This is a genomic window from Cellulomonas composti, from assembly GCF_007990245.1.
GTDB classification, from domain to species: domain Bacteria; phylum Actinomycetota; class Actinomycetes; order Actinomycetales; family Cellulomonadaceae; genus Cellulomonas; species Cellulomonas composti.
In genome coordinates this window covers 112,288-226,875 of sequence record NZ_BJWG01000004.1, presented here as the reverse complement: position 1 = coordinate 226,875, position 114,588 = coordinate 112,288, and the positions used below count along the sequence as shown (strand labels likewise).

Here is a 114,588-nt window from a genome sequence, read left to right as displayed (position 1 = left end):
GCTCTCGTCGCGGCCGCCGTCGCCATTCCGCTCGGCGCGCTCACGGCCCTGTCGTCCGCCACGGCCGCTACGACGTCCACCGTCTACTACCCGCAGCGGTCCGACTGGACGACCACCAACATCCACTACGGCGTGGACGGCGCGGCGTGGACCACCGTGCCGGGGGTCCCGATGGAGGCCGCCTGCACCGGCTGGCTGCGCAAGGAGATCGACCTCGGTTCGGCGAGCGGCGTGCAGCTCACGTTCAACAACGGCAGCGGCACGTGGGACAACAACCGTGGCGCGAACTACCGGGTCGGGTCGGGCATCGTCGTCGTGAAGGACGGCGCGGTGACCACGGGGACCGCGCCGTGCGCCACCACACCGTCGCCGACTCCGTCGGCCACACCGAGCCCGACGACGAGCCCGACGACGAGCGCGACGCTGTACTACCGCACCGACTGGACCGCTCCACGCATCCACTACCAGGTGGGCAGCGGCGCGTGGACGACGGTGCCGGGCGTCGTCATGACGTCGGCGTGCACCGGGTGGTTCGCGTTCACGATCGACCTGGGCGCCGCGACCGGCGGGCAGGTCGTCTTCAACAACGGCAGCGGCACGTGGGACAACAACCGCGGCGCCAACTACCGCTACGCGACCGGGCTGCAGACGGTGAGCGGCGGCACGCTCGCCGCGGTCACCACGAGCCCGTGCGCCCCGACGCCCACGCCGACACCCACCCCCAGCGGCCCCGACACCGTGGCCCCGACCGTGCCGGCCGGGCTCGTCGCGACCGCGGACGGCGTGCGCGTCACGATCGGCTGGGCGGCCTCGTCGGACGCCGTGGGAGTGACGGGCTACACGCTGACCCGCACCGGGGGCGCCGGGATCGTCGCGCGCGACGTCGCCACGGCGACCGCGACGGACGTGAACCTGCTCCCCCGGACCTCCTACACCTACTCGGTCACCGCGTACGACGCGGCGGGGAACCGCTCCGCGGCGAGCGCGAGCGCCACCGTGACCACGGGTGACGCGCCCACCGCGACCACCGGCGAGCCGCTCGGCGGCGACCCGCGAGAGGACTCGATCTACTTCGTCATGACCGCGCGGTTCGACGACGGCGTGCCCTCGAACAACCGCGGCGGCTCGCAGAACACGCGCGCCGGCAACGGGACGGACACGATGTTCCGCGGCGACTTCCAGGGTCTGGTCGACAAGCTCGACTACGTGAAGGCGCTGGGCTTCTCGGCGATCTGGATCACCCCGGTGGTGCTCAACCGGTCCGACTACGACTTCCACGGGTACCACGGCTGGGACTTCTACCGGGTCGACACCCGCCTCGAGACACCTGGCGCCACGTACCAGGACCTCATCGACACCGCGCACGCCAAGGGCATGAAGATCTACCAGGACGTGGTCTACAACCACACGTCCCGGTGGGGTGCGAAGGGCCTGTTCGTCCCGACCGTGTGGGGTGCGCGCGACGGACAGTGGGACTGGATGTACTCCGCGAAGGAGGAGGGCCGCGAGTACGACCCGATGGACGAGGCGACCGGGAACGACCCGACCCTGACGGCGGCCCAGAACCTGCTGGCGAAGGGCCGGCCGTACAACGGCGACCTGTGGTCCTCGACCGCGACCGCCGGCAGCACGTGCGCCAACTTCGGCACCCTGACGGGGACGAAGAGCGCCGAGGGCTTCTCGCTGCACAACTGCCAGTGGCCGTCGCCCACGTCGGGCATGTTCCCGTCGACGTACTACCACCAGTGCTGGATCGGGAACTGGGAGGGCAAGGACGCGCAGGACTGCTGGCTGCACGAGGACCTGGCGGACCTCAACACCGAGTCCAAGCCCGTCCAGGACTACCTGATCGGCGCGTACAACCAGTTCATCGACATGGGCGTCGACGGGTTCCGCATCGACACCGCGGTGCACATCCCGCGCGTCACGTGGAACCGCGTGTTCCTGCCCGCGATCCAGCAGCACGCCACCGCCGTGCACGGCGAGAAGGGCAAGGACTTCTACGTGTTCGGCGAGGTCGCGGCCTTCGTCAACGACAAGTGGAACCGCGGCTCGGTCAACCACTCGGCGCAGTTCTACACGTGGAAGGAGCGCCGCGAGTACTCGGTCGACGACGTGGTCGCCGCGGCCGAGCAGTTCCAGTACGAGAACCTCATGGGCACCGGCAACCAGCCGACGTCGACGAACGCGTTCCTCACCGGCACCGACGGGAACACGTACCACGCGGCGGACCACTCGAAGTTCTCCGGCATGAACGTCATCGACATGCGCATGCACATGAACTTCGGCGACGCGAACAACGCGTACTGGAACGGCAAGGACTCCGACGACTCGTACAACGACGCCACGTACAACGTCGTCTACGTCGACTCGCACGACTACGGGCCGAACAAGTCGACGGTGCGCTACAACGGCGGCACCGACGCGTGGGCCGAGAACATGAGCCTGATGTGGACGTTCCGCGGCATCCCGACGCTGTACTACGGCTCGGAGATCGAGTTCCAGGCGGGCAAGCCCATCGACTGCGGGCCCACGTGCCCGCTGGCGACCACCGGGCGCGCCTACTACGGGGACAACCTCGCAGGCTCGGTCGTCGCGGCCGACTTCGGCGTCGTCGCCTCCGCGTCCGGCGCCGTCGCGACGACGTTGCAGAAGCCGCTCGTGAAGCACGTCCAGCGGCTCAACCTCATCCGCCGCGCGGTCCCGGCCCTGCAGAAGGGGCAGTACTCGACCGTCGGCGTCCAGGGGAACATGGCCTACAAGCGGCGGTTCACCGAGGGCACCGTCGACTCGTTCGTGCTGGTCACCGTCACGGACGGGGCGACCTTCGGGCAGATCCCGAACGGCACCTACGTCGACGTCGTCACCGGTGACCGGCGCGTCGTGACCACCGGGTCGCTGAGCATCGCGGCGCCCGGCAAGGGGAACCTGCGGGCCTACGTGCTCGAGCTCCCCGGCAACCCCGCACCCGGCAAGGTGGGCGTGGACGGCCCGTACCTGCGCTGAGGCGGGTGGCCGCGTCGGCCGGGCCGTGGGGCTGCGGCCCGGCCGACGCAGACCGGTCACGTACGGGCTAGCGTGACCGGCGTGACGCGACCGGTCATCGTCTTCCCCGGTGGCGAGCCGGAGCTCGCCGCCCTGTTCGGCTCGGCTCCCCTCGGCGAGCGTCTGCGCGCGCTGGGCGACCTCGTGGTGCACGACGACCTGCCCGACGGCGACGAGGCGGCGGCCCGGCTGACCGGCGCGGACGTCGGCCTGCTCAGCGTGCACCTGAGCGCCGCGAACCTCATGGCGATCGCCGGGCGCACCCGCCTGCTCGCGTTCACCGGCACCGGTGCGGCGAGCTACGTGGACCTCGACGAGACGCGCCGGCACGGGATCACGGTCACCAACGTCACCGGTTACGGCGACCGGGCCGTCGCGGAGCACGCGCTCGCGCTGCTCCTGGCGGCGCTGCGCGGCGTCGTCGCCGGCGACCGCGCGGTGCGCGCGGGCGACTGGTCCGGCTTCCCCGGTCCGGAGCTGGCGGGATCCACGGTCGCGGTGATCGGCGCCGGCGCGATCGGGCGCACCTTCGCGGGTATCGTCGCGGCGCTCGGGGCGCGCGTCCTCGTCGTCGACGCCCGGCCGGTCGCGGACCTGGCCGCGATCGGTCCCGATGTGCGCCAGGTCGACCTGCGCACCGCGTTCGAGGCCGCGGACGCGGTCAGCCTGCACCTTCCGCTCCTGCCCACGACGCGCGCCCTGATCACCGCGGAGCTGCTCGAGCTGCTGCGGCCCGGCGCGGTGCTGGTCAACACCGCCCGCGCCGAGGTCGTCGCTCCGGATGCGCTCGTGGCCCGCGCCGCACGGGGCGACCTGCGGATCGCGCTCGACGTGTTCGACCCCGAGCCCTTGCCTCCCGACGACCCGCTGCTCGCCGTCCCGGGCGCGGTCCTCACGCCTCACCTGGGCTTCCGCACCCCGCAGGCGCTGGCCCGGATGGCCGCGGGCGCCGTCGAGTGCGTCGAGGCGTTCCTCGCGGGCCGGCCGCTGCGCGTCGTGGCGTGACACGCCGACGCCGCAGCTCCTGGACGAGCTGTACGTGCTCGTCGGCGCGCCCAAGATCGCGGGGTTCGTGGCGACGTACGACGAGATGCGCACGCGCCTGGTCGCGGCGCGCGACCGCGGCGCGAGCCCGGCTGCGGTGCAGTAGCCGCGCGACGGGCCACACTGTGGGGATGCCGCCGCTGACGCCCGCGGACCTCGAGGTCCCGCGCACGCCACGCCAGGCGAACGCGCTGAAGGAGCGGCTCCTGGAGCTGCTCCCGGACCGGCTCGTCCTGGAGACCACACTCGGTTCCGTGACGTTCGTCGCGCACAAGACCGTCCCGTGCGGCTACGCCGCGGTCGACCCGCTCGGGTGCACCGGCGAGGTCTTCTTCCCGGACAACTACCGCTGGTACCCACGCAGGCTGACCCGACCGGACTCCTGGAGCAGCGAGGACGAGGACCGGGTGCTCGGAGCCGTCGTCGCCGCGTGGCAGGACGCGGAGCCCGCGCGGTCCATGCTCCAGGTCGTCGGGCGGCTCCGGGGCCTGCACAGCCGGGTGGTCAACGGCGGCTTCGACGAGGACACGTCGTTCGCCGAGATCCACGCGCCGGTCGAGCCGGCGGTCCGCCGACTGTTCCTCGCGGTGGCCGTGGAGCGGTTCGTCGTCGCCGAGCTCCGGCCGCAGGCCCGGATCGCGGCTCCCACCTGGGCGGGGACCGTCGAGGAGTTCGTCGCGGCGCACACGCCCGGGGCGCCGACGCGCTGACGCTCGGCCCCCTACACTCGCCGCCATGGGCATCGAGGACGAGATCAGGGCGGCCCGGCGGGAGCGAGAGGCACGCGAGGCGGAGGCGCAGGCGTGGCGGTCGTCGCCGTTCGACAGGCGCGACCCGATCGTCGTCGCGTGCCCTCAGGTCATCCGCGCGACCATCACCGAGTCGCTCCCCCACCTGAGGTTCACGAGGAAGGTCGTCATCGGTACGGCCCCCGACGGCACGACCCGTGTGCGGACGCCGGGGTACCAGCAGGTCAAGAAGCTCTTCGGGGGTTTCAGGGCGGTGCAGCAGAAGCCCAACGCGAACATCGCGGTCGTGCCCGTCGGGAGCCAGGGCAAGGACACGCCCAACCTCGCGCTCTGGGTCCTGCGCGACGGGCGTGTCGCGTTCGCCCGCGAGGAGTACGACGGGACGAGCGAGTGGGCAGGCTCGCTCAGCTCCACCGTCGTCCGTGCCGCGATCGTCGCCCTGCTTGCCTGACGCGCGCCCAGCGCTCCTCAGCGCGGCGCCGCGGCGACGGCCGCGACCAGCGACCGCTGGATCGTGTCGAGCGACGGCAACCCGTCGGTCGCGGCGACGGCGCCGTCGTCGCACACCGCCACCTGCCAGCCGTGACCCCGCGCGCGGACGTAGCGGGTGCGCGCCGGGCGGCGCAGCTCGGCGCGTCGTGCTCCACGGACGTGCGGCGCGAGCCGTCGCGCGCCGTCGGGGCCGACGTACCGGGTCCCGACGGTGCCGCGCTCGGCGCCACCGGCCGACGCGATCCGCTGCCCGAGTCCCCGCAGCTCGTCCGAGCACCGCCCGATCACGGGATGGCTCGGCGACCCCATGACCGCCTGCCAGCTGCGGACGACGGCGGGCGGCAGCCCGTACTCCTCGTCGAGCCGACGGTCCACGACGGCACGCGAACGGCAGGCGCTGCAGTCCGCGCACGGCCGCCCGCGCAGCGGCCGACGACAGGACCAGCTCACGTGCCACGGCGCCCCCAGCTCGAAGCCGAGCGCGGCGACCGCCGTCTTGTCCTCCAGCGCCAGCAGCGGCGCGACGACGCGCGTCGGCCCCTCGTCGTGCTCGTTCACCAGCCCGGCCGAGAGGGCATCCAGGTACTCGGCACCGCAGTCGGCGTACGGGTCCGTGGCCAGCATGCCGAGGACGACGTCGGCCCCGGCCGCGCCGACCCCGAGCGCACCGAGCCCGCCCATGAGGCTCGTGTGCCCCCGGATGAACATGCCGCTCGCGTCGCGGTAGCCGCGCGGGAGGTCGAGCCGGACCACGGCCCGCTCGACGCCCGCGACCGCGGCGAGCCGCGCGGCCGCCCGCAGCTCGGCACGGTGAGGCTGCCCGTAGTCGAGCGAGACCGCGCGCACCGACCCGTAGTGCTCGAGCGCCCACCAGAGCGCGACTGTCGAGTCCAGACCACCGGACAACATCACCACGGCGTTCTCCGACGAGATCCGCACGGCCGCCGGGTCGAACCGTGCCCGGCGGAACTCAGCCATCGCGCCGGTACACGCAGCCGGACGACCGGGTCTCCTCGATGCGCACCCACGCCAGCTCGGGCAGCGCCGGGACCACCGCCTCGAACACCCACTGCGCGAGGACCTCGCTGGTCGGGTTCGCCAGCCCGTCGACGTCGTTCAGCAGCCGGTGGTCGAGCCGGAGACGGACCGGCTCGAACGCCGCACCGATCTCGGCGAAGTCGCGGACCCAGCCGCTCTCGTCGAGCTCGCCCCGCAGCCCGAGCTCGATCACGTACGAGTGGCCGTGCAGGCGGCGACAGGGGTGGCCGTCGGGTACGCGCGGGAGGTGGTGGGCCGCCTCGACCGTGAAGCGCTTCGAGATCTCGTGCACGTTCGCCTTCTCCTCGTCGCGCCGGGCCGGGCTCACGGTACCGTCACGGTCCAGCTAGCCGATCGGACATCCGCGGGCCATGCGTCACAGCACTCGGCCGAGGGCCGCCAGTGAGCGCAGCGGGTCCGGGCCGGCCGGGATGAAGACGCTCGACGACACGCCCGCCCGGCCCAGCTCGGCGATCCGGCCGCGCACCTCGTCGGGCGTCCCGACGAGCGCCAGACGCCGGACCCACGCCTCCGGCAACCGCGCGACGAACTCGGCGCGGGTGGCACAGTCGGTGCGCAGCGCCGCGAACTCGTCGGCGAACGGCAACGGCGCGAGGTGCGGCGCCCAGTCCGGCTCCCCCACCCACTCGAGCGCGGGTCGCGCGGCCGCGACGGCCGCCGCGGGGTCGTCGTCGACCGCGCCCACGTTGTAGGCGACCACACGGTGCGGACCTGAGGCCGCGATCTTCTCCAGGGCGGCGCGGGCGTACTCCGGCGCGCACGGCTCGGCGAGCACGGTCCCGTCCGCGACCCGCCCGGACACCGCGAGCGACTTCGGCCCGCGCACGCCCAGCAGCAGCGGCGGCACGACGTCCGGCACCGACGACGGGTCCAGCCGCAGACCGTCGACCTCGCCTCCGCCGAGCAGGGTGCGCAGCGTCTCGACGTACGAGCTCAGGAACGCGAGCGGCCGCTGCGGCCACACGCCGAGCTGGCGCATCCACTCCGGCATCCCGTGCCCGATGCCCACGTGCACGCGCCCGGGGAAGAGCTGCGCGAGGGTCGCGACCTCCATCGCGGCGTACGCGACGTGGCGCACCGCGGCCGGCAGGATCCCGACGCCCACGACGATCCGATCGGTCGCCGCGAGCACCGCGGCGGCCTGCGCCACACCGCCCCGGAAGGCCAGGTCCTCGACCACCCACAGCTCGTCGAACCCCGCCCGGTCGGCGGCCCGTGCGAAGTCGAGCACCAGGCCGGCGGGCAGATCGCGGGGCAGCATCACACCGACGTCGGTCATGACCGCGATACTAGGTGTGAACGCACACACGGCCCCGAGGACGGTCCATGCCCACGCTCGCCGAACAGCTCGCGCACATGGCGACGGGCGCCGTCTACGACGACCTGACCCCCGAGCTGATCGACGCGCGCCGCAGGGCGGTCCTCGCGACGAACGCCTACAACGCCGCGTACGGCGGCTCGCAGGAGCAGCGCGAGGAGCTGCTGCGCGCCGTCGTCGGCGGCGCGGGCGAGGGCGCGAACCTCGAGCCGACGTTCCGCTGCGAGTTCGGCACCAACATCCGCCTCGGCGCCCGGTTCTTCGCCAACTTCGACTGCGTCCTGCTCGACGGCGCACCGATCACGATCGGTGACGACGTGCTCGTCGGCCCGAAGGTCGGCTTCTACACCTCCGACCACTCGCTCGACCGCGCCGAGCGCGTGGCCGGTGCGTGCGTCGCGCGGCCGATCACGGTCGGCGACGGCGTCTGGATCGCGGGCGGGGTCACGGTCCTGGGCGGTGTACGCATCGGCACGGGCTCCGTGATCGGTGCAGGGTCGGTCGTCATGAGAGACGTCCCGCCCGGCGTCGTCGCGGTCGGCAACCCCGCCCGCGTGCTACGCCCCATCACCCAGGCGGACCGGACGGGCTTCGCCTCGCAGCACTGAGGACCACCCTCCCGGTACCGCGCAGCCCAAGCGCCACCACCTGCCGACGACCCGCTCGAGCGGACCGCCGCCGATCAGTACCCTGAGCGCCGCGTCGTGCTCGGGGCGACGAAACGGGCGGCCAGCGCCTCCGAGCCGCGCGCGAGCAGGGCGACATCCGCACCGACGAGCACGAACGACGCGCCCGCCGCGAGGTAGGCGTCGGCCACCGCAGGGTCGAACGCGTTGACGCCGACCGGCTTGCCCGCGGCGCGCACGGCCTCGAAGGCGCGCAGCACCGCCGCGGTCACGTCGGGGTGGGTCTGCTGACCGATCAGTCCCATCGACGCGGCCAGGTCGGAGGGTCCGACGAACACACCGTCGACCCCGTCGACCGCCGCGATCTCGGCAGCGGCCGTGACACCCGCGGTGTTCTCGACCTGGACGAACAGCGACACGTACGCATCGGCGCCGACGAGGTAGTCGTCGACCCGGTTCCACCGCGCGGAGCGCGCGAGCGCCGATCCCACGCCACGGCGCCCGCGGGGCGGGTAGCGCACGGCCTCGACCAGCGCGCGCGCCTCGTCGGACGACGAGACCATCGGCACGAGCAGGTTCTGCGCGCCCAGGTCGAGCACCTGCTTGATCGTCACCGCGTCGCCCGACGGCACCCGCACCACGGGCGTGACCGGGTAGGCCGCGACCGCCTGGAGCTGCGCGAGCACGGACTCCAGGCCGCTCGGTCCGTGCTCCATGTCGACCAGCAGCCAGTCCAGGCCACCGCCGGCACAGATCTCCGCGACGAGCGGGCTGCCCGAGCAGACCCACATCCCCGCGAGCGGCCGGTCGGCGGCCGCGAGCGCGTCGCGGAAGGTGGGCCGCAGCGGACCGGTCACAGGAACCTGCAGGAGATCGTGCCCAGGGGCCCGTAGTCGCACAGCACGCTGTCACCGCGCGACACCCACACGGGCCGGGTGAACGAGCCCGCGAGGATCGTCTCGCCCGCCTCGAGCCGGGCCCCGTGCTGGTGGAGCTTGTTGGCGAGCCACGCGACGCCCGTGGCGGGGTGGTTGAGCACGCCGGCCGCCACGCCTGTCTCCTCGATCGTCTCGTTGCGGTACAGCAGCGCGGACACCCAGCGCAGGTCCACGTCGTCGGGTCGGGCGGGGCTGCCACCGAGCACCACGCCGCCGTAGGCCGCGTTGTCCGCGATCGTGTCGACGATCGTGCGGCCCTCGAGCTCGATGTGCGAGTTGAGGATCTCGAGCGCGGGCGTCACGTACTCGGTCGCGCGCAGCACGTCGAACAGCGTGCAATGCGGCCCCTCGAGCGGCGCCGACAGCACGAACGCGAGCTCCACCTCGATGCGCACGTTGGAGTACGCGTCGAACGGGATGACCGCTCCGTTGGCCCACACCGTGTCGTCGAACATCACGCCGTAGTCCGGTTCGGTGATGCCGGTGGCCTGCTGCATCGCACGCGAGGTCAGGCCGATCTTGCGTCCGACGAGCCGGCGGCCCGACGCGAGCGCCTTGTCCCGCCAGACGCTCTGGATGGCGTAGGAGTCCTCGACGGTCGCGTCCGGGTAGCGCGCCGTGATGCGCGGGATGGTGGCGCGCGCACGCTCGGCGCCGGCGAGCTCGTCGGCGAGCGCGCTGATCACCTCGGCGGACAGCATCTGGGCTCCTGGGGGTCGGGCGCGGCGGCTAGAACGCCGACAGGCTGAGCGTCTCGTCGGGGTGCTCGTGCGTGAGGTAGGCGGCGAGCGTCCCGGTGCGATGGCGACGGACGGCCTGCTCGATCTCGTTCAGCGGTGCGGCGGAGGCGATGAGGTCGAGGATCTGCTCGTGCTCGCGCACGGACTCGGCCGCGCGGCCGGGGACGAACGCGAAGATCGAGTCCCGCATGTGGCCCAGCCGCGCCCACTCGGCGTCGACGATCTCGCGCAGCCGCGGGTTGGCGCACTTCGAGTACAGGATGTGGTGGAACTCCTGGTTGAGCGCGGAGAACGAGCGCGGGTCGAACCGGCTCAGGCCCGCGGTCATCACGTCGTTGACGGTGCGGGCCCGGAGCAGGTCGTCGGCCGTGAGGTTGCGCGCGGCGAGCGCGGTCGCGGCGCTCTCGACGATGCTGATCGCCTGCATCGCGTACCGGTACTGCGAGTCGTCGACCATCGCGACGCGCGCGCCGACGTTGCGCTCGAACGTGACGAGGCCCTCGGCCTCGAGCTGGCGCACGGCCTCGCGCACCGGGACCACGCTCATGTCGAGCTCGGCGGCGATCGTGCCCAGCACCAGCCGGTAGCCGGGCGTGAACTCCTGGTTGGCGATCCGCTCCTTGATCCAGCGGTAGGCCTGCTGGGACTTGCTGGGCGCCCCCACCGGCCCGCGCTCGGCATGCGGATGTCGGAGTACACGGCCAAGGACGGCACCGACGAGCTCTGCACAGCAGCCCTGCGGATGCGCCGCGGCATCGAGCACCTCGACCGGGACCCACTGTGTGCCCGCGCGTTCCGCGTCATGAACGCGGCGATGCATGACCAGCGCGCACGTCAGGTGATGATCCACACGAAGGCCGACCGGCCGAACGACGACGAGCACGCCTGGCGCCCGTTCCAGATGGCGTTCATCCTCCTGAACCTCGAAGGACTCACGGACGCGGAATCGCCCGATCGCGAGCTCGCCGACGTGCTGTGGTTCCCGACCGGAGGAGGGAAGACCGAGGCGTACCTCGGGCTCATCGCGCTGACACTCTCCCTGCGACGCCTGCGCGGCCGCCCGGGTGCGGGCGGCGGGGTCGGCGTCCTCATGCGATACACCCTGCGCCTTCTCACGCTCCAGCAGTTCGAACGAGCGTCGACGCTCATCTGCGCCCTCGAGAAGTGGCGGCGCGCCGAACTGCCCACCGCGGCACCCATCTCGATCGGTTTGTGGCTGGGCCAAGGCGCGACGCCGAACGACGTGAAGACCGCAGCCGCGGTGCTGCGCAGATCGTCCGGCGAGCTCGGCGAGACCGACGAAGGCAACCCCCGGCAGCTCCTGCGCTGCCCCTGGTGCGGCGCGGACCTGCCGGCGAAGTGCTACGACGCCGACACCCGCCGCGACGTGCTCGTCGTGCGCTGCTCCGACGAGCTCTGCGAGTTCCGCTCCGGTCTCCCGGTACACCTCGTTGATTCCGACGTATACCGCGAGCGTCCATCCCTCGTGATCGGCACCGTCGACAAGTTCGCCATGCTGCCGTGGCAGAAGAACGCCGGACGGTTGTTCTCCGTCGACGGCGAGTTCGACACGCCCGACCTCGTCATCCAGGACGAGCTCCACCTCATCAGTGGACCGCTCGGAACCCTGGTCGGGCTCTACGAGACCGCTGTCGACCTGCTTGCGACGGGCGCCGCCAGGCCGAAGCTCGTCGCATCGACGGCGACGATCAGGCGCGCAGCCGCCCAGGTCCACGCGGTGTTCGACCGGACGGCCAGCCAATTCCCGCCGCCGGGGATCGACGCGACGGACTCGTTCTTCGCCGTCGACTCGGAACCGCATGAGCGCGGTACGCGACGCTACGTCGGCGTCATGGCCCCGAACGCGAGCGCAGCCACGTTGATGATCCGCACCTACGCGGCACTCCTACAGGCTGGGGCCGCGATCCGGGACGACGAGGTCAAGGACGCGTACTGGACCCTGCTCGGCTACTTCAACAGCCTGCGAGTCCTGGGGGCGGCGTTCATCCAGGCCATCGACGACGTCCGCGACCGGATCATGGTCGTGGCCCGCCAGACTGGCGCCGAACCTCGACTCGTCGTCGAGCCGCGTGAACTCACCTCGCGCAAGAAGTCCACCGAGATACCGATCGAGCTCGACGCACTCGCAACGAGCTACCCCGACCCCGCCAGCCCGGACATGGTCCTTGCCACGAACATGATCTCGGTCGGTGTCGACGTCGACCGGCTCGGACTGATGGTAGTGATGGGGCAGCCCCAGACGACGGCCGAGTACATCCAGGCGACGTCCCGCGTGGGGCGCCGACATCCCGGCCTCGTCGTCACGCTCTACAACGCCGCACGCTCCCGGGACCTCTCGCACTACGAGTCGTTCACGTCCTACCACCGGGCCCTCTACCGACAAGTGGAGGCCACGGGTGCCACACCGTTCGCACCGCGGGCGCTCGACCGCGGGTTGCACGGGGTGCTCACGGCCATCGCACGTCACACGGTCCCGGGAGCGGAGGCGGACTCGGCTGCCGAAGTCCCCGCGCGGGCGTCGCAGCTCGACGCCGTGCGCGACGCGATCCTGGCCAGGGCTAGGAGCGTCGCCCCGGAGTCCGAGGCATCGGTCTCCGCCGCTCTCGACGACCTGAGTGAGGCATGGGAGTACGCGGCCGCGGACTCGGCGATCCGCAAGTACGCCGGGTGGCGCGATCCGCGAGGCGCGCTTCTCGTCCCCGCCGGCGGAAACCCGTGGGAGGCCGACGAGCCGTCGCTCGTTGACGCGTTCCCTGTGGGGGATCCGCCGTGGCCGACCCTGACGAGCCTGAGGAACGTCGATCGCGAGAGTGCGCTCTACCTCGCGCGCGCAAGGCGGAGGAACAGTGGCCAGTAACCTCGGAACTGCCCGACAGAGCCAGCTAGTGACGACATACGGCGTCGGAGCTCTGATCCCCGTCGGCGACCAGAGCTTCATGTTGTGCGGCCTGGACTCCTGGGAGGCCGACCGCGCCCAGGACGTCAACGAGGAGCGACTCGCACGATCGCTGCGGGTGTGGGGGTTCAAGGCTCCACCCGCCACGGGCCGCAGGGACATGCCCGTCACCCGGTTCCCCCTCATGCACTACTGCCCCGGCTGCCGACGCCTCGGGATGCCCCGTGACTTCGGCGCCTCTGTCTCGGAGATGACGTGCAGGGCGTGCGACCGTGAGCTGACACCCTCCCGGTTCGTCGCGTGCTGCGAACGCGGACACATCGAGGACTTCCCCTACTTCCGGTGGGTGCACCGCGACCAGGAGCCGCAAGGCGACACGCACGAGCTCTTCCTGCGTACACGCGGCGAGTCGTCGGCCCTCACGGACATCGAGATCAGTTGCTCGTGCGGGGTACGCCCCGTGAGCATGCAGGGATCGTTCGACCGCCAGGCTCTCACAGGGGTCGCCTGGTGCCACGGTCGGCGTCCGTGGCTGCTCGGCGCCGATGACCAGGCCTGTGACCGACCGCTGCGCACGCTGCAGCGCGGCTCGTCCAACGTCTGGTTCGGACTCACCCGTTCCGCAATCTCGATCCCGCCGTGGTCAGGGCCCACGGCACGCTTCGTCGACAAGCACTGGGACGTGCTCCGGCTCATGGATGGCCCTGAGCTCGGCGCAATGGTCGAGAGGCTCGCGTCTGAGCTGCGCCTGGACGCTGCGGGAGTCCTGGCGCTCGTGAACCGCCGGAAGGGTCTCCAGGCGCAGGTGGAACCGACCGAGTCCGAGCTTCGTGCCGACGAGTACGAGGCCCTCTGCCGCGGGAACGACGTCGCGGGATCGGACAACTCCCAGTGCGCCGACGTCGAGGTCGCGACCCGTGTCGCGGACCTCGTTGCGCAGGTGAGCAGGGTCTCCCGCCTCCGGGAGGTCCGTGCCCTGCTCGGCTTCTCACGCGTGAGCCCGGTCGAAGCCGGTGCCGAGTCTGTCGCAGCCCTCTCCGAGGAAGGAGTCGGCTGGCTCCCGGCCATCGAGGTGCTCGGCGAAGGCGTCTTCCTTCGCCTGCACGAGGACGTCGTCCAGCGGTGGGAACGTCTGCCGACTACCCGCGACCGTGTCGCGCTCCTCCACGCCGCTCAGACACGCCTCGACGACGAGTACCACCGACCGCCCTCCATCCCAGTCTCGGCACGCTTCGTCGCCCTCCACTCGCTGGCCCATCTCGTGCTCCAGGAGATGAGCCTCGACGCCGGGTATCCCGCTGGCTCGCTCCGCGAGCGGGTCTACGCGGCCGAGGGTCAGGGAGGCTTCCTCATCTACACGGCGTCCTCGGACTCGGCCGGAAGCCTTGGTGGACTCGCCACCTTGGCCGACTCCGATCGGCTCGCCGAGGTCCTCGAGCGGGCCGTCGACCATGCGCGCTGGTGCTCGGCCGACCCGGTGTGCGCCGAGTCAGGGCCCTCTGGCGCTGACGGCCTCAACCTCGCGGCCTGCCACGCCTGCATGCTTCTCCCCGAGACGAGTTGCGAGGAGCGCAACCTGTTCCTTGACCGCGTCGCCATCGTTGGAGAACAGAGCGGGACATCCGGGGGGCTGATCGAGGGGAGATAAGCCTGCTTCCCTGCTCCGAGAAGTCCGACGAAGACTCACAGACCGACCATCGCCATGCCGGCGTCGTTGTAGCGGTTGCCGGCGACGCCGACGGTGGCGGCCAGGGCGTCGAGCGTCGCGAGGTCGTCGGCGGACAGCGCGACGGCGGTCGCGGCGGTGTTCTCCGCGACGCGCTCGAGGCGCCGGGTGCCGGGGATCGGCACGATCCAGGGCTGCTGGGCCAGGAGCCAGGCGAGGGCGACCTGGCCCGGGGTGGCACCGCGTGCGGCGGCGAGGGCGCGGACGTGGTCGACGAGCGCTGCGTTGGCGTCCCGGTTCTCGGTGGTGAACCGCGGCACACGCCGGCGGATGTCGTCGGAGGCGAAGGTCGTCGACGAGTCGACGGTGCCGGTGAGGAAGCCCTTGCCGAGCGGGCTGAACGGTACGAAGCCGATGCCGAGCTCGGCGAGGGTGGGCAGGACCTCCGGTTCGGGGTCGCGGGTCCACAGGGAGTACTCCGACTGGACCGCGGTGACCGGGTGGACGGCGTGCGCGCGGCGGATGGTCGCGGCGCCCGCCTCGGAGAGGCCGAAGTGCCGCACCTTGCCGGCGGCGACGAGCTCGCCGACGGTTCCCGCGACGTCCTCGATCGGCACCGCGGGGTCGACCCGGTGCTGGTAGAACAGGTCGATCGTCTCGACGCCGAGGCGCCGCAGCGAGGCGTCCGCCACGGCGCGGATCTGCTCGGGGCGGCTGTCGGTGCCGCGCATCTGACCGTCGACGATGTCCCAGCCGAACTTCGTGGCGACGACGACCTGGTCGCGCAGCGGCGCGAGGGCCTCGCCGACGAGCTCCTCGTTCACGTACGGGCCGTAGACCTCGGCGGTGTCGAAGAACGTGACGCCCAGCTCGACGGCGCCGCGCAGCACGGCGATCATCTCGTCGCGCGAGCCGGGGTTCGGGCCGTAGCTCTGGGACATCCCCATGGCGCCGAGCCCGATCGCGGACACCTGAAGTCCCTGTCCGAGGGTGCGCGTGTGCATGGTGGTACCTCCGTGTCGGTGGGTGCACCACGACGGTAGGTCCGGCCCGGACGCCGAGGGAGGCTCTGTCGGTACCTGGCACGCCGTGCCGCGGTGCCGAGCCGCTCGTGACAGGCTGTCGGGCATGGCAATCTCCACCGTGGTGGTGGGCTTCGGTCTGGCCGGCCGCGTCTTCCACGCCCCGCTCATCGACGCCGACCCCGACTACTCGCTCGACGCGATCGTCACGAGCAGCGACGAGCGCGTCGCCGCCGCGAGCGCGCGGTATCCCGGCGCACGGGTCGTGCCGGATCTCGACGCGCTGCTGCGCGACGGGCGCGTGCCGGATCTCGCGGTCGTCGCGACGCCGAACGACTCGCACGTCGCGCTGGCGCGACGGCTCCTGGAGGGCGGCGTCGACGTCGTCGTCGACAAGCCGCTCGCGCCGCGCTCCGCGGAAGCCGCCGCGCTCGTCGTGCACGCGCGTGAGCTGGGCAGGCGGCTGACCGTCTTCCAGAACCGGCGCTGGGACGGCGACTTCCGCACGGTGCGCGACCTGGTCGCCGGTGGCGAGCTCGGCGAGGTCCTGCAGTTCGAGTCGGCGTTCGGGTGGTGGAGCCCGACGATCGGCGCGTCCTGGCGGGACCGGCTGCCCCTCGCGGACGGCGGCGGCGTCCTGTTCGACCTCGGGCCGCACCTGATCGACCAGGCGATCGCGCTCTTCGGCCCGGTCGAGTCGATCCACGCCGAGCTCGACCAGCGGCGCGCGGGCGCGGTGAACGACGACGACTCGTTCGTGGCGCTCACCCACCGGTCCGGCGTCCGCAGCCGGCTGTGGATGAGCGTCGTCCTGCCGGAGCAGCGGCCGCGGTTCCGCGTCACGGGGCGGCGCGCGGTCGCGACGTCGTGGGGTCTCGACCCGCAGGAGCCTCAGCTCGCCGACGGCGTCGTGCCCGACGACCCCGCGTACGGCATCCACGGCGAGCACCCGACGATCGCGGTCGTCTCGCCCGACACCGTGCGGCACGTGCCGAAGGCGGCGGGCGACTACCCCGCGTTCTACCGCGAGCTCGCCGCGGCGCTGCGCGACGGCGGACCGCTGCCGGTCGACCCCACCACGAGCGTCGAGGTGATCGAGCTCATGGAGCGGGCGATCGACGCCCGGGCCTGAGCCGCGCCGACGGGCGGGTCAGGAGCGCGGGCCGAGCCGACGGGTGAGGTCGTCGGCGGCGCGCAGCGCGGCCGACGCGAGCCGGTCCACGCCGGCCTGGTCGACGTCGTCCTGCGCGAACGTCACGGCGAGCCCGGCCACCGGGAAGCCGGTGTGGTCGTGCACCGCGGCGGCCACCGACGCGAGGCCCGGGGTGACGTCGCCGTCCTCGCGCGCCCAGCCGCGACGGCGGACCTCCGTGAGCACCGCGCGCAGCTCGGACAGGCGCGTCGGCCCCACGCCCGTGCGGTCGACGAACGCGGCACGGTCCGGGAACAGGGCCCTGACCTGCGCCGACGGCAGTCCGGCGAGGATCGCGCGGCCGCTCGCGGTCAGGTGCGCGGGCAGCCGCACGCCCACGTCGGTGACCAGCGGCGGCCGCCCCGCGGCGCGCTCCTCGACGACGTAGACCACCTCCCGCCCGTGCAGGACCGCGAGGTGCGCGCTCTGCCCGACGTGGTCGACGAGCCGGGCCAGCGGTGCGCGCGCGGCCCGCGCCAGGGGCGCCTGGCGCGAGTAGGCGGACCCGAGCTCGAACGCGCTCACGCCGAGTCCGTAGCGTCGCTCGTCGGGCAGGTGCACGACGAAACCGTGCCCCGCGAGCACGGCCAGCAGGTGGTACGTGGTCGACCGGGGCAGGTCGAGCGCGCGCGCCAGCTCCGCGGCGGGCACCGGGCCGGTGTGCGAGAGGTAGCGCAGCACCCGGAGCGTCGCGTCGGCGGCGGGCACCCTGTCGCTGCCGGTCATGGCGCCTCCCGCTCGATCGTTGCAGCGGCGTCGGCATCGGCGCCGTCGCCCATCGACAGCGCATTGACCTCAGCGCCGTACGCGGTCACGAACCGCTCGAGCACGTCGAGGAAGTGGTCGGCGTCCTCGCCGATCGCGTCCAGCGCGCGGTCGGCCGCGCCGAGCGGTCCGGCCATGTCCTCCTCGAGCTGGCGGACGCCCTCCGGCGTCGGCTCGAGGAGTTTGGCCGTGTGGCCCGGAGCACTGAAGCGCCGGAGCAACCCCGCGTCGATCGCGGCGTTGACCTGCCGGTTCACGGTCGACTGCTCGAGACCGAGGTGTTCCGAGAGCACCCGCAGCGTCCGCGGGCGACCGTCGGTGAGCAGCCACAGGATCCGCAGCTCGGCGGTGTTGAGCCGGTTGCGTTGGCGCGCGACGTGCTGGTGGCGCGAGATGAGGCCGAGCAGCCGGGCGGCGCGGCGCTCGCGCGGCATCGCAGCGCCACCGGCGGGTTCTGTGACCATCGGCACCTTGCTCCTGGCTTGACGTCGTCGGGATCTGACATATGTAATATACATCAGTCGATGTGCAAGTTACACATTGCTCTCTCCCGACGAAGGATCCTCATGAACTCCGTGCTGCCTGCGCGCGCTCCGCGCGCGGACGCCGACCGCCGAGCGGTCTGGGCCATCGCGGTCCTCTGCTTCTCGAGCCTGTGCGCCGCGCTGATGCAGTCGCTCGTCATCCCCATCCAGTCCGAGCTGCCGGAGCTACTGGGCACCACGGCGAGCAACGCCTCGTGGGTGCTCACCGCGACGCTGCTCGGCGGCGCCATCTCGATGCCGCTGGCCGGACGTCTCGCCGACCTGTACGGCAAGAAGCCCGTCCTCGTGTGCACCGCCGCGCTGCTCGTCGTCGGCTCGCTCGTGTGCGCGGTGTCGGACAGCCTCGGGTTCGTCCTGGCGGGGCGGGTCCTGCAGGGCATGGCCATGGGCTACATCCCGGTCGCGATCTCGCTCGTCCGCGAGATCGCGCCGCGTCACCTCGTGAACACCGCGGTCGCCGGCGTCTCCGCGACGCTCGGCGTCGGCGGCGCGCTGGGGCTCCCCCTGGCCGCGTGGGTGGCGCAGAACAACGACTGGCACATGCTGTTCTGGATCTCGGCCGGCCTCGCCGCGGTGATGCTCACGCTCACCGCGCTGCTCGTGCCGCACGTGCACGACGCCCACCCCGGGCGCGTCGACTGGCTCGGTGCGGCGGGCCTCGCGGTCGGGCTGGTGAGCGTGCTCGTCGGCATCTCCAAGGGCAAGGACTGGGGCTGGGGCTCCGCGACGACGATCGGCATGATCGGCGGCGGCGTCGTCGTGCTGCTGGTCTGGGGCTGGTACCAGCTGCGGCATCACGATCCGCTCGTCGACCTGCGCACGATGGCGCAGCGACCCGTACTTCTGACGAACCTCGCCGGCCTGCTCATCGGCTTCGGCATGATGGCGCAGTCGATCGTGGTCCCCCAGCTGCTCCAGATGCCGACGGCGACGGGCTACGGCCTGGGCCAGACGATCCTGCAGGCCGGCCTGTGGATGGCGCCCGGCGGCCTGATGATGATGGCGTTCGCGCCGGTGTCGGCGAAGCTCCTCACGGATCTCGGCGCCCGCGTCACGCTCGCGATCGGCGCCTTCGTCCTCGCCGGCGGCTACCTGACGGCGGTGTTCCTGACGAACGCGCCGTGGGAGCTCCTGCTCGCGTCGTGCATCGCCTCGGCGGGCGTGGGCATCGGGTACGCCGCGATGCCCACGCTCATCCTGTCCAACGTCCCGGACGAGGCGGCGGCGTCGAGCGTCGGCGTCAACAGCCTGATGCGCTCGGTGGGGACCACGATCGCCGGCGCCGTGATGGCGGTCGTGCTGACCAGCCGCACCATGACGCTCGGTCCGGTCGAGATCCCGACGCACGACGCGTTCCGGCTGTGCTTCCTCATCGGCGCCGTCGCGGCCGCCGTCGGCGCAGCGGTGGTGCTGCTCATCCCCCGCGACAGGGGGTCCAGCAGCACGGACACCGTCGAGGCGGCCGGGTTCGAGCTCGAGCAGGAGCTCGTCACCTCGCCCTGACGCCGTCCGTCTGGGATACCAGACAGTTTCCATCGCCGGGTGGGGGTCACGTGCCCCGCCCGGCGGTGTCATGGCGGGATGAGCCCGCGCACGGCATCCCTCACCCCTGCCGAGACGGCCCGCCCGGCCCGCGTCGTCGACATCGGGGCGGTATCCGTCGAGGACGTCGTCGCGGTGGCCCGGCACGGCGCCGGCGTGCGGCTGTCCGACGCGGCGCTGGACGCGATCGCGGCGGGCCGGGCGGTGGTCGACGCGCTGGCCGCGGACCCGCAGCCCCACTACGGCGTCTCGACGGGGTTCGGCGCGCTCGCCACCCGGTCCATCCCCGCCGGGCGCCGGGCCGACCTGCAACGCAGCCTGGTCCGCTCGCACGCCGCGGGCACGGGCGCCGAGGTCGAGCGCGAGGTGGTGCGTGCGCTGATGCTGCTGCGCCTCTCCACGCTCGCGACCGGCCGAACCGGCGTCCGGGTCGCGACCGCGCGGGCGTACGCCGCCATGCTCGACGCCGGCATCACGCCGGTCGTGCGCGAGTACGGGTCGCTGGGCTGCTCCGGCGACCTCGCGCCGCTGGCGCACTGCGCGCTCGCGCTGATCGGCGAGGGCGACGTCCGCGACGCGACGGGCACGCTCGTCCCCGCCGCCCAGGCCCTCGCCGCGGCCGGCCTCGAGCCGGTCGTGCTCGCCGAGAAGGAGGGCCTCGCGCTCATCAACGGGACCGACGGGATGCTCGGGCAGCTCGTCCTCGCGCTGCACGACCTCGACCGGCTCCTCGCGACTGCCGACGTCGCCGCGGCGCTCAGCGTCGAGAGCCTGCTCGGCACGGACGCCGCGTTCGCCGACGACCTGCAGGCGCTGCGGCCGCACCCGGGCCAGGCCGCGTCCGCCACGCACCTGCGGGCGCTGCTCGCGGGCTCGGGGATCATGGCGAGCCACCGCGGGCCGCAGTGCACGCGCGTGCAGGACGCGTACTCGCTGCGCTGCGCGCCGCAGGTGCACGGCGCGGCGCGCGACACCGCCGCGCACGCCCGTGCGGTCGCGGAGCGCGAGCTCGCGGCCGCCGTGGACAACCCCGTCGTGACGCGCGACGGGCGGGTCGAGTCCAACGGCAACTTCCACGGCGCCCCGGTCGGGTACGTGCTCGACTTCCTCGCGATCGCGGTGGCCGACGTCGCGAGCATGTCCGAGCGGCGCACCGACCGGTTCCTCGACGTGTCCCGCAGCCACGGGCTGCCGGCGTTCCTCGCGCACGACCCGGGCGTCGACTCCGGGCTGATGATCGCGCAGTACACGGCGGCGGCGCTGGTCTCCGAGCTCAAGCGCCTCGCGGTACCCGCGAGCGTCGACTCGATCCCGTCGTCGGCGATGCAGGAGGACCACGTCTCGATGGGCTGGCACGCCGCGCGCAAGCTGCGCCGGGCCGTCGACGCCCTCACGCGCGTGCTTGCGATCGAGGTGCTCACGGCGACCCGCGCGCTGGACCTGCGCGCACCGCTCGAGCCCTCCCCCGCGACGGGTGCCGTCCGCGACCTGCTGCGCGCGCACGGCGTCGCGGGACCGGGGCCCGACCGGCAGCTCTCCCCCGACCTCGAGTCCGTCGCCTCGCTCGTCGGGACCGGCGCGGTGCTCGCCGCGGCCGACGACGCCGCCCGGAGCACCGCCACCAGGACGACCGCCACCCCGAAGGAGGACCGATGACCGGCCCCCGCCCCGTGCGCGCGGCGCGCGGCACCGCGCTGACCGCCCGCAGCTGGCAGACCGAGGCGCCGCTGCGGATGCTGATGAACAACCTCGACCCCCAGGTCGCCGAACGGCCCGACGACCTCGTCGTGTACGGCGGGACGGGCCGCGCCGCGCGCTCGTGGGACGCCTACGACGCGATCGTGCGCACCCTGACGACGCTCGGCGACGACGAGACGCTGCTCGTCCAGTCCGGCAAGCCCGTCGGGGTGCTGACCACGCACGAGTGGGCGCCGCGCGTGCTGATCGCCAACTCGAACCTCGTCGGCGACTGGGCGACGTGGCCGGAGTTCCGCCGGCTCGAGCAGCTCGGCCTGACGATGTACGGGCAGATGACCGCCGGCTCGTGGATCTACATCGGCACGCAGGGCATCCTGCAGGGCACGTACGAGACGCTCGCGGCGGTCGCGGCGCAGCGCTTCGGCGGCACGCTCGCCGGGACGCTGACCGTCACCGCGGGATGCGGGGGCATGGGCGGCGCGCAGCCGCTCGCGGTCACGCTCAACGGCGGCACGTGCCTGATCGTCGACGTCGACGAGGCCCGCCTGCGGCGTCGCGCGCACGACCGCTACCTCGACCGCGTCGCGGGCTCGCTCGACGAGGCGCTGGCGCTGGTCCTCGCCGCGAGACGCGACCGTGTGGCGCTGTCCGTCGGCGTCGTCGGGAACCAGGCCGAGGTGCTGCCCGAGCTGCTGCGGCGCGGGGTCGAGGTCGACGTCGTGACCGACCAGACCTCGGCGCACGACCCGCTGTCCTACCTGCCGGTCGGGGTGGACGTCGCCGACTGGGCCGCGTACGCCGCCGCGCGGCCCGCCGAGTTCACCGACCGTGCGCGCGAGTCGATGGCGCGGCACGTGGAGGCGATGGTCGGGTTCCTCGACGCCGGCGCGGAGGTGTTCGACTACGGCAACTCGATCCGCGACGAGGCGCGGCGCGGCGGGTTCGCCCGCGCGTTCGACTTCCCCGGCTTCGTCCCCGCCTACATCCGGCCGCTGTTCGCCGAGGGCAAGGGGCCGTTCCGGTGGGCCGCGCTCTCGGGCGACGAGCAGGACATCGCCCGCACCGACGAGGCCGTGCTCGAGCTGTTCCCCGAGAACGACCACCTGCACCGCTGGATCCGCGCGGCGCAGGAGCGGGTCGCGTTCCAGGGGCTGCCCGCGCGGATCTGCTGGCTCGGGCACGGCGAGCGGGACCGCGCCGGCCTGCGGTTCAACGAGCTCGTCGCGTCCGGCGACGTGCGCGCGCCGCTCGTGATCGGGCGCGACCACCTCGACGCGGGCTCGGTCGCCTCGCCGTACCGCGAGACCGAGGCGATGGCCGACGGCTCGGACGCGATCGCCGACTGGCCGCTGCTGAACGCGCTGGTCGCGGCCTCGTCGGGGGCCACCTGGGTGTCGCTGCACCACGGCGGCGGCGTCGGGATGGGCCGCTCGATCCACGCCGGCCAGGTCTGCGTCGCGGACGGCACCGCGCTCGCCGCGCACAAGCTCGCGCGCGTGCTGTCCAACGACCCGGCCATGGGCGTGCTGCGGCACGTCGACGCCGGCTACGCGCGCGCCGAGCAGGTCGCGGACGCGCACGGCCTGCGGGTGCCGATGCGCGAGGGGTCGACGCCGGAGGGCGACGCGTGAGCGCGACGACGTTCCGCCGCGCGTGGGACGACCTCGCGCCGGTCGGCCGCGCACCCGACGGCGCCGGGTACCACCGGTTCGCCTGGACGCGCGAGGACCGGACGCTGCGCGAGTGGTTCGTCGGCGAGGCCACCGCGCGCGGGCTCGACGTGGACACGGACCGCGCGGGCAACCTGTGGGCCTGGTGGGGCGACCCCGACGCGACGCCGGGCGTCGTCACCGGCAGCCACCTGGACTCCGTGCCGGGCGGCGGCGCGTTCGACGGCCCGCTCGGCGTGGTCAGCGCGTTCGCGGCGCTCGACGAGCTGCGCGCGCGGGGCGTGCGGCCCGTGCGACCGCTGGGCGTCGCATGCTTCGTCGACGAGGAGGGTGCGCGGTTCGGCGTCGCGTGCGCGGGCTCGCGGCTGCTGACGGGCGCGCTCGACGCCGACCGTGCGCGCGGGCTGCGCGACGCGGACGGCACGACGATGGCCGACGCGCTGCGGGCGGCCGGGCGCGACCCGGCCTCGCTCGGCGCGGACCCGGCCGCCCTGGCCCGCGTGGGCGCGTTCGTCGAGCTGCACGTCGAGCAGGGCCGCGGGCTCGTGCACAGCGGCGACCCCGTGGGCGTCGGGAGCCTGATCTGGCCGCACGGCCGGTGGCGCGTCGAGCTGCGCGGCGAGGCCAACCACGCGGGCACGACGCCGCTCGCCGACCGCCGCGACCCGATGCTCGACCTCGCGTCGTTCGTCCAGCGCGCGCGGGCCGCCGCGACCGACGCCGGGGCGCTCGCGACCGTGGGCAAGGTGCGCGTCGAGCCGAACGGCGTCAACGCGATCGCCTCGCAGGTCACCGCGTGGCTCGACGTGCGCGCGGACGACGAGGCGCGCGTGCGGGCGGTCCTCGCGGAGCTCGAGGCCGACGAACCGGCGCAGGAGTCGTGGACCGCGGCGACCGTGCTGGACGCGGACCTCGCCGACGCCGTCGCGGGCGCGCTCGGCTCGGCGGGCCTCACGCCGCCGCGGCTCGGCACGGGCGCCGGTCACGACGCGGGCATCCTCGCGGCGGCGGGCGTCCCGACGGCGATGCTGTTCGTCCGCAACCCGACCGGCGTCTCGCACGCGCCCGCCGAGTCCGCCGACGAGGCCGACTGCCTGACCGGCGTGCACGCGCTGACCGCGGCCCTCGAGCACCTGCTGACCCGGGAACCGTCATGAGCCCCCCGGGCCCGGGCACCACGGCGTTCTGGGCGGCGGCCGCGTGGCTGCCGGCCGGCCTCGCGCGCGACGTGCGCGTCGAGGCAGGCCCCGACGGCCGGATCGCCGCCGTGACCACCGGGACGCCGCCCGGTCCGGCCGACCACCGCCTGCCGGGCGTCGTCCTGCCGGGCTTCGCCGACGCCCACTCGCACGCCTTCCACCGCGCGCTGCGCGGGCGCACCCACGCCGACGGCGGCACGTTCTGGACCTGGCGCGAGCGCATGTACGCCCTGGCCGCGACGCTGACGCCCGACACGTACCTCGAGCTCGCACGCGCGACCTACGCCGAGCTGGTGCTCGCGGGCGTGACCGCCGTGGGCGAGTTCCACTACCTGCACCACGCGCCCGGCGGCACGCCCTACGACGACCCGAACGTCATGGCCGACGCGCTGCGCCAGGCGGCCCACGACGCCGGGCTGCGCGTCACGCTGCTCGACACCGCCTACCTCGCGGGCGGCATCGGCGTCCCGCTCGAGGGGCCGCAGCGGCGGTTCGGGGACGCCGACGTCGACGCGTGGGCGGCGCGGGTCGACGCGCTGCGCCCCGACGCCACGCTGCGGGTCGGCGCGGCGATCCACTCGGTGCGCGCGGTGCCCCGCGCCGCGCTCGCGGACGTCGCGCAGGTGGCCCGCGCCGGCGCCCTGCCCCTGCACGTGCACCTGTCCGAGCAGCGCGCGGAGAACGAGGCGTGCCTCGCGGCGTACGGGGTCACACCCACGCGCGTGCTCGCCGACGCCGGCGTGCTCGGCGCCGCGACCACCGTCGTGCACGCCGTGCACGTGACGCCCGACGACGTCGCGCTGCTCGGCGCGGCGCGCGGCGGCGCCTGCCTGTGCCCGTCGACCGAGCGCGACCTGGGCGACGGCCTCGCCCCGGGCGCGGCCCTGCGCGCGGCCGGCGTGCGCCTCGCGGTGGGCTCCGACCAGCACGTGCGCGCCGACCTGCTCGCCGAGGCGCGTGACGTCGAGCTGCACGAGCGGATCGCCCGGCAGGAGCGCGGCGTGCTCGCCCCGGCCGCGCTCGTCGAGCTGCTCACCGCCGGCGGGCACCGCGCCCTTGGCGACCCGTCCGGCGGGCGCATCGAGGCGGGCGCGCCCGCGGACCTCGTCGCGGTCCGGACCGACACGCCCCGCACGGCCGGGGTCGACCCGGCGCAGCTCGTGCTCGTCGCGGGCTCGTCGGACGTCGACACCGTCGTGGTCGGCGGGGTCGTGCGGGTCTCGGCCGGACGGCACACCCTCGGCGACGTCGGCGCGCTGCTCACGCGCGCGATCGACGCCGCCTGGCGCGCCGCGGACGACGGGCCGGGCCGATGACGGCCCGCCTCGTCACCGGCATCGGCGAGCTCGTCACGCACGACGAACGGTTCGCCGGACCGCTCGGCGTGCTGAGGGACGCGGCGCTCGTCGTGCAGGACGGGGTCGTCGTGTGGGTCGGGCCCGCGAGCGCGGCGCCCGCCGCGGACCGCGCGCGCGACCTCGGGGGCCGCGCGGTGCTGCCCGGTTTCGTCGACTCGCACACGCACCTCGTGTTCGCGGGAGACCGCTCCGACGAGTTCGAGGCGCGCATGGCCGGCGCGCCGTACACCGGCGGCGGCATCGAACGTACGGTCGCGGCGACGCGTGCCGCGACGGACGACGAGCTGCGCGCCCGGCTCGCCGCGCTCGTCGCGGAGGCGCACGCGCAGGGCACGACGACCCTCGAGGTCAAGAGCGGCTACGGGCTCGACGTGCCGACCGAGGCGCGGCTGCTGCGGCTCGCGGGCGAGGTCACCGCCGAGACGACGTTCCTGGGGGCGCACGTCGTGCCGACCGGCGTGGACCGGGCCGACTACGTCGCGCTCGTCGTCGGGCCGATGCTCGACGCGTGCGCGCCGCACGCCCGCTGGGCGGACGTCTTCTGCGAGCCGTCCTCGCCGCACGCGTTCGACGAGGACGAGGCGCGCACGGTGCTCACGGCCGCGGCGCGCGCCGGCCTCGGCCTGCGCGTGCACGGCAACCAGCTCGGCCCTGGACCCGGCGCGCGGCTGGCCGTCGAGCTCGGCGCGGCGAGCCTCGACCACGGCACCCACCTGACGGACGCCGACGTCGCCGCGCTCGCCGACGCCGCCGGCCACGGCGGCCCCGTCGTGACGCTGCTACCCGGCGTCGAGCTGTCCACGCGGTCGCCGTTCCCCGACGCGCGCCGCCTGCTCGACGCGGGTGTCGAGGTGGCGCTGGCCACCGACTGCAACCCGGGCACGTGCTTCTCGACGTCGATGCCCCTCATGGTGGCGCTGGGCGTCGCGCACCTGCGGATGACGACCGACCAGGCCGTGCGGGCGGCGACCCTCGGCGGCGCGCACGCCCTGCGCCGCGACGACGTCGGGCACCTGCGCATCGGCGCACGCGCCGACCTGTGCGTGCTCGACGCGCCGACGTACCGCCACCTCGCCTACCGCCCGGGCGTCCCGATCGCGCACGCGCTGCCGGTCTGAGGGTTATCCACAAACCCCGGGCGCCGCACGCCCGCCCGGTGCGAGGATGCCGGGGTGCTGCTCACCCTGACCGCGACCGGCGGCGCGGGCGTGCCCGCCGACGACCTCGGGTACCTGCTGCACAAGCACCCCGCGCGCGTGCAGTCGTTCGACGTCTCGTCGGGCACGGCGCACGTCCTGTACCCGCGCTCCGACGACGAGGTGTGCACTGTCGCGCTGCTGCTCGAGGTCGACCCGGTCGCGCTGGTGCGGGGCAAGGGCGGGCGCGAGCCGTTCGCGCTCGCGCAGTACGTCAACGACCGGCCGTACGTCGCGGCCTCGCAGCTCGCGGTCGCGCTGCGGCGGGTGTTCGCCACCGCGCTCGCGGGCCGCTGCGACACGCGGCCGGACCTGGTCGACCGGGTGTGGCCCCTCGACGTGCACCTGCCCGTGGCCGCGTGCGCCGGCGGTCCGGACGCGGCGCGACGCCTGTTCGAGCCGCTGGGCTGGGACGTCACGGCGACCGCGCTGCCGCTCGACCCCGACGTCCCGCAGTGGGGCGACTCGCGCTACGTCGACCTGCGGCTGCGCGGGGCGCAGCGCCTCGCGGACGCGCTCGCGCACCTGTACGTCCTGCTGCCGGCGCTGGACGCGAACAAGCACTACTGGGTCGGCGACGACGAGGTCGACAAGCTGGTGCGTGTCGGCGGTACGTGGCTCGCGACGCACCCCGCCCAGTCCGAGATCGCGCACCGCTACCTCGCGCGCCGCTCGCGGCTCGCGCAGTCCGCGCTCGCGCGCCTCGCGGAGGTCGACGACCTCGCCGCACCCGACGACGAACCCGCTGCCGACGACGAACCCGCGGCCACCACCGGCACCGGTTCCGACGAGACCGCCGCGACGACGCCGGCACCAGCACCCGCCCAGGCGCTGCTCGTGCACGCCCGCCACGACGCGGTGCTCGCCGCGGTGCGCGAGTCCGGCGCGAGCAGCGTGGTCGACCTCGGCTGCGGGGAGGGTGCGCTGCTCGTGCGGCTGCTCGAGGACGGCTACGCCCGCGTGCTCGGCACGGACGTCTCGACGCGCGCGCTGGAGCGTGCCGCACGCCGGGTCGACGCGTTCCCGGAGCGCGTGCGCGCCCGGGTCGTGCTCGCGCAGTCGTCGGTCACGTACGTCGACGCACGCGTCGCGGGCTTCGACGCCGCGGTCCTCATGGAGGTCGTCGAGCACCTCGACCCGCCGCGGCTGCCCGCGCTCGAGCGCGCCGTGCTGGGCGCGGCCAGGCCGGGCACGCTCGTCGTGACCACGCCGAACGCGGAGCACAACGTGCGCTACCCGCAGCTCGCCGCGGGCTCGATGCGCCACCCGGACCACCGGTTCGAGTGGACCCGCGCGCAGTTCCGGACATGGGCACGGGCCGCGGCGGGCGCGTACGGCTACGACGTCACGTTCCGGCCCGTCGGTCCCGACGACGACGAGGTGGGGCCGCCCACGCAGCTCGCGGTCTTCCGCCGGCGCGACCGCCCCGCAGCACCGACGACCGAGACGGCAGGAGGCACCCGATGACCACGATCGACGTCCCGTCGCTGTCCCTCGTCGTGCTCGTCGGCGCCTCCGGCTCGGGCAAGTCGACGTTCGCCGCCGCGCAGTTCGGGCCCTACGAGACCGTGAGCTCCGACGAGTGCCGCGGCATCGTCTCGAACGACCCGAACGACCAGGGCGCGACCGACGCGGCGTTCGACCTGCTGCACCACGTCGTGGGTGTTCGGCTCTCGGCCGGCCTGCTCACCGTCGTCGACGCGACGAACGTGCAGCCGCACGCCCGCCGTGCGCTCGTCGAGCTCGCCCGCGCGCACGACGTGCTGCCGGTCGCGATCGTCCTGGACGTGCCGGCCGGCGTGTGCGTCGAGCGCAACGAGGCCCGCGCGGACCGCGACTTCGGTGCGCACGTCGTGAAGCGTCAGCACGACCAGCTGCGACGTTCGCTGCGCGGGCTGGGCCGCGAGGGGTTCCGCACGGTGCACGTGCTGCACGGGCCCGACGAGATCGCGGCGGCGAGGATCGGGCGGCGCCCGCTGCGCAGCGACCGCAGCGACGAGCACGGCCCGTTCGACGTGATCGGCGACGTGCACGGCTGCCGCGGCGAGCTCGAGGCGCTGCTGGACCGGCTCGGCTACGCGCTGGTGCGCGACGAGGCGGGCCGGCCGGTCGACGCCGTGCACCCGGACGGGCGGCGCGTCGTGCTCCTCGGCGACCTCGTGGACCGCGGCCCGGACTCCGTGGGCGTGCTGCGGCTCGCGATGGGCATGGTCGCGGCCGGGCACGCGCTCGCCGTGCCCGGCAACCACGAGGCCAAGCTGGTGCGCGCGCTGGACGGCCGCGCGGTGCAGACCTCGCACGGCCTCGCGGGCACGCTCGAGCAGCTCGCTGCCGAGCCCGAGGGCTGGCGACGCGAGGTGCGCGACTTCTGCGACGGCCTCGTCGCGCACCTGGTGCTCGACGAGGGCCGCCTCGTCGTCGCGCACGCGGGGCTCAAGGAGTCCTTCCACAACCGCGCGTCCGGGCGCGTGCGCTCGTTCGCGCTGTACGGGGACACCACGGGCGAGTCCGACGAGTACGGCCTGCCGGTGCGGCTGCCGTGGGCGGACGACTACCGCGGCCGCGCCATGGTGCTCTACGGCCACACCCCGACGCCCGAGGCGGTCTGGGTGAACGGCACGATGTGCCTCGACACGGGCTGCGTGTTCGGCGGGAAGCTGTCCGCGCTGCGCTACCCGGAGAAGGAGCTCGTCCAGGTCCCGGCCGAGCGCGAGTGGTACGCCCCGGCGCGCCCGTTCCTGCCGACGGCTGATCCGACTGCTGATCCGACGGCCAGCCCGACGAACAGCGCGACGAACGGCCGTGACCCCGGCGTGCTGGACCTCGAGGACGTGCTCGGCGCGCGCGTCGTCGAGACGTCGCTGCTCGGCCGGGTCACGATCGCGCCCGAGAACGCCGCGGGCGCGCTCGAGGTGATGAGCCGGTTCGCGACCGACCCGCGCCACCTGCTGTACCTGCCGCCGACGATGAGCCCGTGCGCGACCGCGCCCGACGGCGACCTGCTCGAGCACCCCGCGCAGGCGTTCGCCGGGTACGCCGCCGACGGCGTCACCGCGGTGGTCTGCGAGGAGAAGCACATGGGTTCGCGCGCCGTGGTGCTGGTCTGCCGCGACGCCCGCGTCGCCGCCGACCGGTTCGCGCTGCCCGCGGGCAGCACGGGCGTGGTCCACACGCGCACGGGCCGCCCGTTCTTCTCCGACGAGCGAGCCGAACAGCTCCTGGCGACCGTCCGCGCCGCCGCCGACCGCGCCGACCTGTGGACGCGCCTCGGTCAGGCCACCGCACAGACCGACCTCGCCGCGCAGATCGGCGATGCCGCGCAGACCGACGACGCCGCGCAGGCCGCGCCGGCCGATTGGCTGCTGCTCGACGCCGAGCTGCTGCCCTGGTCGCTCAAGGCCGGTGAGCTGCTGCGCGAGCAGTACGCAGCGGTCGGTGCGGCCGCGCGCGCATCGACCCGCGCCGCCGTCGAGGCCCTGATCACCGCCCGCGACCGCGACCTGCCGGTGGCCGACCTCCTGGCGCGCACGACCGCCCGCGCCGCGAACGCCGACGCCTTCGGCGCCGCGTACCGCCGCTACGTCTGGCCGACCGACGGCCTGACGGGCGTGCACCTGGCGCCGTTCCAGGTGCTCGCGGCGGGCGTCGGCGCGGGGGGTGCGACGTTCGAGACCCGCGACCACCTGTGGCACCTCGACGTCGCGGACGCCCTCGTCGCCGCCGACGAGACCGGCGTGCTGCGGACCACCCGCCGGCTCGTCGTCGACGTCACGGACCCGGCGTCGGTCGCGCAGGGCGTCGACTGGTGGACGAGCCTGACCGCGGCCGGCGGCGAGGGCATGGTCGTCAAGCCGCTCGCCAACCTGGTCCGTCAGGGCCGGCGCGTCGTGCAGCCCGGCGTCAAGGTCCGCGGTCGGGAGTACCTGCGCCTCATCTACGGCCCGGACTACACCGAGCCCGCCAACCTCGAGCGCCTGCGCTCGCGCGGCCTGGGCCGCAAGCGCTCGCTGGCCCAGCGCGAGTACGCCCTGGGCCTCGAGGCGCTGCACCGCGCGGTGGCCGGCGAGCCCCTGTGGCGCGTGCACCAGGCCGTCTTCGCGGTCCTCGCGCTCGAGTCGGAGCCGGTCGACCCGCGCCTGTGACGGCGCGCCGGCACCCCGCGCCGGGACGGCTCAGCGCGGCAGGTTCGCCTCGATCAGCCCGACGATCGCCGGGTCGTCGGGCACCGTGTGCGGGCGGAACCGGCGGACCGTGCCGTCGGGCAGCACCAGGAACTTCTCGAAGTTCCAGGTCACCCGACCGGCCTTGCCGTCGTCGTCGGGCGTCTTCTTCAGCTCGACGTACAGCGGGTGCGTGTGGCGGCCGTTGACCCGCACCCGGTCGAGCACGGGGAACGTCACGCCGTACGTGAGCGAGCAGAACTCCAGGACCGCCTCGTTCGAGCTCAGCTCCTGCAGGAACTGGTTCGACGGGAAGCCGAGGACCGTGAACCCGCGCGGACCGTACTCCTTCTGCATCCGCTCGAGCGTCGCGTACTGCGGCGCCAGGCCGCACCGCGACGCGACGTTCACGATCAGCACGACGTCGCCGGACCACTCGGCGAGCGACGTCGTCGTCCCGTCCATCCGCGCGAAGGGAACGTCAACAAGGTGGACGGACGACTCGGTGCGACTCATCCCCCGATCATCACCCCGCTCACCCTGCACCGCTGCACGGTGCTCAGCCGACCGCGAGGCCCAGGGCGGCCGCGGCCAGGCCCGTGACGAGCATCGCGGTGGCGTGGAGGGCCGCGAGGAGGGTGGCGCGGGGGCCCTCGCGGCGGGCGATCGTGACCGCCTCGACGGAGGCCGCGCTGAAGGTGGTGTAGCCGCCGAGCATGCCGGTCCCGACGACGAGCTTGAGCTCCGTCAGGCCCGTGTGGTCGAGCGCCAGGGCCGTGACCAGGCCCAGGGCGAACGCCCCGGTCACGTTCACGACGAACGTGCCGAGCGGAAGCCCCGTGCGGTTGACACGTCCGATGAGGCCGTCGACGACGAACCGCAGCCCGGCGCCGAGCCCGCCCGCGAGCGCGACGAGCACGATCATGACGCCGCCGTCCGGCGTCGCAGGTGGCCGGCGAGCAGGAAGCCGCCGGCGGCGGCCGCGACGCCGAGCGCGACGCTGGTGGCGGCATACGCCAGCCCGATGCCCACGTGACCGTCCCGCAGCAGCGTGTCGGCCTCCACGACGAACGTGCTGTACGTGGTGAAGCCGCCGAGCACCCCGGTGCCCAGCCCGAGCCGGGCCTGCCGCCGCCGACCCTCGTCGGGACCCCCGCGCGCGAGCCACGCGACGAGCGCGCCCAGCAGGAACGAGCCCGTGACGTTGATGACGAACGTCGCCCACGGCCAGCCGCCGGGCGCGTGCGGGTAGCGGTCCTCGATCGTCGATCGCACGGCGGTGCCCACGGCGCCACCGGCGACCACGAGCAGCAGCAGGCTCGGGCGGGCGAACAGCGGACGGTGGTGCGACGCGCTCACCCCCACGCCAGCCGCTCCTTCCAGTCGACGACCGACAGGGGCACGACGAGCACCGGCCGATGCTGGTGGTGCGACAGCTGCACGCCGAGCGAGCCGTCGACGAACTCGCGGATGCCCGCGCGGACGCCGGGTCTGCGGGTCCCGACGACGATGACGCCCGCGTCGACGGCGCGGGCCAGGTGCGTGAGTGCGCGGTCCGGCCGGCCGGCGAGGTAGCAGAACCGCCACGGCACGCCGCTCGGGTCGACGACCTCGTGCAGGAACGCCTCGATCTGCGCGGCGCGCTCCTGCCAGCTGTCGTCGCCCGCGTCGGGCTCGACGTCGGCGTGCCGCACGGAGCCGTCGGGCAGCTCCTCGACGACGTAGCGCGCCGGGTCGGCGTAGGCGAACACCAGTCCCGACGAACCCGCGGCGCGCGCCCACGAGACGGCCGTGAGCGCCACGAGCTCGGGCTGGCCGGGGACGACGCCGACGACGGCCGGCGCACCGGCCAGCTCCGTCAGACGGGACGGGTGCGGCTGCGGGACGGTCACGGCGCCGACCTCCTCACGCGCGCACGGGCCTGCCCGTGCGACTTCACGGTGCAGGAACCATCAGCCGAGCGGCGGTTCGGACCGACTGATCGGCCCCGGCGGGATCCATCGCCGGGGCCGATGCTAGTCGCAACTGGTCAGTACAGCCGGTTCGGGAGGGCGTCCGCGGCGGCCTTCGGCGAGTCGAACGCCTGGCTCGGCACCTGCGTGTAGGAGCCGACGATGCCGTCCTCGAGGACGGCCTCGACCACCTCGAGCGCGGTCTCGCCGAACAGCGGGTTGTACTCGTGGACGAAGCTGAGCTGACCCGCGGCGAGCGCCTCGAGTGCGGCGCGGGTGCCGTCGATCGTCGCGATCTTGACGTCCTCACCGGGGGTCAGGCCCGCCGCCTCGACGGCCTGTGCCGCTCCCAGACCCATCTCGTCGTTCTGGGCGAACACGAGCTGGATGTCGTTGTCGTGGGCCGCGAGCATCTCGGTCATGACGGCCTTGCCCTCCTCCAGGGACCAGTTCGCGGTCTTCGCGGCGACCTCCACGAACTCGGGGTGGGCCGTCATCACCGAGTCCCAGCCTCCGTTGCGCTCGTCGACCACACCCACGCCCTCGGGGCCCTCGAGCGTGACGTAGTTCGCGCCGCCCGGGAACGCCCCGACGGCCCACTCGGCGACCGCGCGCGAGACCTCGCCGTTGTCCGGTGAGATCCGGGTGACGTACAGGTCGCGGTTGTCCGGCTGGATGCCGCGGTCGAGCAGGATCACCGGGATGTCCGCTGTGTGCGCCCAGCCGAGCACGGACTCCCACCCCGTCGCCTCGGTCGCCGACAGCAGGATCACGTCGACGTCGTCCTCGACGAACTTGCCGAACGCGTCGAACTGCGACTGCTGGTCGAGGTCCACCGCGGGCGCGTAGGTCAGCTCGAAACCCGCCTCCGGCGTGAACGTGTCCTGGATGTTCTGCTCGTTCGCGGTCCGCCACGCACCCTCGGGCCCGACGGCGACGAAACCGATCCGCACGGGACCCGCGGGGGCGGTGGCGGTGGCCTCCGCGTCGGACGTGCTCGGGTCGTCGTCGGAGCATGCACCCAGCGTGATAGCGAGTGTTCCGACCAGTCCCGTCAGTGCGATCAACCGAGTAGTGCGAGCCATGGTCTCCTCCTTGAGATCATCGGCGTCGTGTGCGGTCGACGCGCGCGCCACCGCATCGGTGCGGGGCATCTGGAGAATTGTTAGCGCTCACATGGCTTGCGGACAAGGCCTTCTCGTCGCGCGTCGGCAATCGGGTGACGGCACCCCCGACAAAGCGGGCATGCCGTCACCGTCGGCCGGTCAGACCGGGTTGACCTCGCGCGCGACGACCTCGGCGACAGGCGTGGGCGCGTGGCCCAGCAGCCGCGCGAGCTCGTCGCTCGTCGTGTCCAGCGCGCCGGCCGCGATCGAGCCGTCGACCTCCGCGAACATCCGCGCGGCGGGCGCGGGCAGCCCGGCGGCCTCGAGCCCGGCAGCGAGCTCGTCGACCGTGATGTCGCGGTAGACCACGGGCTCTCCGGCGGCGGCGGCGACCGCCGCGGCGAGGTCCGTCAACGTGAACGCGTCGCCACCGAGCTCGTGGACCACGCGGGCACCCTCGTCGCCCAGCAGCGCGGCGACGGCCGCCTGCGCGTACTGCTCGCGCGGCGCGGCGGCGATCCGACCGTCCTGCGCCGCCCCGACGATCTCGCCCTGCGCGACGTACCGGCCGACCTGCCCGGCGTAGAGCTCGACGTACCAGCCGTTGCGCAGCAGCGAGTGCGCCAGACCCGACGACGCGAGCATCGCCTCGGTGGCGACGTGCTCGGGAGCGAGCGGGTTCGTCGTCGTGTCCGCGTGCAGGATGCTCGTGTACGCGACGCGCCCGACGCCCGCCGCGACCGCCGCGTCGACCACGGCCTGGTGCTGCGGGACGCGCGAGCCGATCTGGCTCCCCGAGACGAACAGCAGGTGGCTCACTCCGGCGAAGGCCGCCGCGAGCGTCTCGGGGCGGTCGTAGTCGCCCTCGCGGACCTGCACGCCGAGCGCGGCAAGGTCGTCGGCCTTGGCGGGCGTGCGCACGACGGCGACCACGTCGGCGGGCGCGACGCCCCGGGCGAGCAGCGCGGCGATCGCGTGGCGACCGAAGGCGCCGGTGGCGCCGGTGACGACATAGGTAGGCACAGGAATTCTCCTTCTTCGAGGTGACTGCTGGTGATCAGTGCGGGGAGTCAGGTGTGGCGGGGCGGTCCGGACAGAACCGGCGATCCGGGTCGAGCCGCTCGAGCAGGCGCTGCGTGATCGCCTCGAGCTGGGCGATCTGCGTCGCGTCGAGCGCGTCCACGACGAGACGTCGCGCCTCGCGGACGTGCCCGGGGGCGGCCCCGACGACGACCCGGTAGCCCTCGTCGGAGAGCGTCGCGTTGGTTGCGCGGCCGTCGGACGGACACGACGAGCGGGCGACGAGCCCGCGCTCCTCGAGCCGCCGCACGACGTGCGACAGGCGCGGCAGCGTCGCGTCCGTGCGCGCGGCGAGCATCGTCATGCGCAGCGTGCGATCGGGCGCCTCGGAGAGCATCGCGAGCACCATGTACTCGAAGTGCGTGAGCCCCGCGTCCCGCTGGAGCTGCTGGTCGAGGCGGACCGGGAGCAGCTCGGCGACCGACACGAGCCCGAGCCACGCGCGCAGCTGGTCCGCGGTCAGCCACGGCGCGGTCGCTTCATCGGGCGCGTGGTCTGCGATCTGGTCGACGTGCTGGTCGAGGTGCTGGGCCATGTCACCACCCTACGCTTTAGTTGACGCAACAAGTACCTTGGGATAGCGTGATCTCCGTTACTTGAAACAGCAACTATCTTCGGGAGACGAAAATGAGCGCAGTGACGATCATCGGCGCCGGCGGGATGGCCGCGGCGATCGCGGGCATCGCAGCGAAGGCCGGCGCGGACGTCCAGGTGCTGGCGCGCGACGAGGCGAAGGCCGCCGCCGTCGCGAGCCCGGTCGGCGGCACGTCCGGCCCGATCGACGCATCGATCTCCGGCGAGGTCGTCGTGCTCGCCCTCCCCTGGCCCGCGCTCGACGACGTGCTCGCCGTGATCGGCGACAAGCTCGCGGGCAAGGTCGTCGTCGACATCACCAACCCCGTCGACTTCGCCACGTTCGACTCGCTCGTCGTGCCCGCGGACTCGTCGCAGACGGCCGCGCTCGCCGAGCGACTCCCGGCCGCGAAGGTGGTCAAGGCCTTCAACACAACATTCGGCGCGGCGCTCGTGGGCGGCACGCTCGCCGGCGCGCCCGTCACCGTGCTCGTCGCGGGCGACGACGACGCGAAGGCGAAGTTCACGGCGACGTTCGACGGCCCGGTCGCCGTCGTGGACGCGGGCTCCCTGCGCCGCGCACGCGAGCTCGAGGCGTTCGGCTTCCTGCAGATCACGCTCGCTGCCCGCGGCGCCACGGGCTGGGACAAGGGCTTCCAGCTCGTCCGCTGACCGCCACGGCCGGGCGGAGGCGGGCGGCGGAGCCGACGGTTCAGCCGCCCGCCACCGCATCGGCCGCGAGCAGCAGGTAGACGGAGGCGGTCCACGTGTAGGCGCGGTCGCGCAGGCCCGCACCCGTGCGGGCGTCGAAGTTCTCTGCGAAGCCCGAGCGCTCGCACAGCGCCCGGAAGCGCGCGCTGACGGTGTCCGCGAGCGCGGTGAACCCGGATACCCGCAGCCCGTCCTCGACGAGCGCGGTCGACGGCGCCCAGATCGGCCCGCGCCAGTACCCGTCGTCCTCGTAGTGCGGTGAGTCGACGGGCTCGGTCGCCGGACCGAAGTCGGTGAGGTGCCGCTCGAGACGCGTCGCGAGCGCGGTCCGGACGTCGGCCGGCAGGGCCTCCCCCAGCACCAGCGGCAACAGGTTGAGCAGGCTCGTCGCGGTGCTCGTCCGGCCCGAGAGAGCGCCGACCGCGACGAGCTCGCGGCCGTTCCACAGCTCACGCACGAGCGCCTCGCGCAGGCCGTCGCGCGCCGCGCGCCACTCGTCGGAGGCCAGCCCCAGCTCGTCGGACAGCTCGGCCAGGACGTCGAGCTGCACCGCGAGGAAGCCGGCGAGGTCGGGCGCCTCGATCACCCGGTCGACGTCGAAGGTCGTCGAGTTGTCCCAGCCCGAGTCGTTGCCGTGCTGGTAGTACGGCAAGGCATGCCCCGGCGCGCGCCGGCGCTCGAGCCAGAACCGCGACCAGCGGGCGAGCCCGCCGTGGATCTCGGTGAGCTCGGCCGTCGTGAGCGGTCGACCCGCCCGCGCGCGCAGGCGCCGCAGCGCCCAGCCGTGGATCGGCGGCTTGACGTAGTTGTAGAGCACCTCGGAGTGGGTGATCGAGTCCGGCAAGGCGCCGGTCGCGTCCTGGTGGTCGAACGGCGCGAGGAACTGGTCCAGCGCAGCATCGGGCAGGCCCGCAGCGAGCGCGAGCGCGTTGAAGCAGTGGTCCCAGCTCCAGAGCTTGTCCATCCAGTGCATCGACATCAGCACCGACTCCCGCGTCGCGAGCCCTTCGGGGGCGACGGTCGCCGACCAGAGCACGTACGCCGCGAGAGCGGCCGCGGGCGTCTCGTCGGACCGCCACGGCGCGACGGCCTCGAGGTACTCGACGAAGGTCGCGGCCACGGCCGCCACTGCCTCGTCGAACGTGCGCGCGGGGACGAACGGCTCGGCGGCCGCGTCGATCTCCTCGAGCGTCGCCTCCCACGTCGCGCACCCGGCGCCGACGACGACCGCGCGCTGCGCAACCCCGAGCGCCTCGGCGCCCTCGACCCGCATTGCGCCCTCGAGCATGGCGACGCGGTAGCGGCGCCCGGTCTCGTACGACGTGAACACGGCGCTGCCGTCGACGGCGTCCACGAACAGGAACGTCCCGGTGAACGGTGTCAGACCGCCGGCGGCGTCCGCGAGCCGCAGCGCCAGGCCGACCCCGCGCAGCCGCAGCGCGCGCGGTCCGTCGAACACCGCGGTCACGTGCGCGTCGCCGTGCGACCAACCGAACGTCGCGGCATCGGCTCGCCACGTCGTGGGAACGGCGGCGCCGTCGAGCTGGGGCTCGCAGCGCAGCACGCCGTGCATGCCGTTGCGGTGCGAGACCAGGTGGACGTCGTCGCGGTGCGTGTGGAGGGCGACGACGGGCGACAGGTTCAGCCACGACCCGCGCACGGAGAACGGGATCTCGCGGAGGTCGAAGGTGGGCAGCGCGACGGCCGCGGGCTCGGTCATGTGGGTCTCAGTCCTTGACTGCCCCGGCGGTCACGCCGGCGGCGACGTAGCGCTGGGCGACGACCAGCAGGATCGCAGTGGGGATCGAGGCGACGACGGCGGTCGCCATCATCGGTCCCCACTCCTGGTTCTGGGAGCCGATGTAGTCGTAGATCCCCATGGTGATGGGGCGCAGCAGCCCTCCCTCGCGGTTGAGCGTGGACGCGAACAGGAAGTCCGACCACGCCCACAGGAACGCGAACAGCGCGACCGTCACGGCGGCGTTGCGCGACATCGGCAGCACGACCGACCGGAACGAGCGCCAGTGCGACGCGCCGTCGATCTGCGCGGCCTGCATCAGCTCCTGCGGGATGCCGAGCATGAAGGTCGCGAAGAGCATGACGCCGAACGGCACCGCGATGGTCGAGTCCGCGACGATGAGCCCCGGCAGGGTGTCCAGCACGCCCAGCCGGGAGTAGATCGTGTAGAAGCCGAGCGCGACGACGACCGCGGGGATCATCTGTCCGACGATGAGGAGGAAGTTGAGCGTCCGACGGCCCGGCATCATCAGCTTCGAGAGCGCGAACGCGCTCGGTGCCGCGACGAGCAGCGTGAGCACGACCGTCCCGAGCCCGACGACGATGCTCGTCGCGAGGTGAGGGAGCTGGTCCTGGAGCACGACGCCGTAGTGCGCCAGGGTCGGGTGGTGCGGGAACAGCGCGGAGTCGCGGATGTCCTCGCGCGGGGTGAGCGAGACGTTCACCATCCAGTAGACGGGGAACAGCATGATCGCGGTCAGGACGAGGCCGACCGCGGTCTTCCATGCGGTGCGCTGACGGGGTTCCACCGGTCAGTCCTCCTGCCTGCGCTGGACGGCCAGGTAGACGAACCCCATGACCAGCGCGACGACGAGCAGGATCGTGCCGACGACGGCCGCCTGCGAGTACTGGATGACCGCTGTCCCCTTGCCGAAGGCCATCGAGTAGGCCCAGGTCGCCAGCGTCTGGGACGTGCCCGTGCCCGACGTCATGATCCAGATGATGTCGACGACCTTGAGCGTGTAGACGAACCCGAGCAGCAGGGTGATCGCGGAGACCGGCTTCAGCAGCGGGAACGTGATCGACCAGAACTGGCGCCACCTGTTCGCCCCGTCGAGGGCCGCCGCCTCGTAGAGCTGGGTCGGGATGTTCTGCAGACCCGAGTACAGGATCACGAGGTTGAACGGCACGCCCAGCCAGATGTTCGCGATCGTCACGGACATCAGTGAGTTCTCGGCGTTGAGCCACCAGACCGGGTCGACACCGAAGATCGCGAGGAACCGGTTGAGGATCCCCGAGTCCGCGTCCATCATCCACTGCCAGGTCGTGCCCGAGACGATGATCGGCAGCAGCCACGGCACCAGGAACAGCGCCCGCAGCACGCTCGAGAGCCGGAAGCTCCGCTGGAAGAACACCGCGAGTGCGAGCCCGATCACGTACTGGAAGAACAGCGAGGCGCCGACGAAGATCGCGGTCTGCCGCACGATCGGCCAGAACTGCGCCGAGCCGATCACCTCGCGGTAGATGTCGAGCCCGACGAAGGGCGCTTCACCCGTGACGAACGTCGCGCGCGTGAACCGGTGCAGGCTCATCGAGACGTTCTCGACGAGCGGGTACGCGTAGAAGATCACCAGGTAGACGAGCAGCGGCGCCGCGAACGCCAGCCCGGCCCAGGTCGTCGGCCGCAGGCGGCGCAGCCGGCGTCGGCCCGGCGGCTGCGCCGGGTTCGCCGCGACTCTCGTCGCGGGCGCGGGGGTCTCGATCGTCACGGAAGTCACCGTTCGTCACTCGTGATGGTCTGGGGTGTGCGCGCGGCGGCCCGTGAGAAACGGGCCGCCGCGCCTGGTCGTCAGCCGCCGATCGCGTCGAACGCGGCCTGCACCTGGTCGGCGTCACCGGCCGCGTTGAGAGCGGCCTGCAGCGCTGTGGAGATCGCGGCCGAGGTCGCGGTGTAGTCGGGCCCGAGGTCCGTCGTTCGACCCTGCGCGCTCTCGATCGACGTCGCCCACGGCTCCCAGATCGGGTCGGCCGAGATCTGACCCGCCCTCAGGGTCTCGTTCGCCGCGAAGTAGCCGAGCGCGTCGGCCGTCTTCACCTGGTTCTCGTCGCCGACGAGGCAGGAGATGACCGCCGAGGCGTTGGCGTAGTGCGCCTCCGCGTCGTCCTTCTGCAGCGGGGCGAGCACGAACTCACCGCCGGTCGGCGCCGGGGCGGCACCGCCGTCCTTGCCCGGCAGCGGCATGGCGACCGCCGAGAAGTCCGTGAGCTCCGAGGCCGCCTTGGCGAACCATGAGCCGTTCTCGGCGAATGCGTAGTCGCCGCCGAGGAACAGGTCCCACGACGCCGACTGGTTGTCCGTCAGCGCCGACTTCGGCGCGTAGCCATTGCCGATCCAGTCGGACAGCAGCTGTCCGGCCTCGACCGCCTCCGGCGTGGACGGGTCGGTGAGCGTCGCGCCCGAACCCCAGAACCACGGGAGGAACTGGAAGACGCCCTCTTCGCCGGCGATGCCGGAGAAGGTGATGCCCTTGAAGCCTGCCTCCGTCACCTTCGCGAGCGCGTCGTTCAGCGTGTCCCAGCTGGTGATGCTTGCCGGGTCCACACCCGCCTCCGTCAGGACGTCCTCGTTGTAGTACAGGCCCAGCGTGTTGGCGCCGATCGGCACGCCGTAGGTCTCGCCGTCGACGGTGCCGGGGCCGGCGAGGTTGGCGTCGAAGCCGTCCGTGTCGATGCCGACCTCGTCTGCGGTGGCCAGCAGGCCCGACGACGCGGCGTCGGGGACCGCGGGGTTGTCGAGCATGATCACGTCGGGCGCGTTGCCCTCCTTGACCGCCGACGTCAGGTCGTTGAGCAGGTCGGATGTCGCGGCCGAGGTGCGCGTGATCGTCGTGCCCTCCGGCGCGCAGGACTGGACGTACTTCGCCCAGTCGGAGCTTTCGTCGTACTGCGGGTACGGGTCCCAGACCTTGATGTCGCTGAGCTGGGTGTCGCCGGTCCCGTCGGTCGCGGTGTCGTCGGTCGTGTCGTCGCCGGAGCAGGCGGCGAGAGCGCCGACGAGCGTGGCGGCCAGGACGAGCCCGCCGATGCGCTGAGTCGTGGTTTTCAACACAGTATTCCTCTCTGAAATCGTGTGTCGCAGGTGTCGAATCGGTTCGAACGCGAAGAGTCTGGAGGACTCCGACGGCATCCGATTCAGCGTGTGCTCCCCTTGTCCGTGATGACGGGGGGCACGAACCGGAGGACCGGAGGTCCGGCGTCCGGAGATCGGGTGATGCGGCGGACGAGCTGTTCGACCGCTCGCCGGCCGAGGTCGGCCGCGGCCGACTCGACAGCGGTGAACGGGAGCGAGAACTCCTCGCCGAAGTCGCGCGAGTAGAGGCTGACGACGCTCAGGTCGTCGGGGACACGCACGTCGCGGTCGCGCAGGATCGCCGGCAGCGCGGCGACGGTCGCGTCGTTGTGGACGATCAGCGCAGTCGCCTGCGGGTGGGCGTCGAGCACGCCGTTGACCGACGAGGTGATGGCGGGCTGCCGCGACTCGCCGTAGTACGGGTGGATCTGCAGGCCGTAGCGCGCCGCCCGCTCCACCGCGCCGTCGCGGAACCGCCAGACGTACGAGCCGCCGCGCTCTACGACGTGGTGCGGCGGCGAGATCAGGATGATCTCGCGGTGACCGCGCTCGTGCAGGTGGTCGACGAGCATCCGGGCCGCCTCGCCGAAGTCGAGGTCGATCACGTCGAGCCCCACCGGGTCGCGCGGGAGCCCGATGAGCGACGCCGGCTTGCGCACCTCCTCGATGGCCGCGAGTCGCGGGTCCGCGAACGTCACGTCGAGCAGCACGATGCCGTCGACCATGTCGGAGTCGGCGATGCGGTGGATGGCCGACGGCCCGTTCGGGTCGGTGACCATGAGGATGTCGTACCCCTGGTCACGCGCGGCCTCCGAGACGGGCAGGACGTACTGCAGCATCGCGGGGGCGAACTCGTCGGCGTGGAACTGCAGGAGCAGCCCGAGCACCATCGTCTGCGCGGTCTTGAGCGCCCTCGCACCCGCGTTGGGCGTGAAGTCGAGCTCCTCGATCGCGCGTGCGATCCGGTCCCGCGTCTCCGCCGAGATCGCCCGCTTCCCCGAGATCGCGTAGGAGACCGTGCTCCTCGACACGCCTGCGTGCCGTGCGACGTCACCGATGGTGGCCATCGTGCTCCGCTTCATCGTCGAACCGGTTCGAAAGAGCTGCTCCGCCGCATCTGTGCCGCGGGATGTTGGTGATGTTAGCGATCACACCCCACCTTCACAACCCCCTCCACCGCACGGATCTGATCCGGCAGGTCCGCGTCGCGGCACCGACCCACCTCGCGCCAGCGGCGCCGCCTAGGATCGCGAGGTGAGGCGCAGGCGAGCCGGGCGGGGTGCGCGATGACGCACGACCACTCGCACCACCACGAGGTCGGGGACCACCGCGGACGGCTCGCGGTGGCGTTCGGCATCACCACCGCGATCCTCGTCGCACAGGGCATCGGCGCGGTGCTCACCGGCAGCCTCGCGCTGCTCGTCGACACCGTGCACGTGCTCACCGACGCGGCCGGTCTCGGAATCGCGCTCTCCGCCGCGACGCTCGCGCTGCGTCCACCCACAGCCCGGCGCACGTGGGGCTTTCGGCGGGCCGAGGTGCTCGCCGCGCTCGTGCAGGCTGGCGTGCTGCTCGCGGTCGGCGTGTACGTGCTGGTCGAGGGCGTGCAGCGGCTGTTCGAGCCGCCCGAGATCCAGGCGCGCGAGCTCGTCGTGTTCGGCGTGATCGGGCTCGTCGGGAACATCGTCTCGCTGCTGGTGCTCGCGGGCGGGCGCTCGTCGTCGTTCAACATGCGCGCGGCGTTCCTCGAGGTGGTCAACGACGCGCTGGGCTCGGTCGCGGTGATCGTCGCGGCCGTCGTGATCGCGACGACGGGCTGGCTGCAGGCCGACGCCGTCGCCGGCCTGCTGATCGGGCTGCTGATCCTGCCGCGCGCGCTGCGGTTGCTGCGCGAGACGGCCTCCGTGCTGCTCGAGACGACGCCGCCGGGCCTCGACCTCGACGAGGTGCGCCGCCACCTGCTCGGCGTCGACCACGTCCTCGCGGTGCACGACCTGCACGCCTCGCTCATCGCCACCGGGCTGCCGGTGCTCTCCGCGCACGTCGTCGTCGACACGGGCTGCTTCGCCGACGGGCATGCACCCCAGATCCTCGACGAGCTGCAGCAGTGCGTCGGGTCGCACTTCGACGTCGCGCACACGACCTTCCAGCTCGAGCCCGTCGCGCACGGCGAGCACGAGGACTACGGCCACCCCTGAACGGCCAGGTCCTCCGGCAGCAGTCCCTACGGAGCAGGCGCAGCGTCGGGCGGCGGCGCGGTGCTCGCGCGCACGACGAGCGGCGCGGGCACGACGATGCGGGCGTCGGAGGATGCGTGCTCCCGGACCTGCCGCAGCAGCAGCTCGATCAGCTCGGCACCGATGCGGCCGAAGTCCTGCCGCACGGTCGTCAGCGGGGGCCACAGGTAGCCGGCCAGCGGGATGTCGTCGAACCCGACGACCGAGACCTCACCGGGCACCTGGCGACCGCGTTCGTGCAGCGCGCGGACCAGGCCGGCCGCCATCTCGTCGTTGGCGCAGAACACGGCGGTCACCCCGTCGCCGCCCGCCAACTCCCCCGCGTCGTAGCCGGAGCCTGCGGTCCAGTCGCCGGTCCAGGGTTCGGGGACCGGCCGTCCCGCCGCCTCGAGCGCCTCGCGCCACCCCTGGACACGGAGCAGCGCCGGGACCGAGTCGACCGGGCCGGCGAGGTGGTGCACGGTGACGTGCCCGAGCGCGAGCAGATGCTCGACGGCGGCGCGCGCGCCGCCCACCTGGTCGGCGCCGACGGCCGGGTGGCTGCCGACGAACCGCGAGTCGGATACGACGACGGGCAGCCCGGGCGGTAGCGCGAGCGTCGCGGGTGTCGCCGTCTCCGCACGGATGATGACGAGCCCGTCGATCGACTGCTGCGTGAGCCGTTGCACGGCCTGGTCGACCTCGTCGGACTGCGGCGAGTCGACATCCACGAGCGTGACCGTGTAGCCGGCCTCACGCGCGGCCTCGACGACGGCCTCGACCTGCCGCGACTCGCCCGTGCGCGCGAGCCGGTGTGCGATCACGCCGATGGTCCCGAAGCTCCCGTACCGCAGCGCCCGCGCCGCGTGGTTGGGCGAGTAGCCGAGCTCGGCCATGGCATCGAGCACCTTGCGGCGCGTCGCGGGCTTCACGTTGTCGAAGCCCATCGAGACGCGCGAGACCGTGGTCGGCGAGACGCCCGCGACGCGTGCGACGTCGCCGATCGAGGCCCGCGCGCCCGGCACGGGCGCCCCGCTTCCTGAGGTCATCGGGCGATCATATGACAACGTCACCATTCTGCCTTGACACGCCTGGGCGCCGCGTGCGAACCTCGTGCCGACGAGAAATGGTGACGTCACCATTTCTCCCGACGACCGAGGACGGGATCGATGGACCAGACGACGTCCGCCCACGTCCGGCAGACCGCCACGCGGCTCGCCGACGGGCGCGACCTGATCTACTTCGACGACAGCGAGCCGTACGTCTCCGGCGCCGCGACGCGTCGGCTCGACGACCCGCGCCCGCTGCCCGACCGGTTCGCCCCGCTCGAGGACGGCTCCCTGCCCACCGGCCCGCAGATGCGCCGCGACCCGCTCACGGGCGACTGGATCCCCATGGCGTCGCACCGCATGAACCGCACGTTCCTGCCGGCGGCCGACTCGTGCCCGCTGTGCCCGGCCCGGCCCGGCGCCGCGTACTCGGACGGCGAGATCCCGGACACGGACTATGACGTCGCGGTCTTCGAGAACCGCTTCCCCGCACTGCTCGTGCTGCCCGACGAAGCAGGCATGACCGGCTCCGTCGATGACACGGCGGCCGGCCTTGTCGACAGCGAGCCTCTGTTCGAGACCCGGCCCGCCGCCGGGCGCTGCGAGGTCGTCTGCTTCTCGTCGGCGCACGACTCGTCGTTCGTCGACCTGCCGGTGAGCCGCGTGCGCACGATCGTCGACGCGTGGGCGCAGCGCACCCAGGCACTGTCGGCGTTGCCCGGGATCCAGCAGGTCTTCGTGTTCGAGAACCGCGGCCGCGAGATCGGCGTGACCCTGCCGCACCCGCACGGCCAGATCTACGCGCTGCCCTACGTCACGCCGCGCACCGAGGCGATGCTGCGACAGGCGCGCGCGCACCGCGAGCGCACCGGCGGCTCGCTGCTGGCCGATGTCGTGGCCGCGGAGCTGCGTGCCGGCGTGCGGGTCGTGCTCGAGTCGGAGCACTGGGTCGCCTTCGTGCCCGCGGCGGCGCGCTGGCCCGTCGAGGTGCACCTGGCCCCGCGCCGCGACGTCCCGGACCTGCCCGCGCTCACCGACGCCGAGCGCGACGACCTGGCGAGCACCTACCTCGAGCTGCTGCGGCGCCTCGATCGCTTCTTCGTCGACCCGGCAACGGGCGACCCCATCCCCCTGCCGTACATCGCGGGCTGGCACCAGGCCGTCGTCGGACCGGACCGGGACCTGGGCCGGCTGCACCTGCAGGTGATCTCGGTGCTGCGTGCGCCGGGCAAGCTCAAGTACCTCGCGGGAGTGGAGTCCGGCATGGCCGCGTGGATCAGCGACACCACGCCCGAGCGGACCGCCGAGCGCCTGCAGGAGCTGGCGCGCGAGGTCGATCGATGAGGGGCGATCTGATCGAGGCGTTCGCACCCGGCGCGGGCGCCGCACGCGCCGCTGCGCTGTTCCGCGCGACCTACGGCATCGAGCCTGACGGGGTGTGGTCCTCCCCCGGCCGGGTCAACCTCGTCGGGGAGCACACCGACTACAACGGCGGCCTGTGCCTGCCGATCGCGCTTCCGCACCGCACCTACGCGGCCCTTCGTCGCACGGAGCAGGACACGGACGGCCTCGAGCTGGTCTCCGCGCAGGAGCAGGCTCCCTCCCGCGTCGCCTTCGCCCGCGTCGGGCCGCTGTGGCCCACGGGCTGGACGGCCTACCCGACGGGCGTCGCGTGGGCCCTGACGAACGCCACCGGCACGACGGTGGCGGGCTGGCAGCTCGCGGTCGACTCGTGCGTCCCGTACGGCGCGGGGCTGTCGTCGTCGGCCGCGCTCGAGTGCGCGGTCGGGCTCGGGCTCGACGAGGTGTTCGGCCTCGGGCTGAGCGCCGACGACGAGGGCCGCGCACTGCTCGCGCAGGCGTGCATCGAGGCGGAGAACGTCGTCGCGGGTGCCGCGACCGGCGGCATGGACCAGTCCGCGTCGCTGCTGTGCCGCCCTGGCCACGCGCTCCTGCTCGACACGGGCGCCGGCACGCGTCGGCACGTGCCGCTCGACATGGCGGCCGAGGGCCTCGCGCTGCTCGTCGTCGACACGCGCGCACCGCACCAGCTCGTCGACGGGCAGTACGCCGCGCGCCGCGCGACGTGCGAGGCGATCGCGGCGCGCGTCGGCGTGCGCGTGCTCGGCGAGCTCGCGCCCGACGACCTGCCCGCAGCTGCCGCCGCGCTCGTCGGACCCGTGACGCTGCCCGACGGGACGGTCGTGGACGTCGAGACCCAACGTCGTCGGCTCCGGCACGTCGTCACCGAGATCGCGCGGGTGCGCGCCGTCGTGGCGCTGGCGGCGCAGGGCCGGCTCGCCGAGGCCGGCCCGCTGCTCGACGCGTCGCACGCCTCGCTGCGCGACGACTACGAGGTGAGCTGCCCCGAGCTGGACCTGGTGGCCTCGGCCGCCCGCGAGGCCGGCGCGCTCGGGGCGCGCATGACCGGGGGCGGGTTCGGTGGTTCGGCGATCGCGCTCGTCGAGCAGGATCGGGTCGACGACGTACTGGCACACGTGCGCGCGGCGTTCGCCCGCGCGGGGTTCGCCCGACCGGACGCGCTCGTCGCGACACCGGCGGGCGCGGGAAACAAGGAGGAGCAGGCGTGAGCACATGGCTGGTGACCGGGGGGGCGGGGTACATCGGCGCGCACGTCGTGCGGGCGTTCCGCGAGGTCGGCACGGACGTCGTCGTCGTCGACGACCTGTCGAGCGGGCACGAGGAGTTCGTCCCGGACGACGTCCCGTTCGTGCGCGCGTCGATCCTCGACGAGCCGGCCGTGACCGCCGCGATGACCGAGCACCGGGTCGTCGGCGTCGTGCACCTGGCGGGGTTCAAGTACGCGGGCGTGAGTGTGCAGCGCCCGCTGCACACTTACGAGCAGAACGTCACGGGCACCGCCCGGGTCCTCTCGGCGATGCGGGCCGCAGGCGTGCCGTCGATCGTGTTCTCGTCGTCGGCGGCCGTCTACGGGACGCCCGAGACCGAGCACGTGATCGAGAAGACGCCGACGATGCCGGAGTCCCCCTACGGCGAGAGCAAGCTCGTCGGCGAGTGGCTCATCCGCGACCTCGCACGCGCGACCGCGGACTCGGCCACGCCGCTGCGCTGCACCGCGCTGCGCTACTTCAACGTCGTCGGGTCCGGCTACGTGGACATCGAGGACACCAGCCCGCACAACCTGTTCCCGCTCGTGCTCGACGCGCTGCAGGAGGGACGCACCCCGCGCATCTACGGCACCGACTACCCCACGCCCGACGGCACGTGCGTGCGCGACTACGTCGGCGTCGCGGCGCTCGCCCGCGCGCACGTCGCGGCCGCCGCGGCGCTCGAGTCCGGCCTGCCGCTCGAGCCGGTCTACAACCTGGGCAGCGGCGACGGCATCTCGGTGCGGCAGATCATGGACGCCGTCGCGGAGGTGACCGGCATCGCGTTCGAACCGGAGCTCGCTCCGCGCCGACCCGGCGACCCCGCGCGCATCGTCGCCGACGGCTCGCTCGCCGCCCGCGACCTGGACTGGACCATGAACCACGACGTCCGCGAGCTCGTCCGCACCGCCTGGGCCGCCCGACGGGCTCGCGACAGCCGCTGAGCGCTCGTCACGCCCGCGTCGCGGGGCGCCGCCGACATCAGTCCCGACGGCCCGGTAGGCCTGGCCCGTCGCCGTCGGGGTGTCGCCGCTGCCGGCTCGGGGGGACCGCGTGGTCACCCCGTGTGTGCGATCGACCGCCCGCGCACGAGTGCGCTCAGCCCTGCGCCGCCACGTGCTCGTCGAGGAAGTCGACCGCCCGCGTCATCGCCTCGTCGAAGGACGGCGCGAGCCCGTGGTCGGCGCCGGGGAGCACGACGAGGGTCGCGTCCCCTCCCGCGGCGTCCCACGCCGCGACGCCCGCATCCGCCCAGGCCGGGTCGACCACCTCGTCGGCGTCGCCCTGGATCACCAGCACCGGCCGGTGCGCGCGGTCCGCGAACGTGGTGGTGGTGACGTCGGCCCAGAACTGCGGCTGCGTGGCGGGGCTGCCGCGCGTGCCCAGCCCGCCGGCCGCGTCGAGGGCGGCGAACATGAACCGCTCGACGTTCTGCCACGGGTCCGTGCTCGACGGCGCGGTCGCGACGACCGCGAGCGCCCCGTCGGGATCGACGACCGCCGCGTTCAGCACGATCCGGCCGCCCTGCGAGTGGCCGAGCAGCCCGATGCGCGACGGGTCCACCTGCGGCACCCCGCCGGCGGCGAGCGCCCCGACCGCGGCGACGACGTCCTGCGTCGCGCCGACCTCCTGGTCCGCCCAGGAGTCGGTCGCACCGGCGTCCGAGCTGCCGTAGCCGCGCAGGTCCGGCGCCAGCACGGCGTACCCGGCCTCGACGAGCGCGCGCTGCTCGCCGAGCGTGGCCCGCTCCCGCCGGTAGGACGCGGGCGGCTCGTACCCGTGCACGACGACGACCGCCGGGAACGGTCCGTCGCCGTCCGGCAGCGCGAGGATGCCCGTGATCGTCAGGTCACCGCTCGGGTAGGTCACGTCGAGGCGCCGGAAGTCGACGCCGTCGTCGTCCCGGGGCGCTCCCAGCGTGAGCGTGCCGGGCGCGACGGGCGCCTCGATGAGCGTGCGCAGGGTCGGGTCGGTGGTAGGCGCCTCGGTGTGCGTCGTCGGGCTCGCGGTCGGTGCGGCGGTCACGGGCGGGCCGGGCTGGGGTTCCGGGGACGAGCAGGCGGCCGGCGACACCGCGACGACGACGAGCGCCGTGACCATGGCGGACACCCGCGACGCGCGACGAGGACTCACGCACCCGATGCTAGGCGAGGGCACCGACGAGTGAGTGCCGGTCCGTGCCTGTCCACGGACCGATGACGTACCGTTGCGGGCGCCTTCGAGCACGGCCGGCAGACGGACAGACAGGCAGAGGACCACGAACCCCGAGAGCACCCACGAGCGCGCACCCGGCAGACGACGTCGCCGGGCCCGCGCGCTCGTCGTCGGGCTCACCCTCGCGCTCGTGGCCGGGCTCGCGACACCCGCCACGGCGGTCCCGAGCCCGACGCCCGCGCCGACGCCCGCCCCGACGCGGACGGCGACGGCTCAGCCCGCCGCGCCGTCCGCGGAGGAACCTGCGGGCGCCGCCCCGTTCGTCCATCCCGGGGTGTCCGTGAGCGCCGACCAGCTCGCATTCGTCCGCGAGAAACTCTCCGACGACGCGGAGCCGTGGGTCGGCGCGCTCCGGTCGATGATGCGCAGCCAGTACGCCGACCCCGACCGCATCCCGGCCCCGCGCGCGGTCGTCGACTGCGGCCGCTACTCGATCCCGGACAACGGCTGCACGGACGAGCTCACCGACGCCGGCTCGGCGTACACGCTCGCGCTCGCGTGGACGCTGACCGGTCAGCTCGAGTACCTGCAGTCGTCGATCCGCATCATGGACGCGTGGTCGGGGACGGTCCGCCGGCACACGGGCGCCAACGCGTGGCTCCAGTCGGCCTGGACCGCCTCGATGTGGACCCGGGCGGCCGAGCTCGTGCGGTACTCGACCGACCGCTGGCCCGCGCCGGCGGTCGAGCGGTTCGCGTCGATGCTCCGCAACGCCTACCTGCCGTACACGGACAACCTGTTCGAGGAGAACGGCAACTGGGAGCTCACCATGCTCGAGGCGACCGTCGGGACCGCGGTCTTCCTCGACGACGAGGCCCTGTACGAGAGGTCGATCGAGCGCTACCTCAAGCGCGTGAAGGCCTACGTCTACCTGCCCGCCGACGGGTCGCTCCCGTACACGACGGGTTCGAGCGGCCTGGTCACCCCACCGCAGATCGTCGAGTACTGGCACAGCCCGACGACGTTCGTGGCCGGCCTGGCCCAGGAGACCTGCCGCGACCTGACCCACACCGAGTACGGGCTGGCCGCGGCGGTCGACGTCGCCCAGACCGCCACGATCCAGGGCCGGGACGTGTACGCGAAGGTCGGCGACCGACTCGTCGCCGGCCTCGAGCTCGCGAGCCGGTACACGCTCGAGCCGCCGCCCGTCACGCCGTGCGGCGCGCCGATCACCGGCACCACGGGCCGGGCCGTCGAGGCGGGGTACAACGCGCTGCACAACCGCCTCGGCCACGCGATGCCGTTCACCGCGAGGCTCGTCGAGCAGTCGCGACCGTCCGGCTCGGGGTTCCACATCGGCTGGCAGACGCTGACGGACGCCGAGAACCCGTGGGTGGTTCCCCAGGCGGTCCCGACCGCTGCGGCGCCCGAGGTCGCTGCCGTGGTCCCGGGCGCCGGGCAGGTCGCGCTCAGGTGGCGCGCCGTGCCGTACGCGACCGGATACCAGGTCCAGGTCTCGACGGCGCCGACGTTCAGCCGGTCGACGACGACCTCGAGCACGGCGATCGGCACCGACGCGGTGCTCGTCGGGCTGCGCAACGCGACTCCCGTGTGGGTGCGGCTGCGCGCGGCGCAGGGTCGCACCAGTGCGTTCACCGTGCCGGTGGAGGTCGTGCCTCGAGCGGTCGCGGCACCGCGCGTGCAGGTGCGGCCGGGCACCGCTCCCGGCTCGGTCACGTGGGACCTGCCGGCGCGAGCGACGCGCGTCGAGGTCCGGTTCGGGACCACCGCGGCCGGGTTGCGTGGGGACGCCCGGCCGATCGAGGTCGCGCTCGTCGCACCGACGACGACGATCGCCACGGCGACGCGCCTGGCCGGCGTCCGGTTCGCGCAGGTCGTCGTGTGGAACGGCGACCAGCGCACGGCGTCACCCGTGGTCCGGGTGCCCTGACCTGCGAGGTCAGGCCGAGCCGCGCACCACGAGGGTCGGCTCGAACACGGTCGAGCTCGGCGTGTGGTTCGGATCGTCGAGCTGCTCGAGCAGGAGCCGCGCCATCTGCGCCGCCATCGCCTCGATCGGCTGACGCACGGTCGTCAGCGCCGGCCGGCACATGAGCGCCGAGGTCGAGTCGTCGAACCCGACGACCGCGACGTCGTCGGGCACCGTCAGCCCGCGCTCCTGCACCGCGAGCACCGCGCCGACACCCATGTTGTCGTTCGACGCGAACACCCCGTCGACGTGGTGCTCGTCGATCAGTCGGTGCATCGCGGCGATCCCGCTCTCGACCGAGAACGTCCCCTCGACGCGCGGGACGGACGACACCCCGAGCCGGCCCATCGCCTCGTCGAACCCCGCGAGTCGGTCCTGTGCGCCGGGCACGCCGAGCGGGCCGGTGATGACCCCGATCCGGCGGCACCCGCGACGGACGAGGTGCTCGGCCGCGAGCGCGGCACCCGCCTGGTTGTCCACGTCGACGTAGCCGACCGGCAGCTCGTGGTCCGGACGGGAGAACAGGACGACCGGCACGCCCGCGCTCGTGAGCATCTCCGGCAGCGGGTCGCCCGCCTCGGCGGAGACCAGCAGCACGCCGTCGGCGCTGCCCTCGCGCACGTAGGTCACGACGCGCCGCCGCTCCTCGACGGTCAGCGCGATCATGAGGACCGGGTGCACGTCGCGCGGCCGCAACGAGCTCATCAGGCCGCCGGCGAGGCGCCCGAAGATCGGGTCGGAGAGGACCTCACCGGGACCCCACGGGCCCTCGCGGCTCGTGTCCGAGCCGGACACGACGACGAGCGCGGTGTCCGAGCGACGGGTCACCAGGGCGCGCGCGGCACGGTTCGGCACGTAGCCGGTCGTCGCGATCGCCGCCGTGACGACCTCGACGATGTGCTGCGCGACGTCAGGCTTCCCGTTGACGACCCGCGACACGCTGGCGCGCGACACGCCAGCCACCCGCGCGACGTCCTCCAGCGTGACGGCGCGTCCGTTCCCATGGTCCGGCACGGCGTAACGGTATCGCGAGGCCCTGCATGAGTGTCGCCGTCACCCGTTCGGCGCTGGACATGGAGCGCTCTCTTGTCACGCTCCGACGCGCGACGCATACTGGCCACCACCGTCAGAGAGCGCTCTACGCGACTCCCCCGCCTGCTCGTCGTCGGCGCGCTCGGACGCTGCAGCACACCGCACCATCCCGGTACGAGGACGTACCGGACACCGCCGTACCGGTCGACGACGACCGGCGACCAGGAGGACCGATGTCAGCCCCCGCGTGGTCCGTCTCCCCCCACGCCCGTCGCGTCGCCGCCGGGACCGCCACCCTCGCCCTCGTCGTCACCGGCCTGACCGCCGCGACGTCCGCCGCCGCCGCGGCACCCGAGGTCCGCTCGCCCGCGAGCCCGACCGGCCGCACGGTCGAGGTCGTCGGCACGTACGGCGACTGGGACCTGTACGTCGAGGGCGAGCCGTACGTGGTCCAGGGCCTGACCTGGGGTCCGAAGACCTCGGGCGCCGGCTCGATCTCCGACGCGCAGCTCGAGGCGTACCTCGACGACCTCGACGACCTCGGCGTCAACACGATCCGCACGTGGGGCACCGACGCGGGCTCGGCACGCCTCTTCGACGCCGCCGCGACGCACGACATCCGCGTGATCGCGGGCTTCTGGATCCAGCCGGGCGGCGGACCGGGCTCGGGCGGCTGCCCGAACTTCGTCAGCCCCGGCGCGTCCGACCTGACCTACCTGAACGCGGTCCGCGCCGACGTCGCGACGTACACGACGCAGTACAAGGACGACCCGGGCGTGCTCATGTGGGACGTCGGCAACGAGTCCCTGCTCGGCCTCGGGAACTGCTACAGCGACCCCACGCAGCTCGAGGCCCAGCGCCACGCGTACGCCGCGTTCGTCGACGAGCTCGCCGAGGACATCCACGCGATCGACCCGAACCACCCGGTGACCTCGACCGACGCCTGGGTGGGCGCCTGGCCGTACCTCAAGGCCGACGCCCCGTCGCTGGACCTGTACGGCATCAACACCTACAAGTCGATCGACGGCGTGCAGGCGGCCTGGGAGGCCGGCGGCTACACCGTGCCCTACGTCGTCACCGAGACGGGCCCGTCGGGCGAGTGGGAGGTGCCCGACGACGCGAACGGGGTGCCCACCGAGCCGTCGGACATCGCGAAGGCGCAGGCGTACCGCGACGCGTGGACCTCGATCCGGAGCAACTCCGGCGTCGCGCTGGGCGCGACGATGTTCCACTTCGGCACCGAGTCCGACTTCGGCGGCGTGTGGCTCAACCTGCTCACGGGCGGCGAGAAGCGCCTGTCCTACTACGCGGTCGCGCAGGCGTACGGCGGCGCGGCCGCGAGCGCCAACTCCTCGCCGCGGATCACCGCGATGTCGGTCCCGACGAGTGTCGCGGCCGGATCGGCGTTCACCGTGACGGCCGCCGCGACCGACCCCGACGGCGACCCGATCACCTACCAGGTGATGCGCGCCGGCACGTACGCCACGGGTGACAACGCCCTGGTCAGCGCGTCGGGCGTCTCGTCGAGCACGTCGCTGTCGGTGACCGCGCCGACCGATCTCGGCGTGTGGAAGTACTACGTGCTGGCGCGCGACGGCCACGGCAACGTCGGCATCGAGACCCGCTCGGTCAAGGTCGTCGACACGAGCGCGGGCGTCAACGTCGCCCGCGGCGCGAACGCGACGGCGTCCTCCCAGCAGGACGCGGACGGCCCCGCGAAGGCGGTCGACGGCAACACCTCCACCAAGTGGGGCAGCTACCTCACGCCCGGGACCTGGGCCGGTCAGGACGCCGAGTGGTTCCAGGTCGACCTCGGCGAGGCCTACCTGATCGACCGCGTGCGGATCGTCTGGGAGGCCGCCTACGGCAAGGACTACGACGTGCTCGTCTCGAGCGACGGCGTGAGCTGGTCGCAGGTCGCCGCCGAGCGCGGCCGCTCGGCGGGCACGCACGTGATCGACATCGACGAGCAGCCCGCGCGGTACGTGAAGTGGTCAGGCGTGCACCGCGGGACCGCCTACGGCTACTCGTTCTACGAGTTCCAGGTCTACTCGGCGACGGGCCTGCCGTACGACCCGGCGAGCGCCACGGCCACGGTCGCGGCCGTGTGGCCCGCCAAGGTCACCGTCGGCAGCACCACGGCGCTCCCGGTGACGGTGACCTCGAGCGGTTCGGCCGCGCCGACCGGCACCGTCCGCGTCCTGGCCGCCGGGGTCGAGCTGGGCACCGCGACGCTCGCTGCGGGCAGCGGCGACGGCGTCGCGACCGCGACGCTGCAGGTCCCCGGCACCCTCGCGGTCGGCACGCACGGCCTCGTCGTGCGCTACGACGGTGACGCGCACACGCTCGCCGCCGAGCAGACCGTGCAGGCCCGGGTGCGCAAGGCGCCCGCGACCGTCCTCGCCACCGTGTCGACGGTTCGCCGCGGCCTTGGCGGCAGGGTCAAGGTCAAGGTGACGTCGACGGCCGGTACCCCGACCGGCAAGGTCGTCCTGCGCGGCACCGGCCCGTCGCACATCGTGCGCGTCGCGACGCTGGTCGACGGCGCCGCGACGATCACGCTGCCGCGCTCGCTCGCCGCCGGCACCCAGCGGTTCCGGGTCGTCTACAGCTCCGACGCACGCACGGCCGGCGCCAAGCAGGACCTCCAGGTCCTGGTCCGCAAGGCCCTGTCCACCACGACGGCCCGGCTGGCCGCGACACCGATCTCGCCCGCGGTCTCACCGTCGGTCACGGTCGTCGTGCGGCCCAAGTTCGGGACGCCGAAGGGCCGGGTCACCGTGCGGTTGACGGCGGCCGACGGGCGCACGGTCGTGCGCGGCGTCGACCTCGTCGGCGACCGCGTCACCCTGACGCTGCCGCGGCAGCCGGCAGGGACCTACACCGTCCGGGCGACGTTCACCTCGTCGTCGCCCGACATCGCCTCCTCGGCGTCAAGCCCGCTCACCCTCAGGGTGCGTTGACGCCGGGGATGTCCCAGGCCGTGCGCCCCCTGCGCGACCTGACCTCGTGACCGCCGCTGGTTGACGGTCACCGACGCTCCATCCGCCGCACGACGACGAGCGGCGGCCGTACCGGTCGAGAACGACCGGCCAACCTGGAGGATCGATGTCAGCCCCCTCTGAGTCCCGCACCGCACCACCACCCCGGCAGACACGCCGCTGGAGCCGCGCCGTCGCGGCGTTGACGGTCGTGGCCGTCGCGTCGCTCGGTGCCGTCGCCACCGCCTCGATGGCGAGCGCCGCGGACGTGAACCTTGCCCTCAACAAGACCGCGTGGGCCTCGACCGGCACCGCGAGCGCCGCCTTCGACGGCAACACCAACACCCGCTGGGAGTCGGCCGCCGTCGACGGCTCGTGGATCGAGGTCGACCTCGGCACCGTCTCGAGCATCTCGGGCCTCGACCTGCGCTGGGAGGGCGCCTTCGCCTCCACCTACGCGGTGTTCGCGTCCGACGACCGCACCAGCTGGACGCAGATCTACGCGACCGACGAGGGCCCCGGTGGCGTCGAGTCCGTCGTGCCGCAGGTCGCCGACGCGCACGGCCGCTTCGTCCGCCTCGTCGGCGCGAAGCGCGCCACGCCCTACGGCGTCTCCCTGTGGGAGCTGCAGGTCCTCGGCACCGCGGGCAGCGAGCCCGGCACCGACCCCGGCGAGGACGGCCCGACGCCGACCATCGTGATCCCGCCGCCCGCGCCGGGCACGTGCTCGTTCAACACCGCTGTCGGCACCACGGCCACGGCGTCCTCGGGCAACGCGCAGAACGCGATCGACAACAACCTGGGCACCCGCTGGGAGTCCGCGGCGAACAACGACGAGTGGTTCCAGATCGACCTGCGTCGCGCGATCGACATCTGCGGCTTCAACATCACGTGGGAGGGCGCCTACGCCGACGCGTACACGGTGCAGGTCTCGTCGGACAAGCAGACGTGGACCACGGTGCAGAACGTGACCGCCGGGACCGGCGGCACCGAGAAGCTGCGCCTCGACACCGACACCACCGCGCGCTACGTGCGCTGGAACGGCGTGACGCGGCACACCAACTACGGCTACTCGTTCTTCGAGTTCAAGGTGCTGACGAAGGGTGAGGTCCCGGCGGTCCCCGAGCTGGAGCTCCCGACGACCGAGCTGTTCGGCCCCAACGTCTTCGTCCTCGACCCGTCGATGGACGCGGCCGACCTGCAGGCGTACATCAACAAGATCGACACCCAGCAGGAGCCGAACCAGTTCGGCGACGAGCGCTACCAGTTCCTGCTCAAGCCGGGCGACTACGGCAACCTCGACGCGAAGATCGGCTTCTACACCTCGGTCTCGGGCCTCGGCGCCAAGCCGGACGACGTCAAGATCGGCAAGCTGACGGTCGACGCGCTGTGGTTCAGCGGCAACGGCACGCAGAACTTCTGGCGCTCGGTCGAGAACCTCTCGACCACGGGCACCTCGATGTGGGCCGTCGCCCAGGCGGCGCCCATGCGTCGCGTGCACATCGGCGGCAACCTCGAGCTCCACACGTCGTGGTGGGGCTGGACCTCGGGCGGCTACATCGCCGACTCGAAGATCGACGGGATCCTGCCGTCGTACACGCAGCAGCAGTGGTACACGCGTGACAGCGAGTTCACCGGCTTCGCCGGCCCGCTGTGGAACAACGTGTTCTCGGGCAGCACCGGCGTGGTCGCGACCGACGACGGCCTGACCAACCAGGTCACGGACGCCGACTTCCCGACCGGCGCGACCACGTGGCTCGACACCACGGGCACCGTGGCGGAGAAGCCGTTCCTGTACCTCGACGGCACCGACTACAAGGTCTTCGTCCCGGCGCTGCGCAACGGCACCACGGGCGTGACCTGGGACGGCGAGGACGAGGCGGGCGAGTCCCTGCCGCTCTCGGACTTCTTCATCGTCAAGGAGGGCGCGACCGCCGCGCAGATCAACGCGCAGCTCGACGCCGGCAAGAACCTGCTGTTCACACCGGGTGTCTACTCGGTCGACGAGACCATCCAGATCGACCGTCCCGACACGGTCGTCCTCGGCCTCGGCCTCGCGACGCTGCGCCCGGTGGGCGGGGTCGACGCGATGCACACCGCGGACGTCGACGGCGTTCGCATCGCCGGTCTGCTCTTCGACGCCGGTGCCGAGAAGTCGGACACGGTCCTCACGCTCGGCACGGCCGGCTCGGACGCCGACCACGCCGACGACCCGCAGATCGTCCAGGACGTGTTCGTCCGCGTCGGTGGCATCGTCCACGGCAAGGTCGAGGACGCGATCGTCGTGAACGCGGACGACACGATCGTCGACCACATCTGGTCGTGGCGTGCCGACCACGGAGAGGGTGTCGAGTGGGGCCCCGACGGCAACTACGCCGGCCAGGGCTTCGTCGTGAACGGTGACGACGTCAGCGCCTACGGCCTGTTCGTCGAGCACTACGAGAAGTACAACGTGCTCTGGAACGGCGAGCGCGGGCGCACCCTGTTCTTCCAGAACGAGCTCGCGTACGACGTCCCGGACATCGACTCCTGGATCGCGCCGAACGGCGCGAAGGGCTACGCGGCGTACAAGGTGGCCGACGGCGTCAAGGAGCACGAGGCCTGGGGTCTGGGTTCGTACTCCAACTTCACGGAGGACGACGACGCACCGGTGCAGATCCAGGTCGACAACGCCTACGAGGTGCCGTCCGACTCGGCGGGCATCAAGATGCACCACCTGTCCACCGTGTCGCTCGGCGGTCAGGGCATCTACAGCCACGTGATCAACGGCGTCGGCCCGCAGGCCGGCGGCAACGGCACGGAGACCAAGCCCTCGACGGTCACGCTCTACCAGGGTGTCGACGTCGTCCTGCGCACCCCCACGGTGGCCGCGACGTGGCCCGGCAAGCAGTACCTCGGCACGGGTCGCACGGTCACCGTGACGGTCTCTGCCACGGGCGCGACGCCGACCGGCACGGTCGAGATCCGGGAGGGCGCGACCCTGCGTGCCTCCGCGGCGCTCGATGCGTCCGGTGTCGCACGGGTGGCGCTGCCGGGCTCGCTGAGCGTCGGCGTGCACCAGCTCACCGTCGCCTACCTGGGTGACGCGCAGACCGAGGCGAAGAGCCTGGCCACGCACGCCCTCCAGGTCGGCAAGGCCACGCCGCTGATCACCGCCACCGCCGGTCCGGTCCGGCACGGCGTCGGCGGCACCATCACGGCCAACGTCGGCACGACGGCGGGTCCGGTCACGACCGGTCGCGTCAAGCTGATCAACACGCGCACCGGAGGCGTCCGCTACGCGAACGTCACCGACGGCGCGGTGACCTTCACGCTGGGCAAGGACTACCCCGCGGGCATCACGACGTTCCGCGTCCGGTACCTCGGCTCGCCGACGAACCGGCCGGTCTCGACCGTGCTGACCATCGACGTCAAGCGTGCGAAGTCCACGACGACGGGCAAGCTTACGGGTCAGACCGCGAGCGCGAACGCCGTCGTCACCGGCCGGGTCACCGCGCCGGGGACCACGCCCACGGGCAAGGTGACCGCTCGCGTCGTCTCCTCCACGGGCAAGATCGTCTCGAGCCGTTCGAGCAACCTCGTGGGACGCGCATACAGCGTGACCCTCGCGCGGCTCGCACCCGGTACCTACACGGTGCGGGTCTCCTACGGCGGGTCGGAGTCGACCAACCCGTCCGGGACGGTGCTGACGCTCGTCGTGCGTTGACACCACCCGCCGGTCGTTGACCGGTGACTGACGGAGGGGCCCCGGCCATCGGCCGGGGCCCCTCTCGTCGCTCCTACGGGTGCCGCTGCGACACTCGCTGCCACGGGCGCCGTTGCGACGCCCGCGCCGGTGGCGCTACAGCCGGGACTCCGCGTCGAGCGCCGCCTTGATCGCGGCGTCGAGCCGGGCCTGGGCCTCGCCGTACGCGGCGAAGTCGCCCTTCGCGAGCGCCGCCTGGCCGTCCTGGATCGCCTGGTTGGCGTCCTGCAGCGCGTTCTCGAGGTCGGCACGCGCCTCGGGGTCGCCCGGTTCCTCGCCGGGCTCCTCGTCGGGCGGCGTCTCGTCGGGCGGCGTCTCGTCGGGCGGGGTCTCGCCCGTGTCGACGCCGGAGTCGCCGCCGAACACCTGGTCGAGCGCCTCGTCGAGCGTCGGCGCGAGGCCGACCTCGTCGCCGAACGCGACCAGGACCCGCTGCAGGAGCGGGAACGACGCGGAGCCCGTGGCCGCCTGCAGGTACACCGGCTGCACGTAGAGCAGACCGCCACCGACCGGCAGCGTGAGCAGGTTGCCGCGGACGATGTCCGCTCCGCCGCGCCCCAGCAGCGTGGACATCTCGGCGACGTCCGGGTCGGTCGTGAAGTTGTTGTTCACCTGGCCCGGTCCGGGCACGGTCGAGTCGCGTGGCAGCTCGAGGAGCCGCAGCGTGCCGTACCCCTCGTTCGGCTTGCCGGCGGTGTCCCCCGCGTCCGCGTCGACGGCGAGATAGCCCGTCAGCACGTTGCGCGCGTTCTGGCCGACCGGGATGAACGTCGAGGTCAGCGAGAACGCCGCCGCGTCCTGGTCCGGCATCTTGAGCGTGAGGTAGTACGGCGGCTGCGGGACCGAACCGGGCTTCGTCGGGTCGTCCGGGACGGCCCAGAAGTCGTTGCCGGTGAAGAACTGCTTGGGGTCGGAGACGTGGTAGCGCGCGAGCAGGCTGCGCTGCACCTTGAACAGGTCCTCGGGGTAGCGCACGTGGCTCATCAGGGCGCCCGACATCTCCGAGACGGGGTGCAGCGACGCCGGGTAGATCTCCGACCAGGCCTTGAGCACCGGGTCCTCGTCGTCCCACGCGTACAGCGTGACCGTGCCGTCGTACGCGTCGACGGTCGCCTTGACCGAGTTGCGGATGTAGTTGACGGCCTTGGGCTGCAGCGCCTCGACGACCTCCGACTGCTGCGTGATCGAGTCGACCGTCGCGGACTCGAGCGTGAGCGAAGCCGCGTACGGGTACTGGTTCGACGTCGTGTAGCCGTCGACGATCCAGACGACCTTGCCCTCGACGACAGCCGGGTACACACGCCCGTCGAGCGTCAGGTACGGCGCGACCTTCTCGACGCGCTCGCGGGGGTCGCGGTCGTAGAGGATCTGCGATTCCGTCGTCACGCGGTCGGAGAACAGGATCTGCTCCGAGCCGAACTTGATCGCGTACAGCAGCTTGTTCCAGGGGTTGCCGATGCTCGGCCCCGCCGAGACGTCCTGCGTCGGGAACGTGTTGCTGACCGAACCGCCCGAGGCGTCGTCCGGGTAGTCGAACTCCCACGGCGTCGTGCCCTCGGGCGCGCCGACGATGGAGTACGTCGGCGAGTCCTGGCCGAAGTAGATGCGCGGCTCGTAGTCGCCCATCTCGCCGCGCGACGGGATCCCGGACTCCCAGAAGTCCGGCCGTCCACCGGCGGCGGTCGTGTTGCCGAAGGCCGCGACGACGCCGAACCCGTGCGTGTAGACCGTCGAGTCGTTGGTCCAGTTCCGCTGCGCGGCGTTGAGGCCCGCGAGGTCGAGCTCGCGCGCGGCGATCACCGTGTCGCGGCTCTGGTCGTCCACCTCGTAGCGGTCCACGGACAGCGAGTCCGGGAAGCTGTAGAACGTGCGCACCTGCTCGAGCTGCTTGAACGACGGGCTGACGATCTGCGGGTCGAGCAGACGGACCGACGCGGTGGTCTCCGCGTCCTCGCGGAGCTGGCCCTGCTGGACCGTGACCTCCGCGTCGTACTCGGTCGTCTCGACGGCCGTGAGCCCGTAGGCCTGCCTCGTCGCCGCGATGTTGCGCTCGATGTACTCGGACTCCGCGTCCTGCTGGTTCGGCTGCACCTGGAAGCGCTGCACGATCGCGGGGTAGATCCCCCCGACCGCGATCGCGGCGACGACCATGAGCCCGATCCCGATCAGCGGGAGCCGCCAGTTGCCCCGCACGGCCGTCACGACGAACGTCACCGCGACCACCAGCGCGATCCCGGCCAGGATCGCCTTGGACGGGATCACCGCGTGCACGTCGGTGTAGGCGGCGCCGTCGAACTTCTCGGCGGTCTTGGTGAGGATCGAGTAGCGGTCGAGCCAGTAGCTCGCGGCGACGAGCACCATGAGCACGGCACCGATCACGGCGAGCTGGATCCGTGCCGCCTTCGTCGTGCGCGGCTGGTCGCTGCCCCGCCCGCCGATGCGCACGCCGCCGTACAGGTACTGCGTCGCGAGCGCCGCGATGCCCGCGAGCACCGTCACGGCCATGAGGAACGACACGACGAACCGCAGCAGCGGCAGCGTGAACATGTAGAAGCCCAGGTCGATGCCGTACTGCGGGTCGGACGTGCCGACGTGCTGCGCGTGCATCGACAGCAGCACGGTCCCCCAACGCTGGGACGCCGCGGCACCCGCGAACAGGCCGAGCAGCACGGGCCCGACGATCATCACGAGCCGCCGCAGCGGCTCGATCGCCTCGCGGTACTGGTCCAGGCTCGCCTGCTCGGGCGTCGACGGTGCGTACACGGGCCGTGACGCGTACCCGTACCGCATGCTCGCGCCGACCGCGAGGGCCATCACGAGGAAGCCGAGCACGAACAGGACCACGCGCGCGCCCCAGGTCGTGGTCAGCACGTCGACGAACCCGAGCTCGTCGTACCAGAGCACCTCGGTCCAGACCTGTGCGAGCACGAGGACCGCGACGACGATCACACCCAGCACGACGAGCGTGGGGGCCAAGGCTCCGCGGCGCTTGCGCGGCGGCTGGTTGGTGCGGGGGGTACTCGCGAAGCTCACGTTGTCCTCGTCGTCGTCGGATCAGGTCGTGGGGTCGTCGTCGGCTCGACGGTCGGTCGGCCTGTCACGCGCAGAACGCCCCGGGACAGGCTCAGGTTCCCATATCTGGGACGATGGGCGCCGTGAGCGACCCCGCCGACCACGACTCCCCCGCCCGCGCCGCCCTCGCCGACGCCGTCCGCGAGATCGAGCACCACGTCGCCGCCGCCGGCTGGGACGCGCCCGTGCGGGTGTTCGCGCTCGTGCGCACGTCCGCCGCGCTGGCGGCCGAACCCGACCTCGTGCACCAGCTCACCCCCGCGGTGCTCGTCGCCGCGGCGACGCAGGAGTGGCACCTGACCTCCGTCGAGCAGGAAGGGCTGCCCGCCGCACCCGACCTGGAGTCGCTGCTCGCCGAGATCTCGTGGTCGGCCGCGGTCGACGGCGTCGCGGTCAGCGTCGAGCGGGTCGTGCTGCCGCCCTCCGCCGAGGAGTCGCTGCCCGCCGACCCCGACGAGGCGATCGCCTACCTCATGGCGCACCCGGACCGGCAGGACGTGCGGCTCGTCGTCGGCGTCCTGCGCGCGGGCCCCTCGTGGTGCGCCGTGCGCACGCGCGCGAACGACTCCGACGACCAGGTGGGCGGCGGAGCCGACGTCGTGCCCGGGCTCGTCGAGGCCCTGCGCGCGACGCTCCAGTAGCCCGGGCGTCCCGGTCGGACGGACTCGTCCCGGTCGGACGGGTCAGGAACCCATCGCGGTACAGGTCGGCAGGTCGTCCGCGGTCCCCGCGCCGATCGCCTCGACCGCCTCCCGTGCCTCGTGCAGCGTCGAGATCTGCACCACGCGCAGCCCGTTCGGCACGTGCCCGACGACCTCGCCGCAGTTGGCCACGGGCGCGAGGAACCACGTCGCACCGTCGCGGTGCGCACCGGCCAGCTTCTGGCGGATGCCACCGATCGCGCCGACCGTGCCGAGCGCGTCGATCGTGCCCGTACCCGCCACGACCTTGCCGTTGGCCTCGTCCTGCTCCGTGAGCTTGTCGACGATGCCGAGCGCGAACATCGTGCCCGCGCTCGGGCCGCCGATGTTGCCGGCGTCGATCGTGATGTCGACCGGCATGTCGAACTCGGGGTCCACCAGGATGCCCATCAGCGCGCGGCCGTCCTCGCTCGCGGTCGTCGTGACCGTGACCTGCACGTCCTCGCCCTGGCGGTGCACCGTCGCGACCACGTCGTCGCCCGGCGTCACGCCGTCCATCGTCGTCGTGAGCGACGCGTAGTCCGGCAGCGGCGTCCCGTTGATCGCCGTCAGGACGTCGCCTTCCTCGAACTTCCCCTCGGCGTCCGAGCCGGGGATCGTGCCGGCCACGATGAGCGTCGCGGGCACCTCGTAGCCGAGCTCGGTGAGCGCCGCGACGCTCGCGCTCTCCTGCGAGGAGACCATCTGCTGGTTGTTGGACTGGTCGATCTGGTCCTGCGTCGCGTGCTGCGGGAAGACGAGCTCGGCAGGCTGCGCCACCGACCACGGCGAGAGCCACGCCCGCAGCACGCCGAGCTGCGAGGACGGGAAGCCCGGGCCGCCCGTCGCGGACACCGTCACCAGCCGCAGCTCGCCCGTCGAGTCGTACGTCGTGGCGCCCTCGATCGTGATGAGCGGCGTGCCGTCGACCTCGCCGAGCACGTCCTCCGTCGGGCCGGGGTTGCTCACGGCGTAGGGCACCGGCAGCAGCACCGCGACGGCCAGCAGCACGGCCGCGATCAGCATCGACGCCGAGAGCGTCACCGACCGGTTGCTCACCCGCTCGACGGGCGGCGCACCCTCGTCGGGGTTCGTCGACCCGGTCGATTCGATGGTCGACTCGAACGTCGGCTCGGTCGTCGGCTCGATCGTCGGCTCGATCGTCGGCTCAGTCGTCGGCTCGATCGTCGGCTCGGTGGGCTCGTCGGACACCCGAGCATCATCGCGCACGTTTCCGTGCACCCGCGCCCGCACGGCGCCCACTCACCCAGCCACCCGTCGACCTGCGAAGTCGCCCGCCGGGTCACCCCTCAGCGACGCCGGCCGCGCGCCTGCCGCCAGATCGCCGCGGTCCCGACGAGCGCGACCGCGGCTCCCGCGGCGCCGAGCGCGGCGGCGTCACGCGTCCCGACGCGCCGTCCGGCGACCGCGAGCCTGCCCTGCACGACCTCGAGCAGCACGTCCAGGCAGGCCGCGCTCGACCAGCGCGGTGCAAAACCCGCCGCCGTCAGCCCGTCCGCCGCCACCGTCCACGGGTACACGACGTAGGCGAGCTCACCCGCGGGGGCGGGCAGCACGCCGACCCGGTGCAGCCGTTCGGCGGTGCCGAACGCGGTCGCCGCGGCCAGCTCGACGGTCCGCATGCCGGCCGCGGCCTGCACCTGCGCGGGCGTGAGCACGTCGGGCGCGCCGACGGTCAGGGGGCCGGTGAGCCGATGTTCGACGACGAGCTCGACCGCCGCAGCGACGTCCGCGAGGTGCACGAACTGCCACTCGCGCTCGACGCCGCGCAGCACGAGCAGCCGTGGCGCCTCGAAGTGGCGGGTGACGAAGGTGTCGACGCCAGTCCCGACGAGCGCCGCGGGACGCAGCACCGTCACGAGCGGCGCCCGCCGCCGCGCGGCCCGGGCGACGACCGACTCGACCGCGAGCAGGTGCCCCACGAGACCCTCGTCGGGCGCGTCCGCGCCGCGCAGGAGCGGGTCCGTGTCGTGGATGACCGGGCGGCCGGCCGACGCACCGTGCACGGTCGCCGACGAGATCACGACCACGTGCTCGATCTTCGCCTCGCGCGCGGCCGAGAGCAGCCGCTGCGTGTGCGCGACCGCGGGTGCGTGCGCGTCCTTCCCGCCGCGGGTGGTCGACATCATCAGGCCGGAGTGCGCGGCGAGCACGACGACGCGTGCACCGGCGAATGCCGAGGCGGGATCCTGCGCCGGCACCTCCGGCAGGATGCGTGCCCGCTTGCCCCAGCGGGCCGCGACCGCGGTCGCCACCGGTCCGGCGCCGACGACGACCACCTCGACCGCCGGGCTCCGCCCTGAGCGAACCTGCCTGTCCGGCATGTCGTCCTCCTCGACCGCGTGGCTACGGTGGGACGACCCGGTGGCCGCCACGGTCCATGGTCGCAGCCATGGGTCCAGCCCATCGTCGCAGTTCTTCGTTGCAGTCCTTCGTCGCAGTTCCTCGTTGCAGTTCTTCGTCGCAGGCCGTCGATCAGGAGGCGCCGTGAGCCAGAGCCCCGTACCCGGCCCCGACGTGCCGCCGTGGGAGCAGATGCTGCGCGCGATGCTCGGCGACGGCGCGGACGATGCGATCGCCGAGCTGCGGGCGCGCGGGATCGACCCCGCGACGCTGGGTGGCGCCGGCGACCTGCCGACCGACCCGGCGGCGATCCAGCAGGTCGTCGCGCAGATGCAGAGCCTGTTCGCGGGCGGCGACGACCAGCCCGTGAACTGGCAGATGGCGCACGACCTGGCCCGCCAGCAGGCGTCGGTCGGTGGTGACCCGTCGCTCACGCCGACCCAGGGCCGCCAGGTGCGCGACGCGCTCTCGGTCGCCGAGCTGTGGCTCGACGCCGCGACCGATCTGCCCCCGGCGACCGCACCCGCGCGCGCCTGGAGCCGTGCGGAGTGGGTCGAGGCGACACTTCCCGCGTGGCGCACGCTGACCGAGCCGGTCGCGTCCTCGCTGTCCACGGCGCTGGTCGAAGCGCTCGGTGGTCAGCTCGAGCTCCCGCCCGGGACGATGCTGCCCGGCGGTGTGGAGCCCGGCCAGCTCCTGCGCAGGCTCGGGTCGGCCGTCTTCGGGCTCCAGGTCGGCCAGGCGGCGGGCACGCTCTCGCACGACGTGTTCGGCACCACCGACATCGGCCTGCCGCTGCTCGACGTCCCGGCCCCCGCGCTCGTCGCCGCGAACGTCGAGGAGTTCGCCGAGGGCCTCGACGCCCCGCCCGAGGAGGTCCGGCTCTTCCTCGCGCTGCGCGAGGCCGCCGCGACCCGGCTGTTCACGCACGTCCCGTGGCTGCGCGCGCACCTGCTCGCGACCGTCGAGGCGTACGCGCGCGGCATCACGATCGACGTCGACCAGCTCGAGGAGGCCGTCGGCTCGATCGACCCGACCGACGCCGCCGCGCTGCAGCAGGCGCTCTCCGGCGGTGTCTTCGCACCGCACACCACCGACGAGCAGAAGGCCGCGCTCGAACGCCTCGAGACGGCGCTCGCGCTCGTCGAGGGCTGGGTGGACGAGGTCAGCGCGACCGCGGCGCTGCCGCACCTGCCGCACGGCGTCGCGCTGCGCGAGATGATCCGGCGCCGGCGGGCGGCCGGCGGGCCGGCCGAGCAGACGTTCGCGAACCTCGTCGGCCTCGAGCTGCGCCCGCGCCGGCTGCGCGACGCGGCCGCACTGTGGGCGCAGATCGCGCGCGACGGCGGCACCGCGGCCCGCGACGCCGTGTGGGACCACCCGGACCTGCTGCCGAGCACCGCCGACCTCGACGACCCCGCGGGCTACGCCGCGCGCCGGGCCACCGCCGCAGGCGAGGCGGCCGAGGTGGACCGGGCGCTGGCCGAGATCTTCGGCGAGGAGCCCGACGAGAGCTGATCGGCTCGATCTCGTCGTCGGCTAGGTCTTGTCGTCGGCGGGCACCTGCTCGCCCTCGTCGGACGTGGCACCGTTGTGCCCTTCCCCGTGCCCATCGCCGTGCCCATCCTCGTGCCCGTCCCCGTGCCGTTCCTCGTGCGACGACCACCCCTCGAGGAACCCGCGTGCGCGTTCGGTGCGCGGGTAGGCCTCCAGCTCCGCCCAGAACTGCGGGCCGTGGCCCGAGTGCAGCAGGTGCGTGAGCTCGTGCAGCAGCACGTAGTCCAGGACCCACGGCGGCATGCCACGCACGCGGTCCGAGATGCGGATCGTGCCGTCGGACGGAGTGCACGAACCCCACCGCCGGCCCTGGTTGCTCGACCACCGCACGCTCGTCGGAACCGCGCGTCCGCCCAGGTAGCGGGCCGAGAGCTCGGTCGCACGCGCCGCCAGCTCCTCGTCGGACGGCCGGCGCCGGCGGTCCTGCGCGGCCAGGCGCGTCAGCATCCGGCGGACCCACTCGGCCTCCTGCGCGCGCGTGAAACGCGCCGGGATGGCGACGACCGTGCGCTCCCCTTCCCGCCAGGCGGTGACGGTGCGCACGCGCTTGCGGGACCGCCGGACCTCGACGGTCGAAGGGTCGTGCGTCGGTTGCACACCGGCACGCTAGCGTGCCCGTCCGACACGCCCGTACAACGACGCGTCGGGGGCATGCGTGAGGCGGCACTACGCTGGATGCGCTCGGGCAGGTCACAGCACCGCCCGGCCACCGCCGCCGGAAACACGCGGGGTGGTGCACCGGACAGCCGAAGGAGGACCACATGGCCGAGACGTACGCGGGCGAGTTCTACTGCGTGAAGTGCAAGGAGAAGCGCGAGGCCGAGGGCGACGTCGTCGTCTCCGAGTCGGGCCGCAAGATGGCCAAGGCGATCTGCCCTGTCTGCGGGACGAAGCTGAACCGCATCCTCGGCAAGGCCTGAGCACAGCAGCAGCACTCCAGGGGCGTCGTCCACGCGGACGGCGCCCCTTCGCTGTGCCGTCATCACCACGACGCGCCTGAGCAGGTCCCCGGACCGGCCTGTGGATGACGCGACGCACGTGCGACGCGCACGCGGGACAGTTCCGGGATGCGACTGCGACCAGGGCTCCGGCTGCTCCCGCGCGGTGACGGCGAGGTGCAGGTCGGCGTCGACCCGCGCTGGGCGACCCGACTGACCGATCTGACGGCGCGCGAGGCCGCCGCGCTGCTCGCGCTGCCCGACGGTGCGCACCTCTCGGATCTCGCGCACGACGAGGGCATCGACGTCTCCCGGCTCGCACGGCTCGTCGACGACCTCGACGCCGCCGGCCTCATCGACCGGGCGCCCGACCACGTCCTGACCGGTCCGGGCGCCGCGGACACACGCGTGCTCGGCCTGCTGCGGCCGGACGGGCGCGGCGACCTCGTCGTCGCCGCGCGCTCGGCGAGGACGGTCGGCGTGCACGGGCTGGACCGGACCGGGCTCGCAGTGGCCCTGGGCCTCGCGACGTCCGGCGTCGGGGCTGTCGTGCTCGAGGACGAGGGCGTCGTGCGCTCGGACGACCTCGGCGCGGGCTACCGCTGGTCCGACGTCGGGACGCCGCGCCTCGCGGCCGCCGCGCGGGCGGTGGCCGACGCGGTGCCCAGCGCCCGGGTCGAGACCCGGCTCACGGGGCACGCACCGGACGTCCTCGTGCTCGTCGCCGGCGGAGCTCTCGACTCGGGACGCGCGGCCGCGCTGGTCAGCGCCGCCGCCACGCACCTGCCGGTCGTGATCGGCGAGGTCGACGTCGCGGTCGGCCCGCTCGTCGTGCCCGGGCGAGGGCCGTGCACCCGCTGCCTCGACCTGCACCGTGCCGACGCGGACCCTGCCTGGGCGACCGTCGCGGCCGCGCTCGCCGGTGCCCCGCCCGCACGGCTCGCCCCCACGGGTCCGACGAGCACGGCGGCCGCCTCCGTCGCCACGGCGCTCGTGGTTGCTCACCTGGACGGGCTGGCCGACGCGGGCGCATCCGCGGACCTGCCGACGCCCGGCTCGGGGATCGTGACCTCGTACGCGATCGGGGTCGACGCGCTGGCCAGAGAACGGCGATGGGCGGCGCACCCGTCCTGCGGGTGCGCCGCCCTGTCGGCAGTGCCGGGTCCGATGCCGGGCCCGGAGGCGGGTCCGGAGCCGGGTCCAGAGCTCGGTCCGGATCCGGGTCAGGCTGCCGGGTTCTTGCGCGGCCGGCCCCGGCCACGCTTGGTCGCGACGACCTCGCCGGAGACGAAGACCTGACCGCCCCAGACGCCCCACGGCTCGGCGCGGTCGATCGCGCCGGCGAGGCACTCCGCCACGACCGGGCACGTCCGGCACAGGGCCTTGGCCCGCTCCACGTGGACCGTCTGCTCGGCGAACCAGAGCTCGGGGTCGTGGGAGCGGCACGGGATCAGGTCGTCGACCAGCTCGTCGAGCCGGTCACGGTCCTGCGTGGTCGCGGTGCTGCCGCCGGTGGGCCATCGGCCTGAACCGCACTGGTTCACGGTGTCGAGCAGCGTCGTGAGCCGCACGATGTCCTCCTGGTGTCCTGCTGGGGTGAGCTGTTGCGGTTCGGGGCCGCGGCTCACGCCTCCAGGAGGAGGAACGAGAAAGGCCGCGGACTCCCGAGTGGGACTCCGCGGCCTGGGTGACCTTGGTGAGGTCTAGACCGGTGGAGTCCGAGGGTGGGTCGTCCAGAACGTGTGCCCATAGCCGAAGGAATCGGCGACGGGCAGAGCACGCCCCTGGGAACCGGCGCCGGCGGGCGCGACGAAGCGCGACGGCTTGACGCCGAACGCGTTGGTCATGATCTCCATGCGAACCCACCTCCTTCCGGCTCCGGGCGGCACCTGACGGCGCGCACCCCTCTCAACAGGACTCGCTCACCTTAGGACGCGTCCGCAACGGCCGACAACCGTATTAACGCTCGAATCTCGACGAGTTCTGCGCGAGCGCCGCGAGCACCGTCGCCACGACCTCGTCCCCCACGGCGGCGAGCGTCGTCGGCCCCACGCCGGGGACGCTCGCGAGCTCCTCGCGCGAGCGTGGGAGCCGCTGCGCGATCGCCGCGACCAGGTGCGGGCGCAGGACGTCGCGCGGGGCGATCGCCAGCGCGAGCGCCCGCTCGTCGCGCCAGTGCCCGAGCGCCGCCGCCACGCGCGCGCTGCGGGGATCCGTCTCGATCGTCGCGACACCGCGACCCGCGACCCTGCCCGCCCCGGGCCACAGCTCGGTGAGGAACCTCGACGCGCTGCGTCCGGCGCGGCCGCCCGGGGTCCGCGACCGCGCGTACGACAGCTGCAGGTGCTCGCGCGCCCGCGTGACGCCGACGTAGAGCAGCCGCCGCTCCTCGGCGACCTCGGCCGGGGTGCGGGCGAGCGACGTCGGCAGCAGACCGTCGCTGAGCCCGACGAGGAACACCGCGTCCCACTCGAGGCCCTTCGCGGCGTGCAGCGACGCGAGCGTGACGCCCTGTACGGTCGGCGCGTGCTGCGCCGCGGCGCGCTCGTCGAGCTCCGCGACGAGGTCGGCGACCGTCGCGGGCGCGCCCGCCGCCGCGCTCGAGGCCGCAAGGTCGTCGGCGAGCCGGGCCAGCGCCGTCAGCGCCTCCCACCGTTCGCGGGCCACGCCGCGCGTGGCCGGCGGCTCCTCGGTCCAGCCGGCGTTGCGCAGCAGGTCTCGCGCCGCGACCGGCATCGGCACGTCGTCGGCCGCGGCGCGCGCGCCACCGCGCAGGTAGACGATCGCCTCACGCACGTCCCGCCGCGCGAAGAACCGCTCGCCGCCGCGCACCTGGTAGGGCACGCCGGCGCCGGCCAGCGCCTCCTCGAACGCCTCCGACTGCGCGTTGGTGCGGTAGAGCACCGCGATCTCGCTCGCCGGCACGCCGGTCGCCACGAGCCGGGCGGCAGCCGCCGCGACGCCGGCCGCCTCCGCCTCGTCGTCGTCGTACGCCGCCCACCGCACGGGCGGGCCGTCGCCGCGTTGTGCGCGCAGCTCGAGCGGTGCGGGACCGCCCGCGGAGCGCGCCGCGTCGATCACGCGGTTCGCGAGCCCGACGACCTGCGGCGTCGAGCGGTAGTCCCGCACCAGCCGCACCACCTGCGTCCCGGGATGGCGCCGCGCGAACCCGGTCAGGTGGTGCGGGGTCGCACCCGCGAACGAGTAGATGGTCTGGCTCGGGTCGCCCACGACGCACAGCTCGTGCCGGTCGCCCAGCCACTGGTCGAGCAGGTACTGCTGCAGCGGGCTGACGTCCTGGAACTCGTCGACCACGAAGTGCCGGTAGGTCTCGCGCACCTGCGCGGCCACGTCGCCGCGTTCGACGAGCATGCCCGCGAGCAGCAGCAGGACGTCCTCGAAGTCCATCACGCCGCGCTCGTCCTTGACCTGCTCGTACGCCGCGAGCAGCCGCGCGACCGCCGGCGCGTCGTCCCCCCCGGGCACCACGCGGTCGAGCGCCGCGACGGCCCGCGCGTAGTCGTCGGGCGGGACGAGGCTCACCTTGGCCCACTCGACCTCGGCCGCGAGGTCGCGCACCGCGGCCCGGTCGACCGCGATGCCGACCCGGCGCGCCGCCTCCGCGACCAGCGGCGCCTTCGCCTCCGCGAGCCGCGGCGGACCGCCGCCGACGACCTTGGGCCAGAAGTACCCGAGCTGGCGCAGCGCCGCGGCATGGAACGTGCGGGCCTGGACGCCGCCCGCGCCGAGCCCCCGCAGCCGCGTGCGCATCTCGCCCGCCGCGCGGGCCGTGAACGTCACCGCGAGGACCTGACCGGGCTTGTAGACCCCGGTCCGGATGCCGTACGCGATGCGGTGCGTGATCGCCCGCGTCTTGCCCGTGCCCGCCCCCGCGAGCACGCACACCGGACCGCGCAACGCGGTCGCGACGGCGCGCTGCTCGGGATCGAGCGCGTCGAGGAGGTCGTCGGCGGACATCGCGGCCATCCTCGCAGGCGTGACCGACACGGGTCGCCACGAGCCACGACGACACCGGCGACCGCCGATCGGCGACGACCCCGGGGGCCGCGGGCCGGCGACCGTCGTCGGGAATCGCCGCCGACCCGGGGACGTTGTCACGACGGACACGCCCCGACCAGCACCCGAGGACCGATGACCCCGACCCTGCCCGCCGCCGGCTCCGTGACGATGTACTCGACGACGTGGTGCGGCTACTGCCGCCGCCTCAAGACGCAGCTCGACTCGGTCGGCATCGGCTACACCGAGATCGACATCGAGCAGCACCCGGATGCCGCCGAGGTCGTCGCGGCCCTCAACGACGGCAACCACACGGTCCCCACCGTGCTGTTCCCGGACGGCAGCGCCGCCACCAACCCGTCGCTCGTCGAGGTCCGGCAGCGGCTCGGGGCCTGAGCCGCAGGCTGTCAGCGCGCGGTCACCAGGTCACGTCCGGCGCTGCCGGCAGCGGGCCACCGAACCACTCCTCGATCAGCGCCCGCGCGATCGACGTCGACCCGGGCGGGACGATCTCACCCGCACCGACCGCGTCCGCCAGCTCGGCGCGCGTGAACCAGCGCGCCTGCGTCACCTCGGTGCCGTCGACCGTCACGTCCGTCGTGAGCGCGTGCGCGCGGAAGCCGACCATGAGCGAGGCCGGGAACGGCCAGGGCTGGCTCGCGCGGTAGCTCACGTCGCCGACGAGCACGCCCGTCTCCTCGAGCACCTCGCGGCGCACCGCGTGCTCGAGCGACTCGCCCGCCTCGACGAAGCCCGCGCTCGTCGAGTACCGCCCTGGCGCCCACGCGGCGCTGTGGCTCAGCAGGAGGCGGTCGTCCGCGCCGACGACCGCCATGATCACGGCCGGGTCGGTCCGCGGGTAGTGCTCCGACCCGTCCTGCGCGCACACGCGGGTCCAGCCGGCGGCCGTCACCTTCGTCGCGGCGCCGCAGCGCGGGCAGCGCGGGTGGCGCTCGTGCCAGGCGTCCAGCGCCACCGCGGCCGTCGCCAACCCGGCGTCGCGCGCGTCCAGCGCGCCGCCTGCCGTCCGCAGCGTCGCCCACCGGGTTCCCTCGGGTACCTCCTGCCGCGGCGCCCGCCCCACGGGGCTGTGCACCGGGCTGTGCACGGCGACGTCCGACGCCGCCCCGACCGTCGGCGCGAGCGTCGGGGCCGCCACGCGCAGCGCGAGGTAGGCGCGTTCGTCGTCGCGCCCGAGCAGCAGCCAGCGCTCCTCGTCGACCCCGTCCGCGTACGCGATCGCGTCGTCGACCGTCAGCAGCGCGAGCGCGTGGTCGGCCGCGAGCACGGCACCGCCGCCGACGAGCAGGACGCGCGTGCTGACGTCAGCACGCAGCCGCCCGAGCACGTCGGGCTCGTCACGCTCGACGGCGGCGCGGTCGACGACCGCGCGCGAGAGGGGCAGGTCGTCGGAACGCACACCGGAACGCTAACCCGCCGCGCCCCTCGGACGAATCGGGCGGACACGCCGAGTCGGTCGGTCGAGGGCGAGGCACGCCCCCCTACGCTGAGCGCGTGCCTCGCTCTCCGCTCGCCCTCGCTGCCCTGGCCACCGTCGCGGTGCCCGGGCTGGACGCGTTCGACGTCCGGCGTCCTGTGCACCCCGGCACCGACTTCGACATCGCCGTGGTCGTCGACGCCAACCGACGCCGGTGGGTGGTGCGGGCACCCGTGCACGCCGCCGCCGGAGCCGCACTCGAGGCCGAGGCCGTGCTGCTCGACGGTCTCGCGCGCGCCAGCGAGGCCGGCACCCTGCCCTTCGCCGTCCCGCGCCCCGTCGGCTTCGCGCACCTGCCCGAGGGTGGCCGCGCCGCGGTGCACGCCGAGATCCCCGGCGTCGCGCTCGACGTGACGCGTCTCGTTCCCGGTCCCGGCATGTGCGCCGCGGTCGGTCGAGCGGTCGCCGCGATCCACGAGTTGCCCGTGTCCGTGGTCGAGGACGCCGGCCTGCCGGCGTACGACGCGCAGGAGTACCGAGCCCGTCGCCAGTCCGAGGTCGACGAGGCCGCGCGCACCGGCAAGGTCCCGCCCACGCTGCTGCGCCGCTGGGAGGAGCGCCTCGAGGACGTCGCGCTCTGGCGGTTCCAGCCGACCGTCGTGCACGGCGACCTCACCAACGAACGGATCCTCGTGCGCGACGACGAGGTGACGGGGATCCTGCACTGGGGCGACGCGAGCGTCGCCGACCCCGCCGACGACCTGTCGTGGCTGCTGGTGGCAGCGCCGCCCGAGGTCGCCGACTCGATCATGGAGGCCTACCAGCTGCGGCGCACCGAGCTGCTGGACCCGTACCTGACCGAGCGTGCGCTCCTCGCCGGTGAGCTCGCGCTCGCCCGCTGGCTCCTGTACGGGGTGCGCTCGGGCGATGCGGACGTCGTCGCCGACGCGGTCGAGATGCTCGAGGACCTCGACGCTCACACCCGTCCGGTGCCCGTGGGCCCGGCCGCCGCGACCGAGCCCGTCCCGGCGGTCGGTTCGCTGGTCTGAGTCGGCTCGCTGGTCTTGGTCGGCCCGCTGGTCTGGGTCGCCCCGCGCAGCAGCACGGCGAGCTCGTCCTCGCCCAGCAGCCGCGCCGGGTACACCGTGCGGTTCTGCTCGACGTGGTGGAACGCGGCGCCGACCTCGTCGAGCGGGATGCCCGACCAGCGCGACCAGGCCAGCCGGTACACCGCGAGCTGCAGCTCGCGTGCCGCTGCGACCTCGGGGTCGCTCGACGGTGCACCGGTCTTCCAGTCCACGACGACGACGCGCCACCGCTGCGCCGCCTCCCCCGCGGCGCGGCCCGGCCCCGGGTCGTCCGGGTCCGCCGGGAAGACCGCATCGATCCGGGAACGCAGCACGTAGCCGGCGACGGGCGTCTCGATGTCCAGCTCGACCTCCAGCGGCGTGCGGGCCGCCCACACGGAGTCGAGGAACGCTGCTCTCAGCCGCGCCTCGTCGGCCGCGAGTGCTCCCGGTCCGTCGAGCAGGTCGTCGTCGGCCCCCGGCAGGTCGTCGACGTCGACGAGCGACGCGGCGCCGAAGTACGCCTCGACCCACGCGTGGAACCGCGTGCCCAGCCGTGCGCGGCCCGACGGCTCGGCGGGCACCGGCCGACGTAGCCCGAGCGCGAACTCGTCGCGGTCCGCGCCGAGTCGCACGACCGCCGACGCGGACAGGTGAGCGGGCAGCTCGACCGTGGCCGCACCGCGCGCGGCGCGCCGGCTCTCCTCGAGCAGGCTCGTCGCGAGCCGGCTCCACGGTCCGTCATCACCGCCGGCCCGCCCGCCAGAGCCCGCCGGGTCTGTGAGCGCCGGGTCTGTGAGCGCCGGGTCTGCGTCCGCCAGGTCTGCGTCCGCCAGGTCCGTGAGCGCCGGCTCCGCCAGCGCCGCGCGCACCCAGCCGGCGGAGCGTTCGACGGCCGCGCGACGGCCCGGACCGTCCTCGACCGCGAACGGGTCGGCGGGCCAGTGCACCGGTGCGGATGCGCCGTCGTCGGGACGCGCGTCGTCCGACGCGGGCTCCGCCGCCCAGCCTTCGGTGTGCACCAGACCCGCCTCTGCGAGCTCGAGCAGGAACGTCGACGGCCGGCGCGGGCGCGTGCCGTCACCCCACCAGGCACCCGTGAGCAGCAGCCGCGAACGGGCCCGCGTGAGCGCCACGTACGCGAGCCGACGCTCCTCGGCCACCTGGTGCTCGCCCGCGTCGCGCACGAACCGCCTGCGGCGTTCCTCGAGGTCCTTCGGGTCGGCCGCGCCCGCGTGGTCGAGCTCGGGCAGGTCCGCGCGGTCTCCGCGCAGCGGGTACGGGAGCTGGTCGAGCCCGGTCAGCCAGGCCGAGCTCTTCGGCCCGTCCTTGCCCTGCGTCGCCGTCGCGGGCAACCCGCCGTCGACGAGCCCGGCGACCGCGACGACGTCCCACTCGAGCCCCTTCGCGGCATGCACCGTGATGAGCTGCACGGCGTCCGGGTCCGGCTCGGTGACGGGCAGCTCGAGACCGTTCTCGCGCGCGTCGGCCGCCTCCAGCCAGGCGAGGAATCCCCCGAGCGTCGGGGTGTCGACCGCGCGCGTGAAGTCCACCGCCACGTCGCGGAACGCGTCGAGGTGCGCCCGGGCCCGGCCAGGCGCGACCCCCGGCCGTGCGAGCAGCTCGATGTCCAGGCCGAGCAGGCGCTCGGTCTCCCCGACGAGGTCCGGCACCGACAGGTACGCATGCGCGCGCAGCGAGCGCAGCAGGCCGGCGAGGTCGACGAGCCGGCGCCGGCCTTCGTCGCTCAGCGACCGGCCCGACGCGCTGCGCCAACCGGGTCGCGGCAGGTCGTCGAGCGCGTCGACGACGCTGCGCTCGTCGATCACGTCCGCCTCGACGCCCGCCGCGCGCCCGCTGCGTCGCCCGACGAGCTCGCCCGCCCACGCCGCGAGCGCGTGCAGGTCCGCCGCGCCGAGCCGCGTGCGCGCGCCCGTGAGCAGGCGCATGAGCGCATCGCCGCGGGTCGGGTCGTACGCCGCCTGCAGCGCGGCCACGACGTCGACGACCTCCGGGGTCGACAGCAGCCCCCCGAGCCCGACGACCTCGACCGGCAGACCCCGCGCCCGCAGCGCCGAGCGCAGCGCGCCGAACTGCGCCCGCTTGCGGCACAGCACCGCCGCCGTGACCCGCGGGCCGTCGGCCCCGGCCGGACGCCAGTGCTCGGCGACGAACTCGGCGACCGCCCGGGCCTCCTCGAGGGTCGTCGCCGCCATCAGCGCGTCGACGCGACCCGGGCCGGCATCGGGTCGCGCCTCGAGCAGCGGGACGCGCACCCGTGCGTCGGCCGAGCGCAGCGGCGCCGCGACGAGGTTCGCGGCGTCCAGCACGGCATGCTCGTTGCGCCACGACGTCGACAGCGGGTAGACCCGCGCCGGCGTCCGGTCGCCGCCCGGGGCGACGCGCGGGAACGTCGTCGGGAAGCGGGACAGCCCGCCGGCGCTCGCGCCGCGCCAGCCGTAGATCGACTGGTGCGGGTCCCCGACGGCCGTGACCGGGTGGCCGTCCCCGAACAGCGCGGACAGCAGCACGAGCTGCGCGTACGAGGTGTCCTGGTACTCGTCGAGCAGCACGACCGCGAACCGCGCACGCTCCCCCGTGCCGACCTCCGGCACGTCGCGCGCCAGCCGCGCCGCGAGCGCGACCTGGTCCCCGAAGTCGATGGCGTCCGACGCACGCTTGCGCTCGCGGTACGCGCCGACGACCTCGAGCACCCGCGCGCGCTCCTCGAGCGAGCGCAGCACGCGCGTGACCTCGGCGTACGGCGCGCGCGGCGGTGTCCCCGCCGGCGTGGCCCGCAGCTCGGCGACGATGTCCTCCACGCGCGAGCGGGCTCCCGCGACCTCGAGCAGGTGCTCGTCGAGCGCGCCCGACAGTGCGAGCACCGCGTCGACGAGCGTCGACGTGGCCGCCGCCGTGTCCAGGTCGTCCTGCCAGCCCTCGACGACCTCGCTCGCGAGCTGCCACTGCGCGGCCTCGCCGAGCAGCCGCGCCGACGGGTCGAGCCCGAGCCGCAGCGCGTGGTCGGCGACGAGCGAGGCGGCGTACGAGTGGTAGGTCGCGACGGTCGGCCGCTCGAGCCCGCCCAACGGGTCGTCGCGCAGCGCGGCGCCGCCCGGGAGCGTGAGCCCCGCCTCGGCCGCCGCGCGCGCGAGCCGCCGCAACCGGTGGCGCACGCGTTCGCCGAGCTCGCCCGCGGCCTTGCGCGTGAACGTGAGCCCGAGCACCTGCCTCGGCTCGACGATCCCGTTCGCCAGGAGCCACACGACGCGGGAGGCCATCGTCTCGGTCTTTCCCGAACCCGCGCCGGCGACGACGAGCGCCGGTTCGAGCGGTGCCTCGATCACGGCACGCTGCTCGTCGGTCGGCGTCGAGCGGCCGACCAGCGCAGCGATCTGGTCCGCGGACAGCATCGAGCTCACGCGACCACCTGTCCACCCTCGGCGCGCACGGGGCACGAGCGGCGCACCGGGCACCGGTCGCAGTGTGCGTTGACCGTCGCCTCGAACGTCGAGGCGGCCATGCGCTCGGCGACCTCGTCCACGAGCTCGGCGGCCCACGGCCCGACCTCCGGCTGCGTGCGCAGGGTCGCCGACGCACCCGTCCCGAGATAGACGAGCTGGGCGCCGGCGCTCGACGCGCCCGCCGGCAGCTCCTCGAACGCGCCCGCGTCGACCGCGAGCTGGTACGCGCCCAGCTGCGGGTTCGTCTCGGCCTCGGCGCGGCTCGGCGGGCTCGCCCCCGTCTTGAGGTCGACGACGCGCACCCGGTCCGGGTGCTCCGGGTCGACCTCGATCCGGTCGACGCTGCCGCGCACGACCGCACGCGGCGTCGTGAGCGTGAACGCACCCTCGACCAGCAGCGGCCGGCCGGCGTCCGCCAGGTACGCGGCGAGCCGCCGCACCATCTCGTCGGCGCGTGCCCGCGTCGCCCGCGCGGGCCAGCCCGTCCCCAGCCCGAGCTCGGCCCACCGCTCGTCGAGCGCTGCGCTCAGCTCCGCGCGCGACCCCTGCGGGTGCTCCTGCGCGATCGCGTGCACCAGCGTGCCGAGCGACTGGCCGGAGCTGTCGGCCACCGTTCCGCCCGCCGCCTCGAGCGCCCAGCGCAGCGCGCACCGGTGTGCCGTCTCGATCCGCGACGGCGAGACCGGCACGCGGTCCTCCGGCGCCCACAGCGGCTCGTCCGTGCTCGGCGCCGCCAGCCCGTGCCACGCGGCGGGATCCGCACCGGCGACGCCCTCGGCGGCAAGTCGGGCGAGCGTACGCACGGCGTCGGGGTCGGGTGACGCTCCGCGCGCGGCGGCCGCCTCCAGGTTGGCCCGCAGCCGGGCGACGAGTCCGCGCAGGTCGAGCGGCGCACGCACCTGGGCGCGGCGCGGGTCCTCGCCGTCGCCGTCCCACGGCTCGACGAGGTCGACGAACGGCGACGGCTGACGGTCCTCGTCGGCGACCGCCGTCACGACCAGCCGACGCCGGGCCCGCGAGCACGCGACGACGAACGACCGCAGCTCGTCCGCGAGCACCGCCGCCCGGGCCAGCCGGGCCGCCGCCGCCGGGTCCGAGACCTGCACGGCGCGGTCGGCGACCGCGTCGACCAGCGCCTGCGCGCCCAGCAGCGAGTCGCGCAGCCGCAGATCGGGCCACACGCCGTCCTGCACGCCGGCGACCGCCACGACGTCCCACTCGCCGCCCGCCGCACCGGCCGGCGTGAGCACCGCGACCGCCTCGCGGTGCGCCTGCGCCGCGAGCGTGTCCGAGGGCAGGTCCTGCGACCGCAGCCAGTCGACGAACGCTCCGGGCGGCGCGTGCGGCACCCGGTCGACGAAGGTCTCGGCGGCGCGGAACAGCGCGAGCACCGCATCGAGGTCGCGGTCGGCGCGCTCACCGGCCGCCCCACCCGTGAGCGCGGACCGCCGCCACGGCGCGGACAGCCCGGCGGCGTCCCACAGTGCCCACAGGACCCGCTGCGCGTCGGCGTCGGGCCGCAGCGCAGCGTCCCGCCCGGCCGTGAGCACGCGCGCCAGCCGGTCGACGGCCCCGATCGGGTCGACCCACCTCCCCCCGGCAGACCCGGGCGGACCCCCTGGCACCGACCCGACAGCACCCGTCTCCGCACCGACCTGCGCACCGACCTCGGTCAGGTCGCCGACCTCCGCCGCGGCCCCGCCCAGCGCCTCGACGAGCAACGTGTCGCTCGACCGGCCGCCGCCGGCCGCGAGCTCGCGGGTGCGCAGCGCACGCCGCAGCCGCCGCAGCCCGACGGCATCCAGCCCACCCAGCGGCGAGCAGGCGAGCCGAGCCGCGGTCGCGGCGTCCAGGGGCGCCAGACCCACGACGACCGCGGTCGCGTCCAGCAGCGGCCGCACCGCGGGCTCGTCGCGCAGCGGCACGTCGCTGCCCAGCACGCTCACCGGCACGGCTGCCCCCGCGAGCGCACGCCGCAACGCCGTGACCTGCGCACCCGAGCGCGCGACCACCGCCATCCTGCTCCACGCCACGCCGTCCTCGAGGTGCGCGCGACGCAGCTCCCGGGCGATGAACGCCGCCTCCTGCGCACTGCTCGGCAGCACCGCGACCCGCACCTCGTCGCCCGATCCCGGCGTCGCCGAGTCCGCGGCCAGGTCTACGACCGACACCGCAGCCCGGTGCGCCACGGCCCCGACCGACCCGACCCGCTCGGCGATGCGGCTCACCGCGGCCCGCGCCGCGGGACCGTGCCGCCACACCGTTCGCAGCACCACCTCGTCGGCCCCGAACCCCCCGCCCGGTCCGACCGGCGCACTCGCGCGGGCGACGAGCGTGGGCGCCGCACCGCGGAAGGTCTGCACCGCCGCGTCGGGATCCGCCGTCAGGAGCACGCGTGCGCCCTGGGCGGCCATCACGGCGACGAGCTCGGCGGTCGCGGTGGTGCTCTCCTGGTAGTCGTCGACCACCACGAGCTCCCACCGCGGCCGGGGCATGCCGCGCACCTCGTCGTCCCACGTCGCCAACGCGTCCGCCGCGTGAGCGACGACGACCGCAGGGTCCAGCCGCTCGCCCACGTCGGGCGTGCCCGCGCGCAGCGTGAGCACGTCGAGGTACTCCTGGTAGAGCGTGGCGGCCGCGACCCACTCGGGCCGACCCGCGGCGCGGCCCCGGTCGGCGAGGTCCGCCGGGGCCAGGCCCCGCTCGGCGGCGCGCATGAGCACGTCGCGCAGCTCGTCGCGGAACGCGCGCAGCGCGAGCGTCGACGGCCCGATGCCCGGGGGCCACGGCACCGACACCCCCTCACCGGCGGCGTGGCCCGCGAGCAGCTCGGCGAGCACGAGGTCCTGCTCGGGCCCCGAGACGAGCGTCGGTGGCTGCTCCCCGAGCAGCCCCGCTCGCATGCGCAGCACCGCGAACGCTGCGGCCGCGGGCGTCTGCACGAGCGGTCGGCCCGCGGTACGGGCGAGCCGCGCGGTCAGCCGGTCGCGCATCGCGGCAGCCGTGCGGCGGGTCGCGGTCAGTACCAGCAGCCCGCCCGGGTCGAGCCCGGCGTCGACCGCCGCGACCGCTGCCTCCAGCGCGACCGTCGACTTGCCGGTGCCGGGGGCGCCCAGCACGAGCAGCGCGCCGCCGGTGCCGCCCGCCGCCCACGCGACGGCCCGCTCCTGCGCCTCGTCGGCGCGGCGGCCCGCGCCCGCCTCGTCGGCCACGGCCGGCCGCCGCAGCGCGGGAGCGCGCGCCTGCGCCGATGCGGACGCAGGTGCGGACGCAGGTGCGCTCGTCGGGGTCACGGGGAAGATCCCACCACGGCCCACCGACACGCTCGCGCGCCCGGCGAACCCACCTTGTGGGTGACGGCCGATCGGCGGACGCGGTCCGCCTCGCCGCCCAGCTGTGACGTGCCGTTCACGGACCGTCGCTACCATCACGGCATGACCGAGGCCTCGTTCGACCCGCAGTCGCGGGAGCGCGGTCCCCGCATGGCCCGCGACGAGCGCCGCGCCCAGGTCCTGCGCATCGCCCAGGAGCTCTTCTCGTCCGAGGGCTACCACCACGTCTCGATGGACGACATCGCCGACCGGGCGCAGGTCAGCAAGCCCGTCCTGTACCGGCACTTCCCGTCCAAGCTGGACCTGTACCTCGCGGTCGTCGACCAGCGCGGCGACGACCTGCTCGCGACCGTCGGGCATGCGGTCGCGCCGATCGAGCACGGGCCCGTGCGCCCCGGCGACGGACGCGACGTCATCGCCGCGATCGTGCGCGCGTACATGTCGTTCGTCGAGGCCGCGGGCGAGTCGTCGGCGCTGCTGTTCGAGTCGGACGTCACGCACGACGACGACGTGCGGGCGCGCGTCGAGCGCGCGTCGTCCGAGGTGGCGCGCCGGATCGCGTCGGTGCTCGAACCCGTCACGGGGCTGCCCGCCGCGGAGTGCCTGGTCATCGCGGTCTCGCTCATCTCGCTCGCGCAGGGCGCCGCGACGTACCGGTTCCGGCAGGGCCCCGAGCTCGATGCCGAGCAGACCGCCGAGCTGGTCACCCGTCTCGCGTGGGCGGGCGTCGCCGGGCTCGTGCGCGACGACTTCGAGTACGACGAGGGCTGAGGTCCCCGCCGTCTCCGTTCGCTCGTCGCGGACGCGGACGGCAACGCCCGCCGCGCGGCCTAGGATCGAGCCGGACGGCCGGCCGCGGCCGCCGACGAGAGGAAACAGGACGTGGAGATCACGATCGGTGTGCAGCACCTGGCGCGGGAGATCGTCGTGGAGACGGACCTGACGTCCGACCAGGTCGCGGCAGCGGTCGCCGCCTCTCTCGCGGGGAAGCCGGCGCTCGAGCTCACGGACACCAAGGGCCGGCGCGTCATCGTGCCGTCGGCGGCACTCGCCTACGTCGAGATCGGCGTCGAGGCCAAGGGCCGCGTCGGCTTCGGCACGATCTAGCACTCGTCGAACGGGCGCCCGTCAGTCCGACGCCGGCGCACCCGCTTGGGGTGCCACGTCCTGCCAGAAGCACCGCGCACGCGCCAGCCGCTCCGGGTCGTAGCCGCGCCACTTCACCGCCGGGACGGCGTCGCGCGACACCTCGCGGAAGCCTCGGCGCCGGAAGAAGGCGGACGCGTCGTCGGACACGGTCACCGCGAAGACCGCCCGCAGACCTGCGCTGCGCGCGCGCTCGACGAGACCGTCGACGAGCAGCCCGCCCGAGCCCGCGCCGGAGAACTCGCTCACGGTGATGAGCGCGGAGATCTCGCCGAGACCGTCACGCCCGTACGCCTCGGTCTCGATCCCGACGATCCCGGCCAGGTGCCCGGTGCGCACGACGCGCGCGCCGAGCCCGCCGACCGCGATGCGCGCGACCTGCGCGCGGTCGCGCGGCTTGAGCACGCCGTCGGCCACCCCCTGCGCGACGAGCCGCTCGACCGCGGGCAGGTCGTCGACCCGCAGCGGCGTGAGCTGCACGTAGCCGCCGAGCGTGAGGAGCGTTCCTGCGCCGTCGAACGTGAACAGCTCGAGCTCGATGTCCTGTGCGCGGCACAGGTTGACGCTGAACGCGCCGCCGAGCAGAGCGGTCTGCGCGGCCGGCAGCAGGTTGCCGATCCCCCGTTCGCGCAGCGCGGCGCCCAGCGCCTCGCTGTGCAGCTCGAGGTCGACGAAGCTCTTGGGCGGGTCGCCCCAGCCCCCACCGGGGTCGGTGAGCACGACCTTCGAGGCGCCGAGGCCCGCGGCGACGAACCCGGCCGTCTCGGCCACCGCACCGGGGTCGGCCGCGACCACGAGGACCACGCGCGCGTCCGTCGTCGTGATCCACAGGTCCGCGAGCGCGTCGTCGGTCCAGATCGCCGGCGCGACGATCGTGGCCGCACCCCCCGTGGCAGCCGCCAGCCGCTGCGCATCGACGCGATCCGCCACGACGAGCGCGAGGCGCGTGTCGCCGGCGTCGAACCCGCGCACCGCGCGGGCCAGGGGCGCGACCGCCTCCTCGTCGAGCACGGGCAGCGACACGACGATCGTGACGCCGCGGAACTCCTGCACGAAGAACTCGCGCTCGGCGTCGGGGATCGCGGGCCGGCGCCGCTCGGGGGCGACCGACTCGCCCGGGTGCAACGCACGCTCGGGCTGCAGCGGGGGACGCGGGCGCACCGGCTCGGGCGCGCCGTGGATCGACGAGGACATCCGCAGCGACGGGGCGATCAGGCCGTCAGGCCGAGGCGGGCCATGCGACGCGTGTGCTGCGCGGTGAGCTCACCGAAGATCTTGGCGGGCGCGTTCGGGGGCGCGGACGCCGTCGGCGCTGCAGCGGAGCTCGCGCTCGCCGCCGCAGCCTGCGCCGCCGCAGCCTGGGCGGCACCCGCACGCACGCATCGTTCGAGCCCCGGTCGCTGGGCGAGCAGCCGCTGCACCACCGACAGCGCCTCCCCGACGAGCCGGCGGCCCCACAACGCGAGCCGTGACGTCAGCACCTCGTCGCCCGCGCCGGCGGCGTCGAGCTCGGCGACCGCGAGCTCGGAGTGCGACGCGTCGTCGAGCACCTCGAGCACGAGCTGACGCGACTGCTCGTCCAGCCCCTGCGCGGCGAGCCGGCAGAAGTCGTCGGCGACGCCGTAGCCGACGTACGACTTGAGCAGCCGCTCCCACCACGTGCTCGGCTCGGTGCGGACGTCGAACTCCTCGAGGACGCCGTCGAACTGCCCGATCGCGGCCACGGGGTCCGCGCCCAGCTCCTCGATCCGCGCGAGGACCCGGTCCCGGCGCTGCACCGCGGCGGCCGCGAAGCGCGTCAGCGCCAGCCGCTGCTCGATCGTCGGGGCGATCCTGCTGTCCGCCGCGAGTCGCGCGAACGCTGTCTGCTCGAGCTGCGCCACCAGGCCCAGCAGCTCGACGGTGTCCGCGGACGACGGCGGCTCGACGCCGGACGAGGTGGTCATTCCGGCATCGTATGCCCGCGGTCGGCTACCCTGTTCGGGTACCTCGGTTGCCCGGTCGTCTCGTTCTCGCCTTTTCTCTCGCGCAGCCCCCGTCCCTCCGGGACGCGGCGGCTCGCGCGGGTCGACCTTCACGATCGGCTGCCGGCCAGCCCTGTGGCGACCCGTGACGACGCCCGGAGCGCGACGCGCCGCGTCCGCGACCCGCGACGACCGTCGCCACCTTGCGACGAGAGACCCCCGTGACCACCACCTCGAACGACTCCGGCCTGTCCGCCCCGGACGACACCAGCGCCGCCGTGAACGACCGCAACGCCTCCGCCCTCGCGGCGCCCCTGACCCGCACGCTGCACAGCACCGCGTCCTCGGTGCAGGCCGTGGACGCGTCCTTCGCCGACTTCGACGTGCGCCCCGAGATCGTGCAGGCGCTCGCCGACGCCGGCATCACCCATCCCTTCCCGATCCAGGCGATGACGCTGCCCGTCGCGCTCTCGGGTCACGACATCATCGGCCAGGCCAAGACCGGCACCGGCAAGACGCTCGGCTTCGGCGTCCCGCTGCTGAACCGGGTGATCGCACGCGACGAGCCCGGTTACGACGACCTGCGCGCGCCGGGCAAGCCGCAGGCGCTCGTCGTCGTGCCGACCCGCGAGCTCGCGGTCCAGGTCGCGGGCGACCTCGCCACCGCGTCCGCGCGCCGCTCCGTGCGCGTCGTGCAGGTCTACGGCGGGCGCGCCTACGAGCCGCAGATCGACGCGCTGACCAGCGGTGTCGAGGTCGTCGTCGGCACGCCGGGTCGCATGATCGACCTGCTCAAGCAGCGCCACCTGGACCTGTCGCACGTGGGCACGGTCGTGCTCGACGAGGCCGACGAGATGCTCGACCTCGGCTTCCTGCCGGACGTCGAGACGCTGCTCGCGGCGACGCCCGCGACGCGCCACACCATGCTGTTCTCGGCGACCATGCCCGGCCCGGTCGTCGCGATGGCGCGTCGCTACATGACGCAGCCGACGCACATCCGCGCGCAGGACCCCGACGACGACGGCAGCCAGACCGTCAAGAACATCAAGCAGGTCGTCTACCGCGCGCACGCACTCGACAAGGTCGAGCTGCTGGCCCGCATGCTGCAGGCCCGCGGTCGCGGTCTGACGATCGTGTTCGCGCGGACCAAGCGCACCGCCGCGAAGGTCGCCGACGACCTCAACGAGCGCGGCTTCGCCGCGGGTGCGCTGCACGGCGACCTCGGCCAGGGCGCGCGCGAGCAGGCGCTGCGCGCGTTCCGGCACGGCAAGGTCGACGTGCTCGTCGCGACCGATGTCGCCGCGCGCGGCATCGACGTCGAGGACGTCACGCACGTCGTGAACTACCAGTGCCCCGAGGACGAGAAGACCTACCTGCACCGCACGGGCCGCACGGGCCGCGCCGGCAACAAGGGCACGGCCGTCACGTTCGTCGACTGGGACGACATGCCGCGCTGGGGCCTGATCGACAAGGCGCTCGGCCTCGGCATCCCCGAGCCCGTCGAGACCTACTCGAGCTCGCCGCACGTCTACACCGACCTCGACATCCCCGAGGGCACCAAGGGCCGGCTGCCCAAGTCGCAGCAGACCCGTGCGGGCCTGTCGGCCGAGACGCTCGAGGACCTCGGCGAGACCGGCAAGCGCACCCGTCAGGGCGCGCCCGCAGGCGGCCGCGACGGTGGCCGGGGCGGTCACACGAGCGGTGGCGGTCACTCGAGCAGTGGCGGTCACGCAAGCAGCGGCAGCCACTCGAGCTCGCGTCCGCCGCGGACCCGCACCGAGGGCACGGGCACCAGCACCCCGACCTCCACCTCGACGAGCGTTCCGACGAGCACCTCGACGAACACCACGGGCGACGACGCGACCGGCGAGGCCCGGCGTCGTCGGCGCCGCGGCGGTCGCGGCCGCGGCCAGGGTGGCGAGGGCGCGAGCAGCCAGACCGGCTCCGCGCCGGCAGGTGGTGCGCAGACCGACTCCACGCCGGCCAACCCGGTCGGCGCGAGCGCGGCCACGAACGACGCCGACGGCACCGCCGCGTCCTCGTCGGGCCGACGCCGTTCGCGCAACCGGCGCCGCACGCACGGTGACAGCCCCGCCGAGACGTCCGCGCCGGGCGGCGAGGGCTGAGGCCGCGCTGAGGTCGCGCTGAGACCTGGCTGAGGCCGCGCTGAGGCCGGTCAGGCCTCGGCGATGAACGCGGTGATCGCGTCCGCGATGAGCTGGACCGCGATCGCCGCGAGCAGCAGGCCCGCGATACGGGTCACGAGGATCGTGCCCGAGTCGCGCAGCACGCGGTGGATGACGTTGGCGAACCGCATCGCGAGGTAGAGGCACAGGTGGACGACGACGATCGCGATGGCGATCGCCACGTAGTCGGCCGCGTCACCGGCCTGCTTGACGAACACCATCGTCGCGACGATCGCGCCGGGGCCTGCCAGCAGCGGCGTGCCCAGCGGCACGAGCGCGACGTTGACCTTGTCGTTGCCCGACGGCCTGGCCTCCTCCATCTTGCCCGTGAGCAGCTCCATCGCGACGAGCAGCAGCAGGAGCCCGCCCGAGGCCTGCAGCGCCGCGAGCGAGATGTGCATGTAGGACAGGATCGACTGGCCGAAGATCGCGAACGACACGATGACGCCGAGCGCGACCGAGACGGCCTGCCAGGCCGCCCGGTTGCGCTGTCGACGGGTCATCGCGCTGGTCAGACCCAGGAAGATCGGCACGGTGCCGGGTGGGTCCATGATCACGAACAGCGTGATGAAGACCGAGGCGAGCAGCCGCGGGTCCAGCAGCTCGGTCACGGACGGACCACCTCCACGCTCCCCTGCTCCTCGATCGCCGCGAGCACGTGCGGCTGGGTCAGATTCTCCCCCAGGCGGTTGACCTTTCCTGCACCGTGGTAGTCGCTGCCGCCGGTGACGAGCAGGCCGAGCCGGTCGGCGATCGCCCGCAGGCGTTCGCGCTGCTCCGGCGGGTGGTCGCGGTGGTCCACCTCGAGCCCGGCGAGCCCGGCCGCCGCGAGCACCTCGAAGGTCTCGTCGGGCACGATGCGCCCGCGCGCGTCCGCCCCCGGGTGCGCGAAGACGGGGACGCCACCGGCCGCGCGGATCGCGCGCACGGCGTCCGGCCCGTCAGGTGCGTAGTGCGGCACGTGGTACCTCCCGTCGGCGCGCAGCAGCTCGACGAACGCCGCGTCACGGTCGGGCACGATGCCGCGCGCGACGAGCGCGTCCGCGACGTGCGGGCGGCCGATCGTGACGGCGTCCCCGGCCTGCGCGACGACGTCGTCCCACGTGATCGGGTGGTCGCGTGCGATCAGGTCGACCATCGCGCGCGCCCGGCCGAGCCGCGCTGCGCGCGTGCGGTCGAGCTCGGCGAGCAGCGCCGGGTGCGTGGGGTCCTGCAGGTAGGAGAGCAGGTGGATGCTGATGCCCCGCCAGCGCGCGGACACCTCGGTCCCGCGCACGAGCGCGACGCCCTCGCGCACGGCCGCAGTCGCGGCGTCGGACCAGCCGGCGGTCGTGTCGTGGTCCGTGAGCGCGACGACGTCGAGGCCGGCACGCGCCGCGGCGCGCACGACGAGGTCGGGCGGCTCGGTGCCGTCGGAGGCCGAGGAATGGGCGTGCAGGTCGATGCGCACGACGAGCACGCTACCGAGCCGGTGCGAAGATGGGCGGATGAGCGACGTGAGCAACCCGGTCGAGCAGCCCGCCGAGCAGCCGATCGGCGACCGGGGGTCGAACCGCTCCCAGCGCCCCGGCTCGGCGGCCTTCCTCGAGTTCGTGACGTCCGGCTGGGGCGAGCGCCCTCCCTCGCAGGTGACCCGGTCGCCCGCCGCCGACTTCACCGCGGCCCGGCGCAGCGCGCTGTCGGGCCGGTTCCCCGGCCGCCGTCTCGTCGTGCCCGCGGGCACCTTCAAGGTCCGCTCGAACGACACCGACTACCGGTTCCGCCCGCACTCGGGGTTCGCGCACCTCACCGGCCTGGGCGTCGAGCAGGAGCCCGACGCGGTGCTCGTGCTCCACCCGGTCGAGGACGGCACCGGTGACGACGGCAGCGGCCACCGTGCCGTGCTCTACATGCGCCCGCTCGCGGGCCGCGACACGAGCGAGTTCTTCTCCGACTCGCGGTACGGCGAGTTCTGGGTCGGCGCGCGGCCGACTCTCGAGGACCTCGAGACGCTGACCGGCATCACGACCGCGCACCTCGACGACCTGCGCGACGCGCTGGCCAAGGACGTCGGCGCGGACGGCGTGCAGGTCCTCGTCGTGCCGGACGTCGATGCGAGCGTCGACGCGGTCGTCGCCGAGCTGCGGGCGCAGCAGGAGTCCGGCGAGCGCGACGACCACCTCGTCGAGGCCCTCTCCGAGCTTCGGCTGCTCAAGGACGCGTACGAGCAGGAGCAGCTGCGGCTCGCGGTGGACACGACGGTCGAGGGCTTCGAGAAGGTCGTCCGCGCCCTGCCCGCGGCGCGCGCGCATGCCCGTGGCGAGCGGGTGGTCGAAGGCACGTTCGTCGGGCACGCGCGTCAGGAGGGCAACGCCGTCGGGTACGAGACGATCGCCGCCTGCGGCGACCACGCGACGACCCTGCACTGGATCGACAACGACGGTCGGGTGCGCGACGGCGACCTGCTGCTGCTGGACGCGGGGGTCGAGGTCGACTCGCTGTACACCGCGGACGTCACGCGCACGCTGCCGGTCAGCGGCACGTTCACCGACGTGCAGCGTCGCATCTACCAGGCCGTGCTCGACGCCGCCGACGCCGCGTTCGAGGCGGCCGTCCCCGGCGCCCGGTTCCGGGACGTGCACGCGGCCGCGATGGAGGTCGTCGCGGCCCGGCTCGACGAGTGGGGCCTGCTGCCGGTGAGCGCCGCGGAGGCCCTCGATCCCGAGAACCAGCACCACCGCCGCTGGATGGTGCACGGCACGAGCCACCACCTCGGCATCGACGTGCACGACTGCGCCCAGGCGCGCGCCGAGCTCTACCTCGACGGCGTCCTGGAACCCGGCATGGTGTTCACCATCGAGCCCGGCCTGTACTTCAAGTCCGACGACCTGCGCGTCCCGGCCGAGTACCGCGGCATCGGGGTCCGGATCGAGGACGACGTGCTCATCACGGCCGACGGGAACGAGAACCTGTCGGCCGCCCTGCCCCGCGACCCGGATGCGATCGAGGCGTGGATGGCCGGCCTGCGCACGGACGAGGCGAGCGCGAGCTAGGTGCCGGCGCAGCCCGCCGGCGCCTCGTGGCGCGGGCCGAGCCAGGCCATCCGTCTGATCGTGGTGCCGCGGACGTAGCCCTCGAGGTCTCCGCGGTTGTCCTTGCGGGTGATCGTGCTCGGGCACTCGGGCAGCATGGCGATCCGCGCCGCGCACGCCGCGTCGCAGAACCAGTTGTTCATCCACGCGTGCACGCCGGCGCGCGAGAACGTGTTGCCGACGACGAGAGCGCTGCTCGAGCTGCGGACCTTGACGGAGTCGCCCGAGCTGACCCAGAACGCGTTGCTGCGCACGACGACCTCCTTCGAGTAGATCGCGTACACGCCGTGCACGTGCGATCCGCGCGACGGCACGTTCTCGATGCGCGCGAACACGTTGTGGCTGATCACGACGCCGCGCGTGTTGGTCAGCACCACGGCGCCGAACCCGTGGTGCAACGCGTCCGACTCGCTCACGTCGGGGACGTACTTGGTGCCGATCCGCTCGAACCGCATGCCCGTGACCACGGCGGTGGCGGGCGTCGCGTCGCCGTAGGCGACGCTGTGCTCGCCGTCCGGCTTGACGCGGTAGCCGCCGTCCACGACGAGCCCGTCCGGGTAGCGTTCGACGTCGAGGTAGCGCACGTCGAACCGCGTGACGTCCGGGTACTCGTCGCGTACGTCGACGACGTCGATGTTGAGCCACGCGTACCGGACGCCGCGCCCGTCGAACCGCGGCCGCGCGGTCGCGGCGACGACCGCGCCGTCGTACTTCTCGGGCACGAACCGGACCCGGTTCCCGGGCGACGTCACGATCCATCGAGTGTGCTGACGGTCGTAGGTGCCGGCTGCGATCCGTACGTCGATGTTGACCGCAGCCTCGCGGTGCTGACGGCCGAGCCGCGACCGGGTCCAGATCCCGTCCTGCGCGCGCAGCGCGGTCTGGGCGGCCGCGATGGAGCGGACGGGCGCCGCGATCGACCCGTCGCCGCCCGCGGGTGCATCGGCATCGACGTGCAGCGTCACCGTGAGCGCGTCACCTGCCCTGGCGTCGGGCGCGTGCGGGACGCGGGCGGTCGCCGCCTCGGCCGGGCCGGGGATCCCGAGGAGCAGCACGAGGGCCACCGCCCCCGCCGGCCACCGCCGACTCCAGGACCCGAGCAGCCCTCGATCAGACTGGCCCGTCCGCCTGCGCACCGCTTGCCTCCTCCTGGAACCGTCCCGTGCTCTATCGGCAGCGGACGGCCGCAAGACTAGGCCCCGGGACGATCCTGCGGGTCACCTCGACCTTCGACGACCTCGGTCCCGGTCTCGGCCACCGGTCGGCCCGGCCAGCCCGACTCGACCCCGCCGATCTCCGCGAGGAGCAGGCGCGCCTGGTGCGCCTTCTCCGCGTGGCACAGCACCGCGTACGACGAGGCGACGATCTGGCTCGTCGAGGTGAAGTCGCGCCGTCCTCTGCTCAGCGAGTAGGTCAGGACCGAGAACATCAGGCCGAACGCGCCGCCGATGAGGATCGACGGCAGGAACGGGCTCGTGCCGCCCGGCGACGAGAAGAGCGTGAGCAGGAGCCCGACGAACAAGCCCAGCCACGCGCCGGTCATGAACCCCCCGATGGCGGCCTGCGGGTACGAGAGCCGGCCCGTGACGCGCTCGACCATCCGCAGGTCGGTGCCGACGATCGTCACCATCTGGACCGGGAACGCCTTGTCCGCGAGGTGGTCGACGGCCTTCTGCGCCTGCAGGTACGTGTCGTACCTCGCGACGGTCTCACCCTTCGGCGGCGTGGGTGTGCGCGGGGCGCGGTTCGAGCGGGCGAGGGCCATGCCGCGATCCTCTCCCGCCGGACGCCGGACGCGCCAGGTCCGTCCTGCACGCCGAGCCCGCACGTCGACGCCGCACGGGCGCCTGTGGCGTCTAGGCTGACCGCGTGAGCAGCGTCGGGACTCGGGTGTTCGTCGCGCGCCTGGCCGGCACCACGGTCTTCGACCCGCTCGGTGACCAGGTCGGTCGCGTGCGCGACGTCGTCGTGCTCGTGCGCCCCAAGGGTGCGCCGCGCGCTGTCGGGCTCGTCGTCGAGGTGCCGGGCCGGCGCCGCGTCTTCCTGCCGCTGACCCGCGTGACCGCGATCCAGGCGGGCCAGGTCATCTCGACCGGCCTGGTGAACATGCGTCGCTTCGAGCAGCGGGCGTTCGAGACCCTCGCGGTCGGCGAGCTGCTCGACCGGACGGTCGACCTCGTCGACGGCAGCGGGTCCGTGACCGTCGAGGACGTCTCGATCGAGCAGCAGCGCAACGGCGACTGGATGGTGAACAAGCTCGCGGTCCGGCGGCAGGCGCCGAGCCACCGCGGTCTGCTGCGGCGGCGCGGCGAGACGCAGATCGTCGCGATCGAGGAGGTCACGGGCCTCGCGCAGACCGGTCGCGCGCAGGGCGCCGAGCTGCTGCTCGCGCAGTACGAGGACCTCAAGCCGGCCGACCTCGCCGACGTGCTGCACGATCTGGGCACCACGCGCCGCCTCGAGGTCGCGGTCGCGCTCGACAACGACCGCCTCGCCGACGTGCTCGAGGAGCTGCCCGAGGACGACCAGGTCGCGATCCTGCAGGGCCTCGAGCTCACGCGCGCCGCGGACGTGCTCGAGGCGATGGAGCCCGACGACGCCGCCGACCTGCTCGGCGAGCTGCCCGACGAGCAGGCCGCGCAGCTGCTGGGGCTGATGGAGCCCGACGAGGCGAAGGACGTCCGGCGACTGCTCGCGTACGAGGACAACACCGCGGGTGGTCTGATGACCACCGAGCCCGTGATCCTCGGTCCGGAGACCTCGATCGCCGCCGCGCTCGCGCACGTGCGACGGCAGGACCTCACGCCGGCGCTCGCGTCGATGGTGTTCGTCACCCGGCCGCCCCTGGAGACGCCGACCGGTCGGTTCATCGGCGTCGTCCACCTGCAGCGGATGCTGCGCGAACCGCCGCACGACTCGATCGGGTCGATCGTCGACAGCGACATCGAGCCGATCCCCGCGGACGCGCCGCTGATGTCCGTGACCCGCCGGCTCGCGACCTACAACCTGCTCGCGCTGCCCGTCGTCGACGCCGACAAGCGTCTGCTCGGCGCGGTCTCCGTCGACGACGTCCTCGACCACCTCCTGCCCGAGGACTGGCGCGAGACCGACGACGTGCCCGCCGAGACGAGGGTCGGCCGTGGCTGAGCGTCTCGACCTGCCGCTGACCGGCCGGCGCCGGCGGCCGCGCGCGCGGATCGACACCGAGCGCCAGGGCGAGTGGTCCGAGGCGATCGCGCGGTTCCTCGGCACGCCGCGGTTCATCATCTGGCTGACGATCTTCTGCATCGTCTGGATCGCGTGGAACGCGAACTGGGGACCCGACCGGGTGCGGTTCGACGACGCCTCCAACGGTTTCACCGCGCTCACGCTCATGCTCTCGCTGCAGGCGTCCTACGCCGCGCCGCTGATCCTGCTCGCGCAGAACCGCCAGGCCGACCGCGACCGGGTCCAGGCCGAGCAGGACCGGCAGCGCTCCGAGCGGAACCTGGCCGACACCGAGTTCCTCGCGCGGGAGATGGCGGCGCTGCGTATCGCGCTGTCCGAGGTCGCGACCCGCGACTTCGTGCGCTCCGAGCTGCGCAACCTGATCGAGGACCTGGCCGAGCAGGGCGACCGACCTGCGGACTGGCACGCCGACGGTGAACCGGAATCGCCCAGAGGTCCCGACGGACGGCCCCGCGCCGACGCCTAGCATGGTCGTCATGCCCGACGAGCAGGACGCACCCACCCCCACGCCGCACCCCGCCCCCGACGACGCGTCCACACCGGACGCGCTCGCCGCCGCCGTCCGGGCCGCGCTGGCGACCGTCCTCGACCCGGAGATCCGCCGCCCGATCACCGAGCTGGGCATGGTGCGGTCCGTCGACGTCGCCGACACCCCCGCGGGTGCTCGTGCCACCGTCGGGCTCGACCTGACGACGCCCGGCTGCCCCCTCAAGGAGACGCTGACCCGCGACGTCACGGCCGCCGCGCTCACGGTCCCGGGCGTCGCTGCCGCCGACGTCGTGATGGGTGTCATGTCCGCCGAGCAGCGCGCCGACCTGCGCCGGCTGCTGCGCGGGACCGACGCCGAGCCGCAGATCCCGTTCGCGCAGGCGACCTCCCTGACCAAGGTGTTCGCGATCGCCTCCGGCAAGGGCGGGGTCGGCAAGTCGTCGGTCACCGCGAACCTGGCCGTCGCCCTCGCCGAGGACGGCCTGCGGGTCGGGGTCGTGGACGCCGACATCTACGGGTTCTCGATCCCGCGCATGCTCGGTGTCACGCGTCCGCCGACCAAGGTCGACGACATGCTGCTGCCGCCGATCGCGCACGGGGTCAAGGTCGTCTCGATCGGCATGTTCGTCCCCGCCGGGCAGCCGGTCGTGTGGCGTGGGCCGATGCTGCACCGCGCGCTGCAGCAGTTCCTCGCCGACGTGTTCTGGGGCGACCTCGACGTGCTCCTGCTCGACCTGCCGCCCGGCACCGGGGACATCGCGATCTCGGTGGCCCAGCTCCTGCCCGGCTCGCAGATCGTCGTCGTGACCACCCCCCAGGACGCCGCCGCCGAGGTCGCCGAGCGTGCCGGATCCGTCGCGGTGCAGACGCGCCAGCAGGTCGTGGGCGTCGTCGAGAACATGTCCTGGCTCGACCAGCCCGACGGGTCGCGTCTCGAGATCTTCGGCTCGGGTGGCGGACGTCGGGTCGCCGATCGCCTGTCCCAGCTCACGGGCGGCGACGTCCCGCTGCTCGGCCAGATCCCCCTCGACACCCGCCTGCGCGAGGCCGGCGACGCCGGCACGCCGGTCGTCCTGTCGGACCCGGACTCGCCCGCGGCCGAGGCCCTGCGCGACATCGCGCGGGGTCTGGGCACCCGCCGTCGCGGCCTGGCGGGCATGTCGCTCGGACTTCGCCCCGCCGGTCGCTGACCGACCCGGCGTCGCTCCGCGGCGCGTCTGCGCGTCCTGTCACGCCTCCGGGCGCATGCGCTGCAGGTCGTCGTGCAGCGAGAAGAAGAGCGAGCGGGGCACGCCGGTCGGATCGGACGGGCGGTCCGCGAACTCCTGGAAGATCTCCTGCAGCCGGTCGACGAGCTCGCGGTAGCCGGCGTCGTCGAGCCGAAGCCCGAGGCGGACCATCGGGGAGTCGTCGAGGTCGTCCAGGAGCCCGATCTCCTCCAGGAACGCGTCGACGAGGACACGCGCCTGGCCCGGGCGCGCCGGGGAGCTCCACGACTTGCGCGTCGCGCGGTAGGGCACCTCACGGGATCCGCGGGCGCCGCGGCGGACCGGCTCCGCCACCAGGAACCCGCGATCGACGAGCGTGCGGACATGGTGCAGCACCGTGGCGGGGTTGCGGCCGAGCCGGAGCGCGATCTCCCGGTTGGTGAGCGCCTCGTCGAGGCACAGCCGCAGGATGCGGATGCGCAGGGTCGACGCGAGCGCGCGCGCGTCGGCGTCGGGGTCCTCGGGGACCTGCGGCGCCGCCGGCGTGTTCTCGCGCGCTGTCACGCCCCCCATCCTGCCACTGATTGACTTTTCCCAATCAGTCGCCCATCCTGGGACGCGTGACCCCACCGTCCCCGCCCGAAGCCGAGTCGGCGACGGCGCCGGACCCGGCCCGGGCCCGGGACGACCGGTCGCCGAGCGACGACCCGAACAGCCACGGGCTGACCGACCAAGAGCTGCCCGACCATGAGTCGGTCGACCACCGGTCGCTCGTCCACCACCGGGACTTCCGGTGGCTGTGGGGCGGCGACGCGCTCGGCCAGCTCGGCGCACAGCTCACGATGCTGGCGCTGCCGATCTACGCCGTGCAGCACCTGCACGCCTCCGAGTGGCAGATGGGCACGCTGACCGCCGCCGAGACCGCGGCGTTCCTGGTGATCGGCCTGCCTGCCGGCGCGTGGGTGGACCGGATGCGCAAGCGACGCGTGCTGATCGTCGCCGACCTGGTTCGCGCACTGGTGCTCGGCTTCGTCGTCGTCGCGGCGTTCGCCGGGTTCGCCTCGGTGCCGCTCCTCGTCGTCGCCGCGGCCGCGATCAGCACGGCCTCGGTGTTCTTCGACGTCGCCCACCAGAGCTACGTGCCCGGCCTCGTCGGGCTCGAGCACGTCGTCGAGGGCAACTCCAAGCTCCAGGCCACCCAGTCCGTGGCCCAGGTCGCCGCGCCCGCGATCGGCGGCGCGCTGCTGCGGGTGATCGCCGCGCCCGCGCTGATCGCCGTGAACGTCGTCACGTACCTGATCTCGGCGTTCGCCGTCGGGCGGATCGCGCATCGCGAGGAGCCCCCGGCACCGGAGACCCGCCGCCCGATGCGCACCGAGATCGCCGAGGGCCTGCGCTTCGTCGTGCACCAGCCGATCCTGCGACGGATCGTCGCCACGACGTCGCTGTCCAACCTCGGCTCCTCCATCTCGGGTGCCGTGCTCGTGATCTACGCGCTGCGCACCCTGGGACTCGATGCCGCAGCCTTCGGCACGCTGGTCTCCGCCTCCGCCGTCGGCGGGCTCGTCGGCGCGTTCACCGCCGCCCGGCTGAGCCGTCTCGTCGGCGAGGCGCGCATCATCCCGGTGTCCGCGATCGGGTTCGCAGTCGGCGGGGTCTTCTTCCCGCTCGCCGCGGTCGTCACCGTGCCGGCGCAGGTCGTCCTGGTCGTCGGCGGCGTGATCCTCTACTTCTTCGTCATCGTCTACAACGTCGCGCAGGTCAGCTTCCGGCAGCGACTGTGCCCGCCCGCCCTGCTCGGCCGCATGAACGCCTCCGTGCGGTTCATCGTCTGGGGCTCCATGCCGATCGGCGCACTGCTCGGCGGCTGGCTCGGCACGCACCTCGGCGTCACGGCGACGATGTGGGTCAGTGTCGGTGTCGGCGCCCTCGCGACCCTTCCCGTCCTCATCTCCCCGCTCCTGCGGATGGAACGCCTTCCCTCCCCGCCCGCTCCCCAGCCGAGCGAGACCGGTCCGTCGGACAAGCTGAGTCGGTCGAGGGAGCCCGCTCCCTCGGACAAGCCGAGTGGGTCGAGGGAGCCTGGTCCGTCAGACGAGCCGAGTGGGTCGAGGGAGCCCGGTCCGACGGACTGACCGAATGGGTCGAGTCAGCCGGCCCGTCGGATCAACCGCGTGGGTCGAGTGAGCCCGGTCCGGTGGGTCAGCCCGGTTCCGCGGGTCAGCGCGGTCCAGCGGGTCAGCGCGGTCCGGCGGCGCTCGCGAGCAGCTCGACCAGCAACCCGTCCACCACCGACTCCCAGTCGACGTCGACCGCCGCGAGCGCGGCCGAGTCGGAACCCACCCGGGCCTCGGACAGCGCGCCCGGCTCCGTCGCAGGCGGAGTCGCCGTCGCAGGCTGCGTGGCCGCTGCAGGCTGGGTCACCGGCGCAGGCTGGGTCACCGGCGCAGGCTGGGTCGCCGGCGCAGGCTGGGTCGCCGGCGCAGGCTGGGTCATCGGCGCAGGCTGGGTCGCCGGCGCCGGGAGTGGCGGCGCGGACGAGCGGTAGCGGTGGCCGGTGGGGGTCTGCGTCTCGACGGCGTGCCGGCGCGACGGCCCTCGACAGGCGTCCTCGGCCGCCGGAGCCGCGACCGGCGCGATCACGCTCTGCTGCCAGCCGGGCAGCTGCTTCGTGTGGTTGCACGCCTCGCACAACCCCTGGGAGTTCGCCAGGTCGGTCGGCCCGCCGTCCGCGGCCGCTCGGACGTGGTCGGCGTGCCGGATCGGGGCGTCGCAGTACGGAGTCCGGCAGAGCCCCTGGTCTCGGACGCGCAGTGCGGCGGACAGCCCGGGTGGGTGGAACCGCGAGGCCGACGACATCGCGACGAGGTCACCGCACTCGTCCGCGTAGATGCGGCGCAGCCACGCGGCCCCGGCGTCGATCCCGCGTGCCACGAGCTCGCGGGCGATCTGCGCCGGCACCGATCCGTGCGCGTCGAGGTGCGCGGGCTCCGAGCCGGCGCCCAGCAACGTGCGGTCGGAGACGACCAAGCTCACGGTGACCGGCACGTCCTCGGCGGACACCTGACCGGTGACCCGCTCGACGAGCGTGTCCGCCATGACCTGCCCGCGCCCGCGCGGGTCGCCGGTGGCGCGGGCACTGTCCGCGGCACGCATGAGCGCCGCCAGGCACGCGACTCCCTGCTGGACCGGGAGGAGGGCCGTCAGGTACGTCATCGAGTCGGGCGCGGGACGCAGCGACACCGCGCGCTCGCCGACCGCCCGCCTGCGTCGCTCGACCACCGAGGCCGGATCGAGCTCGGCCGCGAGCGCGCGGGCGCGTCCGAGAAACTGGCGTGTACCGAGCCCGCTCAACGCCGCGTGGTCCGCGCAGACGCGTCGGTCGATCGCGCGCCTGACCTCCACCGCCACGCACGCCGTCTCGCGCACCAGCTGCATCGCGCGCCACTCGGACAGCACCCCCGCCGCGAGGGCGGCGAAGGTGTGCGGCATCTCGTCGACCCACGCCCGGGCCGCCCCCATCAGGGCGCTCCCCCGGTGCGGCGACTCCCGCCGGGCGAGCGCGACCTGTGCCGCCGCGCCCGCGCCCCGCCGCTCGGCCCGCACGCCGGCTTCCGCGTCCGCGCGCACCCGTTCGTCACGCACCTCGACCGCGAGCCGCGCCTGCGCCGCGCTCGCCGCGGACTTCAGCGCCTCGAGCGCCGCGATGAGGTCGATCGCCTCGCCCGGCCCGGCAGCGCGCGACACCTCGCCCGGCCCGGCAGCGCGCGAGACCTCGCCCCGTCCGGCGGTCTGCGACGCCTCGCCCGACCGAGCGGCATGCGACGCCTCGCCGTGCCCGGCGGTCCGCGACACCTCGCCCAGCGCGGCGGCGTGGGACGCCTCCCCCGGCACCGATGCGTCCGGGAACGCGCCCGCGAAGAGACCGAGGCCGCGCGCGAGGTCGCTCGTCGCGGTCAGCAGACGCGCGGGCTCGGAAGACCCCGAACCCGCCGTCGCTGTTCTCCGCATTCGTCCATAATAGAACAGGTGTTCGAATCCGACAACGCCCACGGGCCGCTTTCGCGCACGGCGAACGCCGCCGAGAGCGCCTACAGGTCGTACTCGACGACCAGGGGCGCGTGGTCGGAGAAGCGGGCGGCGTAGGTCTCGGCGCGGTCGACGGTGGCGGAGATCGCGGCGTCCGCGAGGTCCGGAGTGGCGAGTTGGTAGTCGATCCGCCAACCCGCGTCGTTGTCGAACGCCTTGCCCCGCCACGACCACCACGTGAACGGACCGGGACCCTCCCCGCCCAGCTCCCGGCCCAGGTCACGCCAGCCGAGGTCGTCGAACCAGCGGTCCAGGTACGCGCGCTCGGCCGGCAGGAACCCCGCCGACTTGAGGTTGCCCTTCCAGTTGCGGATGTCGACCTCGCGGTGCGCGATGTTGACGTCCCCCGCGACCACCGCGTACCCGCCCGCCTGCGCGAGATCCGCGAGCCGGGCGGTGACCTGGTCGAGGAACGCGTACTTCTCGTCCATCGACGGCGTCCCGAGCGTGCCGGAGTGGATGTACGCCGAGACGACCGTGACGGTGCGGGCCGGCGCCCCGTCGCGCGCGGGCAGCTCGAGATCGGCCTCGACCCACCGCCCGACGTCGCCCGTCACGCCCGTCTGCAGGCCGATCCGGACCGCTGACATCGGCAGCCGGGACGCGATCGCCACGCCCGAGCGCCCCTTGGTCTCGCTCGCCTCGTGCGCCAGGTGCCACTCGCCAGGGTCCAGGTGGTCGGCGAGGATCTCGTCCGTCGCGCGGACCTCCTGCAGCAGCAGCACGTCGGGCCTGCGCTCCTCGAGCCACTCCCCCATGCCGCGCCGGTACGCCGCCCGGATGCCGTTGACGTTGACGCTCGCGATCGTGAGCAAGTGGCCCTCTCCGTTCCCTCGACCCGGGCGCCGTCGCCACCCGGAGGGCTCGATCCTGCCTCATGCCACCGACACGCCGCGCCGGGGCTCAGGACCCGCCGGGCCCCACGGGCGCGACGCCCTGCCCAGCGTCCTGCCCAGCGTCCTGCCCCAGGTCCAGCCCAGCGTCGTGCTCGTCGTCCGGCTCGTCGTCCGGCCCGTCGTCCGGCCCGTCGCCCTGCTCGTCGCCCTGCTCGTCGTCGTGCTCGTCGCCCTGCTCGTCGTCGTGCTCGTCGTCCGGCTCCTGGTAGCGCGCGGGGAGCGCGTCGCGCGCGGCGGCCGCGGCCGTCTCGTCCTGCGCGAGCCGACGAGCGGCGGCGAACGCCGCGAGGTCGACGTTCGTCGCGAGCTGCCACAGCCCGACGCACAGCAGCACGAGCCCGCCGATCAGCACGCACGAGCCGATCAGCACCCACACCGTGTTCGTGCGCGAGCCACCCCCGCCGTCGATCTCGGCGCGGATCGACGCGTAGAGCGCCAGGAGGAGCACGACGAGCCCGACGACGACCAGCGCGACGCCCCGGACCAGGAGGGACGCGGACCTCGCCCACCCGTGCGACGACATCTCGTCACGCCTCATGAGCCCACCCGCGTCGGGGGTCACGGTGCACCGGCCGCGGGCGGCTGGGCCCGACGCCGCGCCTCGGCGTCGGCGACGGCGTCCTGCTGGCGCTGCGTATAGAGGGCGCGCGCCGCGACGTCGGCCGCGAGGTCGACGTTCGTCGCGAGCTGCCACACGCCGTACAGCACGACGACGAACCCGACCGCGGCGACGACGATGCCGGCCACCCCCCACGCGGACAGCCCGGTCTCCTCGGCGGCCACGGCGGACAGCCGCGCGTCGAGCCAGAAGAACGCGCCGACGAGCAGCAGCGCCAGGCCGCCGATGATCTTCCCGGCCGAGCGGCCGGCCTGCGACGGCTTCATCCCGAGCCGCCTCCTCACGCGGTTCGTCGGACCGGCCGTCGACGCCGACGACCGTGCTCGCAGCCTAGAGCCGCGAGCACGGCGCGTCAGCCGGTTCGTCAGCCCGCGAGCCGCTCGGCGGCCTCGACGACGTTCGACAGGAGCATCGCGCGGGTCATCGGCCCGACGCCGCCCGGGTTGGGCGACACCCAGGAGGCGACCTCGCGCACGCCCGGGTCGACGTCCCCGACGACGCGGCTCTTGCCGGTCTCCGGGTCGACGGCGCGCGAGACGCCCACGTCCACGACGACCGCTCCCGGCTTGACCAGCTCGGCCGTGATGATCCCGGCCACACCGGCGGCCGCGACGATGACGTCCGCGTGACGCGTGTGCTCGGCGAGGTCCTCGGTGCCGGTGTGCGTCAGCGTCACCGTCGCGTTGAGCTCCCGACGAGTCAGCAGCAGCCCGATCGAGCGCCCGACGGTCACGCCGCGCCCGACGACGACGACATCGGCCCCGCGCAGGTCGATGCCGTGCCGCAGCAGCAGCTCGACGATCCCGCGCGGCGTGCACGGCAGCGGCGAGTCGACGGGCTCGTTGACGCGCAGGACCAGCCGCCCGAGGTTCGTCGGGTGCAGGCCGTCCGCGTCCTTCTCCGGGTCGACGAGCTCGAGCACACGATTCGTGTCGATGCCCTTCGGCAGGGGGAGCTGGACGATGAAGCCGGTGCACGCGGGGTTCTCGTTGAGCCGTCGGACCGCGGCCTCGATGTCCTCCTGCGTGGCGTCGGCGGGCAGCTCCTCCTGGATGGAGGCGATGCCGACCTCGGCGCAGTCGCGGTGCTTGCCCGCGACGTACCACCTGCTACCCGGGTCGTCGCCGACGAGCAGCGTGCCGAGGCCGGGCGTGACGCCGCGCGCGGCGAGCGTCGCGACGCGGACGGTCAGCTCGGACTTGATCGCGGCCGCGGTGGCCGTGCCGTCGAGAATCTGTGCCGTCATGGCTCGCCTCTCAGTACTGGCGCAGCGTCGGGTACAGCGGGAACGCCTCGGTCAGCTTCGCGACGCGCGCCTTCAGTGCCGCGACGTCCGTGGCCTCGCCGCCGACGAGCGCGGTCGCGATGATCTCGGCGACCTCGATGAACTCCGCATCGCCGAAGCCACGCGTCGCCAGCGCCGGCGTGCCGATGCGCAGGCCGGAGGTGACCATCGGCGGCCGCGGGTCGTTCGGGACGGCGTTGCGGTTCACGGTGATGCCGCACTCGTGCAGGAGGTCCTCGGCCTGCTTGCCGTCGATCGCGGCGTTGCGCAGGTCGACGAGCACGAGGTGCACGTCCGTGCCGCCGGACCGCACGGAGATGCCCGCGGCGGCGACGTCGGGAGCGGTGAGCCGCTCGGCGAGGATCGCGGCGCCCCGCACGGTGCGCTCCTGGCGGTCACGGAACTCGGGGGTCGCGGCGATCTTGAACGCGACGGCCTTGGCGGCGATCACGTGCATGAGCGGGCCGCCCTGCTGGCCCGGGAACACCGCAGAGTTGATCTTCTTCGCGATGTCCGCGTCGTTGGTCAGGATGAAGCCCGAGCGCGGGCCGCCGATCGTCTTGTGCACGGTCGACGAGACGACGTGCGCGTGCGGCACCGGCGAGGGGTGCACGCCGGCCGCGACGAGGCCCGCGAAGTGCGCCATGTCGACCCACAGGTACGCGCCGACCTCGTCGGCGATCTCGCGGAACGCGGCGAAGTCGAGCGTGCGGGGGTAGGCGGACCAGCCGGCGATGATCACCTTGGGCTGGTGCTCGATCGCGAGGCGGCGGACCTCGGCCATGTCGACGACCGACGTCTCGGGGTCCACGCCGTAGGCGACGACGTTGTAGAGGCGGCCCGAGAAGTTGATCTTCATGCCGTGCGTGAGGTGGCCGCCCTGGTCGAGCGCGAGGCCGAGGATCGTGTCGCCGGGGCGCGCGATGGCGTGCAGGACCGCGGCGTTGGCCGTGGCACCGGAGTGGGGCTGGACGTTGGCGAACTGCGCGCCGAACAGCGCCTTGGCGCGCTCGATCGCGATGTTCTCGGCGATGTCGACCTGCTCGCAGCCGCCGTAGTAGCGCCGGCCCGGGTAGCCCTCGGCGTACTTGTTGGTGAGGACGGAGCCCTGCGCCTGCAGGACCGCGAGGGGGACGAAGTTCTCGCTCGCGATCATCTCGAGCGTGCCCTGCTGGCGGGCGAGCTCGCCGTCGAGGACGGCGGCGATCTCCGGGTCGAGGTCGGCGATGTTCTGGTCGAGGACGTTCTCGGCGCTCATGGGGACTCCCTGGCAGTCAGCGTGCGTGGGCCGGCACCCAGCGCACTCGGTACGGACCGGTGTGTGAGGTGACCGGGGGCCCAGGCGTTCGACCCGTGGTCTTGCTGCTGCGTCGCTCCCCGGTGGTGACCCACCCGCTGCGCCAGTCGCGACCCGCACAGACTAGCAACCCGACGAGGGTGCGGTGCCACCCGATTCCGCGTGCCCGCCCGCGAGCCGGCGATCCGTCAGGCGTTCGTCGGCGGCTCCTCGAGGCGCGCGAGCCAGCGCCGCAGGATGCCCTCGAGGGCGTCGACGTCGGCGGGTTCGAGCTCGGCGAGCAGGCGGTGCTCGTTCGCGAGGTGGTCGGCGAAGGCCGCGTCGATGACCTGCCGCCCCCGCGCGGTGAGCGCGACGAGACGCCCGCGCGCGTCGTCGTCGGACACCCGACGCCGCACGAGACCCGCACGCTCGAGGCGGTCCAGGCGCTTGGTCATGCCGCCGCTGGTGACGAGCGTCGACGCCGCCAGGTCGCCCGCGGTCCGCTCGAACGGCGCGCCGCCGCGGCGCAGCGTCGCGAGCACGTCGAAGTCCCCCTCGCTCAGCCCGTGCTGCCGGTAGACCTCGACGAGCTCGTCGGTCAGGTGGCCCGCGACGCGGTGCAGCCGGCCGATCACGCCCTGCGGGCGCGGGTCGAGGTCGGGGCGCTCGCGCCGCCAGGCGGCCTGGATCAGGTCGAGCCGGTCCGGTGCGCGGGTCGCTCCGGGGTCGTCGGGCGGGGTCGTCGCGGGCATGCGGGAATAGTATCTTGCTCGGAAGGTATTATGCCTTCCATGGAAGACAAGTCTCTGCGCTGGATGGCGGTCACCGCCGTCGCCCCGATCACCTGGGGCGCGAGCTACTTCGTGACGCGCCACCTGCTGCCCGCCGACGCGCCGCTGTGGGGTTCCGCGCTGCGCGCGCTGCCGGCCGGGCTGCTGCTCCTGCTCGTCGCGCGCAGGCTGCCCCGCGGCTCGTGGTGGTGGCGCGCGGGCGTGCTGGGCATGCTCAACATGGGCGCGTTCTTCGTCCTCGTCTACGTCGCGGCACAGCTGCTCCCGACGAGCGTCGCGGCGACCGTCATGGCGACGTCCCCGCTGGTCATGATGCTGTTCGCCTGGGCGCTGCTCGCCCAGCGACCCGCGGCGCCCGCCGTGGCCGGCGGCGTGCTGGGCCTCGTCGGCGTCGCCGCGATGGTGCTCACGGGTACGGGCGCGCTCGACGCGCGCGGGCTGCTCGCCTCGGTCGCGGCGATGCTCATGTCGAGCGTCGGCTACGTGCTCGCGCAGCGCTGGCGCGACCCGGCGGTCGACGTCGTCTCGTCGACCGCGTGGCAGCTCGTCGCGGGCGGGCTCGTCCTGCTCGTCGCGGCCGTCGCGGTGGAGGGCGGCCCGCCGTCGCTGGACGGGCCCGCCTGGGCAGGACTGGCGTTCCTCTCGCTCGTCGCGACCGCGGTCGCCTACCTCGCGTGGTTCGGCGGGCTGCGCCACCTGCCGGCCGGGACCGTCGGACTCGTCGGGCTCCTCAACCCGGTGACGGGCCTCGCGCTCGGCCTGCTCGTCGGAGGCGAGCGGCTCACGCCGTTGCAGGCCGGCGGCGTGCTCGTCGTGCTCGTCGGCGTCGCGCTCGGCCACCCGGCCCTCGCCGCCCGCCGCCGGCCCGCGGCTCCCGTCCCCGCCCCCGCCGTCGTCGGCGTCGGCGTCTCGGGGTCGTGACCTCCACCCCTCCCCTTGCGTGGCGGCGGAAACCGGCGTACGTTCGTATTCAACCAGTCAGTTGAATACATCGAGGTGTCGTGGAGCCCGACGAGGACGACCGGCTCGACCGGGCCTTCGTGGCCCTGGCCGATCCGGTGCGACGCGCGATCGTCGCGCGCCTGTCCCGTGGCCCCGCGACCGTCAACGAGCTCGCCGCGCCGCACCCCATCTCCGTGCAGGCGGTCTCCCGGCACATCCACGTGCTCGAGGAGGCGGGACTCGTCACCCGCACGCGCGACGCCCAGCGCCGGCCCGTGCACCTGGCTCCCGAGGCGCTCGAACGCCTCACCGCGTGGATCGACCGCTACCGGCTGATCCACGAGCGGCGCTTCCGCTCGCTGGACGCTCTGCTCGACCCCGACGAGAAGGACCGACCATGACCAACCCCGTGCACATCGAGGCGCCCGACGGCGTGCCGTTCATCGACATCACCCGCGAGTTCGACGCCCCGGTGTCCCGCGTCTTCACGGCCCACGCCGACCCCGCACTGGTCGCCAGGTGGATGGGTCCCGACGGCCTGACCACGGACATCACCGACTGGGACTTCGTGTCCGGCGGGCGCTGGGCCTTCGAGCAGACCGAGCCGGGCGGGCAGTCGTACGGCTTCCGCGGCACGTTCCACACCGTGCGGACCGACGAGCTCGCGATCCAGACCTTCGAGTTCCTGGGCTTCCCCGACGTCGTCTCGATCGAGACGCTGCGCTTCGTCGACCTCGGCGACGGACGCACGCGCCTCGAGGCGCACGCCGTGTACCCGTCGATCGAGGCCCGTGACGGCATGGTCGACAGCGGCATGGAGCACGGCGTCACGCAGGGCTACGCCAGGCTCGACGACCTCGTCGCCGGCTGAACCGACCACCACCACACGGCAGGAGCAGAACCATGGGCATCGTCCACCCCCACCTCTGGTACGCCGACAACGCGCTGGAGGCCGCCGAGTTCTACGTCTCGGTGTTCCCGAACTCACGCATCACCAACGTCATCCACGCCCCGGCGGACATGCCCGGCGTGGCGAAGGGCGCGGCCTTCATCGTGCAGTACGAGCTCGACGGTCAGCGCGTGGAGGCGATCTCGGCGGGCCCGTACTTCCAGCTCACCGAGGCGTTCTCGTTCGTCGTCGAGTGCGCGGACCAGGCCGAGGTCGACCACTACTGGGACGCGCTGCTCGCCGGCGGCGGCCAGGAGAGCCAGTGCGGCTGGCTCAAGGACCGCTTCGGCCTGTCCTGGCAGGTGGTCCCCCAGCGCCTCATGGAGCTGACGCTGTCCCCCGACGCCGACCCCGAGGGCGCCGCCCGCGCCACGCAGGTGATGCTCACGCAGCACAAGATCGAGATCGCCCCGATCGAGGCCGCCTACCGCGGCGAGTGAGTCGAGGCGGCGCGGGGAGCGGGTGGGGTTGACGTCGCCACACGGCATGAAGTCCACCCGTTGCGGGCCGCCGGGGCGCTGCGACGTACGTCAGGTCGCGTCCCACAGGGCGCGGTAGTAGGCGGTGCGGACGTCGTCGGGGGCGATGCCGTAGGCGTCCAGGAGCGCGTCCTCGTGGCCGGGGCCGTAGTTCCAGACGGTGCTCCAGGTCGCGATGGCCAGGTCCGCCCAGCGGTCGGCGACGCCGAGCGCGCCCAGGTCGACGTGCGCGGTCCAGCGTCCGTCGTCGCCGACGAGCGTGTTCGGCGCGCACGCGTCGCCGTGGCACACGACGAGGCGGTCGACCGGGGGCGCCTCGACGAGCGACGCGGGCACGACGACGCCGCGAGCCGCGGCGCGGGCGATGCGCGCCGGCACGCCCCAGTCGAACGGGCACCCGGCGACCGGCAGCGCGTCGTGCAGCGCGCGCAGGCCTGCGCCGATCGCGCGCACCGCGGTGTCCGGGTCGGCGGCCCAGCGCGGGTCGACCGCGCTGGTGCCCGGTACGGTCGCGGTGACCAGCCACGCGCCGTTCTCGTCGGACCCTGTGGACACCACGCGCGGGACCGGGGTCCGGCCCTCGGCCCAGCGCAGGCGACGCGCCTCGTCGTCGAAGAAGCCTGCGGGCGCGGCGGGCTGCCACTTGGCGTGCCGGTCGGCCCACCGGAACGTGACGCCACCGAGGCCGTTGCGCCACACCGGCGTCAGGTCGGCCCCGCCCGCGAGCGCCACCAGTGCCGGCGGCGCCTCGACGTCCTCGTCGGGCGGGCCCGCGAGGTCCGACGGCGCGCCGACGCCGAGAGCGCGGCCGCTACTCGTCGTCGGCCTCGGGCGTCTCGACGAGCGACTTGCGCAGGAACGCATACGTGAGGTCGCCCGCCGTCTGGTCGTGCTGGTGCTGGTAGCCGTGCTTGGCGTACATCGCGATGTTCTGCACCGAGTCGCGGCCGGTGAAGACCCAGACCTCCTCGATGCCGTCGGGCAGGTACGGCAGGATCGCCATCAGCAGGCTCGTGCCGAATCCATGACCCTGCAGGTCAGGGGCCACGGCGAAGCGGCCGAGCGTGGCCTTGCGGTCCTCGATCAGCACGCGGATCGACCCGACCAGCCGGTGCCCGTACCAGCCGCCGAGCGTCACGACGTCCTCACGCTGCAGGTCCTCGACGAGCTCGGCGAGCGTCTGCGTGAGCGGCGGGATGTTCGGGTCGCCGTACTGCTGCGCCTCGGTGACGAACGCCGCACGGCGCAGGGTGAGCAGCTCGCCCGCCTCGTCGAGGGAGACCGGGTGGATGTCGAGATCGGCCGTCATGCGGCCCATCGTGTCAGCCGTCCGGCGCGTCGGACTACTCTCGGGCCTCGTGTCCCACACTGTGACGCTCGCGAATCACCCGACGGCACCCGACCCCACGCACTGGGTCCTGACGCTGTCCTGCCCGGACCGCCCCGGCATCGTGCACGCCGTCGCCGGGCTGCTCGCCGAGCACCGGGGCAACATCACCGAGTCGCAGCAGTTCGGCGACGAGCTCTCGGGGCTGTTCTTCATGCGGGTCCAGTTCACCGCGTCGGTGGCCCGCGACGAGCTGACGACCGCGCTCGACGCGCTCGCGCCGCGCTTCGGCCTGCAGTGGACGCTCGACGTCGCCGGCCGGCCCGTGCGCACGCTCGTGCTGGGCTCGACGGCCGCGCACTGCCTCAACGACCTCGCGTTCCGGCAGCGCTCCGAGAACCTGCCGATCGACATCGTCGCTGTCGTCTCGAACCACACCGTGCTCGAGCCGCTCGCGCAGTTCTACGGCATCCCGTTCCACCACGTACCGGTCACGGCCGCGACGAAGGCCGCGGCGGAGGCCCGGCTCCTGCAGCTCGTCGAGGAGCTGGACGTCGAGCTCGTCGTGCTCGCGCGGTACATGCAGATCCTGTCCGACGACCTGTGCCGGGAGCTCAGCGGCCGGGTCATCAACATCCACCACTCGTTCCTGCCCTCGTTCAAGGGCGCCCGCCCCTACGCGCAGGCGCACGACCGCGGCGTCAAGCTCATCGGCGCGACCGCGCACTACGTGACCGGCGACCTCGACGAGGGGCCGATCATCGAGCAGGACGTCGAGCGGGTGGACCACTCCCGCGGCGTCGAGGACCTCGTGGCGCTCGGGCAGGACGTCGAGCGGCGCGCGCTCGCGCGGGCCGTGCGGTGGCACGCCGAGCACCGCGTGCTGCTCGACGGGCACCGCACGATCGTCTTCCGCTGACGGCGGCGCCCGGGCTCGCGACCGTCAGGCCGCCTCGCGCGCGCGTCGCATCAGCGCGTCGATCGTGACGGCGCCCGCCAGCACGATTCCGGTCACGATCAGGCGCGCGGACGTGTCCTGGTTCAGCAGGATCAGGCCGTTGCTGATCGACTGGACGACGAGCGCCCCGAGCAGTGCCGACCATGCCGACCCGCGCCCGCCGAACAGGCTCGTCCCGCCGATGACCGCCGCGGCGATCGCGAGCAGCATGACCTCGGGCGCGCCGGTCGCCTGGTTCGCCGCCGCGAGCCGACCCGCCGCGACGACGCCGCCGAGGACGGCGAGCGTCGAGCAGCCCACGAACACCGTGACGAGCACGAGCCGCACGGGGACGCCCGCCCGGCGTGCCGCCTCGGCGTCGCCACCGACGGCCCGCACCCAGCGTCCCCAGCGCGTGCGGCGCAGCAGCAGGTCGACCGCTCCGACGAGCCCGACGAAGATCGCGAAGATCGCGCCCACGCCGCGGTTGGTACCGAGGTACGCGACCACGACGCCCAGCCCGACGGCCACGGCCACGACCTGCACGGCGAGGCGTGCGACCGACGCGGCGGGCAGCTCGGCGCGCAGACGTCGGGCGCGGGTCACGAACAGGCTCACGGCGTAGCCGACGACGAGCACGACGACGAGCGTCCACGAGGTGCCCGGGCTCAGGTAGAGGGTCTGCGCCAGCTCGACGAGCCAGGACTCGAACGGCAGGTTCACCGACCCCGTCGTGCCGAGGACCCGCAGCTGCAGGCCGGTCACCGCGAGCAGCCCGGCGAGCGTGAACACGACGACCGGCACGGCGAGGCGGGTGTACGCGAGGCCGTAGGCGGAACCGACGAGCCCGCCGACGACGAGGGCGAGCAGCACGGCGAGCCACAGCGGCCAGCCCCCGTGCACCACGCCGACCGCGACGAGGGCGGCGGCCAGACCGGAGACCGCACCCACGGACAGGTCGAGCTGACCCACGTGCAGCGTGAGGACGACGCCGAGCGCCAGGATCCCGACGACCACGGACTGCTGGGTGAGGTTCACGAGGTTGTCCGCGGACAGGAAGGTCGGGTCGATCGCGGCGAGCACGAGCCACAGCAGCCCGAGCACGAGCGCGATCGGCAGCGTGCGCAGCTCGCCGACGCGCACGCGTGCCCACAGGCTCCGCAACGGGTCCAGTGCGCTCACCGCGTCACCCCCGCGCCTGTGACGGCCGCGAGCAGCTCCTCGTAGCTGGACCGTCGGCCGTCGAACTCGCCGTTGGTGCGCCCGAGCCGCAGCACGACGATGCGGTCGGCGACCGCCTGCACGTCCACGATCGAGTGGCTGGTGAGCACGACGCCGTGGCCGCGCGAACGCAGGCGCTCGACGAGCGCGAGGAACTCGGCGGTCTGGGTGAGGCCGAGCGACGCGGTCGGCTCGTCGAGCACGACGATGCGCGGCGCGCCGAGCAGCGAGCGCGCGATGGCGACAGCCTGCCGCTGCGCGCCGGAGAGCGCGGCGACCGGGACGCGCACCGACGGAACGCGCGCGGCGAGCTGCCCGAGCAGCTCCCAGGCGCTTCGCTCCATCGTGACCTCGTCGAGCAGGCCGGCACGCGTGGCCTCGTGGCCCAGGAACAGGTTCTCGACGACGTCGAGGTTCTCGCACAGCGCGCGGTCCTCGAACACCCCCGCGATGCCGTGGGCGCGGGCGGCGGCCGGTGAGCCGAGCGTCACGGGTCGTCCGTCGCGCAGGATCTCCCCCCGGTCCGGGGCGAGCGCGCCCGTGAGCACGCCGACGAGCGTCGACTTGCCCGCCCCGTTGTCCCCGACGACCGCCACGACCTCGTTGGCGTGCACGTCGAGGTGCACGTCGGCGAGGGCGCGCGCGGCGCCGTAGCTCTTGCCGACGCCGCGCAGCGACAGCAGCTGATCTCGTCGTTCCTCGGCTCGATGAACGGCTTCGTGCTGTCCCGCTGGCGGTTCCCCGGGGCCGACCTCGTCTTCACGCTGATCCTGTTCGGGATGTTCATCCCGTACCAGGCCGTCATGATCCCGCTGGCCCAGATCGTGCAGGACCTCCGCGTCCCGTCCGGGACACCGTCGCTGATGCTGCTCCACGTCATCTACGGCATCCCGATCACGACGCTGATCTTCCGCAACTACTACCAGTCGGTGCCGAACGAGCTCATCGAGGCGGCGCGCGTCGACGGAGCGGGGATGCTGCGCACGTACCTCTCGGTGGTCCTGCCGCTGTCGATCCCCGCGTTCGTCGTCGTGCTGATCTGGCAGTTCACGTCCGCCTGGAACGACTTCCTGTTCGCGGTGTTCTTCTCCTCGAGCCAGAACGGCCCCGTCACCCTGGCGCTCAACAACCTCGCCAACGGCGCGATGCTGACGAACTACGGCTCGTCGATGGCCGGCGCGATGATCGCCTCGCTGCCGACCCTGCTCATCTACGTCCTTCTCGGCAAGTACTTCATCGGCGGACTCATGTCCGGCTCCGTGAAGGGCTGACACCCGGACGGTCCCGGTCCCCCGCAGCCGGAACGGGACCGTCCGGCGTGGGTCGCCGCCGGTCCCGCTGGGGGGGACCGGCGGCAGCTCACGGGTGATATCTCCGGGCATCTCGGGACGATCCACCGCCACGCGGTCCGTGCGGACGGTCGTGCGTGTGAGCATCGGGACACCCCACCCCGAAGGGCTCCCCCGTGTCGCTGACCACCACGCGCCGTCGCCTCGCCGCGGCCGCCGCCGGCCTGCTCGTCGTCGTCCCGCTCGCGCTCGTCGGGCCCGGCGCGTCGGCCGCGCAGCCGGCCACCCTGGCACCCGCCGCGAGCGCCGCCGCGACGCGCTCCTGCTCCGCGAGCGCGTCCCCCTCGAACCCGCGTCAGTACTCCTGGACGACGATCAAGGTCGCCGGTACGACGAAGGGCGCCAAGGTCACGACGACGGCGCACTACAAGACGACGACGACGAAGCACAGCGCCACCGCCGACGCGAAGGGCAAGGCGTCGGTCGACTACTACGTCTCGGGTGCGACGGTCGGCTACCGGGTTCGCGTGGACGTCGTCGCGACGAAGGGTTCGACCCGCTGGACCTGTTCGACGTCGTTCACGCCCCGCGCGCGCTGAGCGCAACCAGCACGACGAGGGCCCCGTCGGTCGCACCGCAGTGCGCGACCGACGGGGCCCTGTTCGTGTGCTGCTAGAACCCGGCGAACGCGGAGGGGCGCGTCGGGATCTTCTCGACGAGCACCGCGACGGTGCGCGCCGGCACGGTGACCGCACCCGCGGCCTTGTTCCACGAGGTCGTCTTCACCACGGCGTCGGACCCGGTCGCCTGCGCCGGAGCCAGGGTCAGGGCGTGACCGGCGAGGCCGGCCAGTGACTGGGTCGTGGCCTCGTCGGACGCGTTGTAGATCACGACCACCCGCTCGTAGCGCCGGTCGATGTCCGCGCCGGCACCCGTGCCCGCGACGTCGTCGACCTGCATGACGATCACGCCGGGCGTCGCGTCCGCACCGCTGCCCGGGAAGGTGACCCGGTCCTCGATGAGGTCCGCGTAGCCGAGCCGGAGCAGCGGCAGCGACTCGCGCAGCCGCAGGAGGTCCAGCGCGCCGGCCTCGGCCGTCGCGATGTCACCGGCCGACGGCTTGAGCGACGCGTCGGCGAGCAGCGGCGCCTGGATGGCCCACTTCGACGAGTTGTCGGCTGCCATCGGCAGACCGCGGCCGAAGCCGTTGTCCTGCCCCGACAGGTCGAGCGAGTTGAACCAGTCGCCCGAGTTGTAGCTGTTGCGGTCGAGCGACTTGCTGCGCAGCAGCTCGGCACCCGCGTGCCAGAAGCTGGGGGTCTGCGCGAGCGCGGTCGTCGCGAGCGACAGCGTGTTCATCCGCACGCGGTCGGACATCGTCGTGTCCGTCGGCAGCTTGTACGTCAACGCGTCCCACAGGGTCTCGTTGTCGTGCGCGTCGACGTACGTGACGACCTCCTGCGGCGAGGAGGCGTATCCGGCGGGCTGGCCGTTGTAGTCGACCTCGTCGCCGGAGTGCTCGACCCCGTCGCTCGTCGTGAACGTGAAGTCGCGCAGGTTGCCCGCCAGCCCGAGCCGCACGAGGTCGCCCTGGTGCTGCACACGGGCGAGCTGAGTGGCCTCGTCGCCGTTGGCCGCGACCCCGTTCGGGTCGGTGTACGCACCCGAGCCGAAGCCCTGGATGCGGGGGTCCTCGTCGAACGGGCCGCCGCCGCGCACGGCGTCACGGAGCCGGTCGGAGAAGGTGCCGATCCCCGTGCCGTCGAGCTGGCCCTGCGTGGCCTGCTTGAACAGCGCGTTGTTCGCGACCTCGCCGAAGTTCCAGCCCTCGCCGTAGAGGTAGACGTTCTTGCCGTTCACCCCGTCCTTGGCGACCGTGAGCTTGTCGAGGGCCGCGCGGATCGCCTTCATGTTGTGCACCGAGTGGTGACCCATGAGGTCGAACCGGAAGCCGTCGACCTTGTAGTCACGCGCCCACCGCACGACCGTGTCGACCATGACCTTCTCGGCCACCCGGTGCTCGGTCGCGACGTTCTGGCAGCACGTCGAGGTCTGCACCTTGCCGGCCGCGTCGAGACGCTGGTAGTAGCCGGGCACGACCTTGTCGAGCACCGAGTCGTCGGCCTGACCGCTCGCCGCGGTGTGGTTGAACACCTGGTCGAGCACGACCTGCAGGCCCGCCGTGTGCAGCGCGCCGACCATCGTGCGGAACTCCTTGATCCGCGTGCCGCCGGTGGGGTTGGTGGCGTACGAACCCTCGGGCACGCCCCAGTGCAGTGGGTCGTAGCCCCAGTTGAAGCCGTCCTGGTCGGCCACCGCGGCGACACAGGCCTGCTGCTGGTCGGAGTCCGGGGCGTACGACGCGAGGTCGCAGTCCGGGACCGCCTGCGCGCTGCGGTTCTCCTCGATCGTCGCGATGTCGAACGTCGGGAGCAGGTGCACCGTCGTCATCCCGGCGTCCGCGAGCTGCTCGAGGTGCTTCATCCCCGTCGTCGTGGGGTCCGCGAACGCGAGATAGGTGCCTCGGCGCTTGGCCGGGACGCTCGTGTCGTTGATCGAGAAGTCACGGACGTGCAGCTCGTAGATGGTCTGGTCGACCGCCCGCACCGCGGGCTGGGTGGCCGTGACCCACTGGCTGGGCCGGTAGGTCGGGTCGGCGAGGTCGACGAGCACCGAGTGGGTCGAGTTCACGGTCAGCGCGACCGACATGGGGTCGGTCACCTTGTTCGTGACGACCTTGTCCACGGTCGGGGCGTAGACCTTCACCTTCCACTGGTAGGCGGCGCCCTTCCACTCCTTCGCGCCGGTCAGGGCCCACACGCCCGTGGACCACCGCTTCGCCGGCACCACCGTCGGCGCCTTCGTCGTGTCGCCGTTCGGCCACACGAGCAGCGACACGGACTGCGCCGTCGGGGCCCACAGCGAGAGCTTGGGACGCCCGGTGGCGAGCCAGGTCACGCCGAGGTTCACCGACTTCACCTTGGACGCGTACAGCGCGTCGAGGACGCCCGGGACCTGGACGCCGGACGCCGCCTGCAGCGTGCCCTCGTCGTCCGCCTGAGTGACCAGCAGCTTGCCCTTGAGCAGGCTCTTGACCGCGGTCCCGGCGGGCACCGTCAGCGCGACGTACCCGTGCAACGCGGGGAACCGGGCGAGCTGGGCCGTCGTGAGGCCGTCCTCGTCGTACCCGAGCGTCACCGTGCCGGCCGCGTTGACCAGATCGCCGTCCGTGATCCTCATCGACCCCTTGCGGGAGTACCCGAGCTGCCACACGAGGTCGGCCGGGTCGGTGCCCTCGGGCACCCAGCTCGACGGCACCGCGATCGTCGAGGCGTCGACCCAGTGCGCGAACGTCTGGCCGTAGCCCGTCAGCGGCGGGTCCGTGACCTCGATCGTCATCACGTGCGTGGCGAGCACGTACGTGAACGTCACCGGCTTGCCGCCGGGCGCGACGAACCCGTAGTTCGCGCCGCCGGGCGTGCCGCCGACGCCGTAGTTCTCGGTCCAGCCGAGGCCGTGCGCGACCTTGGCCTCGTACGCGCCCTCGGGCAGGTCGTTCACCGTGAGCGTGTACGTGCCGTCACCTTCGGGGTCCTGGAGCCAGGTCACCATGCACTCCGGCGCCCAGTCACCCGCGCAGCCGGCCTCGGACTGGAACGAGCCGGGAACGGTGGCGATCGGCCCCTGCGCGGTCGACGTGAACCAGTGCGTGACCGCGTCGTAGTAGAACGTCACCGGACCGTCGGCGGCGAGCGTGTAGGAGTCGTTGGGACCGTCCTTCACGCCGCCCTTGCCGTAGTTCTCGGTCCACGAGCCGCCGATCGCGACCTTGTACTCGTAGGTGCCGGCCGGGATGGTGAACGTGCCGGCGTAGACGCCGTCGGCCCGCTTCGTCAGTCGCGCGGCCTCGCAGTCGGGCTGCCAGTCACCCGGGCAGCCCATCTCGGAGTTGTGCGCGCCGGGGACGCTCACCACGAGGTCGCCGGTCGGCGGCTCGGGCACCACACCGTCCACCGCACGTCCCACGGCCACGTACGACGAGTCGGCGGAGCGGTGACCCGCGGCGTCGACACTCACGGCGCGCAGCTCGAGCAGCGCGCCGTCGGCGATGCCGGCACTGTCGAGGTAGACCCGCGGGCTCGTCGACTCGGCGGTGCCGAGCGCGGTCCACGCGTCGTCGCCCACCACGCGGTAGGCGAACGACGTCTGGCTCCACACGTCCGTGGCGACGTCGGCC

Annotated in this window: 97 protein-coding genes, 1 pseudogene and 2 riboswitches (2 of these 100 cut by a window edge); of the genes and pseudogenes, 45 read left to right on the top strand and 53 right to left on the bottom strand. The window is 73.6% G+C overall.

What is annotated here, in order from left to right; all coding sequences use genetic code 11:
* The 4 genes from CCO02nite_RS06540 to CCO02nite_RS06525 all read left to right on the top strand — a co-directional run.
* Nucleotides 1-3,006 carry the 3' portion of a carbohydrate binding domain-containing protein gene (locus CCO02nite_RS06540; protein ID WP_222593156.1) on the top strand. It extends 57 nt beyond the left edge of the window, so the window shows 3,006 of its 3,063 coding nt (coding positions 58-3,063); the start codon falls outside the window, past its left edge; it ends in the stop codon at nucleotides 3,004-3,006.
* Between the two features lie 81 nt (nucleotides 3,007-3,087).
* Entirely contained in the window at nucleotides 3,088-4,050 is a 963-nt protein-coding gene (locus CCO02nite_RS06535) for a 2-hydroxyacid dehydrogenase (RefSeq protein WP_186812597.1), read from the top strand.
* A 170-nt stretch (nucleotides 4,051-4,220) separates the two neighbouring features.
* A complete protein-coding gene (locus tag CCO02nite_RS06530; protein ID WP_146842319.1) occupies nucleotides 4,221-4,799 on the top strand; it encodes a hypothetical protein in 579 nt (192 codons plus the stop codon).
* Between the two features lie 25 nt (nucleotides 4,800-4,824).
* Nucleotides 4,825-5,289 carry a hypothetical protein gene (locus tag CCO02nite_RS06525; protein ID WP_146842318.1) on the top strand — a complete coding sequence of 155 codons (465 nt, stop codon included), beginning with the start codon at nucleotides 4,825-4,827 and terminating at the stop codon, nucleotides 5,287-5,289.
* Nucleotides 5,290-5,306: 17 nt separating this feature from the next.
* Here CCO02nite_RS06525 and CCO02nite_RS06520 read toward each other — a convergent pair whose 3' ends face one another.
* From CCO02nite_RS06520 to CCO02nite_RS06510, 3 genes are read right to left on the bottom strand one after another with little or no spacing between them, the layout of a single operon-like run.
* Entirely contained in the window at nucleotides 5,307-6,308 is a 1,002-nt protein-coding gene (locus tag CCO02nite_RS06520; protein WP_146842317.1) for a 7-cyano-7-deazaguanine synthase, read from the bottom strand.
* Nucleotides 6,301-6,696 carry a 6-carboxytetrahydropterin synthase QueD gene (gene queD / locus CCO02nite_RS06515; RefSeq protein WP_246117392.1) on the bottom strand — a complete coding sequence of 132 codons (396 nt, stop codon included), beginning with the start codon at nucleotides 6,694-6,696 and terminating at the stop codon, nucleotides 6,301-6,303. The genes CCO02nite_RS06520 and queD overlap by 8 nt, the downstream gene beginning before the upstream one ends.
* A 48-nt stretch (nucleotides 6,697-6,744) precedes the next feature.
* Nucleotides 6,745-7,668 carry an LLM class flavin-dependent oxidoreductase gene (locus CCO02nite_RS06510; protein ID WP_146842316.1) on the bottom strand — a complete coding sequence of 308 codons (924 nt, stop codon included), beginning with the start codon at nucleotides 7,666-7,668 and terminating at the stop codon, nucleotides 6,745-6,747.
* 47 nt (nucleotides 7,669-7,715) lie between these two features.
* Between CCO02nite_RS06510 and CCO02nite_RS16210 the strand changes: the two genes are divergently transcribed.
* A complete protein-coding gene (locus tag CCO02nite_RS16210; RefSeq protein ID WP_146842315.1) occupies nucleotides 7,716-8,315 on the top strand; it encodes a sugar O-acetyltransferase in 600 nt (199 codons plus the stop codon).
* A 74-nt stretch (nucleotides 8,316-8,389) separates the two neighbouring features.
* Here CCO02nite_RS16210 and CCO02nite_RS06500 read toward each other — a convergent pair whose 3' ends face one another.
* The 3 genes from CCO02nite_RS06500 to CCO02nite_RS06490 all read right to left on the bottom strand — a co-directional run bounded on the left by CCO02nite_RS06500 (nucleotide 8,390) and on the right by CCO02nite_RS06490 (nucleotide 10,675).
* Nucleotides 8,390-9,124 (bottom strand): HpcH/HpaI aldolase family protein, encoded by a 735-nt coding sequence (locus tag CCO02nite_RS06500; protein ID WP_186812601.1) that lies wholly within the window; start codon nucleotides 9,122-9,124, stop codon nucleotides 8,390-8,392.
* Nucleotides 9,125-9,186: 62 nt separating this feature from the next.
* Nucleotides 9,187-9,972 (bottom strand): 2-oxo-hept-4-ene-1,7-dioate hydratase, encoded by a 786-nt coding sequence (gene hpaH, locus CCO02nite_RS06495; protein ID WP_146842313.1) that lies wholly within the window; start codon nucleotides 9,970-9,972, stop codon nucleotides 9,187-9,189.
* Between the two features lie 28 nt (nucleotides 9,973-10,000).
* Complete coding sequence (locus CCO02nite_RS06490; protein ID WP_246117391.1) at nucleotides 10,001-10,675, bottom strand: GntR family transcriptional regulator; 675 nt, start codon at nucleotides 10,673-10,675, stop codon at nucleotides 10,001-10,003.
* Nucleotides 10,676-10,690: 15 nt separating this feature from the next.
* Between CCO02nite_RS06490 and CCO02nite_RS06485 the strand changes: the two genes are divergently transcribed.
* Nucleotides 10,691-12,889 carry a helicase-related protein gene (locus CCO02nite_RS06485; RefSeq protein ID WP_246117390.1) on the top strand — a complete coding sequence of 733 codons (2,199 nt, stop codon included), beginning with the start codon at nucleotides 10,691-10,693 and terminating at the stop codon, nucleotides 12,887-12,889.
* On the top strand, nucleotides 12,879-14,576 hold the full coding sequence (drmB, locus tag CCO02nite_RS06480; protein WP_146842310.1) for an MrfA Zn-binding domain-containing protein: 1,698 nt from the start codon (nucleotides 12,879-12,881) through the stop codon (nucleotides 14,574-14,576). Before CCO02nite_RS06485 ends, drmB begins: the two co-directional genes overlap by 11 nt.
* Before the next feature lie 35 nt (nucleotides 14,577-14,611).
* Here drmB and CCO02nite_RS06475 read toward each other — a convergent pair whose 3' ends face one another.
* Entirely contained in the window at nucleotides 14,612-15,598 is a 987-nt protein-coding gene (locus tag CCO02nite_RS06475) for an aldo/keto reductase (RefSeq protein WP_146842309.1), read from the bottom strand.
* A 124-nt stretch (nucleotides 15,599-15,722) separates the two neighbouring features.
* Between CCO02nite_RS06475 and CCO02nite_RS06470 the strand changes: the two genes are divergently transcribed.
* Nucleotides 15,723-16,748, top strand: a complete 1,026-nt coding sequence (locus CCO02nite_RS06470; RefSeq protein ID WP_146842308.1) for a Gfo/Idh/MocA family protein — start codon at nucleotides 15,723-15,725, stop codon at nucleotides 16,746-16,748.
* 18 nt (nucleotides 16,749-16,766) lie between these two features.
* Here the strand turns inward: CCO02nite_RS06470 and CCO02nite_RS06465 are convergent, their stop codons facing one another.
* Both CCO02nite_RS06465 and CCO02nite_RS06460 read right to left on the bottom strand, forming a co-directional pair.
* The gene (locus tag CCO02nite_RS06465) at nucleotides 16,767-17,534 is read right to left on the bottom strand and encodes an IclR family transcriptional regulator (protein ID WP_146842307.1); all 768 of its coding nucleotides are present in this window, start codon (nucleotides 17,532-17,534) and stop codon (nucleotides 16,767-16,769) included.
* Nucleotides 17,531-18,037 (bottom strand): MarR family winged helix-turn-helix transcriptional regulator, encoded by a 507-nt coding sequence (locus CCO02nite_RS06460; RefSeq protein ID WP_222593155.1) that lies wholly within the window; start codon nucleotides 18,035-18,037, stop codon nucleotides 17,531-17,533. The genes CCO02nite_RS06465 and CCO02nite_RS06460 overlap by 4 nt, the downstream gene beginning before the upstream one ends.
* A gap of 102 nt (nucleotides 18,038-18,139) precedes the next feature.
* Between CCO02nite_RS06460 and CCO02nite_RS06455 the strand changes: the two genes are divergently transcribed.
* The 8 genes from CCO02nite_RS06455 (at nucleotide 18,140) to CCO02nite_RS06420 (ending at nucleotide 30,923) form a co-directional block, all read left to right on the top strand.
* On the top strand, nucleotides 18,140-19,621 hold the full coding sequence (locus CCO02nite_RS06455; RefSeq protein ID WP_146842306.1) for an MFS transporter: 1,482 nt from the start codon (nucleotides 18,140-18,142) through the stop codon (nucleotides 19,619-19,621).
* A gap of 78 nt (nucleotides 19,622-19,699) precedes the next feature.
* Nucleotides 19,700-21,316, top strand: a complete 1,617-nt coding sequence (hutH, locus tag CCO02nite_RS06450) for a histidine ammonia-lyase (protein ID WP_146842305.1) — start codon at nucleotides 19,700-19,702, stop codon at nucleotides 21,314-21,316.
* On the top strand, nucleotides 21,313-22,989 hold the full coding sequence (gene hutU / locus CCO02nite_RS06445; protein ID WP_146842304.1) for a urocanate hydratase: 1,677 nt from the start codon (nucleotides 21,313-21,315) through the stop codon (nucleotides 22,987-22,989). The genes hutH and hutU overlap by 4 nt, the downstream gene beginning before the upstream one ends.
* On the top strand, nucleotides 22,986-24,185 hold the full coding sequence (locus CCO02nite_RS06440) for an allantoate amidohydrolase (RefSeq protein ID WP_146842303.1): 1,200 nt from the start codon (nucleotides 22,986-22,988) through the stop codon (nucleotides 24,183-24,185). Before hutU ends, CCO02nite_RS06440 begins: the two co-directional genes overlap by 4 nt.
* The gene (locus tag CCO02nite_RS06435) at nucleotides 24,182-25,543 is read left to right on the top strand and encodes a formimidoylglutamate deiminase (RefSeq protein ID WP_146842302.1); all 1,362 of its coding nucleotides are present in this window, start codon (nucleotides 24,182-24,184) and stop codon (nucleotides 25,541-25,543) included. The genes CCO02nite_RS06440 and CCO02nite_RS06435 overlap by 4 nt, the downstream gene beginning before the upstream one ends.
* Nucleotides 25,540-26,703 carry an imidazolonepropionase gene (gene hutI / locus CCO02nite_RS06430; RefSeq protein WP_146842301.1) on the top strand — a complete coding sequence of 388 codons (1,164 nt, stop codon included), beginning with the start codon at nucleotides 25,540-25,542 and terminating at the stop codon, nucleotides 26,701-26,703. The genes CCO02nite_RS06435 and hutI overlap by 4 nt, the downstream gene beginning before the upstream one ends.
* 54 nt (nucleotides 26,704-26,757) lie before the next feature.
* Nucleotides 26,758-28,248, top strand: a complete 1,491-nt coding sequence (locus CCO02nite_RS06425; RefSeq protein WP_146842300.1) for a 3' terminal RNA ribose 2'-O-methyltransferase Hen1 — start codon at nucleotides 26,758-26,760, stop codon at nucleotides 28,246-28,248.
* Nucleotides 28,245-30,923 carry a polynucleotide kinase-phosphatase gene (locus CCO02nite_RS06420; RefSeq protein WP_146842299.1) on the top strand — a complete coding sequence of 893 codons (2,679 nt, stop codon included), beginning with the start codon at nucleotides 28,245-28,247 and terminating at the stop codon, nucleotides 30,921-30,923. The genes CCO02nite_RS06425 and CCO02nite_RS06420 overlap by 4 nt, the downstream gene beginning before the upstream one ends.
* Before the next feature lie 30 nt (nucleotides 30,924-30,953).
* Here the strand turns inward: CCO02nite_RS06420 and CCO02nite_RS06415 are convergent, their stop codons facing one another.
* From CCO02nite_RS06415 to CCO02nite_RS06385, 7 genes are all read right to left on the bottom strand, one after another.
* On the bottom strand, nucleotides 30,954-31,406 hold the full coding sequence (locus tag CCO02nite_RS06415) for a glutathione peroxidase (protein ID WP_146842355.1): 453 nt from the start codon (nucleotides 31,404-31,406) through the stop codon (nucleotides 30,954-30,956).
* 94 nt (nucleotides 31,407-31,500) lie between these two features.
* The gene (locus tag CCO02nite_RS06410; protein ID WP_146842298.1) at nucleotides 31,501-31,866 is read right to left on the bottom strand and encodes a fluoride efflux transporter FluC; all 366 of its coding nucleotides are present in this window, start codon (nucleotides 31,864-31,866) and stop codon (nucleotides 31,501-31,503) included.
* Nucleotides 31,863-32,306 (bottom strand): fluoride efflux transporter FluC, encoded by a 444-nt coding sequence (locus tag CCO02nite_RS06405; protein WP_246117389.1) that lies wholly within the window; start codon nucleotides 32,304-32,306, stop codon nucleotides 31,863-31,865. Before CCO02nite_RS06405 ends, CCO02nite_RS06410 begins: the two co-directional genes overlap by 4 nt.
* Nucleotides 32,297-32,833, bottom strand: a complete 537-nt coding sequence (locus CCO02nite_RS06400; RefSeq protein WP_146842297.1) for a universal stress protein — start codon at nucleotides 32,831-32,833, stop codon at nucleotides 32,297-32,299. Before CCO02nite_RS06400 ends, CCO02nite_RS06405 begins: the two co-directional genes overlap by 10 nt.
* A gap of 44 nt (nucleotides 32,834-32,877) precedes the next feature.
* Nucleotides 32,878-32,955, bottom strand: a riboswitch (Fluoride riboswitch).
* A 15-nt stretch (nucleotides 32,956-32,970) separates the two neighbouring features.
* Complete coding sequence (locus tag CCO02nite_RS06395; RefSeq protein ID WP_146842296.1) at nucleotides 32,971-33,978, bottom strand: substrate-binding domain-containing protein; 1,008 nt, start codon at nucleotides 33,976-33,978, stop codon at nucleotides 32,971-32,973.
* A gap of 180 nt (nucleotides 33,979-34,158) precedes the next feature.
* Complete coding sequence (locus tag CCO02nite_RS06390) at nucleotides 34,159-35,022, bottom strand: NAD(P)H-binding protein (protein ID WP_146842295.1); 864 nt, start codon at nucleotides 35,020-35,022, stop codon at nucleotides 34,159-34,161.
* A 34-nt stretch (nucleotides 35,023-35,056) separates the two neighbouring features.
* Nucleotides 35,057-35,614: a MarR family winged helix-turn-helix transcriptional regulator gene (locus CCO02nite_RS06385; protein WP_146842294.1), complete on the bottom strand. Its 558-nt coding sequence runs from the start codon at nucleotides 35,612-35,614 to the stop codon at nucleotides 35,057-35,059.
* Nucleotides 35,615-35,706: 92 nt separating this feature from the next.
* Here CCO02nite_RS06385 and CCO02nite_RS06380 point away from each other — a divergent pair, with 92 nt between their 5' ends.
* The gene (locus CCO02nite_RS06380; RefSeq protein WP_146842293.1) at nucleotides 35,707-36,324 is read left to right on the top strand and encodes an NADPH-dependent F420 reductase; all 618 of its coding nucleotides are present in this window, start codon (nucleotides 35,707-35,709) and stop codon (nucleotides 36,322-36,324) included.
* 40 nt (nucleotides 36,325-36,364) lie between these two features.
* Here the strand turns inward: CCO02nite_RS06380 and CCO02nite_RS06375 are convergent, their stop codons facing one another.
* The 5 genes from CCO02nite_RS06375 to CCO02nite_RS06355 form a co-directional block, all read right to left on the bottom strand.
* Entirely contained in the window at nucleotides 36,365-38,083 is a 1,719-nt protein-coding gene (locus CCO02nite_RS06375) for an amylo-alpha-1,6-glucosidase (protein ID WP_146842292.1), read from the bottom strand.
* A 7-nt stretch (nucleotides 38,084-38,090) separates the two neighbouring features.
* Nucleotides 38,091-38,909 (bottom strand): carbohydrate ABC transporter permease, encoded by an 819-nt coding sequence (locus tag CCO02nite_RS06370; RefSeq protein WP_246117388.1) that lies wholly within the window; start codon nucleotides 38,907-38,909, stop codon nucleotides 38,091-38,093.
* A gap of 3 nt (nucleotides 38,910-38,912) precedes the next feature.
* On the bottom strand, nucleotides 38,913-39,869 hold the full coding sequence (locus CCO02nite_RS06365; protein WP_246117387.1) for a carbohydrate ABC transporter permease: 957 nt from the start codon (nucleotides 39,867-39,869) through the stop codon (nucleotides 38,913-38,915).
* An 80-nt stretch (nucleotides 39,870-39,949) separates the two neighbouring features.
* Complete coding sequence (locus CCO02nite_RS06360) at nucleotides 39,950-41,206, bottom strand: sugar ABC transporter substrate-binding protein (RefSeq protein ID WP_222593154.1); 1,257 nt, start codon at nucleotides 41,204-41,206, stop codon at nucleotides 39,950-39,952.
* Between the two features lie 86 nt (nucleotides 41,207-41,292).
* Nucleotides 41,293-42,297 (bottom strand): LacI family DNA-binding transcriptional regulator, encoded by a 1,005-nt coding sequence (locus CCO02nite_RS06355; RefSeq protein WP_146842290.1) that lies wholly within the window; start codon nucleotides 42,295-42,297, stop codon nucleotides 41,293-41,295.
* Nucleotides 42,298-42,516: 219 nt separating this feature from the next.
* On the opposite strand from CCO02nite_RS06355, the gene CCO02nite_RS06350 reads away from it, so the two are divergent.
* The gene (locus tag CCO02nite_RS06350) at nucleotides 42,517-43,428 is read left to right on the top strand and encodes a cation diffusion facilitator family transporter (RefSeq protein WP_146842289.1); all 912 of its coding nucleotides are present in this window, start codon (nucleotides 42,517-42,519) and stop codon (nucleotides 43,426-43,428) included.
* 26 nt (nucleotides 43,429-43,454) lie between these two features.
* On the opposite strand, the gene CCO02nite_RS06345 is transcribed toward CCO02nite_RS06350, so the two are convergent.
* Nucleotides 43,455-44,495: a LacI family DNA-binding transcriptional regulator gene (locus CCO02nite_RS06345; protein ID WP_146842288.1), complete on the bottom strand. Its 1,041-nt coding sequence runs from the start codon at nucleotides 44,493-44,495 to the stop codon at nucleotides 43,455-43,457.
* Nucleotides 44,496-44,615: 120 nt separating this feature from the next.
* On the opposite strand from CCO02nite_RS06345, the gene galT reads away from it, so the two are divergent.
* From galT to galE, 3 genes are read left to right on the top strand one after another with little or no spacing between them, the layout of a single operon-like run.
* Nucleotides 44,616-45,839, top strand: a complete 1,224-nt coding sequence (galT, locus tag CCO02nite_RS06340) for a galactose-1-phosphate uridylyltransferase (protein ID WP_146842287.1) — start codon at nucleotides 44,616-44,618, stop codon at nucleotides 45,837-45,839.
* Nucleotides 45,836-47,086 (top strand): galactokinase, encoded by a 1,251-nt coding sequence (galK, locus tag CCO02nite_RS06335; protein WP_146842286.1) that lies wholly within the window; start codon nucleotides 45,836-45,838, stop codon nucleotides 47,084-47,086. Before galT ends, galK begins: the two co-directional genes overlap by 4 nt.
* Nucleotides 47,083-48,069 (top strand): UDP-glucose 4-epimerase GalE, encoded by a 987-nt coding sequence (gene galE, locus CCO02nite_RS06330; protein ID WP_146842285.1) that lies wholly within the window; start codon nucleotides 47,083-47,085, stop codon nucleotides 48,067-48,069. Before galK ends, galE begins: the two co-directional genes overlap by 4 nt.
* 154 nt (nucleotides 48,070-48,223) lie before the next feature.
* Here galE and CCO02nite_RS06325 read toward each other — a convergent pair whose 3' ends face one another.
* The gene (locus CCO02nite_RS06325; protein ID WP_146842284.1) at nucleotides 48,224-49,258 is read right to left on the bottom strand and encodes an alpha/beta hydrolase family protein; all 1,035 of its coding nucleotides are present in this window, start codon (nucleotides 49,256-49,258) and stop codon (nucleotides 48,224-48,226) included.
* Nucleotides 49,259-49,469: 211 nt separating this feature from the next.
* Here CCO02nite_RS06325 and CCO02nite_RS06320 point away from each other — a divergent pair, with 211 nt between their 5' ends.
* Nucleotides 49,470-51,230, top strand: a complete 1,761-nt coding sequence (locus CCO02nite_RS06320; protein ID WP_222593153.1) for an alginate lyase family protein — start codon at nucleotides 49,470-49,472, stop codon at nucleotides 51,228-51,230.
* A gap of 9 nt (nucleotides 51,231-51,239) precedes the next feature.
* Here the strand turns inward: CCO02nite_RS06320 and CCO02nite_RS06315 are convergent, their stop codons facing one another.
* Nucleotides 51,240-52,283, bottom strand: coding sequence for a LacI family DNA-binding transcriptional regulator (locus CCO02nite_RS06315; protein ID WP_146842282.1), 1,044 nt, complete (start codon nucleotides 52,281-52,283; stop codon nucleotides 51,240-51,242).
* A gap of 251 nt (nucleotides 52,284-52,534) precedes the next feature.
* On the opposite strand from CCO02nite_RS06315, the gene CCO02nite_RS06310 reads away from it, so the two are divergent.
* Together CCO02nite_RS06310 and CCO02nite_RS06305 are read left to right on the top strand one after the other, a co-directional pair.
* On the top strand, nucleotides 52,535-55,264 hold the full coding sequence (locus CCO02nite_RS06310; RefSeq protein WP_146842281.1) for an Ig-like domain repeat protein: 2,730 nt from the start codon (nucleotides 52,535-52,537) through the stop codon (nucleotides 55,262-55,264).
* Between the two features lie 145 nt (nucleotides 55,265-55,409).
* Nucleotides 55,410-58,988: a pectate lyase-like domain-containing protein gene (locus tag CCO02nite_RS06305; RefSeq protein ID WP_146842280.1), complete on the top strand. Its 3,579-nt coding sequence runs from the start codon at nucleotides 55,410-55,412 to the stop codon at nucleotides 58,986-58,988.
* 135 nt (nucleotides 58,989-59,123) lie between these two features.
* Here the strand turns inward: CCO02nite_RS06305 and CCO02nite_RS06300 are convergent, their stop codons facing one another.
* Nucleotides 59,124-62,060, bottom strand: coding sequence for a UPF0182 family membrane protein (locus tag CCO02nite_RS06300; protein WP_146842279.1), 2,937 nt, complete (start codon nucleotides 62,058-62,060; stop codon nucleotides 59,124-59,126).
* A gap of 122 nt (nucleotides 62,061-62,182) precedes the next feature.
* Between CCO02nite_RS06300 and CCO02nite_RS06295 the strand changes: the two genes are divergently transcribed.
* Complete coding sequence (locus tag CCO02nite_RS06295; RefSeq protein WP_246117386.1) at nucleotides 62,183-62,740, top strand: PPA1309 family protein; 558 nt, start codon at nucleotides 62,183-62,185, stop codon at nucleotides 62,738-62,740.
* 42 nt (nucleotides 62,741-62,782) lie between these two features.
* On the opposite strand, the gene CCO02nite_RS06290 is transcribed toward CCO02nite_RS06295, so the two are convergent.
* Both CCO02nite_RS06290 and CCO02nite_RS06285 read right to left on the bottom strand, forming a co-directional pair.
* Nucleotides 62,783-63,991: a S16 family serine protease gene (locus tag CCO02nite_RS06290; protein ID WP_246117385.1), complete on the bottom strand. Its 1,209-nt coding sequence runs from the start codon at nucleotides 63,989-63,991 to the stop codon at nucleotides 62,783-62,785.
* 98 nt (nucleotides 63,992-64,089) lie between these two features.
* On the bottom strand, nucleotides 64,090-65,124 hold the full coding sequence (locus CCO02nite_RS06285) for an NAD-dependent epimerase/dehydratase family protein (protein ID WP_146842277.1): 1,035 nt from the start codon (nucleotides 65,122-65,124) through the stop codon (nucleotides 64,090-64,092).
* Nucleotides 65,125-65,335: 211 nt separating this feature from the next.
* On the opposite strand from CCO02nite_RS06285, the gene CCO02nite_RS06280 reads away from it, so the two are divergent.
* Nucleotides 65,336-66,661, top strand: coding sequence for a zinc-dependent metalloprotease (locus CCO02nite_RS06280; RefSeq protein ID WP_146842350.1), 1,326 nt, complete (start codon nucleotides 65,336-65,338; stop codon nucleotides 66,659-66,661).
* Nucleotides 66,662-66,682: 21 nt separating this feature from the next.
* On the opposite strand, the gene CCO02nite_RS06275 is transcribed toward CCO02nite_RS06280, so the two are convergent.
* Entirely contained in the window at nucleotides 66,683-67,297 is a 615-nt protein-coding gene (locus tag CCO02nite_RS06275; RefSeq protein ID WP_146842276.1) for a M48 metallopeptidase family protein, read from the bottom strand.
* A gap of 164 nt (nucleotides 67,298-67,461) precedes the next feature.
* On the opposite strand from CCO02nite_RS06275, the gene CCO02nite_RS06270 reads away from it, so the two are divergent.
* Together CCO02nite_RS06270 and CCO02nite_RS06265 are read left to right on the top strand one after the other, a co-directional pair.
* Nucleotides 67,462-67,620, top strand: coding sequence for a DUF5679 domain-containing protein (locus CCO02nite_RS06270; protein WP_013883019.1), 159 nt, complete (start codon nucleotides 67,462-67,464; stop codon nucleotides 67,618-67,620).
* A gap of 147 nt (nucleotides 67,621-67,767) precedes the next feature.
* The gene (locus tag CCO02nite_RS06265; RefSeq protein ID WP_146842275.1) at nucleotides 67,768-68,937 is read left to right on the top strand and encodes a ThiF family adenylyltransferase; all 1,170 of its coding nucleotides are present in this window, start codon (nucleotides 67,768-67,770) and stop codon (nucleotides 68,935-68,937) included.
* On the opposite strand, the gene CCO02nite_RS06260 is transcribed toward CCO02nite_RS06265, so the two are convergent.
* From CCO02nite_RS06260 to CCO02nite_RS06255, 3 genes are all read right to left on the bottom strand, one after another.
* Nucleotides 68,862-69,209: a WhiB family transcriptional regulator gene (locus tag CCO02nite_RS06260; RefSeq protein WP_146842274.1), complete on the bottom strand. Its 348-nt coding sequence runs from the start codon at nucleotides 69,207-69,209 to the stop codon at nucleotides 68,862-68,864. The two genes, CCO02nite_RS06265 and CCO02nite_RS06260, sit on opposite strands and share 76 nt — an antisense overlap.
* A gap of 132 nt (nucleotides 69,210-69,341) precedes the next feature.
* A complete protein-coding gene (locus CCO02nite_RS15635) occupies nucleotides 69,342-69,494 on the bottom strand; it encodes a hypothetical protein (protein WP_186812596.1) in 153 nt (50 codons plus the stop codon).
* A 103-nt stretch (nucleotides 69,495-69,597) separates the two neighbouring features.
* Nucleotides 69,598-71,616, bottom strand: a complete 2,019-nt coding sequence (locus CCO02nite_RS06255) for an ATP-dependent helicase (RefSeq protein ID WP_146842273.1) — start codon at nucleotides 71,614-71,616, stop codon at nucleotides 69,598-69,600.
* A 174-nt stretch (nucleotides 71,617-71,790) separates the two neighbouring features.
* Between CCO02nite_RS06255 and CCO02nite_RS06250 the strand changes: the two genes are divergently transcribed.
* Nucleotides 71,791-72,051: a mycoredoxin gene (locus tag CCO02nite_RS06250; protein ID WP_146842272.1), complete on the top strand. Its 261-nt coding sequence runs from the start codon at nucleotides 71,791-71,793 to the stop codon at nucleotides 72,049-72,051.
* A gap of 22 nt (nucleotides 72,052-72,073) precedes the next feature.
* Here the strand turns inward: CCO02nite_RS06250 and nudC are convergent, their stop codons facing one another.
* Nucleotides 72,074-73,075 carry an NAD(+) diphosphatase gene (nudC, locus tag CCO02nite_RS06245; RefSeq protein ID WP_146842271.1) on the bottom strand — a complete coding sequence of 334 codons (1,002 nt, stop codon included), beginning with the start codon at nucleotides 73,073-73,075 and terminating at the stop codon, nucleotides 72,074-72,076.
* 95 nt (nucleotides 73,076-73,170) lie between these two features.
* On the opposite strand from nudC, the gene CCO02nite_RS06240 reads away from it, so the two are divergent.
* Nucleotides 73,171-74,142 carry a phosphotransferase gene (locus CCO02nite_RS06240; RefSeq protein ID WP_146842270.1) on the top strand — a complete coding sequence of 324 codons (972 nt, stop codon included), beginning with the start codon at nucleotides 73,171-73,173 and terminating at the stop codon, nucleotides 74,140-74,142.
* On the opposite strand, the gene CCO02nite_RS06235 is transcribed toward CCO02nite_RS06240, so the two are convergent.
* Entirely contained in the window at nucleotides 74,070-77,573 is a 3,504-nt protein-coding gene (locus CCO02nite_RS06235; protein WP_146842349.1) for an ATP-dependent DNA helicase, read from the bottom strand. The two genes, CCO02nite_RS06240 and CCO02nite_RS06235, sit on opposite strands and share 73 nt — an antisense overlap.
* 5 nt (nucleotides 77,574-77,578) lie before the next feature.
* Nucleotides 77,579-80,917 carry an ATP-dependent helicase gene (locus tag CCO02nite_RS06230; protein WP_246117384.1) on the bottom strand — a complete coding sequence of 1,113 codons (3,339 nt, stop codon included), beginning with the start codon at nucleotides 80,915-80,917 and terminating at the stop codon, nucleotides 77,579-77,581.
* A gap of 141 nt (nucleotides 80,918-81,058) precedes the next feature.
* Here CCO02nite_RS06230 and CCO02nite_RS06225 point away from each other — a divergent pair, with 141 nt between their 5' ends.
* Together CCO02nite_RS06225 and CCO02nite_RS06220 are read left to right on the top strand one after the other, a co-directional pair.
* A complete protein-coding gene (locus tag CCO02nite_RS06225; RefSeq protein WP_146842268.1) occupies nucleotides 81,059-81,727 on the top strand; it encodes a TetR/AcrR family transcriptional regulator in 669 nt (222 codons plus the stop codon).
* Between the two features lie 111 nt (nucleotides 81,728-81,838).
* On the top strand, nucleotides 81,839-82,063 hold the full coding sequence (locus tag CCO02nite_RS06220; RefSeq protein WP_146842267.1) for a DUF3107 domain-containing protein: 225 nt from the start codon (nucleotides 81,839-81,841) through the stop codon (nucleotides 82,061-82,063).
* Nucleotides 82,064-82,084: 21 nt separating this feature from the next.
* On the opposite strand, the gene CCO02nite_RS06215 is transcribed toward CCO02nite_RS06220, so the two are convergent.
* Nucleotides 82,085-83,296, bottom strand: a complete 1,212-nt coding sequence (locus CCO02nite_RS06215) for a GNAT family N-acetyltransferase (protein ID WP_222593152.1) — start codon at nucleotides 83,294-83,296, stop codon at nucleotides 82,085-82,087.
* A 17-nt stretch (nucleotides 83,297-83,313) separates the two neighbouring features.
* Nucleotides 83,314-84,048: a ferritin-like fold-containing protein gene (locus CCO02nite_RS06210; RefSeq protein ID WP_146842266.1), complete on the bottom strand. Its 735-nt coding sequence runs from the start codon at nucleotides 84,046-84,048 to the stop codon at nucleotides 83,314-83,316.
* A 296-nt stretch (nucleotides 84,049-84,344) separates the two neighbouring features.
* Here CCO02nite_RS06210 and CCO02nite_RS06205 point away from each other — a divergent pair, with 296 nt between their 5' ends.
* Nucleotides 84,345-86,192, top strand: coding sequence for a DEAD/DEAH box helicase (locus tag CCO02nite_RS06205; protein WP_146842347.1), 1,848 nt, complete (start codon nucleotides 84,345-84,347; stop codon nucleotides 86,190-86,192).
* A gap of 50 nt (nucleotides 86,193-86,242) precedes the next feature.
* Here the strand turns inward: CCO02nite_RS06205 and CCO02nite_RS06200 are convergent, their stop codons facing one another.
* Together CCO02nite_RS06200 and CCO02nite_RS06195 are read right to left on the bottom strand one after the other, a co-directional pair.
* Nucleotides 86,243-86,863 (bottom strand): MarC family protein, encoded by a 621-nt coding sequence (locus CCO02nite_RS06200; protein WP_146842265.1) that lies wholly within the window; start codon nucleotides 86,861-86,863, stop codon nucleotides 86,243-86,245.
* Nucleotides 86,860-87,702 (bottom strand): PHP domain-containing protein, encoded by an 843-nt coding sequence (locus CCO02nite_RS06195; protein WP_146842264.1) that lies wholly within the window; start codon nucleotides 87,700-87,702, stop codon nucleotides 86,860-86,862. The genes CCO02nite_RS06200 and CCO02nite_RS06195 overlap by 4 nt, the downstream gene beginning before the upstream one ends.
* Nucleotides 87,703-87,739: 37 nt before the next feature.
* On the opposite strand from CCO02nite_RS06195, the gene CCO02nite_RS06190 reads away from it, so the two are divergent.
* Nucleotides 87,740-89,284, top strand: coding sequence for an aminopeptidase P family protein (locus CCO02nite_RS06190; RefSeq protein WP_146842263.1), 1,545 nt, complete (start codon nucleotides 87,740-87,742; stop codon nucleotides 89,282-89,284).
* On the opposite strand, the gene CCO02nite_RS06185 is transcribed toward CCO02nite_RS06190, so the two are convergent.
* Both CCO02nite_RS06185 and CCO02nite_RS06180 read right to left on the bottom strand, forming a co-directional pair.
* On the bottom strand, nucleotides 89,281-90,378 hold the full coding sequence (locus CCO02nite_RS06185; protein WP_146842262.1) for a right-handed parallel beta-helix repeat-containing protein: 1,098 nt from the start codon (nucleotides 90,376-90,378) through the stop codon (nucleotides 89,281-89,283). The two genes, CCO02nite_RS06190 and CCO02nite_RS06185, sit on opposite strands and share 4 nt — an antisense overlap.
* A gap of 137 nt (nucleotides 90,379-90,515) precedes the next feature.
* Nucleotides 90,516-91,088 carry a YflT domain-containing protein gene (locus tag CCO02nite_RS06180; protein WP_246117383.1) on the bottom strand — a complete coding sequence of 191 codons (573 nt, stop codon included), beginning with the start codon at nucleotides 91,086-91,088 and terminating at the stop codon, nucleotides 90,516-90,518.
* Between the two features lie 104 nt (nucleotides 91,089-91,192).
* Here CCO02nite_RS06180 and CCO02nite_RS06175 point away from each other — a divergent pair, with 104 nt between their 5' ends.
* The 3 genes from CCO02nite_RS06175 to CCO02nite_RS06165 are packed head-to-tail and all read left to right on the top strand — an operon-like array spanning nucleotide 91,193 to nucleotide 94,230.
* A complete protein-coding gene (locus CCO02nite_RS06175) occupies nucleotides 91,193-92,470 on the top strand; it encodes a magnesium transporter MgtE N-terminal domain-containing protein (protein ID WP_146842261.1) in 1,278 nt (425 codons plus the stop codon).
* Complete coding sequence (locus tag CCO02nite_RS06170) at nucleotides 92,463-93,017, top strand: DUF1003 domain-containing protein (protein WP_146842260.1); 555 nt, start codon at nucleotides 92,463-92,465, stop codon at nucleotides 93,015-93,017. The genes CCO02nite_RS06175 and CCO02nite_RS06170 overlap by 8 nt, the downstream gene beginning before the upstream one ends.
* A 10-nt stretch (nucleotides 93,018-93,027) precedes the next feature.
* Complete coding sequence (locus tag CCO02nite_RS06165) at nucleotides 93,028-94,230, top strand: Mrp/NBP35 family ATP-binding protein (protein ID WP_186812594.1); 1,203 nt, start codon at nucleotides 93,028-93,030, stop codon at nucleotides 94,228-94,230.
* Nucleotides 94,231-94,269: 39 nt separating this feature from the next.
* Here CCO02nite_RS06165 and CCO02nite_RS06160 read toward each other — a convergent pair whose 3' ends face one another.
* Entirely contained in the window at nucleotides 94,270-94,812 is a 543-nt protein-coding gene (locus tag CCO02nite_RS06160) for an ArsR/SmtB family transcription factor (RefSeq protein ID WP_246117382.1), read from the bottom strand.
* A gap of 56 nt (nucleotides 94,813-94,868) precedes the next feature.
* Here CCO02nite_RS06160 and CCO02nite_RS06155 point away from each other — a divergent pair, with 56 nt between their 5' ends.
* Nucleotides 94,869-96,383, top strand: coding sequence for an MFS transporter (locus CCO02nite_RS06155; RefSeq protein WP_246117381.1), 1,515 nt, complete (start codon nucleotides 94,869-94,871; stop codon nucleotides 96,381-96,383).
* 103 nt (nucleotides 96,384-96,486) lie between these two features.
* On the opposite strand, the gene CCO02nite_RS06150 is transcribed toward CCO02nite_RS06155, so the two are convergent.
* From CCO02nite_RS06150 to CCO02nite_RS06120, 7 genes are all read right to left on the bottom strand, one after another.
* Entirely contained in the window at nucleotides 96,487-98,259 is a 1,773-nt protein-coding gene (locus CCO02nite_RS06150; protein ID WP_222593151.1) for an HNH endonuclease, read from the bottom strand.
* 80 nt (nucleotides 98,260-98,339) lie between these two features.
* Nucleotides 98,340-99,152: an exodeoxyribonuclease III gene (locus tag CCO02nite_RS06145; RefSeq protein ID WP_146842257.1), complete on the bottom strand. Its 813-nt coding sequence runs from the start codon at nucleotides 99,150-99,152 to the stop codon at nucleotides 98,340-98,342.
* Nucleotides 99,153-99,240: 88 nt separating this feature from the next.
* Entirely contained in the window at nucleotides 99,241-99,771 is a 531-nt protein-coding gene (locus tag CCO02nite_RS06140; RefSeq protein ID WP_146842256.1) for a hypothetical protein, read from the bottom strand.
* A 20-nt stretch (nucleotides 99,772-99,791) separates the two neighbouring features.
* Nucleotides 99,792-100,118, bottom strand: coding sequence for a hypothetical protein (locus CCO02nite_RS06135; protein WP_146842255.1), 327 nt, complete (start codon nucleotides 100,116-100,118; stop codon nucleotides 99,792-99,794).
* Between the two features lie 98 nt (nucleotides 100,119-100,216).
* Nucleotides 100,217-101,098 carry a bifunctional methylenetetrahydrofolate dehydrogenase/methenyltetrahydrofolate cyclohydrolase gene (locus tag CCO02nite_RS06130; protein ID WP_146842254.1) on the bottom strand — a complete coding sequence of 294 codons (882 nt, stop codon included), beginning with the start codon at nucleotides 101,096-101,098 and terminating at the stop codon, nucleotides 100,217-100,219.
* A 10-nt stretch (nucleotides 101,099-101,108) separates the two neighbouring features.
* Entirely contained in the window at nucleotides 101,109-102,395 is a 1,287-nt protein-coding gene (gene glyA / locus CCO02nite_RS06125) for a serine hydroxymethyltransferase (RefSeq protein ID WP_146842253.1), read from the bottom strand.
* 71 nt (nucleotides 102,396-102,466) lie between these two features.
* Nucleotides 102,467-102,555, bottom strand: a riboswitch (ZMP/ZTP riboswitch).
* A 67-nt stretch (nucleotides 102,556-102,622) separates the two neighbouring features.
* Entirely contained in the window at nucleotides 102,623-103,168 is a 546-nt protein-coding gene (locus tag CCO02nite_RS06120; protein ID WP_146842252.1) for a MarR family winged helix-turn-helix transcriptional regulator, read from the bottom strand.
* Nucleotides 103,169-103,207: 39 nt separating this feature from the next.
* Here CCO02nite_RS06120 and CCO02nite_RS06115 point away from each other — a divergent pair, with 39 nt between their 5' ends.
* The 4 genes from CCO02nite_RS06115 to CCO02nite_RS06100 all read left to right on the top strand — a co-directional run bounded on the left by CCO02nite_RS06115 (nucleotide 103,208) and on the right by CCO02nite_RS06100 (nucleotide 105,538).
* Entirely contained in the window at nucleotides 103,208-104,128 is a 921-nt protein-coding gene (locus tag CCO02nite_RS06115; RefSeq protein ID WP_146842251.1) for a DMT family transporter, read from the top strand.
* 80 nt (nucleotides 104,129-104,208) lie between these two features.
* Entirely contained in the window at nucleotides 104,209-104,550 is a 342-nt protein-coding gene (locus CCO02nite_RS06110; RefSeq protein ID WP_186812593.1) for an ArsR/SmtB family transcription factor, read from the top strand.
* Entirely contained in the window at nucleotides 104,547-105,020 is a 474-nt protein-coding gene (locus CCO02nite_RS06105; RefSeq protein ID WP_146842249.1) for an SRPBCC family protein, read from the top strand. The genes CCO02nite_RS06110 and CCO02nite_RS06105 overlap by 4 nt, the downstream gene beginning before the upstream one ends.
* Before the next feature lie 32 nt (nucleotides 105,021-105,052).
* Nucleotides 105,053-105,538, top strand: coding sequence for a VOC family protein (locus CCO02nite_RS06100; protein ID WP_146842248.1), 486 nt, complete (start codon nucleotides 105,053-105,055; stop codon nucleotides 105,536-105,538).
* Between the two features lie 90 nt (nucleotides 105,539-105,628).
* Here CCO02nite_RS06100 and CCO02nite_RS06095 read toward each other — a convergent pair whose 3' ends face one another.
* Both CCO02nite_RS06095 and CCO02nite_RS06090 read right to left on the bottom strand, forming a co-directional pair.
* Nucleotides 105,629-106,309 carry an aminoglycoside 3'-phosphotransferase gene (locus tag CCO02nite_RS06095; RefSeq protein WP_281284572.1) on the bottom strand — a complete coding sequence of 227 codons (681 nt, stop codon included), beginning with the start codon at nucleotides 106,307-106,309 and terminating at the stop codon, nucleotides 105,629-105,631.
* Between the two features lie 79 nt (nucleotides 106,310-106,388).
* Complete coding sequence (locus CCO02nite_RS06090) at nucleotides 106,389-106,895, bottom strand: GNAT family N-acetyltransferase (RefSeq protein ID WP_146842246.1); 507 nt, start codon at nucleotides 106,893-106,895, stop codon at nucleotides 106,389-106,391.
* A 40-nt stretch (nucleotides 106,896-106,935) separates the two neighbouring features.
* Here CCO02nite_RS06090 and purU point away from each other — a divergent pair, with 40 nt between their 5' ends.
* A complete protein-coding gene (gene purU, locus CCO02nite_RS06085) occupies nucleotides 106,936-107,823 on the top strand; it encodes a formyltetrahydrofolate deformylase (RefSeq protein ID WP_246117380.1) in 888 nt (295 codons plus the stop codon).
* A gap of 24 nt (nucleotides 107,824-107,847) precedes the next feature.
* Here the strand turns inward: purU and CCO02nite_RS06080 are convergent, their stop codons facing one another.
* On the bottom strand, nucleotides 107,848-109,023 hold the full coding sequence (locus CCO02nite_RS06080) for a sugar ABC transporter permease (RefSeq protein ID WP_146842244.1): 1,176 nt from the start codon (nucleotides 109,021-109,023) through the stop codon (nucleotides 107,848-107,850).
* A complete protein-coding gene (locus CCO02nite_RS06075; protein ID WP_146842344.1) occupies nucleotides 109,020-109,745 on the bottom strand; it encodes an ATP-binding cassette domain-containing protein in 726 nt (241 codons plus the stop codon). Before CCO02nite_RS06075 ends, CCO02nite_RS06080 begins: the two co-directional genes overlap by 4 nt.
* Here CCO02nite_RS06075 and CCO02nite_RS06070 point away from each other — a divergent pair.
* Nucleotides 109,746-110,333: pseudogene (locus CCO02nite_RS06070) on the top strand (carbohydrate ABC transporter permease); the annotation flags it as partial.
* Between the two features lie 194 nt (nucleotides 110,334-110,527).
* Entirely contained in the window at nucleotides 110,528-110,950 is a 423-nt protein-coding gene (locus CCO02nite_RS06065) for a hypothetical protein (protein ID WP_146842243.1), read from the top strand.
* A 73-nt stretch (nucleotides 110,951-111,023) separates the two neighbouring features.
* Here CCO02nite_RS06065 and pulA read toward each other — a convergent pair whose 3' ends face one another.
* A protein-coding gene (gene pulA, locus CCO02nite_RS06060; RefSeq protein ID WP_146842242.1) for a pullulanase-type alpha-1,6-glucosidase crosses the window boundary here: on the bottom strand, nucleotides 111,024-114,588 show its 3' portion. Its footprint extends 2,210 nt past the window's final position; the window shows 3,565 of its 5,775 coding nt (coding positions 2,211-5,775); its start codon lies beyond the right edge, outside the window; it ends in the stop codon at nucleotides 111,024-111,026.

Bases quoted from the DNA above. Each gene is read 5' to 3' on its own strand.
- CCO02nite_RS06530 (WP_146842319.1), top strand. From the start codon at position 4,221: ATGCCGCCGCTGACGCCCGCGGACCTCGAGGTCCCGCGCACGCCACGC.
- CCO02nite_RS06525 (WP_146842318.1), top strand. From the start codon at position 4,825: ATGGGCATCGAGGACGAGATCAGGGCGGCCCGGCGGGAGCGAGAGGCA.
- CCO02nite_RS06520 (WP_146842317.1), bottom strand. From the start codon at position 6,308: ATGGCTGAGTTCCGCCGGGCACGGTTCGACCCGGCGGCCGTGCGGATC.
- CCO02nite_RS06510 (WP_146842316.1), bottom strand. From the start codon at position 7,668: ATGACCGACGTCGGTGTGATGCTGCCCCGCGATCTGCCCGCCGGCCTG.
- CCO02nite_RS16210 (WP_146842315.1), top strand. From the start codon at position 7,716: ATGCCCACGCTCGCCGAACAGCTCGCGCACATGGCGACGGGCGCCGTC.
- CCO02nite_RS06500 (WP_186812601.1), bottom strand. From the start codon at position 9,124: ATGTGGGTCTGCTCGGGCAGCCCGCTCGTCGCGGAGATCTGTGCCGGC.
- hpaH (WP_146842313.1), bottom strand. From the start codon at position 9,972: ATGCTGTCCGCCGAGGTGATCAGCGCGCTCGCCGACGAGCTCGCCGGC.
- CCO02nite_RS06485 (WP_246117390.1), top strand. From the start codon at position 10,691: ATGCGGATGTCGGAGTACACGGCCAAGGACGGCACCGACGAGCTCTGC.
- CCO02nite_RS06475 (WP_146842309.1), bottom strand. From the start codon at position 15,598: ATGCACACGCGCACCCTCGGACAGGGACTTCAGGTGTCCGCGATCGGG.
- CCO02nite_RS06470 (WP_146842308.1), top strand. From the start codon at position 15,723: ATGGCAATCTCCACCGTGGTGGTGGGCTTCGGTCTGGCCGGCCGCGTC.
- CCO02nite_RS06465 (WP_146842307.1), bottom strand. From the start codon at position 17,534: ATGACCGGCAGCGACAGGGTGCCCGCCGCCGACGCGACGCTCCGGGTG.
- CCO02nite_RS06460 (WP_222593155.1), bottom strand. From the start codon at position 18,037: ATGGTCACAGAACCCGCCGGTGGCGCTGCGATGCCGCGCGAGCGCCGC.
- CCO02nite_RS06455 (WP_146842306.1), top strand. From the start codon at position 18,140: ATGAACTCCGTGCTGCCTGCGCGCGCTCCGCGCGCGGACGCCGACCGC.
- hutH (WP_146842305.1), top strand. From the start codon at position 19,700: ATGAGCCCGCGCACGGCATCCCTCACCCCTGCCGAGACGGCCCGCCCG.
- hutU (WP_146842304.1), top strand. From the start codon at position 21,313: ATGACCGGCCCCCGCCCCGTGCGCGCGGCGCGCGGCACCGCGCTGACC.
- CCO02nite_RS06435 (WP_146842302.1), top strand. From the start codon at position 24,182: ATGAGCCCCCCGGGCCCGGGCACCACGGCGTTCTGGGCGGCGGCCGCG.
- hutI (WP_146842301.1), top strand. From the start codon at position 25,540: ATGACGGCCCGCCTCGTCACCGGCATCGGCGAGCTCGTCACGCACGAC.
- CCO02nite_RS06420 (WP_146842299.1), top strand. From the start codon at position 28,245: ATGACCACGATCGACGTCCCGTCGCTGTCCCTCGTCGTGCTCGTCGGC.
- CCO02nite_RS06415 (WP_146842355.1), bottom strand. From the start codon at position 31,406: ATGGACGGGACGACGACGTCGCTCGCCGAGTGGTCCGGCGACGTCGTG.
- CCO02nite_RS06410 (WP_146842298.1), bottom strand. From the start codon at position 31,866: ATGATCGTGCTCGTCGCGCTCGCGGGCGGGCTCGGCGCCGGGCTGCGG.
- CCO02nite_RS06395 (WP_146842296.1), bottom strand. From the start codon at position 33,978: ATGGCTCGCACTACTCGGTTGATCGCACTGACGGGACTGGTCGGAACA.
- CCO02nite_RS06385 (WP_146842294.1), bottom strand. From the start codon at position 35,614: ATGGCCCAGCACCTCGACCAGCACGTCGACCAGATCGCAGACCACGCG.
- CCO02nite_RS06380 (WP_146842293.1), top strand. From the start codon at position 35,707: ATGAGCGCAGTGACGATCATCGGCGCCGGCGGGATGGCCGCGGCGATC.
- CCO02nite_RS06375 (WP_146842292.1), bottom strand. From the start codon at position 38,083: ATGACCGAGCCCGCGGCCGTCGCGCTGCCCACCTTCGACCTCCGCGAG.
- CCO02nite_RS06355 (WP_146842290.1), bottom strand. From the start codon at position 42,297: ATGGCCACCATCGGTGACGTCGCACGGCACGCAGGCGTGTCGAGGAGC.
- CCO02nite_RS06350 (WP_146842289.1), top strand. From the start codon at position 42,517: ATGACGCACGACCACTCGCACCACCACGAGGTCGGGGACCACCGCGGA.
- CCO02nite_RS06345 (WP_146842288.1), bottom strand. From the start codon at position 44,495: ATGACCTCAGGAAGCGGGGCGCCCGTGCCGGGCGCGCGGGCCTCGATC.
- galT (WP_146842287.1), top strand. From the start codon at position 44,616: ATGGACCAGACGACGTCCGCCCACGTCCGGCAGACCGCCACGCGGCTC.
- galK (WP_146842286.1), top strand. From the start codon at position 45,836: ATGAGGGGCGATCTGATCGAGGCGTTCGCACCCGGCGCGGGCGCCGCA.
- CCO02nite_RS06310 (WP_146842281.1), top strand. From the start codon at position 52,535: ATGTCAGCCCCCGCGTGGTCCGTCTCCCCCCACGCCCGTCGCGTCGCC.
- CCO02nite_RS06305 (WP_146842280.1), top strand. From the start codon at position 55,410: ATGTCAGCCCCCTCTGAGTCCCGCACCGCACCACCACCCCGGCAGACA.
- CCO02nite_RS06285 (WP_146842277.1), bottom strand. From the start codon at position 65,124: ATGCCGGACAGGCAGGTTCGCTCAGGGCGGAGCCCGGCGGTCGAGGTG.
- CCO02nite_RS06280 (WP_146842350.1), top strand. From the start codon at position 65,336: ATGCTGCGCGCGATGCTCGGCGACGGCGCGGACGATGCGATCGCCGAG.
- CCO02nite_RS06270 (WP_013883019.1), top strand. From the start codon at position 67,462: ATGGCCGAGACGTACGCGGGCGAGTTCTACTGCGTGAAGTGCAAGGAG.
- CCO02nite_RS06265 (WP_146842275.1), top strand. From the start codon at position 67,768: ATGCGACTGCGACCAGGGCTCCGGCTGCTCCCGCGCGGTGACGGCGAG.
- CCO02nite_RS15635 (WP_186812596.1), bottom strand. From the start codon at position 69,494: ATGGAGATCATGACCAACGCGTTCGGCGTCAAGCCGTCGCGCTTCGTC.
- CCO02nite_RS06255 (WP_146842273.1), bottom strand. From the start codon at position 71,616: ATGTCCGCCGACGACCTCCTCGACGCGCTCGATCCCGAGCAGCGCGCC.
- CCO02nite_RS06250 (WP_146842272.1), top strand. From the start codon at position 71,791: ATGACCCCGACCCTGCCCGCCGCCGGCTCCGTGACGATGTACTCGACG.
- CCO02nite_RS06235 (WP_146842349.1), bottom strand. From the start codon at position 77,573: ATGCTGTCCGCGGACCAGATCGCTGCGCTGGTCGGCCGCTCGACGCCG.
- CCO02nite_RS06225 (WP_146842268.1), top strand. From the start codon at position 81,059: ATGACCGAGGCCTCGTTCGACCCGCAGTCGCGGGAGCGCGGTCCCCGC.
- CCO02nite_RS06215 (WP_222593152.1), bottom strand. From the start codon at position 83,296: ATGTCCTCGTCGATCCACGGCGCGCCCGAGCCGGTGCGCCCGCGTCCC.
- CCO02nite_RS06210 (WP_146842266.1), bottom strand. From the start codon at position 84,048: ATGACCACCTCGTCCGGCGTCGAGCCGCCGTCGTCCGCGGACACCGTC.
- CCO02nite_RS06190 (WP_146842263.1), top strand. From the start codon at position 87,740: ATGAGCGACGTGAGCAACCCGGTCGAGCAGCCCGCCGAGCAGCCGATC.
- CCO02nite_RS06180 (WP_246117383.1), bottom strand. From the start codon at position 91,088: ATGGCCCTCGCCCGCTCGAACCGCGCCCCGCGCACACCCACGCCGCCG.
- CCO02nite_RS06165 (WP_186812594.1), top strand. From the start codon at position 93,028: ATGCCCGACGAGCAGGACGCACCCACCCCCACGCCGCACCCCGCCCCC.
- CCO02nite_RS06150 (WP_222593151.1), bottom strand. From the start codon at position 98,259: ATGCGGAGAACAGCGACGGCGGGTTCGGGGTCTTCCGAGCCCGCGCGT.
- CCO02nite_RS06140 (WP_146842256.1), bottom strand. From the start codon at position 99,771: ATGAGGCGTGACGAGATGTCGTCGCACGGGTGGGCGAGGTCCGCGTCC.
- CCO02nite_RS06135 (WP_146842255.1), bottom strand. From the start codon at position 100,118: ATGAAGCCGTCGCAGGCCGGCCGCTCGGCCGGGAAGATCATCGGCGGC.
- CCO02nite_RS06130 (WP_146842254.1), bottom strand. From the start codon at position 101,098: ATGACGGCACAGATTCTCGACGGCACGGCCACCGCGGCCGCGATCAAG.
- glyA (WP_146842253.1), bottom strand. From the start codon at position 102,395: ATGAGCGCCGAGAACGTCCTCGACCAGAACATCGCCGACCTCGACCCG.
- CCO02nite_RS06120 (WP_146842252.1), bottom strand. From the start codon at position 103,168: ATGCCCGCGACGACCCCGCCCGACGACCCCGGAGCGACCCGCGCACCG.
- CCO02nite_RS06115 (WP_146842251.1), top strand. From the start codon at position 103,208: ATGGAAGACAAGTCTCTGCGCTGGATGGCGGTCACCGCCGTCGCCCCG.
- CCO02nite_RS06105 (WP_146842249.1), top strand. From the start codon at position 104,547: ATGACCAACCCCGTGCACATCGAGGCGCCCGACGGCGTGCCGTTCATC.
- CCO02nite_RS06100 (WP_146842248.1), top strand. From the start codon at position 105,053: ATGGGCATCGTCCACCCCCACCTCTGGTACGCCGACAACGCGCTGGAG.
- CCO02nite_RS06090 (WP_146842246.1), bottom strand. From the start codon at position 106,895: ATGGGCCGCATGACGGCCGATCTCGACATCCACCCGGTCTCCCTCGAC.